This window comes from Trichocoleus desertorum ATA4-8-CV12 (assembly GCA_019358975.1).
Taxonomy (GTDB): domain Bacteria; phylum Cyanobacteriota; class Cyanobacteriia; order FACHB-46; family FACHB-46; genus Trichocoleus; species Trichocoleus desertorum_A.
On record JAHHIL010000003.1, the window covers coordinates 173,015 to 288,357 of the forward strand.

Sequence of the window (115,343 nt, forward strand, 5' to 3'; positions counted from 1 at the left end):
ACCCAACAGCTGAGCACCGCTCAAATTAGCACCTCTCAGATTCGCCTCACTCAAATCGACTGCGGTCAAATCTGCACCTGCTAAGTTGGCACTGCGAAAATCTCGCTCGCCCGCTGCATACCGCTTGAGTAAATCCATAGGCACCCAGGTCATCTCAGTCTGCTCTTGATGTCACTATTCTCAGGGTGCCTCAATGGATACAAGGTGCATCATTCCTTTTAATTCTTAAGAGTTTAATTGTCAGGGTGAGTGGGGCGATCGCTTCACTACTGCTTCACTACTCCTAATAATCGCACCTGGCAATCTCAGAGAAAATCAACTCAGCAATTTGGACGCTACTCTGGCGATAAACACCATCGCCAATAATCCTGCATTCTGACAGAATCAGAGAAAGCAGTTAACCTAATCCTCACATCTTTCACGGAAAGAAGAATGCCTGACAACGTTAGAAGCCAAGTCGTAACTCAAGGTGTCCAGCGATCGCCCAACCGTGCCATGCTTCGGGCAGTCGGCTTTGGCGATGATGACTTTACCAAACCTATTGTAGGGGTCGCTAACGGTTATAGCACGATTACTCCCTGTAATATGGGGCTGAACGATTTGGCGAAGCGGGCAGAAACAGGCATTAAAATGGCTGGAGCCATGCCCCAGATGTTTGGCACCATCACCATCAGTGATGGGATTTCGATGGGAACCGAAGGGATGAAGTATTCCCTGGTTTCCCGTGAAGTGATTGCCGACTCAATTGAGACAGCTTGCATGGGCCAAAGCATGGACGGCGTGTTAGCCGTGGGTGGCTGCGACAAAAACATGCCTGGAGCCATGATTGCGATCGCCCGGATGAATATTCCGGCGGTTTTTGTTTATGGTGGCACGATTAAGCCCGGACATCACAACGGCAAAGATCTAACCGTAGTGAGCGCTTTTGAAGCGGTAGGTGAATATAGTGCTGGCAAAATCAGCCAAGACGAGCTTCTGGAAGTAGAACGCAAAGCTTGCCCTGGGGCTGGTTCTTGCGGCGGCATGTACACAGCCAACACCATGTCGTCCGCGATCGAAGCGATGGGCATGAGCTTGATGTACTCTTCCACAATGGCGGCTGAAGATGCTGAGAAAGCTGAGAGCGCTGAAAAATCAGCGTTTGTCTTGGTCGAGGCCATTCGCCAGCAAATTCTGCCGAAGCAAATTCTGACTCGCAAAGCGTTTGAAAACGCAATTTCGGTCATTATGGCTGTGGGTGGTTCTACGAATGCAGTGCTGCATTTACTCGCGATCGCCCATGCTATTGGGGTTGAACTCACGATTGATGACTTTGAAACCATTCGAGGTCGCGTCCCTGTCTTGTGTGACCTCAAGCCTTCAGGTCGCTACGTCGCAACGGATCTGCACCAGGCAGGTGGGATTCCCCAAGTCATGAAGATGCTATTGGAGCATGGCTTGCTGCATGGTGATGCGCTGACCGTGACAGGACAAACCCTAGCAGAAGTGCTGGCAGATGTCTCGGCTGAACCTCGTGCCGACCAAGATGTGATTCGTCCTTGGAACAAACCCATGTATCCTCAAGGACACTTGGGCATTCTCAAGGGCAACTTAGCGCTTGAAGGTTCTGTCGCAAAGCTAACCGGAGTCAAGAACCGTCGCATCACTGGCCCCGCTCGCGTATTTGAGTCAGAAGAAGAATGCTTAAAGGCCATTCTGGCGAAGCAAATCCAAGCGGGAGATGTGATTGTCATTCGCTATGAAGGCCCCAAGGGTGGTCCTGGCATGCGAGAAATGCTGGCTCCTACTTCGGCCATTATTGGCGCAGGCTTAGGAGATTCCGTTGGCCTGATCACCGATGGTCGTTTCTCTGGCGGTACTTACGGTATGGTCGTGGGTCACGTTGCACCAGAAGCGGCTGTGGGAGGTGCGATCGCCTTAGTTCAAGAAGGCGATACCATTACCATTGATGCCGATGCTCGGCTGTTGCAGTTGAATGTGTCGGATGAGGAGTTGGCAAGCCGTCGAGCTAACTGGCAACCGCGTCCGCCTCGCTATACCAAGGGAGTTTTGGCGAAGTATGCGAAGTTGGTCGCCTCGAGTAGTGTGGGCGCGGTGACTGACCTGAGTTTATAACTCTAAAACCTCCTAGTAGCAATCAAGTTCTTTTCTAATTGCTCTGACAGAATTGAATCGCACCTAAAAAATGGAAAAGGCTAGAAGTACTTGCCTATGTTTCGATTAGGTTGCGTTTAAGCCAATTTTAAGTAGTCAGTTGGGAGAGTATTTCTGAGACTCTCCCAACTTTTTTAGTTGGAGTTGAAACTTACTCTCGGGGCAATATGAACTTGTAGTAAAAACTATGGCATTGTTTGATGGGGAGTTCCTAGTTTATAGGCTTTTGTTGTTTCTACATCAAATGCCCAAGCCTCAATTTTGGTATTTGGGGGTAAAGGCTTATCCATAGAAAATGTATCGCTCCATCCAGAACGTAAGTAAGTTTGAACTCCTAACAGCTTTACTACGTCAGGTCTTGCATCTCCTACTTTGATAACTTTAAACACAGTTGCCCCCTGACCCAGATCATAAGTTAACAAAACCGTATCGGCAGGGCGGTTTAATTGTGGTAAAACTGCCCAACCGCTAGCTACATATTCTTTATTGCCTTGTAAAGAAAAAGCGTCAAAATAGCCGTAAATATTGCTGTTTGTGGAACTATTTATTAGACGGTTAGTAGATAGTAATGGTGGATTGAGAAGGCCTAAACGATTGGCGGAATTAGCGACTGGCTGTAAGTAATTGATTCCACCAAAACTGAAACCATAAAAATAAGCTCCCCAGTAAAGGCTACGTTCAACGCAGCTAGCATCAGGTACAGAATTAATAAATAACAAGCAGGTTTTAGCAAACAATCTTTCTTGTCGCATCTGCTGCATTTGGCTTATTGAATAAATAAAAGTAAAGCCATGTAACAAAATAAACGTTGTTACTAGGATAGTGATTCCGTGGTTGAGTATTGTAGAATAACTCGGTACTCTCAAATTTTTCTGACTAATGAAAAGAGCTATTAAATGTATGACAGATATAAATAAATAAATTGCGAAAGTAGAGTATCTAGAGGCAAGAGCTTGCTCAGTACTGAATCCAACTCTGCCAACAGTTGTGATAGCAGCGCTGACAATTCCGTAAGCACCCAACGATAGCCAAATGATTTCCTGTTGCCGTGTCCCTAGTTTTGAGCATGACCTTAACCAATTCAAGCCAAGGAGGCAATATAAAACCAACAATACTAATCCAACAATAGTTGCCTGATTGGGTGTTTGCACCACTGTTCCCCAGGCTAGGGGATTTCCCAAAAAAGAAAGAAAGTAAACAATCGCTTTTCCTGGACTCCATACAGCAGTTAGTAAACTTGGATGGTAGCCAGGCTTATGATAGTCATAGAAATATACAACTAAATTAAGCGCTGCAATAAGAAACCATCCTAAGACTAACCAAATTTTTTCTAAGAACTTAGAACTGCCTGTAAAGCTGTATAACGCTGGAAAAATAATTATCCAAGCAAGAATACCGTTAGCAAAAGAGAACGTACTAATTGTTGCTAGTACAGCACAGATACCTAGCTTAATTCCTGGATGTAAAGAAGTAGTAGCGATAACTAGACCACTGGTAATACAAGCTAAGGAAAGATAGACAACGTTGGAGAGACCGTTTAACCACGCTTCATATTGAATTGGACTAAATAGCAATAAGTTGGTAATTAATGCCAAAGCACATATCACAATCCTTCGTTGAGATATAGTCACATAGCTTAGCCAGATGAGACTAAGCGATATGACGCAACTGAGAAGAATTGATAGAAACATCTCCGCTCTAACATCATATTTAGTTAGATAGGCTAGAGCAATATCAACTAAACGAGGAAAAAATTTTCTGCTTTCATTATGTTGTGCTAATAGATCACCAAAGGTTATAGTTCCATTCATTGCTTTGATGATCGTTTGTGTTGTCCACCATTGGTCCCCGACGGGTACATCAACACTATAATTTAGAACCAAAGCTGCCAAAGTGAGGGCAGGAAGAAGGACGAAGAAGCATAACAAAGCAAGCCTAAATCTGCCTGGCCAGTGGAAAAAGTAGGGCATGAGAATAATGTATTAACAACTAACAAGATATTGTATCGCTGTAGTTTATCTAATATTATTTTTTAGGTATAGTCTTGCCTTTTGATCTCTTAAAGAGATGATTAACATAAATTACTTTCAAGTGCAAGTTTGCTTGTATCAAATATTATTTATATAGCTTGGTTGACTGTTTTTTATCAAATATTTCAGAGTATATTGTTGCACAGTTGTCAATAATGTTGCTGCTAACTCCAAGTTGTGTACTAACGCAATATGAACTCAAATGTCGGCATATATTCACCTCTAGCAGCTATAGCGGTTCCTAATCTGGTGAGGTACAAGTCACAAGCTGAAATCCTTACCCAGCCTGGATATGTGTACCTCATTTCGAGGAGAAACGCTATATAGCTTGTTACTTAGCTAGTTAAGGCATCGTAATTAAGTCATGGCGATCGCGTTTGATGATCTCAATTCTCTTTCCAGCACTTTGTCCCACAAGGCAGGTCAGGCTCTGACGCAGGTGCAGCAGAGTACAGTGGCTGACGCGATGCAAAATGCTCTTGGTGGGGCAATGCAGCAGTGGATGGCGGAGCATCAGTTTTGGGCTTGGGTTCTTCAGCATCCTTTCTGGTCGGTTGGATTGTTGCTGGTGCTGCTGGTGTTGCTACAAGGGCTTTTGAGTACGATCGCTCAACTCATTCAACAGGCAGGAATTGGTCTGCTGCGATCGCCTTGGAAGCTGAGTCAATGGTTGTTTGGTTTTAGTGCTAGGTCGTTTCAGTCGGCCCTAACGGCGGGTGATGCAAAGCAAGGCACTGACTCGAAACAGCAAAGGCTGAGCGAGATTGTGGATCGATTAGAAGCCCTTAAGCAGGAGCAGGATGCCCTGTTGCAGGAAGTTAAAGCAATTGTGGCATCGGAGGAACCTAAGGCTAATGGTTAAGGGTTCTGGCGATCGCTGCAACTACCCGCATTGACTCTGACGCTCGTACGCTTCACCTTTACGGATGTCGGCGGGAACGTAGACTGAGCCACCCCCAGAACGACTGTTGATGTAATTGCCACGGGCGTCGCTGTTGCAGTTGAAGGCAATTACAGTCGTGCTTGGTAGTTGTTGCCCACACAAGTTTTCTAAATTGATCAGCTGGTTGCCCTCAGTTTGCATGTAGCAGATGGGAGGATCAAGGTTGGGTTTGACTTGGGTTGCTGGCCGAGGAACATTGACTTGAGCGATCGCTGGAACAGTGAGCAGTAAGGCAGTTGTGGTGCTACTCAACCCGGAAAGCAATTTCAGCATGGTTCAAAAATGGAGACAGCGGGAAATGTAGGGGCGATCGCGTAGCCTTAGCGTAGTCTTAGCGTAGCCATGCCGAAGGTTATTGCTGAAGGCTATTGCCGAAGGCTTTACGGTGGCTCGCCCTCCTAAGCTCTATATAGTTACGGGATAGTTACGGGTAAATCAAAATCTTGTAGGTTTCTGGGCCTGGTGAAACAGCTTGATCGACCGCTTTGGATAAGTCCTCCAAGGGATAGCGATCGCTAATCAGGGCTTCCACATCAATGCGACGATTAAACACAATATCAGCCGCTAAGTTTTGCACCCGGAAAGAAGAGCTGTAGCTTCCCATTAGGTCAATTTCTCGCCGATAGAGCACATTGGGATTGAGCGGAATTTCAACTTCATCCGGAAACTCTGCAAAGAACAGAATTTTGCCACCTTTGCGGGTACAGTCTAATGCCTGGAAAAAAGCTTTGTCACTAGGCACAGCTAGCAAACTCACATCCACACCCATGCCCTGGGTTAATTCTTGAACTTTTTGAGCAATTTCAGGATCGCGGGCATCAAAAGCGGCATCGGCTCCCACACTCAGAGCCTTTTCAATCCGCGAAGGAATTAGATCTGTCGCGATCGCTCTAGCCCCAAAGTACTTCACCAACATGATAAACATCAGCCCAATTGGGCCTGCGCCAGTGATCAGCACAGTTTGACCAGGGGCGATTTGAGCTTTTTTAACCGCTTTGAGGCAGCAATTGGTGGGCTCGACAAAGCTGGCTTGCTCAAAACTAATGTCATTGGGGATAGGAATCAGACCACCATTGCGAACAATGTGCCCCGGTACTTTGACGTATTCTGCAAACCCGCCACCACTAGGCGAAAATCCTGCGGTTGTCGTGACGTTTTTGTATACGTCGCACATGGAGAAGTTGTCGTTGAGGCAATAGTTGCAATGCATACAGGGAATGTGATGCATCACGACCACGCGATCGCCTACTTGCCAATTTCTGACTTCATCTCCGATAGCTGCAATTGTTCCGGCAGTTTCGTGACCAAAAATTCTGGGTGGTTCGTAGAGCGGATACAGAATTTTTTTGATGTCAGATTGACACAGGCCCACAACTTTGACTTGTACGAGCACTTCATCTGCACCTAGTTCGGGCACAGGCAGTTCCTCGTAACTCAACTGCTTCACTCCACGAAATACTTGTGCTTTCATACTCCCCTCTAATGCTGATAATCTACAGCCACTAAACTGCCCAAAAACCTGGATTTTTGTAGGCTCAATGATCATAGACTTTATCAAGATCTGTTATTCGACACGTCAACAAAGTCATTCCCATGCCACTCACCTTAGAAGAATTAGCCGCTGATGTTTTAGTTGTGGGTGGAGGGACAGGCGGCACAGTTGCAGCGCTACAAGCAGCCCGTCGAGGAGCCAAAACTATTCTGGTCAGCGAGTTTCCTTGGTTGGGTGGCATGCTGACGAGTGCAGGAGTCTGTGCCCCAGATGGCAATGAGTTGGCTGCATTTCAGACCGGGATTTGGGGCGCTTTTTTGCGGGAATTGCAACGACGGCAACCCGGTGGCTTAGACCATGCCTGGGTCAGCTTCTTTACCTATGACCCTCGCGTGGGTGCCCAGATTTTTGCCGATTGGGTGCGATCGCTGCCTAACTTGCATTGGATTAGCGGTCAAACGCCTGTAGAAGTTCTCCGCCAAGGCGATCGCATTACCGGAGTTCGCTTTCCAGACTTGACAGTCAAGGCTAAAGTCACGCTAGACGCCACTGAGCTAGGAGATCTGCTGGCTCTAGCTGAAGTGCCTTACCGCTGGGGGTGGGAACTGCAATCTGCATGGCAGGAACCGAGCGCTCCACCTACTACGAATGCTTTAACTCAGCGCTGCTCGGTGCAGTCACCTACTTGGGTTGTCATCCTCCAAGACTTTGGCGTAGGCAATCGGGCCCCCGCGATCGCCCCTCCACCGAATTACGATCCAGCCCAATTTGCTGGGGCTTGGGAGGGTTATGACCCAGAGCAGTTTCTCAACTATGGCCGCTTACCTGGCGATCGCTTTATGCTCAACTGGCCCCAGTGCGGTAATGATTACGGCTTAGGGGTCGATCGTCTAGTTCAATTACCTGAAGCGCAGCAAGAGTTTTTGCAAGAAGCGCGCTGGCACACTCAAGGTTTTGCTCATTTTATCCAAACGCAGCTGGGCGATCGCTATGGCTTAGCGTCTGATATCTTTCCCCACTTGCCTGGAAATTTAGGCGGAGGCGCTTTTGCCTTGCATCCCTACTATCGAGAATCTCGTCGCTTGCAAGGACTCACGACCGTCTGTGAGCGGGACATTTTGCCTGTGCCTGGAGGCCACGTAGCCGCTCTACCTGTAGATCACCAAGGCCAAGTTACGGCGATCGCGAGCGGTAACTACGCCAATGACCATCACTACCCCACGCACTTTCAAGATCAAGCGTTACCGAGCTTAAATCTCAAGCCCAAATCGATTCGTTGGGGCGGACGCTGGACAGGCACTCCTTTCACCATTCCTTATGGCTGTCTAGTGCCACTAGCTCTAGATGGTTTGTTAGTTTGCGAAAAGAATATTTCTGTGTCCCATATCGCCAACGGGGCAACCCGCCTACAACCCGTTGTGATGAATATTGGTCAAGCCGCAGGAATGGCTGCTGCTTTGTGTGTAGAACAAAACTGTCAGCCTAAAGAACTCAGAGTGCGATCGCTGCAAATCGCTTTACTAGAAGAGCCTACTGCTCCTGCTGCGATCGTCCCACTCTTCAATTCCTTGCCCCAGCATTCTGACTGGCTCCATTGGCAGTCTTATTATCTAGCTCATCCAGAGACTTACTCTGTCTATGGTCAATGCGCTAGAACAGAACACCAAAGCGAACTGGAAATTGCAGCGAGCGCAGCGAGTGCAACGAGCCCCCATCCTGAATCAACGAACTCTCCCTCAATCGTATTGAGCGGTATTTTTTCCCGCGATCGCGATCAAACCTATACCTTAAACTCGCTCAGTTCAACTACGTCATTGGCTGCGGGTTCGCCTGCCAGTGTTAGCCTCGTGACCTTGTGTCCACAAGTTAATCAACAGCTAGAACAGTATCCCGATCAGCAACCGTTGCAAGTGCTAGGACGCCTCAATCGAGCAGGAAACTGGCTATTAATTGAGCAAATTCTCCATTTCATCCCTAGTACTTCACCACACTAGCTTGCAGGTTGAAAGTTGGAATAAAATGACAGCCAAGTAATTTAAAAGGCAGATCTTTGATTTGGTCATCTTGTATTAAAAATCCAGAGATTCTAATATAGCGATTCCTAATCTGGTGAGGTACAAGTCACAAGCTGAAATCCTTACCCAGCCTGGATATGTGTACCTCATTTCGAGGAGAAACGCTATAGCTTCACCTGGTTACTGGCTCATAGTCAATCCTCCCCTTAGCTTGATACTCTCAAATGGATTCTAAAAAATGGATTCTGAAAATTTTATCCAGCAAGTACCTACGAAATCAAGAATAGGCTCTACAAACTTAGGAGCAGCTCCTACCTGGTTAAGATTTTTGTGTATTTTTTTACTGGTACTAGGCGTTTGCTTTCGGTTTGCAAATTTAGGGCAAAAAGTCTATTGGAAGGATGAGGCTTATACTTCTCTTTGGCTTTCAGGTCACTCTCAAAGCGAAGTAGTCGAAAATATTTTTAACGGCCAAATTCTTAGTGCTAGCGATATTTCTAGATATCAATTTCTTAGCCCTGACAGAACAGTTTTAGATACTGTCAAACAACTTGCAGAGAATGATCCTCAGCATCCACCCCTTTACTATTTCTTAACTTGGTTTTGGGCCAAATCGTTTGGCAATTCTACTGCAATCTTAAGAAGTTTGGCAGCAGTTCTAAGTTTATTGATCTTTCCCAGTCTTTATTGGCTTTGTCGAGAACTCTTTGGCGGGACCACTCCAAGTTGGATCGCGATCGCATTATTTTCAGTATCTCCCTTTCATGTTCTTTACGCCCAAGAAGCACGGGAGTATAGCTTGTGGGCTGCAATAGTTGTGCTATCTAGTGCAGCTTTGCTCAGCGCCTTAAGACAGCAAACTAAATTAAGCTGGGGAGTCTATAGCCTCACCATTCTGTTAGGGTTTTACTCGTGCATCTTACAAGGATTAGTTGTTGTGAGTCATGGACTCTACATCTTGTTTACAGAAGGTTGGCGACTAAACAAAACTTGGAAAGCCTACTTGGCTAGTTCTCTAATAGCCGTTATCGGTTTCTTACCTTGGTTGAAATACCTTACTGAAATTGATGCCGCAGGATGGACTGCTACCCCTATACCCTTGTTAGCTTTTATCAAAATTTGGATCTTGAATATCAGCCGTTTGTTCTTAGATGTGCGGTTTAGCTTGAGTAATCCACTCACCTACTTAATACTGCCAATCTTGCTACTAGTGGCCTACTCACTTTACTTTGTGATTCATAATGCTCCCAAGCCCACTTGGTTGTTTATTGTCACGTTACTGGGTGTCACCTTATTAGTTTTTACAGCACCAGATTTGATTGTTGGAGGACGGCGATCGCTGATCAATCGCTATTTAATTCCTTGCTACATAGCAATTCAACTTGCCGTCACCTACCTATTAACCGTCAAAATTTCCGGACATAAACATCTCTTCCCCTATTTTTGGCGATCGGTACTCGCTATTCTCATAGGCATTGGCATTATTTCCTGCGCTGCTAGCACGTCTGCAACTACTTGGTGGAACAAATACAGCAGCAATGAAAACCCAGCGATCGCGCAAGTTATTAATCAGTCGCCTCGCCCCCTCGTTATTAGCGATTCTAGTTTTGGTGAGATGCTTGCTTTAAGCCACCTCTTAAAACCAGATGTGAAACTGCAGCTAACCTTGAAACCTCAACAACCGATCATTTCTCGATCCGTGAATCAAGCATTCAGTGATGTATTTCTGATAGAGCCTTCACGCAACCTGCGCAAAACATTAACACAGCAAGCATTTAATCCTCAGCCAGTGCCTCAAGTTAAACATCTTTGGCGCTTAAAACCATGAAGCAAGTATTTAGAAGAGATCTAGGCTGTTAGCCGTCGTGAGTTGGCTTCATTAAGATTCTGTGTTCTGCTTACCTGCCAAATCTGGGCAAAGTGGTTAGATTGGATTTAGAGGTAGCGTGATTTCAATTGAGTCAGCCATCAGAGTTAATTAGCCTTATCTGATCTGGAGACCTGTTATGAATCCTGAACCAATGGATGCAGAAACATCTGTCGTTGTAGAAATCCATCCTCCATCCACTTCTAGCGAAAATACGGCGCTGGTCAGCTCCCAAACCGATGCGATCGTGACGGTTGAGCCGACGGAGGAAGATGACGAAATTAAACGAGAAACTCAAGCTTTAATTGCAGCCATTCGCAAACGCGCCCAAGCCGAAGTTCAGTCTGCGGGTGATTTTAGCCGCGATGCCTACCTCAACGCCATCCGACAAGCAAGGGCAACTGTTGAACAAAGCCAATTGGTGATTGATCCTCAGCGGTTAGAGCAGACGATTCAAACCTTACAGAATGAAGCTGATAAAAGCTGGCATGTGATTGTGGGTGAAATTGAGTCGGTTGGTTTTCAACTAGCAGATGCAGCTAGATTGGCTTGGCAGAACTTGATGGCGACTCGCCCTAAGTAAGACGCACCGCGTAGCCTGTGTTCACAACCCAGAAGTAGCTTTTCGTTTGATGCAACTCTGACTCAGTTACAGTAGCGCAAGCAAAATGCTGGATAATGGGAAGGTTTCACTGGATGTTGTTAGGATGCACTGCGATTTTGGCAGCTTCTCCTGAGCCTCAACCCCAATCTGATCAATTCTGAAAAGCAAGAACTCTGAATCATTAGCTATGCGAACCCATTATTGCGGCCAACTCCGAGCAGAAAATATTGGAGAGACTGTCACGCTGTGTGGATGGGTAGACCGTCGCCGCGATCACGGGGGTGTGATCTTTCTAGACCTACGCGATCGCACTGGCATTATCCAAATTGTCAGCGATCCGGAACGCACCCCCAATTCTTACGAGCCAGCAGGTGATCTACGCAATGAGTATGTCATCCAAGTCACGGGTCGGGTGACTCGCCGTCCTGATGACTCGCTCAATCCTCGACTGCCGACGGGAGAAATCGAAATCTATGCCGATCAGGTCGAGCTGTTGAATGCGGTTCGCAAGCAACTTCCCTTTCAAGTTTCTACAGCAGATAATGAGGCTGTCCGAGAAGACTTGCGCCTGAAATATCGCTACTTGGATTTGCGGCGCGATCGCATGCATCAGAATCTGCGGTTGCGTCACGAAATCATCAAGACCTTGCGGCGTTATCTAGAAGATGCCAAAGGCTTTATCGAAATCGAAACACCAATTCTGACTCGCTCCACTCCAGAGGGCGCACGAGATTACTTAGTGCCCAGCCGAGTCAACCCTGGAGATTGGTTTGCACTGCCGCAGTCGCCGCAGTTGTTCAAGCAATTGCTGATGGTGTCAGGGTTCGATCGCTACTACCAAGTAGCTCGTTGCTTCCGAGATGAAGACTTACGGGCCGATCGTCAACCAGAATTTACCCAACTCGACATGGAAATGAGTTTCATGTCTCAAGAGGAAATTCTGACCCTGAACGAAGATCTAGTTTGCCATCTCTTCAAGACCATCAAAGGGATTGACCTACCCAGACCCTTCCCCCGTCTGACCTACAAAGAGGCGATGGACCGCTATGGTTCTGACAAGCCTGACACCCGCTACGGACTAGAACTAGTAGAAGTCTCCGATTTAGTTAAGGACTCTGGCTTCAAAGTCTTCTCTGGTGCAGTCGCAAGCGGAGGTGTTGTCAAAGTGCTGCCCATTCCTAGCGGTAACGATGCCATCTCTAATGTGCGGATTAAACCCGGTGGCGACTTATTCCAAGAAGCTTGCAACGCTGGGGCCAAAGGTCTCGCTTACATCCGTGTGCGCGAAGATGGCGAAATTGACACCATTGGAGCCATCAAGGACAACCTGACTGATGGGCAGAAGCAAGAACTACTAGCTCGCACTGGCGCTAAAGCAGGTGATTTGTTGCTGTTCGGCGCTGGGCCAACCGATTTGGTGAACAAAACCCTTGATCGCCTCCGCCAGGTGATTGCCCAAGAACTCAATCTGATTGATCCAGAAAAAATCAACCTGCTCTGGATCGTCGATTTTCCCATGTTTGAGTGGAACGCTGACGAGAAGCGCCTCGAAGCCCTACACCACCCCTTCACTGCCCCCCACCCCGACGATCGCGACGACCTGAAAACCGCTCGCGCTCAAGCTTACGACTTAGTGTTCAATGGCTTTGAAGTTGGAGGCGGTAGCTTGCGGATTTATCAACCCGATTTACAAGCTCAAGTCTTCGAGACCATTGGCTTAGCTGAGGAGGAAGCTCGGAGTAAGTTTGGTTTCTTAATAGAAGCGTTTGAGTACGGCACTCCTCCCCACGGTGGTATTGCCTATGGTTTGGATCGCTTGGTGATGTTGTTGGCGGGTGAAGAGTCGATCCGAGACGCGATCGCTTTCCCCAAAACTCAACAAGCCCGTTGCCTCCTCACCAGCGCCCCTTCCAGTGTGGATGATAAGCAACTCAAGGAGCTACACGTCGCCTCTACTCACAAACCAAAACCCCAAAACGCCTAAAACTCTTGTAAGGTCGAAGCATTTTCTCAGATATCAGTGTGCTCAGTGAAAATGCTTCACCCTTGCAGAATGTATGGATCTTTATACCATCACTTTTTGGGCGATCGCACCGCCGCTCTTAGCTCTCGCTTACTATTGCTGCCAAGTTCGCCAAGTCCCTGTCCCTCAACTACTCCTCGGTTTTCTGTCGGGAGGGCTAGCTGGGCTAGCGGCTTTAGGGCTGGAGTGGAGTTTTGAGTTCTTAGCTCAAAGCCTACTGCCTTGGCAACAGATCACGCGATCGCTCTTAGGTGCAAGCTTTACGACAACTACTAGAAATTGGCCCCATTGAAGAAGGCTGCAAACTTATAGGGGTGTTGTTGCTCGTAGTTGGCCTTCGTAGGTGGCAGTCGCGATCGCCCTCAAGCAGTACCGTTCTGCTTTACACCATTGCTGTAGCCCTAGGGTTCACCGCCGAAGAAAACCTGTTGTATCTCTTCAATGGTGTGGCTTCGATTTTCGATCGCACCATCGGCGTTGCAGTTCACGCTTGGTTTGCCGCCCCCTGGGGCTATGCGCTAGGACTGGCACTGAATCGAAAATACTCTTTAGCCTCCCTTTTTAAGGCGGGTTGGGGAGATCTCTTAATAGCTTGGCTAAACGCAGTTGGCTGTCACGCCCTCGTCAACAGCCTCTCCCTCGCTTGGCGCTATGAACCACCCATTCAGCTCTTAAGCTACGGCCTCTTTCCGTTTTTTCTCTGGATGGCATGGCGGTTGAATAGCTTGCTCAAGCGATCGCAACACCAATCCCCATCCACACTCATTTCTGGCAATACTCCACAGGAATGTTACTGGCAGCGTGGCTTGGTTCTATTTGCGCTGATGTTAGGAGGTAACGCAATTTTTGGCTGGTTTCTGTTAGGCAGAAGCTTAAGTAGCGTCAGTTGGGCGCAACTCGTTGCCACACCAAATTTAGTCCAGTTTGCTCTCAGTCATTTTGTGCTGAATTTGATTCCAGGAGCGATCGCCTGGGGTATTTACCGCTATTTAAGGCGCAGAGGCGATCGTCATTTGGGGTAGGGCGGGTTGATTGAAACATATCTCGCTCAAACCACCAATCTTTACGAAAAACCCGCCCCTACGTTGGCCCTTTGGAAACCCTTTTCTAGGCTACGCTAGAGCCGCTTCGCGTTGTTGACCTGCTACTTGATTGAAATCAGCTTCAGTGCAGAAGACTTCGCAGGAGTTATTGGGGCTTTCGATTAACTTGATCTTGTACAACTGGGCACCAATCTCACGAATGGGCTGTTGCAACAGGTCACGAATGTGAACGGCAATATTTTCAGCCGTGGGCACAACCTCAGCAAAGTAAGGAATATCCTTGTTGAGAAAGGTGTGGTCAAACGGTTCCACCACATAATCATCCACGGCTTTTTGGAAAGCTACCAAGTCAGCAATCATGCCTGTGCGGGGGTCCATCTCGCCTTTGATTGTGACTTCTAGGTGATAGTTGTGGCCGTGACCATTGACCCGTGCACATTTCCCGTAGATTTCAGAGTTCTGTTCTAAGGTGAGGTGAGGTAGAGCCAGACGGTGAGCGGCGCTGAAGTGAGTGCTGATGGTGAGGTAAGCTTCCATTCCGTTTCCTTTATAGTCGGCCCAGAGTTCAGGATGTTCAAACAGTTGAATATTGGTGATTGGCAGATGAGGTGCGAGACGTTGCCAAATCACCCGCGCGATATTTTCCGTCGTCGGCAGCGTTTGCTGAAACTCTGGCAAAGCGTCATTTAGGTACGAGAAGTTAAGATGATTGGTCACTTCTCGCTTGATCACATGCTTCACATCCGACAGGTTTAGCACCATGCCATATTCATCGAGTTCGCCCGCCATCGCGACATAAAAGACATAGTTATGTCCATGTCCAGGTGCACGAGCGCAGAGACCAAACTGCTCTGTGTTTTCCGCTTCGCTCAGTTCAGGCAGCCAGTAACGATGGCTTGCTGAAAACTCAGCTCGACGATTGATAATGCATTTCATGGGCACAGGGGAGGGAGATGGTGTGTTAAGTTCCGTAAACCAGCCTCCTTTCAGAATAAACCAATTTTCTTAAGGATTTTGGGCATTTACTGCTTCTGGAATAGCTTTACTGCTCTAACATTCCCTTGGAAAGAGAGAAAAACGATCGCGAAATTTCCTGGGCAATTGGGCAGGCTTCTGAGAGATTAAGGGGCGATCGCAGATGCTTCCCCGCCACTAAACTAGTGTGAACTGGTTCAACTAAATCCAGGTTACTTAAGACGCACGATCGCAGTGAGCTATGGTCAACAATCGGTTCCTTGTTGGGTCTGTTGCATTTGGTGTCAGCTTTGGCCTCAGCTTCTTGACCAACCGAGACATGGGAAAAGCTTTTTCCAGTGGGTTGATCACCCTGCCTGCTGCCTTGTTCGCAATGGTCGTGGTGGAAAATCGTCGCAGCTCTCAAGCAAAGAGCACTTTAGCGTTTCTCAACACTCAGGTTCGAGCCTTGCAACGGCAGGGTGAAGATTTACAAGACGTATTGCTGGATTTGACTGACGAACGACAAGAGGTCGCGGCCCACCTCAGCTCATTGCAAGCTCAAGCGCAGCAAGCTAAACTCCAACTTGCGGATTATTGGAACCACAAAGAAGAACTGGTTTGGAAGTTAAATGCTCTGAACGCTCAAGAACAACACCAGCTAGAGCAAATTAACCAGAGGCAATCGCAAGTTAAAGCCCTAGAGCGACAAGAACTAGAGCTGAAGCGATCGCTCTCCAGTATCGACACGCTCAAAGAACAAACTGAAGCAAACTTGGCGACTTGGCGGGCAGAACTTGTCCAGCTAGAAACGCGAGTGATGGAGCAACGCCAGCAAGAAGCATCACTCGACCAGGCTTTGATGATTCTGCGGCAACAAAAACAGCAGTTAGAACCAGAAGTTTACGGCTTACACACTCAAATCCAACAGCTAGAACAGCGCAAGCTGGAGGTTAGCCAATCTCTCTCGGTTTTGCAAGCCGAGAAACAGCAGGAAGATGCCAGTTCTCATCCCCTCCAAGCGGCTATGCAACAGTTGCAGACACAAGTTATTTCGCTGCACAAAGAACTGGAGCAGTTAGAAACTCAAATCTTAGACCGACGCAATCAAAAAGAAAGCTTAGAAGAAGAACTCGCCACACTCAATCTGCTGAAACTGCAAGCGGAAACCTACGAAGTTCAACCAGTTCAACCAGTTCAACCAGTTCAACCTCAGACTTCTAACCGCAAACGCAAAAGTGCTAGCAAAAAGGGAGCCATTCTACCCTTCCGCCCGCCCCGTGAGGAGACTTTACCCTCTGAGTGGACAGAATTTCTCTTGCAACTGCCGATGGCTGAGTTTCAGGTACTCAAGGCGATCGCAGAACAAGAAAACGCCAGCGCCGCCATCAAACAAATTGCTGAAGCCAACATCATGATGCCAGAGCTATTAATTGACTCAATCAACGAACGAGCCTTGGATACCGTCGGCGATGTGGTAGTGGAGCCAAGTTCTAATCCTCCGGCGATCGCCTCTGAATACTTACCAGCAGTCAAGCAACTGATCAAAGCCTACGAAGACCTACTAGCCGAATAGCAGAGCTTGCTTCAAGACTTGCTTAAAGTTTCATGACCATCCTTTAACTGGAACCACAGGAAAGCATTAAGCTACCTTAAGCAGACTTTGCGCTTGTGACTCATTTAGCTGCCATAACATGATTGCCTCTGTCCGTCCTCACCAAAAAGCTAAAGCCCTCAAACCTTCTAGCCGTCGTCCTGCCAAGGAACTCTGTAGTGAGTGCGGCCTGTGCGATACCTACTACATTCATTACGTCAAAGAAGCTTGCGCCTTTATCAATCAACAGATTGCTGAGCTGGAGGCTGAAATCCACGGACGCAGCCGCGACTTGGATAACCAAGACGAGTGGTATTTCGGCGTCAACCAAGACATGATGGCCGCCCGCAAAACTGAGCCGATCGAGGGGGCCCAGTGGACAGGTATTGTCAGCACGATCGCGATCGAAATGCTGAATCGTGGTTTAGTAGAGGGCGTGGTCTGTGTGCAAAACACGGAAGAAGACCGCTTTCAACCCAAACCTGTGATCGCTCGCACCCCAGAGGAAATCTTGGCCGCACGGGTCAACAAACCGACGCTCTCGCCTAATCTGTCGGTGTTGGAGCAGATTGAGCAGTCGGGGATGAAGCGGCTGCTGGTAATCGGTGTGGGTTGTCAAATCCAAGCTCTACGCGCAGTCGAAAAGCAACTCGGCTTAGAAAAGCTCTATGTGCTGGGAACGCCCTGCGTGGATAATGTCACCCGGGCAGGATTGCAAAAGTTTTTAGAAACCACCAGCCGATCGCCGGAAACCGTCGTGCATTACGAGTTCATGCAAGACTTTCGGGTGCATTTCAAGCACGAAGATGGCTCAATTGAAAAAGTCCCCTTCTTTGGCCTGAAAACTAATCAGCTTAAAGATGTCTTTGCGCCTTCCTGCATGAGCTGCTTCGACTACGTCAACTCCCTGGCCGATTTGGTCGTGGGCTATATGGGCGCTCCCTTCGGTTGGCAATGGATTGTGGTACGGAACGATCGCGGTCAGGAAATGCTGGATTTGGTGGGCGATCAGCTGGAAACGCAGCCTGTAATGTCCCAAGGCGATCGCCATAACGCAGTACAGCAAAGCATTCCTGCATACGACAAGGGCGTTACTTTACCCATGTGGGCCGCTCAACTCATGGGTGTAGTCATCGAAAGAATCGGCCCCAAAGGCTTGGAATACGCCCGTTTCTCCATCGATTCGCACTTTACTCGTAACTATCTCTACCTCAAGCGCCAGCATCCGGAAAAGCTGGAAGCTCATGTGCCTGAGTACGCTAAGCGCATCGTTGGACAGTACAAGCTGCCAGAATGAGGGGAATTTTGTAGATAGGAGCCAAAAGCCAGGAGTCAGAAGCCAGGAGTTAGAGCGATCGCTACTCTTGGCTTTGTATTTCATGCTGCATTGCGGTTTTCTGCTTTAACCCAGGGATTTTAAGGATAGGTTAAAAGATTACATTTAATTCATATAAATTGATAAATTCGTTACAGAAATGTTAACTCTGTAACTTCGTATCCAGTCATACTAAGTACACTACGAAATAAATGATTTTAGTTACCAAACATTAGCAATTGTTAAGAAATGAAACTTCAGACTGGTGAGCTTTTAGTGTCTAGAAATGGCAAGCAGTATCGAGTGGTGGAGTGTTATGAAGACAGCGTTTCTTTAATGCCAGTGAATGGCTACACGCTGTTTTCCTGTCGCCGCTTGTTTGTAGAGTCTTCTTTTCGTCTTGCTACTGCTGGTGTAGCCTAGGCTGGGCCTACTGCCTCAATCGCAGCTTCGAGGGCGATCGCTACATGTGTCCAATGAGTCCCGCCCTGACAAAACACGACATAAGGCTCACGCAGCGGCCCATCTGCTGAGAATTCCGAAGTACTGCCATCAATAAACGTGCCACCTGCCATTACCAATTGGCTTTCGTAACCTGGCATGCCTGAGGGGATGGGGTCTAGATAGGAACCAATAGGCGAATGTTTTTGGATGGCGCGACAAAAAGCAATTAGTTTTTCGGGTGAGCCGAGTTGAATGGCTTGAATTACGTCCCGTCGCGGCGCTTCTGGCAAAGGATTTACTGGATAACCGAGTTGCTGGAAGACATGCGCGGTTAAGTGGTTGCCTTTCACCGCTTCCCCAACCATCTGCGGAGCCAGAAATAAGCCTTGAAATAGCAAACGATTTTGATCAAAAGTAGCTCCACCTGAACTGCCTACTCCAGGCGCAGTCAGGCGGCAAGTAGCTGCTTCTACCAAATCAGCTCGGCCTGCCACATATCCTCCAGCTGTGACAATTGTGCCACCGGGATTTTTGATCAAAGACCCAGCCATTAAATCCGCCCCAACGGCAGTGGGTTCTTGGGTTTCAATAAACTCGCCGTAGCAGTTATCCACAAAGCAAACCGTGTTGGGATTTTGCTGCTTGACCAAATGCACGATTTTTTCGATGTCAGCGATCGCCAAGCTAGATCGCCAAGAGTAACCACAGGAGCGCTGAATTAGAACTAAGCGAGTGTGATCGCTCACCGCCTCAGTCAAAGCTTGCCAATCGATCGCGCCCTCTGGGGTTAATTCCAATTGGCGGTAATCCACACCAAACTCGCGCAACGAGCCTTGACCGTGACCGCGTAGGCCAATTACTTCTTCTAAAGTGTCGTAAGGCGCACCTGCCACAGCTAGCATTTCGTCGCCGGGACGCAGCACCCCGTATAAGGCACAGGCGATCGCGTGGGTACCCGAAACAAACTGTACCCGCACCGCTGCGGCTTCTGCTCCCATGACTTCGGCAAACACCTGATCTAACGTCTGCCGCCCCAAATCATCATGCCCATAACCAGAAACACTCGCAAAGTGATGCGTTCCTACGCGATGATGGTAGAACGATGTTAAGACTCGTTTCAGATTTTTCTTGACCTGAGAGTCAATTCCAGAAAAAATCTGGAGTAGTGCTTGCTCTGCTTTCTGTAACAGTTCAACACTGCTGGTCACTCTTTGGTTCTCCTCCGGAGACGCACATTTAGGATCTGGTAGCCCTCCAGGCTGATGATTTTTCGCTGTCAGCTGGTTAACATTTATCAGATGTAAAGTTTATTGTCGCGCAGATTGGGCATCAAAGTTCGTTTTGAGATTACCGCATGACTATTGCACAAGCAACCAAACCTCCTTTAGCCTGGCCGATTATTCTGTTCATGGGAGCAATTCACATTGGCGCACTCTTTGCCTTTGTACCTGGCACCTTTAGCTGGGGTGCCGTGGGTGTTGCTCTGTTTCTCCACTGGGTGACTGGTGGGTTGGGAATTACTTTAGGATGGCATCGTTTAGTCACGCACCGGAGCTTCCAAACTCCTAAATGGTTGGAATACTTCTTCGTATTTTGTGGCAGCTTAGCCTGTGAAGGCGGTGTAATTGAGTGGGTTGGCCTGCACCGTCATCACCATGCACACTCAGACGAAGCGGTGGATCACCACAACTCAAATGAGGGGTTTTGGTGGAGCCACATGGGTTGGATGCTGCATAAAGTTCCTGCCAAGAGTGAAGTGGAGCGTTTCACCAAAGATATTTCTAGCGATCCAGTTTATAAGTTTTTAGACGACTACTTTCTGCTGGTGCAGTTTGCCTTGGGAGTTGTACTTTATCTCCTCGGTGGCTGGCCTTTTGTTGTCTGGGGTATTTTTGTTCGCTTGGTGTTGGTTTACCACTGTACTTGGTTTGTGAACAGTGCCACGCACAAATTTGGCTATCGGAGTCATGAATCTGGCGATCGCTCTACCAACTGCTGGTGGGTAGCTCTCCTAACTTATGGCGAAGGCTGGCACAACAATCACCACGCTTACCAGTACTCCGCTCGTCACGGTTTACAGTGGTGGGAAATTGACATGACTTGGATGACCATTCGGCTTCTACAATTACTAGGGCTGGCTTCTAAGGTGAAGTTACCTCCCAAAGAGGCTCAAGCCGCTTAGGCTTAACGCCGGCGGGCAAAATTGCTACCGTTAAAACTGCGAATTGAATGGGGTGGCTCTAAAGGGCGGCCCCATTTTAGTTTTAAATTCGTGACGCTAAAGCTGCCCATTGCCTTGGACGATGTGCTTGACTGTCGTCAGCGTATCTAGGCCAATTAAGCCACGACGGTGGCCTTTTTGGTTAGACATGCCTAAGAAAACAGCGTCTCCTTGCTTGGGATTCCGCGAGAAGCGAGGGGAAGCATTGATGTAGGTTGAGGCGCTATTCACACCTAAAGCAAACTGTCGGCTCTCCTGGTAAGACTCAGTAACCAAACAATCTGCATGGCCACTACTGTATTGGTTAATCCAGGCGATCGCTGCATCAATGCTACTAACTGGCTTAAACGCCACTACTTTGTCCAGATAAGCCTGACCCCACTCCCGATCCTCTGCCAGCAGTAAGTCTGGATATTCTGCCACTAGCTCGGCACTACCTCTCAAAGTAAAGCCTTTTTCTCGCAGACTATTCCACAGCATGATTAAAGACGAACGATTTTGGTCCTGATGAATCAATACCTTCTCGATCGCATTGACTGCATCTGGCTCACTCTGATGGCTGTCTAAAATCATCCAGCGAGCGGCCTCTAGGCTACCAGAGGGCGACCAGTAAAGATAACAATTACCCATTGCAGAGCGCAACACGGGGGCTGTGGCTTGTCTGACCACCTGTTGCACCAAACTAGGGCGACCATAGGGAATGATTAAGTTGAGATATTGATCTTGAGTGATTAGATCTCGCACCGATGCCCCTTGGTCAGCAGGCAATAGCTCTAAGCACCCTTCCGGTAAGCCAGCATCATAGATGGCTGATTGTAAAGCTTGGGCAATCACAATATTGGTGTGGCTAGCTTCACTGCCCCCCTTCAGGACTAAGCAGTTCCCAGTTTTAATACAAAGCCCAGCGGCGATCGCAGCTAAATCTGGAAAGGCTTCATACACCAGCGCAATCACGCCTAGAGGCACCAACTGGCTATAAGTCTGGCAATGAGGAATTTGGTAAGCCGCACTCATGACTCGCCGGATCGGATCCGAAAGTTCTGCCAGCTTTTGCAAGGTTTGAATCGTCGCTTGCAAGCGCTCTGGCGTCAGTTTGAGCCATTCCAAAATCAACTCTGGGACTGCCATTTCGCGGCTGGCTTCTAGATCCAGAGTGTTGGCCTCTAGAATGTCGTCCTGATAACGCTTCAAGGCTTGAACCATTGCCTGCACCGCTCGGCTGCGATCGGCTCCTTGAGTCGTAGTTAAGTCGAGAGAGGCTTGGTAAGCCCGATGAACTCCGACTAATGGGTCAACGAGGGAACTAGGAGAATCAAGTGACATTGAGCTAACGTCTATAAGCTAGCCATAGAATAAATGCTGGCAACATTGCGGCTAACACCATTACTACTGCCCAGAGAACAATATTACTGGGGTTTGAGGGAGAATGGAGTGCCATCGGTAGGCAAAGCACCAGCAAAACAACCACAATGCCTAGCGCTAGTGGTAAATAGCTTTCGCGTAAGCCAGAGTGGGCAGTATTCCACTGGTGACCACTCCAACGCCAAGCTCGCTTGTAGGGATAGGTGGTTGAAAGTTGCTCAATCACGTACCCGCTTTCCTCAACCACAAAGATCTGCTGGCAGCGGTCACAGCCAAAGGCTTCTGTCAACGTAATGGGTAAGAGACGACCCCGGCGGCGGCAAGGGCAAGGGTAATCAGTATTTAACTCAATTTTTTGGGCTTTTTGGGATTGCACAAGCAGCTATAGAGTTAAAGATAGTTAAGACAAAAGTTACTTAAAGTTTCAAACTACTTAGCCATTACTCAGCAGTTCTAGTTGCGTAATGGTAATAAGAGGTACCTGTGCTAGTCTGAAAGCGACCGAACTGGGCAGTTTATGCCAAGGCCACCTCTTGACTAGGCGACTAAACAAATCCTACCACCCTAATATTCAACGCAAATCTTACTAGAGTTATACCTAGCGGGGTAACTCATTCGATGTATCTACGAGTACAAGTTCTAGAGAAGCAAACCAAGAAGATCTCTTGAAGCAAACCAAGAAGATCTCTTGAGAACCTAAACACCATAATCATAGATCCAGATAGATCTAGTAAGTTTAGAATCTAAGGCTTCTCTTGCTTATATTTTTTGTTTACATTTTTTGTTTTCAAAGCGGGCAACGCGATTCGAACGCGCGACATTCACCTTGGCAAGGTGACGCTCTACCACTGAGCTATGCCCGCAAGCCGCACTGATAATAATATGTCAGACTTGAATGTGTTTGTCAACACCTTTTTGAAAGAAATGTTGAGAAAGTTAGCGGCTGTTGTCACAATCCAATGCGATCGGATGGGATTGGATGCGATCGCATTCCTCCTAGCCTCACCCCTAATTAACCCAAACGCTCTTGGTCTTTAGACCAACTGGGAGTGAGGGTATTGCTTGGAGCCGCAGGTAATGCCTGAGTCGAAGTGGGACTAGAAACCTGGGAATTCTGGGGATCGATTCCGCCTCCAGAGCGAAGTTGGCGCATTAAGCTAGCCATCTCCAGCGCATTCATAGCGTAATCCCAACCCTTATTACTCTTAATTCCTGCCCGCTCCAAGGCTTGCTGCATGGTATCTGTGGTGACGATGCCAAAAATGATTGGAACCCCTGTCTGCAACCCAACGGTAGCGATGCCCTTAGAAACCTCAGCAGCCACGTAGTCAAAATGAGGGGTTTGGCCCCGAATGACTGCTCCTAGACAGATAATTGCATCGTAGCGATTAGCCAGCGCTAACTGCCGAGCAACCAAAGGAACCTCAAAGCTACCTGGTACCCAAACATGGTCCACTTGAGTGCCGTGGGGGTTTGGGTCAACCCCGTGACGCTTCAAGCAATCTTGACAGCCCTCTAGCAACTTGGTTGTGATCATGTCATTAAACCGACCGATCACAATTGCGAAACGTAGGGGTTCTGTCTGAGTAAAGGTTCCCTCAAAAACTGCCATGGCTGCCTGTAGATATCTGTTGAGTTGAGTAAGTTGGGTTTTGTGGCTAGATTGAATTTGCTGATCGCCTAAACCACGAAATAGTTTAGTAGTCCAACAAGCAGCACGAGAGCAAACCAAATTCCAGAACCTAATAGGATCAATCGCTTAGATTGTCCCCAATTTTGTGGAGAAGCATAGGCTACTGGAACGCCCACAACCATCACAAAAGACAACCCAACCAAGGCAACTAAGGCGAACTGGAACAGAATTGAAAACATTTTTTTCTCCCAATACAGCAGTGGACTGGTTTACACCTGTCGCTGAATTTAGACAATTTTTTGATCAGTCCTGAGTAGTACGCTACCAGAAATTCATCCCCTCTCGGCACTTTCTCTGCCAGGATTGAGGAAACATTCTAGCGAATACTGGCCTTGGCCTAAGCTGGTTTGGAGAAAAGGGGAAATGGATTTAGTTCTGTGTCATACAACCGCCGATTTTGATACGCTGGGCGCGGCAGTGGGGTTGACCCGATTGCAACCAGGGACGAGGATTGTGCTGAGTGGCGGTTCGCATCCCGCAGTACATGATTTTCTGGCTTTGCACCGGGACGAATATCCTTTGATCGAGCGGCGATCGGTCAGCCCGGAGCAAATTCGCTCTTTGGCAGTGGTAGATGCCCAACGTCGCGATCGCATTGGCAAAACTGCTGAGTGGCTAGACCTGCCGGGTATAGAGATTACGGTCTATGACCATCACCTGAATACAGAGAGCGACATTCCTGCGACTTCTTTCCAAATTGAGCCAGTGGGTGCCACTTCGACCTTGATCGCCGAACAACTGCAAGCCCAAGAAGTAAAGCTCACGCCTGCCGAGGCAACCGTAATGGCTTTGGGAGTGCATGTGGATACAGGTTCGTTAACCTATGACCATGCTACGGCTAGGGATGCGATGGCTTTGGCGTGGTTGATGGCGCAAGGAGCGAGCCTGAAAGTGATTGCCGAATATATTGATCCTGGTTTGTCACCGCAGTTGCAGGCGTTGTTTGCGATCGCGTTGGATGAGCTGCAAACCGAAAATATTCAAGGGTATCAAGTCGCCTGGGTACTATTGCAGCCCGGAGCCTATATCCCAGGTTTATCTAGTTTGGCAGCCCGGATCGCAGAATTAACTGAGAGCGATGCCTTGTTGCTAGCCGCTCATTATCCCGTTCGAGCTGGAGATGGAGAAGACGCTGACCTAGACGACACGCGCCTGAGCGTGATCGGGCGATCGCAGATTGAAGGCACTGACCTAAATGAGCTATTCAAGCCATTAGGAGGGGGTGGCCATCCGAAGGCCGCAGCACTGACACTACGAGGGGTAGACCCGGAGTCAGTGTTGCAGCAGATTCGGCTAGGGTTGCAACAGCAGATTCCTCAGCCACCAACGGCTCGCGAACTCATGTCTTCGCCAGTGCGGACGATTCGGCCTGAAACCACCATTAATGAAGCGCAGAGAATTTTGTTGCGCTATGGTCATTCTGGTTTGTCGGTGGTCGATGTCGAAGGCCAACTCGTCGGTATTATTTCTCGGCGGGATCTAGATATTGCGCTGCATCACGGCTTTGGTCATGCTCCAGTCAAAGGTTACATGACCACCAACCTAAAAATGATTACGCCAGAGACGCTGCTACCAGATATTGAGTCGCTGATGGTGACTTATGACATTGGCCGTCTGCCCGTGCTAGAAAATCAACAATTAGTGGGTATTGTCACTCGCACAGATGTGTTGCGCCAACTCCACCAAATGCAGCGGCCTGCTAGCACTGGTGTTCCTAGCACTGGTGTTCATGGAGGGCAAATATCTCCCACGCGAGCCCCATTGCAAGAACAGCTCAAAGCTCGTTTGGTGCCGCAGTTGTGGTCCGTTTTGGCTGCGGCAGCTCAGCAGGCTGAAGCGAGAGGTTGGCATCTTTATCTGGTAGGGGGGGCAGTCAGGGATCTATTGTTGGCCGACCCAGAAAACGCTTTATTGCTCAATGATATTGATCTGGTGGTGGATGGCTACCACCAAGCACTGCAAGAAGGGGCTGGAGTAGAACTGGCCCGGGCTCTGCAACAGCAATATCCGCAGTCTCGCCTCGACATTCATGGGCAATTCCAAACTGCGGCTTTGTTGTGGCACAAAGACCCAGAATTGGATTCTCTGTGGGTAGACATTGCTACTGCCCGCACTGAGTTTTATCCCTACCCAGCAGCCAACCCGGAGGTAGAAGCTAGCTCGATTCGGCAAGATCTCTATCGACGCGATTTCACGATTAATGCTCTCGCGATTCGGCTTACGACTCCCCGGTCGGGTGAATTGCTAGATTTCTTCGGAGGTTTGCTGGATTTGCGATCGCGCCAGATTCGGGTCTTGCACGCTAACAGCTTTATCGAAGATCCCACCCGAATTTATCGAGCGGTGCGCTTTGCAGTGCGTTTAGGGTTCGAGATTGATCCTCAAACCGAGGGTTACATTCGCCATGCGATCGACAGTGGCGTTTACGATCGCGTCCAAGATGAAAACAACCGCGCCCCAGCCCTCCAAACCCGATTAAAAAGCGAACTCAAATACATCCTGGCGGCTCCCTATTGGCAATCAGCTCTACAGCTCCTCGCGGATTTAGAAGCCTTACGCTGTATTCACCCTACGCTGACCTTGACTCCAAAGCTTTGGCGGCAGATGCGATTGATGAGTCGATGGTTACGGCGCTTCGATCCCCAAAATACGTTGGTTCACTGGCAAACGCTGCTAGAAGTGTTAATTGCTGATCTCGCACCAGAGTACCGAGGTAAAATTGCCACCAACTTGCAACTGCCCATCAATAGCATTGAGTGTTTACAACAGCTCGCTGCCGCTCAAGCCGACCTATTGAGTCATTTACCCAACTCCCAAAAGCCAAGCCAAATTGTGCAGTTACTCAGCCAATATGATCGGCCCACTCTCATCTTGATGGCAGTCCAAGCTCCTCGCTCAGTTCGGCGGCTGATTTGGCGCTACTTAGTTTGCTGGGCTCAGGTCAAACCGCTGCTCGACGGCAACGACCTCAAAGCCTTGGGCTACAAGCCAAGCCGCCAATTCAAGCAGATTTTGGCTGATTTAACGGCTGCTACCTTGGATGGTGTCATTAGCGATCGCGCCGCAGCCACCGCATTTTTGGCTCAGCATTATCCTCTGAATTAAAATTTTTTTGAGTACGCTAAGCTAACTGAATTCAGTTAACAGTTAAGTCCAAAAAATTAGCCTTTGTGTCTAGAAATCTAACTGGAGTGAGATGCGATCGCACCACTCCGCTCTACAGATTTCTCACAAGGCGCTAGCATAAGTGGAAAAATCGGTAGCACATACCTATGAACTTGGCGGCTGGAACAGTTCTGCAAAACGGCAAATACGTCGTTGAGGCCATCCTAGGTCAAGGTGGCTTTGGCATCACCTATCGGGCACACCATTCCTACTTTGATCAACCTGTCGTCATCAAAGTTCTGCACGAAAATTTGCGGCGGCACGCAGACTTCGCCCAGTTTCAGCAGCAGTTCATCGCTGAGGCCCGCCGTGTAGCCCGCTGCCAACACCCAAACATTGTGCGCGTGTTCGACTTTTTTGAGGAAGGGGGTCTGTCCTTCATTGTGATGGACTATATTCCCGGCGATACCCTAGCGGATATTGTGCAGTCCGAAGGTGCCCTACCCGAAGCCAAAGCGATTCACTACATTCGCCAAATCGGAGCAGCCCTGAATGTGGTGCATCAAGCAGGCTTACTGCATCGGGATGTAAAACCTCACAATATTATTCGTCGCGAGCATACAGACTTTGTCATTCTGATTGACTTTGGCATTGCCCGTGAATTTACCCCTGGGGTGACCCAAACTCATACAGGGATGCTGTCCGCAGGCTATGCTCCAATTGAGCAATATCTCCCCCAAGGCAAACGTACGCCAGCGATCGATATTTATGCCTTAGCCGCCACACTCTACAGCTTAGTCACAGGGCAAGCGCCGATCGCGGCTCCTTTACGCGATCGCATTCCTCTAATCGACATGCGGCAATTCCAGCCCCAAATGAGTGCGACTGTAGAGCAAGCCATTCTGCGCGGTATGGAGATGGAAGCCGAGGCGCGGCCTCAAACCGTAGCCGAGTGGCTCGCCCTCTTACCCAACAGCAATTTTGTCAGTGCCACCCAAGCGGTTAACGGCAGTAGGCTTCCCCTCGCCCCCTCACCCAGTGCCAACCTTGCCTCTCAACCCCAAGTTCCCTCTACGGTGACCAGTGCAACTCTGCCCGTGGTGCCTCGGCATGCCCCCCCGCCTGTTGCTGTTGCGTCCGCAGAAGCTGCTCCCACCTCGGCCACGGTTGCAGCAAGTGGAGCGGTGGCAACTCCAGTGGCTCCTAGAAAAGCCCCACCCCCAAAACCAGCTCCTGCCAGCTCGCCTTTTCCCAAGACATTGCTAGGAGCAGCAGCGATCGCCACCTGTATTGGTGCAGCCTTTGGTCTAGCTTTACGGATGAGTGGAGGGAAAGCAGGCCCAACCTTCTTGCACAATGATCAATCCTTTCCTGAAAAATCTTGGCCTGGGTCAGAGGTTCCCACTTCGATACCGCCCGATGTCCCAGTAGAACGGGCTGCACCTCAGGAAAGAGCTGAGCCAGAATCATCGGAATCAACCACCGATTTGGCACCCCTTGAACCAGTGGCACCTCCCATTGAGCTGAATCCTAGCCCAGACCCCAACACCGAAGATGCTCTCAGTCCTCTAGAACCTGTGGTTCCGCCTAACTCAGTCCCAGATCCCGCTCCCACTCCCGTAGAAGCAAGCCCGATCCCTACACCTGAGCCAGTCGTAGAGCCTGTAGAGCCTGTAGAGCCTGAACCCCAGCCTCAGGCACCCATTAGTAATACAGAGCCCGCACCTGAGCCTGAGCCCCCCAGCGATAACTCCACAGTCCCTTCATCCTCGTTTGCTCCTCCCGCTCCACCCGAGCCCTCAGCTCCATCCCTATAGCTACACCTGAGGTTGAGGCAGGATAGCGAGCAAGCAAGTTATAATCTTGGCGGACACCCGCAGAGATTTTCCCATGAGTAATCCGCTAGTTCACGCCTTTTTTGTTGGCAGAGCCCTGGCTGAAACCTTGGGCGAGCAGCTAGAGCATTCACTCACAAATGCTTTGAGTGAGCTAGGCAAGTTTGATGCTGAGCAGCGAGAACACCTGCGCCAGTTTACAGAACAAGTCCTAGAACGGGCTCAACGCGAAGAAGAAGTGGTGATGCGAGCCCGGACAACCACCGCGATCGTGCCTCAAGGCTCTCAACCGACCGATCTGCAAGCTACCATTGACGAGCTACGGGCTGAAATTGCTCAGCTGCGCTCTGAGTTAAAAACATACCGGAGTAGTTCGGTTTAAGGTTGAAGCATTGCGCTTCCCCTCTCTTTGCTTAGGCTGCCAAATTTAAAAGCTGATTTAGGAATCCAAGTGTCTGCCCTTTTTGATGACCCTGTTACTCTTCCGGAATCTAAGGAGCACATGACGATTACAGGGTGGCTCCGCCGAGGCACCCGTAAGGAAAAAGTCTACCGCTGGAGTCGTGACAAGTACTCCCATCGTCGTCGCTTTGTAGACATTTGGTCTTTTGTTCTCACCCTATTGACCTCGCTCTGGCTCAATGACAAAGCCTGGAGCTATCGGGGAGGCATAACCGAAGCTAAAAAAGTTGCCAGACGGCGAAATCAAGCAATATGGATTCGAGAAACCCTGCTGGATTTAGGGCCAACCTTTATTAAAGTCGGACAGTTGTTCTCAACGCGAGCGGATTTGTTTCCCTCTGAATACGTTGAGGAGTTGTCTAAGCTCCAAGACCGAGTACCTGCCTTCAGCTACGAGCAAGTTGAAGCAATCATTGAGCAGGACTTGGGGAAACAGGTGCATGAGCTTTACCGCAGTTTTGACCCTATTCCCCTTGCAGCGGCTAGCTTGGGCCAAGTGCATAAAGCCCAGTTACACTCTGGCGAAGAAGTCGTCGCTAAAGTGCAACGTCCAGCTTTGCGACAGTTATTTGAAATCGATTTACGAATTCTCAAAGGAATCACCCGTTACTTCCAAAACCATCCAGAGTGGGGCCGAGGCCGAGATTGGCTAGGTATCTACGAAGAGTGTTGTCGGATTCTTTGGGAGGAAATCGATTACCTCAACGAAGGACGTAACGCGGATACGTTTCGGCGTAACTTCCGCAACGAGGATTGGGTGTGTGTGCCTCGGGTTTATTGGCGTTACACTTCTCCCCGTGTCCTGACTTTAGAATATGCTCCTGGCATCAAAATCAGCCATTACGAAGCGATAGAAGCGGCAGGGCTCGATCGCCGGAATCTAGCGCAGTTGGGAGCAAGAGCTTATTTGCAACAACTGCTGAATGATGGCTTTTTCCATGCCGATCCTCATCCAGGTAATATTGCCGTTAGCCCCGATGGCTCGTTAATCTTTTACGACTTCGGCATGATGGGCCGCATTCAACCGATTACTCGCGAGAAGCTACTCGATACATTTTTTGGCATTGCGCAAAAAGATGCCGATCGCGTGGTTACTTCGTTGGTAGCCCTGGGTGCTTTATCTCCGGTGGAGGACATGGGGCCTGTGCGCCGCTCCGTCCAGTACATGCTGGATCACTTCATGGATCAACCGTTTGAGAATCAATCGGTGAGCGAAATTAGTGATGATCTTTACGAGATCGCGTATGACCAACCCTTTCGCTTTCCAGCCACTTTTACCTTTGTGATGCGAGCTTTTTCTACCTTGGAAGGAGTAGGCAAAGGGTTAGATCCAGACTTTAACTTCATGGAGGTCGCAAGACCTTTTGCGATGCAGATTATGTCTAATGGCAACAGTTCTCCAGAAAACAGCATCCTGAGTGAATTAGGTCGTCAAGCAGCTCAAGTAAGTAGTACGGCTTTTGGATTGCCAAGGCGGCTTGAAGATACGCTAGAAAAAATAGAGCGGGGCGATTTACGAGTTAGAGTTCGTTCTACTGAGACCGACCGAGTCATTCGTCGTCTCAGCAGCGTTAATATAGGAACTAACTACACGTTACTGGTCAGTGCCTTTACACTTTCAGCCACTATCTTGTATGTTAGCGGTCATGTTTGGCTGGCGTTGCTAGTTGCCCTTGGTGCTGCTGCGATCGCCTTTGCCCTGATTCGCCTGTTAATGCGCCTCGATCGCTTTGATCGCATGTTGTAATGTTTTTTGAGTTTCGGGTAAAAGCAGCCAATTTATGAAACGCCTCTTCACGGGTCTCACCGATGTGGGACTCCTTCGTTCCGTAAATCAGGATGCTTATTATATCGACCCTGAAGGGCGGTTTTTTATTGTGGCGGATGGCATGGGGGGACATGCTGGCGGTCAGGAAGCTAGCCGCATTGCCACCCAAGTCATTCAAGACTATTTAGAGCAACACTGGCTATCGTCAGACCCCTCATCTGCTCTATTAGAGGCGGCGCTAGTACAAGCCAATCAAGCGATTCTACAAGACCAGCAGAGCCACCCAGAACGCTCAGATATGGGAACAACGGTGGTGGTGGTCATCTTTCGCAATGAGCAGGCTTGGTGTGCCCACATTGGCGACTCCCGTCTCTATCGGCTCAGAGGTCCCAAAATAGAACAAATTACGGAAGACCACACTTGGGTTGCCAAAGCCCTGCGCGGTGGGGATTTGACACCGGAACAAGCTCGAAATCATCCGTGGCGGCATGTGTTATCGCAGTGCTTAGGACGCGAAGATCTGCGCCAAATGGATATTCAAGCTTTGGAAGTACAAGCAGGCGATCGCTTGTTGTTGTGCAGTGATGGCCTCACCGAAGAACTCTCCGACCACTCGATTGCCGCACACCTTAAAGGTATTCGAGCTTCAGAAAAGGCTGCTGCCGCTTTAGTAAATGCCGCGAAAGATAAAGGTGGGCGAGATAACATTACCGTCGTGCTAGTGACTCTCGATGGCTTCAATCACCCCGATCCCCCAACTCAGGGTGCTTAGCCTTTTAGGATTAGTGAGATTTAAAGGAAATTTCTAGTAGGGCAAATAGTGATTTGGCTTAGGTTGGGCGCTCGCCTCTAGCCCATAGCTAGCCAACCTTTAGGTTGAGACTTAGGCCTTTTCTGTCTGTTAAAGCTTTCCGGCAAAATGAGCACTATCACAAGATTGGTTCATTTTGAGCATTTTTACAATTTGTAACTTGGTAAAAATACTTCAACCCGTTATTTGGTGTTGGAGGTGGTATGTGCATTCTGAAAAAGCTATCTCGTCAGGGATAGTTGACAATTGACTCAAGTTACCCCAATGGGGTATGTGCATTTTGTCAAACAATTGTTATCTTTTTTAATACAGGGTCACTGGATTTGCAGGCAAAGCAGTTGAAGAGAATAAGTAGTCCCCAGAGCAAAACAGAGCAAAACTGCTTTTCCAGACTCGCTGTACTCTCCTCTCTCTTACTTTGGAGTTACATATGAACCAGCCCATCGAACTTTCTCTTGAACAACAATTCAATATCCGCTCCTTTGAAACTCAAGTACAACAAATGAGCCGTGAACAAGCTCAAAACTTCCTGATTGACCTCTACAAGCAAATGATGATGCGTGAGACCATGTACAAGCACTTCCTGAAGCATCAATGGGGCTTGGAACCAGGTCCTCAAATGTAGCTGTACTGCCTTGAGCGCGGTAGGGCGACCTCTATCTCTTGCTTGGTTCCAACGGAGAAAGAAGCTGGGGTCTTGGGGCGTCGAAACCGCACCTATATCTAGAAGCACTTATATCTAGAGCCTCTAAATATTATTCAGCTCGTCTCATGTTTTGAGTGCAATCCTTAAGCTGGTTGAACCAAATCACTAAGATTTTCGCAAAATTAATTGGCCGTCTTTGAAGTTAAGTGCTTAATTAAGGAGAGTTGCGCTTCATATCTCCTTCACTCCTAACTTATGTTTAAGCGTCCTTTAATTTGCACCGACTTCTCCGATTATTTACATCGTTTGGCTAACTTCGTCCCCAGCTTAGCGGCTGGAGGGATGCAGCAGATCACCTTTCTACATGTTGCCTCCCTATGGGAAGAAGGCGAGATTCCACGAGAAGATACAGAAAAGGTGAATCAAGCTCGCGATCGCTTAGGAGTCGCCTTACAAGAGGTACCCGATGGCGTCGAAGTCAAAGTGGAAGTGCTATCAGGGCGAGCCAGCGACACCATCCTCAAAGTTGCCAAAGCCCAACAGGCTGACGTCATTATTCTAGGGACCCCCACCCGAAGCTTATTAAGTGAAAAGCTGTTTGGCAGCACCACCGTGGGTTTAGCTCAGCGTACGAATACACCTTTGTTGGTGTTGCGGCCCCAGCTGATTTCGGCCTACACCACCGAAGAACTAGATCTGCGCTGTCGGCATTTGTTCCGCTACCTGCTGCTACCCTATGACGGCAGTGACCCAGCTAAGTATTTGGTCCAGCAAATCGAGCAGCGTTGCCAAGGCCAACAAGCCTTAGAACAGTGTTTGCTCTGTTGGGTTGTGAGTGATAGTGGCCGTCGAGAACTCAGAAAGCTCAGCCCAAATCAAGAAGTTGCTGAACTGCTTGCTGCACCTCAAGCGGCTTTAGCCAAACATAACTTGCAGGTCCATACAGAAATCCGATCTGGCAATCCAGTGATGGAGACTTTAGAGGCGGCGGTGATGTTTGATATTAGTGCGATCGCCGTTTCATCAGGTAGCTTGGGTCGCTTAATTGAATGGTCAGCGCCTAGCTTTACAGGGGAAATGTTGCGTCGCAGTTGGCATCCAGTGCTGTTTTTCCCCCCCGCTCGTTCTTGAGTCGCTAGCTTTAGCTCTCCTCCAACTTCATTAAGATTCTGGGTTTGATCTTCTCCAGTTCTTGTTTGAGCAGGGTTTTGCTGGTGCTGGCTTGAGCAGATGAGACAAAGAGCTGGCTAGCATCGGCCCATTCTCGCAAGCGATCGCGCTGCATGTCGGCAATATTGGAACTCATCACCGTCAGGCACCGCTGAGGTTCTTCCAAAGCAAAAAATAACAATCGGTATAAGCCTTTTTCTGCTAGCAACCGAGTCATATCTTGACCTTGCGGCGTTTTGAGATCTAAGTAGCAGGGTAGCCAGCGTGGGCCGTGCTCTCGGCTATGCAAGGCAGTGAGCCACAGCAACATTGGATGAGGAGCCATCATAAACAAGAACTGGTTGTAACGGGTTGCGAGTAGCCGTCGTTGAATTTCTTGTTTGGGCATCATCACCCAGAGCGTTGCCAAGACTTCGTGACTGGTTCGGAGGGGATGAGGAAAAACAATTTCAGCAATCGGCTTACTTTTGGGCCAAGAAGCGAGTTGGCAAACCTCGTCTGGAGAGATGGAGTCTTGGCGCTTAGTATCAGGGAAAACGGGCAGCTTGGAGAGGACGGCTTCAATCCGATGCCCAATTTGTCTACCAGGGCCGAAACGGTCTTCTAAGGGTTCTAGGGCTTTGAGGACTTCTGTGGCGCTTTGAGGGCGATCGCTAGGTGCTTTAGCCAAACAGCTCATGACCAAATTTTCTAGAGCTTTAGGCAGCTTCAGAACGGAGTCAATGGAGTCAAATGAGCGAGGGAGCTGAAAATGATGCGCCTTGTACCAGCTACCAAAGGTATGAGTCTCAGCATGCAAGGGTAGCTTGCCTGTCAACATCTCATACATCATGATGCCCAAGCTGTAGATATCGGAGCGGTTGTCTAACTCCTTGCCCTCCATTTGCTCTGGTGAGGAGTAAGCTAACGTACCCATGAACGAATTGGTTTGTCCGGTGTCAGCCTGTAACAAGCGAGCAATCCCAAAATCGAGAATCTTGACGAGCTCGCCAATACTGGTGTCGTGGCTCACCAAAATATTGCCTGGTTTGATATCGCGGTGAATCACGCCATCTTGATGAGCGCACTGTAAACCTAAGCAAATTTGACGAGAGATGCTGAGAAATCGGGGCAGAACTAGCGATCGCGCCTTAATTACATCGCTCAGGCTTTCCCCCTGGAGGTACTCCATGACGTAAAAGGGCACTTCATCATCGTCAACGCCATAGTCCATGACTCGGACGATGTGAATGGTTTTCTGGCCCAACAACGCACAAGTTCTAGCTTCACTTTTGAAGCGATCGCGCATTTTCTGGTTCAGCAGGGTCCGAGCCAAGAACTTAACGGCGACTGGTACATCCCCTAACAAAACATCTTGAGCCCGATAGACTCGGCCCATTGCTCCTTTACCGATCAGCTCTGCCAACTGATAACGGTCGTTCAGCAAGCGGCCAATATTAGGGTCCGACATGAGTTGAAACTCCGTTTCTCACGGTGCGAGTAGCGACTCGTCGGTTACTGTAAAACTGACAACTCTGAGCTAGATTCTGAGCTAAATCCACAGAAAAACAACTGACTTCTGCCACGGTTTACCTTAGAAGTACCAAACTAAGTCAAAAATTCTTTTCGCGAAACTTAGAAATGTAGTACCCAGCATCAAACTGGGTAACCAAAATCCCTCAGTCTTGGCGTTGAGGGATGGGCAGACTTAACAAAATACTTAAGTTAGGCACACAGCCTTGGACTACCCAGCATTTTGCCTTTAGCTACCGTCAATAAGTCAGAAATTCCGTAAAGCTTCTGTAAAGCTATTGTAGCGACCTTAGTCCGATCCCTGGTATAGGGATGGATTCAAACCTACTCGGTTTGGGTAGTGCTCTGTTTAGGCAGGGGGCAAGCACAAGACCTACCCCTACGGAAGTGGTGTCGTTCAAGCCATTGAAAGTCGCTGTGGGTCATCTCAAAGTTACTAAATTAAATCAAGGGATCGTAACTTCAAGAGTACCCAAGCTCGTGGGCTGTTGAGACAAATGCTACTGCTCTGGTTGGCGCTCTAGCGTGGCCTCCATGGTGCTGGTCAGATAATGACCTGCCATGATGCTGCTAGAGAGATAGTACCGCTCTGGATCGATGCAATGCATGGTTTCAAAGCCGCTACGACGCTGGCGATCGCCTAGAACCCAATAGCGCTGCACAATCGACTCCGGAGCAATCCAGCCTTCGCCCTCGACTCGCCCCAGCAAGCTGTGTTGCAGCACAAAGGTATATTGCCGCTCTCCGATATCTAAGCGACCTCGATATTGCAGAGAAATATCTTCACGTTCGGAGTCTGGAAACACCAACTTGGTCACCATCGTGTACCAATTATCCCGGCTCCAGCCAACTAATGTTTTGCCTTTAACCAAGATCGGCATCCCATCACGCTCCAGCCAATTTCCTTGCAGCGTCCAGCGTCCTGCCTCCATTAGAAAGGTGTGAGCCACAGCGCTAATCCTTACTTGTATTGCGTTTCGCTATGCTAATGCGGATGGGACTCTATGCTATCACGCTAAGGGATGCTCACAAGATGGATTTCCCCTAGAGCGATCGCTTTCGCCGCCCCCGTGACTTGTGGCAGATTTCCTGGGATACTGCGATGCCGCCAGTAAGCCAACACGGCAAAGGCGATCGCTTCCTTAAAGTCTGCACTCAAGCCAACGTCATCTGTCGTCATCACTGCCGCCGAGGGTAAATGCACTTGCAGTCGCTGTTTAAGATACGAATTGCGGCTACCCCCTCCACAGAGGAGCACTTGACTAGGAAGTTGCGGCAGAAAAGCCCCATAACTATGAGCGATCGAGCGAGCTGTAAGTTCCGCCAGGGTGGCAAGAAAATCAGCCTCACTAAGCTGGTAAGCCTCGGCATCAGCAAAACAACTTTTCAGGTAATCAAGCCCAAACAGCTCCCGTCCGGTTGATTTGGGTGGTGCTTGCTGAAAAAAACCTTGCTGGAGCCACTGCTCTACCAGAATTTGGCAAGGAGTACCTGTAGCTGCCCAAGCCCCGTCTAGGTCGTAGGTTTTGGCTCCATGAGAGAGCTGCTGCACGGCCAAATCTAGCAACATATTGCCAGGGCCTGTATCCCAGCCTCGGACTTGCTGCTCCCAATCGGCAGTACTTCTAGCGGGTAAATAAGTGACATTGCCAATGCCACCGATATTCTGCACACAACGGCTCTGATTAGGCTGGCTCAACAAATAAGCATCCACTCGCGGCACCAGTGGCGCTCCTTGCCCTCCCACTGCAATGTCAGCCACCCGAAAATTGCTAACTGTGGAAATTCCAGTTAAATGAGCGATCGCAGCTCCCCGACCGAGCTGGAGGCTATAACCGAGGGATGAAGGATGAAGGATGAAGGATGAAACAGAAGAGTTGTAGGAGTCTGGGTTTTTCGTAGGGTTGGACGAAGAAGCGAGACCCCATTCATCCTTCATCCCTCCTATTTCATCCTTCCTATCTAGCGGTCGGTGATAGACGGTCTGACCATGTGAACCAATTAAAGCTGCTGGAGTGTGACCTGCTTGAACGGCTAAAGCTGCTTGAGCAAATTGCTTGGCGATCGCGTCATCTAAGGCTGCGAGATCTGCCATTGAAAGAGGTTCGCCCCCACAGACCGCTAAAATCTGCGATCGCAAGTCTTCTGGATAGGAATAAGTCGCTCCAGCCAGTAACTTGACTTGTAAGTCGGTTTCTAAACCGGAAATCTCTACTAAGGCAGCATCAATGCCATCCACTGATGTGCCACTCATTAAACCAATTACATGCATCATGCGTTCGGGCGCGACCCTAGCAATAGTTGCTTCTGATCAACTCTACCGCTTGCTTCAAGCCTGAAGTATGAATCCAGCCTACATACCCCCTAAATTGGGACACATTTTGAGCATTCAAAATACAAACATGATGAACTCCAGCAGGGGTTCTAATCAGTTGGAGGCTACCACTGCGATCGCTAAACTTTAAGTCAATTAGGGTTTCATCCAAAAACTGACCTGCTGGGATAAAGTTGCGGGTCATGCCAGGAACTTGTTGGAGCTGCGCGATCGCTTGCATCAATCTGGATGATCCTTGTGCCCTTGGAGAGTTTGCTAGGAGGTTGTCGGCAATCAAATGAGCGACTTGAGGACAGCTCCAGTAATTAATATGGGCATCTCCTGCCCCCGCTGCCATTGGCGCATGGTCGATCGCGATTTGAACCGCTGGATTAACCAACCCCGCAACCTTACCAACTCGATTGACCAAATCAGAATTCACAAAATTTCGGACGGCTGTTTCTGTGGAGTTGGCCTCTGATTGTAGATAGTGATCTTGCAGAGTTAGGTTCCAGGACGAGTCTGGGCTGAAGCAGGCTTGCATGGGATAGGCAATGACATCAGAGGCATGAATGAGATTGAGCCATCTCAAGCTGCGATCGCTGTATTGACTCACCAACGCTTTCACTGGCTCAGGCTGAATCCCCAGCATGATATTAAAGAAAGCAATAGGAGAACCCATCGTGGTGATGCTTTTTAGTTGCAATTTTGGCTGAGAATTAGAATTGTTGCAGCCCTGAACTAAGGCTCGAATTTCAAAAGCTGGGTCATTGGGATGAAATCTCTCAGAAAACAAAGCATCCCATAAAACAACTGTCCCTAGGGAATGAGAAACGATGTGTAGCTCTGTCTCACCTGGATTCCGAGTGATGAAGTCAGAGAGCTGTTCCGCAATTAATTTTCTAATTTTGACGCCGCGCTCCGAGTTCAAGTAGGTGAAAGCATCACCGACAAACTCAGAAAAAAAGCCTTGTCTAAAATTTTGATAACGAAAAACTGCTTGAGTATCAGTCTGCGGATTCTCTGACTGCAACGTTTGCAAATCTCGGTGAACCGCATTCCACAGCTTGCCAATGTCACTAAGCACATCCCCCCAAAAGCTAGCGTAAAAAAGGGGAAGGGGCGCTTTTACCTGAGAAAATTCTTCTCGAATTAAGCCCTGTAGGGAATCAGCATATTGCACGTTGCGAGTGGCAACTCCGTGCATAAAAAATACAAGCATGATGTCAATTGCAAAAATTGAGCATTGCTTTTTATTCTTCCCTACTGGCTTAACGATGTAATGCAGCCAGAACTTGAAGTTAGATGGGTAATTGATCGATCCCCTTATTGGAACCAATCACCACGATTGCCTCTCCTTTGCGAAGACGACGGCCTGGTTCGGGGTTGATTTCAAATTTGCCGTTGTTGCTGACTGCAAGCAAGTTCAACCCAAAGCGACTCCGTAGCCTCAGTTCTGAAATAGTTTGACTATCAAACACTTCCGGAACAATGACTTCCACAATACTGTTGTCGGGATCAAGCTCGAAGCGATCGAGAATTCCAGGTTTCGTCAGCGATCGCGCCAAGGCACAGCCCATTTCATGCTCCGGAAACACCACATGGTCAGCGCCAACTTTCCGCAGCAGCTTTTCATGAATTTCTGAAGAAGCCTTGGCTACCACATGGGGCACACCAGCTTCCTTAAGATTCATGGTGGTGATCACGCTTTCTTCTACATAGTTACCGATCGCGACAATCACGGTATCAAACTCAAAAACGCCTGCTTCTTTCAGGGCCGCAACCTCTGTCGAATCTAACTGCACGGCGTGAGCGGCTAGCTGATCTGTCAGAATCTGAGCCACCCGTTTTTCATCTGAGTCAATCCCTAGCGCCTCGTATCCCATGCGATGCAGAGATGCACAAACAGCTCGACCAAAGCGCCCCAAACCGATGACAGCAAATTGCTTATTCTCGGTTCGTAGACTACGAAAGAAGCTCAGATAGGATAAATTCACAAATTAACCTCAGGCGGTAAACGCCCAGACTTGATTTAGAGTCCGTAACCCTTTAAATTATCAAGGTTTTGGGTGCAAATCTGTTCCGGAAATCCTAACCTGTTTTGTTCCAGAAACTACCCTACGAGTAAATTTTCCTCTGGATAACGGATAGTACTAGGATTGGGGTCGCCTAAAATTGCGCCGATCAGCAGCAACACCCCAACTCGACCGATGTACATGGTGGCGACTAAAACCAATTTGGCGAAGGTCGAAAGTCCTGCAGTAATTCCAGTCGAGAGGCCAACCGTACCAAAACCTGACATCACTTCAAAGAGAATTTGAATAAAAGTGACATTTGTATCAGTGATGGCAATTAAAGTGGTCATGATCATGACCGCAGTGAGTGAACCGACTGAAACTCCCACTGCTTTTAGAATCAGCGAGACAGGAATTTGTCGTTCATACAAAACAGCTTCTTCTTTGCCTTGTAAGATGGCTCGGGTACAACTAGTTAAAACCCGTAAAGTGGTAGTTTTAATACCCCCCGCTGTACCACCTGGATTACCACCAATAAACATTAAAACGATCATAATAAATAGGCTAGCAGCGGTCATTTTGCCGATGTCAACAGTATTGAAACCGACGGTGCGTGGGGTTACTGCTTGAAACCAAGCTGTTAGTACCTTGGTCTTAAAATCCATTGGCCCCAAAGTCTGTGGATTGTTTAGTTCGGTAAGAAATATAGCAATGGTACTAATGACTAAGAGGATGATTGTGGTACTAATTGCCACTTTGAAGTTTAACGAAAAAATAATTTTTTCAGATTTTCTCAGCCAACGAGCGCGCAACCATAGAAACAACTCAAATATCACTTCGTAGCCAATGCCACCAAAGATAACTAGGGCCGGAATAATTAGGTTCAATAATATAGAAGACTGATAGCCAATTAAGTTGTCTCTAAATGGGCTAAAACCAGCATTATTCCAAGCAGTAACACTATGAAAAATAGAGAGCCACAATCCCTTGCTCCAACCGTGATCTGGCACAAAAACTGCAAGCAATAGAAACGCGCCTGTGAGTTCAAAGATCAGAGTGAGGGAGACGATGGAGCGCAGAACTTGAGTAGCTCCTTGCATTCCAGGGCGATCGAGCGCCTGTTGTAAAGCGATTTTGTCTCGTAGACCGAACCGTCGTCCCAAAAGTAACAACAGGAACGTAGTAGCGGTCATGTATCCCAACCCGCCAACCTGCACCAAAGCCAAGAGGATCACTTGTCCTGTCGTAGAAAAATAGCTGCCTGTATCCACCACGATGTGGCCCGTAACACAAACGGCGGAAGTAGCGGTAAACAGAGCCACAATAAAGTCATTCCAGGTGCCACTACTGGTGGAGAAAGGCATCATCAGCAGGAGGGTACCTACTGCAATGACAGCCAGAAAGCCTAGACAAATGGTTCTAGAGACAGTCATGGAGCGATCGCGTAAATGGTTAAAGTTTGGACTGCAAGTTTAGACGGCAAAACTGAGGCTGTTTAAGAGCTTACTGCTAGCTGAGGTAGCCGTTACATAATTCTGGTTTAGTTCTGTCTTGGCAGGCTATTTAAGCACGAACCCAGGCTGCTTGAAAGAAATCGTGCTCACATTGCATGGCATAGCGATAGGTGGTGTGCGCCAGTGCAGGGTGATTGGTGTAGCGATCGCAAAGCTGCTCTAGCTGTTGAGCCAGTTGGTCAAACTCTGGGCTGCTGTAGGTGCGAATCCAAGTGGTATAGGTATGCTCAAACTTTTGGTTGGCAGCGAGTTGCTGGCCCAAAAAGACATACAAGCGCATACAAGGCACCATTGCCGCCGTAGTTAATCCCGCATCTCCACTCCAAGCCGTTGCTAGTAGAAAATCTGTATAGCGCCGAGTAGATGCTCCAGGTTCTATATGCTGCAAGTCCACACCCCATTTTTGGGCATACCCTTGGTGCAGTTGCAATTCTTCTAGCACTCCACCTGCCAGAGTGTGGAATACACCAAACCCCTCCCAATCGGGCGCTTTGGCAGCAGCAATGCTATAGGCCCGCGCAAACGCTTCTAGAAAAAACGCATCTTGGCCGACATAATAAGCAAATAGCTCTTTGGGTAAGGTGCCATCGGCAATACCTTGAACGAAAGAATTTTTTAGACAAGCTTGGGCCAAATCCTGGTTGGCTTGCCACAAATCGCTAGACACGGCCATACAAACTTTTCCTTCTTTGAATACAAATTCCATCTTCTGAGCCTAGGGAGATTCAGCCCACTCTGCTAGGCTAATTCCGATCTTGATTCAAAGTTACATTTCCTATGACCTCAACCCTTCACCAGCAAATTCAGCAATTCTATGATGCCTCCTCTGGTTTGTGGGAGCAGATTTGGGGCGAACACATGCATCATGGCTACTATGGCCTAGATGGCAAAGAACCCAAAGAACGCCGCCAAGCTCAGATTGATTTGGTCGAGGAATTGCTGAAGTGGGCAGAAGTTGGACAGGCAGAAGCAATCTTAGATGCGGGCTGCGGGATTGGGGGTAGTTCTTTATATTTGGCTCAAAAGTTTCAAGCGGCGGCGACTGGCATTACTCTAAGCCCCGTGCAAGCCGCCAGAGCCACCGAGAGAGCGCGTGAGGCAGGCATGAGCAGCTTGACTACCCAGCCTAGTGCTCAGTTTTTTGTCAGGGACGCGTTAAACACTGATTTTGCCGACAACTCCTTTGATCTCGTCTGGTCGCTGGAAAGCGGGGAGCACATGCCAGACAAGCGCAAATTTTTGCAAGAATGCTATCGGGTGCTGAAGCCAGGTGGCACGTTGATTATGGCGACTTGGTGCCACCGCCTCACCACGCCCAGCGATCCGCTGACCACAGATGAGCGGCAACATTTGGCTGATATCTATCGCGTTTATTGCTTGCCTTATGTAATTTCGCTGCCAGAATATGAGGCGATCGCGAACCAACTCTCGTTTCAAAATATTCATACTGCCGACTGGTCGGATGCTGTGGCCCCGTTCTGGGACAAGGTGATTGAATCCGCTTTGACCCCCAATGCAATTTTCGGTCTGCTGTTTTCTGGTTGGACGACAATTCAAGCAGCTCTGGCGTTGAATTTGATGAGTCGGGGCTATCAGCGTGGGCTAGTCCGTTTTGGGTTACTGTGTGGCACTAAATAAGCAGTTCAAGTGAGCCGTAGCCAGCTAGCTCAACCGTTCTCTATCGGGGGATTGCTGCCAAAATTGTCATTGATTGCTTAAAATCAAGCCTGTGTATCAATTCAGGCACGCATGAGCCAGATTTCCCCCCAAAAGCCTGCTGTTTCGTCGTCCCAGATTAACCTTCTCCAAAAGTATGCCCCCTGGCTCTATGCTTTCTGGAAGTTTTCTCGCCCCCACACCATTATTGGCACGAGCCTTAGTGCGCTAGGGTTGTACGCGATCGCCAGTGCCACAACGTCCATTCCCTTTGCCCTCAGCTCTGTAGGAGTGCTGTTAGCAGCTTGGATAGCTTGTCTCTGCGGCAACGTCTACATTGTGGGGCTGAATCAGCTAGAGGATGTCGAGATTGACCGGATCAACAAACCCGATTTACCTGTGGCTTCCGGTGAGTTTTCGCGATCGCAAGGTTGGGCCATTGTCCTCTTCACCGGAGCCTTGGCGCTGCTGATTTCCCTCAGTTCGGGCTGGTTTCTCTTCGGTACGGTGGGGATTAGCTTGGCGATCGGCACTGCCTACTCTTTACCACCGATCCGGCTGAAGCGATTTCCGGTTTGGGCCTCGCTGTGCATTTTTACAGTGCGGGGTGTGATCGTGAATTTGGGACTATTTCTACACTTTAGCCAGCAACTTCAAGGCCAAGGTACTATCACTCCAACGGTTTGGGCGCTGACGCTATTTGTTCTGATATTTACGTTTGCGATCGCCATCTTTAAAGATATTCCTGATATCGACGGCGATCGCCAATACAACATCAATACATTCACAATTCGGCTCGGCACAAAAGCCGTTTTCAATCTATCTCGTTGGGTTTTAACCGTTTGCTATCTTGGCATGATTTTAGCTGGCTTATTTAACCTATCAGGTGTTAATTCTAAGTTTTTGATCGTGACTCACTTAGCCGCTTTGAGCCTACTTTGGTGGCGAAGTTTGCGAGTTGATTTATCAGACAAGGTAGCGATTGCCAGCTTCTATCAATTTATTTGGAAACTCTTTTTCTTAGAGTATTTGATTTTTCCTACAGCCGCTTTATTTAGTTAAAAAGCTTCTCAACATGATAGAACCCTGGCTGATCGGTTTCGCTTTGGTGGGTTTGGGCAGTATATTTGCAGTTCAAAGTCGCTCACCTGATGCCATAGACAGTTCCCGCCTTGCAAGATTGGAAGGCAAAGTTGATCTAATTCTGGACAAGCTGGAAATTGACTACAACGAAACCATCGAAGATCTAGTCAGGTCAGGCGATCGGATTGGAGCAATCAAAAAGTTACGTGAAGAAACAGGAGTTGGTTTAAAGGAACCATTAGACGCCGTTAAAGCAATGGAAAGGAGCATCAAGCGGTCTTGAGCGGTTAAGGTTGGATTGCAGAAATTTCGGCTTGAAAGTGAAAATCACAAGTCTTTGAAACTTTAAATAATTTCTACCGTCGGAAACGGAGAAACAGATCTTTTAGCGATAAATAAGTAAGAGCCAGAATTATTAGTAGTTGGGCAAATTGCAAAAGTGGATCTTGTCGCCAACCTTGAAAAAACAAAATCCCTCCAGACAACAGGTAGACAACGCCAAGACAGATATCTTGACAAAGCCCAAGCAGATTTTCACCTCTTCTAGGGTTGCGAATCAGCAAAACTAGTGACAATAAAGGAAGAATTACGCCAAGAACGCATAAGAAAATTCCTAGTAGACTAGAAACCGAAATCCCAATATTGACCATACAGAATTACTTGCCTCTTAATCTCATAGGAATAGGAATGCAGTTCAGTTCTAATCCTTACTTTTATAAAATTTCCACAGTGCCTTGCTGACCATCAATCCTCACCCATTGATCGTCGTGTAACTGATGGGTCGCGTCATGCACATCCATCACGGCAGGGATGCCGTACTCTCGTGCCACGATCGCGCCGTGAGATAACCGCCCACCAACTTCCGCAATCAAGCCTCCCGCTCTCGCCAACAGGGGTGCCCAACCAGAATCGGTGTATGGCACTACCAAAATTGTTTCTCGATCGATTTCTGCGATCGCTTGTAAACTCCGCAACACTTTTACTCGACCCTCCACCTGGCCTGGGCTAGCTCCAATTCCTTGTAATTTTTGCGAAGGTTGCCAGTTATGGACGGTGACAGGGGTGAGTGGGGCATTCCCATAGACCAAAGCTGGCACTTGTACCAGTTCATTATCTTGGGCCAATTGCGATCGCCGTTCTGCAATTAACGTAGAAACTTGGTTAGATAAATCGGCATCCGACTGCTGAATCAGCCGCCAAATTTCCTCAAACCTCAAGAAGAAAACATCGCCTGCTGCTGTCAGTAATCCTTGCTCCAGCCACAACTTTTCTAGCGCCACGAAACTCCAGCGCAATTCTGCTAGCAATTGGCTATATACCTCTGTCACCTGACCTTTCAAACTCACTCGCTGCTGGACTCGCTGCACTTTCCAAGCAGGCGATCGCGATGTAATAGGCAAAGGCGCACTCGTAGTAGGAGGATTAAGCAGAAATTGGGTGAATAGATCACAAACAGGTTTGGAATCTTCACGCCAAGTCGGCACCGCAATATCCGTCCCCACTTCACTCAAGTAACCATAGGTGTCGAGAAACTGAGCTAGCTGGTCAGACAAGGTTTGACCGTTGGGGAGGGCTGCTAAGGTGTCAAAAACTTCAGGAGTTGGAGCAGAAGGATTTTCCAAGTTAGCGACTAAATGGCGGTTACGATTGGCGATGTCTTGCAGCGATCGCAACGCGGCAACTTCCGGAGTGTTGCTGTTGTCTATTTCGCTATCCTGAACCTTTAGAATTGCCTGTCGTAACGCTGCACTCAGTGGAGCCAAAATGCTGTAATAAGTCGCCCGCTTCAATACCCGCAAAATAGTATCAACGCGCTCTAGGAGAGCAGGAGCGCTCAAGTTCTCGGCAGGTTCTCGCGTTAGCGTGGTTAAGAGGGGTGCAAACTGACGCTGATAGTCGTAGCGGAAATCTTTGTCGAGCTGCCATTCTCGTTGGAGCAGTCGCAGTAGCCCTGGTGTATTGCCTAAAGTGGAGCCTAGAGGTGGTTTGCTGAACTTGGCTCCTCTAGTCAAGAATTCCAGGCTCTCAGGAGGTAAGCCCATGCGGAGGAAAGTTTGCCCTAACAAAGAGGCGTTGAAGTAAGCACGGGAGTGATGTAGTGTCGCGGTTTCGTTGAAGTCTAGTCCTCGCGATCGCTTGCCACCTAAAACTAAGGTAAAAATTTCTCCCCAAACCCCACAGGTCAAAGGCCGATTAATCGACCAAGTTAAGGGACGAATCAAGCCAGGAATCACTTCCGCCGCAATTTTGCGCGTCCAGATAGGTACCAGGGTGGTAATGGGTCGCGATTGCAGGAGCCACAACGTTTGCCCATCGTAAGTCCACTCAATATCTTGCGGTAGCCCGTGATATCGCGCCTCTAAATGTCTGGCTAGAAATGCCACTTGTTGAATTAAGCGAGGAGGCAAATCCCCGGTTCCTTCTACTGGCAGGTCTAAATCGGTGGGTAGTAACCAACTAGAATCCGCTTGGGCTAAATCGCTTTCACGCACCAAAACCCGATATTGCTCTGGCGTAAACTGCCCGGAGACAATCCGTTGCGTCTCACCGGGGAGCGCTTCAATCACCACTGCCTCGCCCTGCCGAGCGATCGGATCACGGCTAAAAGCCACCCCAGAAAAGGCACCACGAATTTGTTGTTGTACCAATATCGCCATTGACGCTTCTGGCAGTCCACGATCGCGCCGATATTGCACCGCTCCGGGCTGATCATAGGAAGCCAAGCACTGAGCGATCGCCCGCTCCAACGCTCCTTGACTTGTCACGTTCAAGATACTTTCGTACTGCCCTGCCGCCGACGCTAGTTCTGAATCTTCTCCCACCGCTGAAGACCTGACCACCAAAGGTTTCTCGGAGGAAGGTTGCAGAAACTCAATCAGCGGCGTTAGATCGTCTCCGGGTGGCAAGACCCAACCTGCTGGGACAGGGTAGCCCCACCGCATCAGTTGTGAGAGCGTAGCTGCTTTCTGTCCAACTTTTTGCGCTTCTAAAGGCCGATTCAGCGAGACTAGAGCGCGATCGCCGCGAAAAAACTTAAACACTGCTTGGGATTCCGGTTGACCTGCTTCTGGGGTTAAGTCTAAGTCATCAGGAATCTTGTGGTAAATCCACCCCATGAGACTACCCAAGGCGATCGCCGCCACAATCAAAGCAGATTCTTGAGGATGTAATAAAGCAGTGAGCAGGGGAAACAAAACTAAAACTAAGATCTTGCCCTGACGCTTTTCTCGCAGAATCGTGGAGCCAATACCCCCCAAAATAAACACCAGCAACGAAGCCATCCAATCGTGAACAACGTAGCCCCAGACCACATTGGTTGTGCCTGCGCCTCGCCCCATCCAATAACGCCCCATCACCAAGGCGATTAACGAGATCAGCTCCCACTCTGGGGCTTGCGGAAAAAAGTAACGGGCAATTAAAACCGCAGCAATCCCCTTAAATGCCTCTGACAAGACAGCCAGAATCCCAACCAGCCGACCGCCATGATAAAACGCTGCCGAAACACTAACGTTGCCTGTTCCGAGCTGGGCCAGTTGTTTCCGAGTTAGGGCATAGGTGATCCAGTTAATCAGAGGCAGACCACCGAGCAGCGGGCAACCAATGCAAATAATCAGAGCGCCTAAAACTTCGTTCATCGTTGGGGAGTCGCAGGGTTGGCAACCAAGGGGTCTCTTCCATCAAAGCTTATTTCAGACCTTGCCAGCTTAGAAAACTAGAAAGCAAAAAGCGCCCCCCTTGCGGAGAGCGCTCTTGGTTTCGCTAGAGACTAGCAGAGATTAACCGTGAATAGCAGGAGCGCTCAGCGCTACAGGAGCAGCTTCGCCAGCAGCTAGGTCGAGAGGGAAGTTGTGAGCGTTACGCTCGTGCATCACTTCCATCCCCAGGTTCGCACGGTTCAACACGTCAGCCCAGGTGCCAATCACTTGACCTTGAGAGTCGATGATTGATTGGTTGAAGTTGAATCCGTTCAGGTTGAACGCCATCGTGCTGATGCCCAAGGACGTGAACCAGATGCCGATCACAGGCCATGCACCCAAGAAGAAGTGCAGAGCCCGGCTGTTGTTGAAGGACGCATATTGGAAGATCAAGCGGCCAAAGTAGCCATGAGCTGCCACGATGTTGTAGGTCTCTTCTTCTTGACCAAACTTGTAACCGTAGTTCTGAGACTCGTTCTCGCTGGTTTCACGCACCAAGGAAGAAGTCACCAAGGAACCGTGCATCGCGGAGAACAGAGCGCCCCCGAACACACCTGCCACACCGAGTTGGTGGAAGGGGTGCATCAAGATGTTGTGCTCAGCCTGGAACACCAACATGAAGTTGAAGGTACCGGAGATGCCGAGGGGCATGCCATCGGAGAAGGAACCTTGGCCGATGGGGTAGATGAGGAAGACTGCGGTTGCGGCTGCGACAGGCGCAGAGTAAGCGACGCAGATCCAAGGACGCATGCCGAGGCGGTAGGAGAGTTCCCACTCACGACCCATGTAGCAGAAGACGCCAATGAGGAAGTGGAAAATCACGAGTTGGTAAGGGCCACCATTGTAGAGCCACTCATCGAGGGAAGCGGCTTCCCAGATGGGGTAGAAGTGGAGGCCGATCGCATTGGAGGAAGGCACCACGGCACCAGAGATGATGTTGTTGCCGTAGATGAGGGAGCCAGCGACGGGCTCACGGATACCATCGATATCGACGGGAGGAGCGGCGATGAAGGCGATGATGAAGCAGATGGTAGCAGAGAGCAGGGTTGGGATCATCAGGACGCCGAACCAGCCTACATAGAGGCGGTTGTCGGTGCTGGTGACCCAGTTGCAGAACTGCTCCCACAGGTTGGCGCTTTCGCGTCTCTGTAGAGTAGTAGTCATGTTTGGATGAGTGCTTATTACGAAATTAGATGAATCTATGTAAAGTAGGGCAACCCCCACTCCTTATAGATTAGTGGATTTGTTGAGCTTTGTAAAGCATATTCCTCATATTTTTAACTTTGGCTCCCTGCTGAGGCTCATTGTGGTCAACCCGGAGGCCACGCCATTGGACGACCGCCCAAGATGTGTACGTGGAGATGATGTACGGTCTGCCCACCATCTTCACCGTTGTTAATTACGACTCTGTAGCCGTTTGTTAAGCCTTCCTGCTCTGCGACTCGCTTTACCGTTAGCAACAGATGCCCCATCAGTGCATGATTCTGCGATTCAGCGTCGGAAAGCTTAGCGATCGCCTCTTTGGGAATCACTAGGATATGCACTGGAGCTTGCGGATTCACGTCCCGAAAAGCTAGGGCCAGGTTGTCCTCATAAACAATATCCGCTGGAATTTCCCGGCGAATAATCTTGCCAAAAATCGTGTCTGTCTCGCTCATAGCTAGAATTCCTTAAACTTAGCTGCAATTTTAAGGGCGATCGCAACCGCAGAAAGCCTCAAAAGCAAAAGGATGAGATTTGAGCGATTCCGAAATTAAGTTTTGATGTGAACACTCCCTTTCAAATGACTTGCCGTAAACAGTCGGTGTAAATGGATGTTGGTCGATTAGCGATCGCGGGCATTCTAGGGCTAGACGTCTCAGGAATGACCCAGTGCTGGCCAGGATTTGGAGCGCATCTCTAGTCGGGATCGATGCGGTAAAGGTTGGAGTCGAGGTAGATGTCTCTGGGGGGCTACCAGGCATTGTCTTAGTGGGCCTACCTGGGACTGAAGTCCAAGAATCGCGAGAACGGGTCAAAGCAGCTCTAAAGAATGCAGGCTATGCCTTCCCCATGCGCAAGATCGTGATTAACCTCACGCCAGCGGATCTGCGGAAAGAAGGCCCCAGCTTCGATTTACCGATTAGCGTAGGCATCTTAGCCGCCTCTGAGCAGGTAAGTGCAGAACTACTGGGCGATTATTTGTTCTTAGGAGAAGTCTCACTAGACGGCAGCTTGCGACCTGTAGCGGGGGTATTACCAATCGCCGCAGCCGCGCAACAAATGGGAATCACAGGCTTAGTTGTGCCCGTGGGTAACGCCTCCGAAGCAGCCGTGGTCAAGGGTTTGGCGGTTTACGGCTTTAAGAACTTAGCGGAAGTGGGCAACTTCCTGAATCAACCTGAGCAGTATTTGCCTGTGCAAGTAGATGGACAGGCAGCTTTGGCGCGATCGCAGTACACCGGACAAGACCTAAATGAAGTCAAAGGGCAAGCCCATGCCCGTCGCGCCTTAGAAATTGCGGCGGCAGGGGGGCACAATCTAGTTTTTGTCGGGCCTCCGGGCAGCGGCAAAACCATGCTAGCTCGACGACTGCCTGGGATTTTGCCACCCCTCACCTTTAGCGAATCGCTAGAAGTCACCCAAATTCACTCAGTCGCAGGCTTACTCAAAGAAAGAGGCTCCCTGGTCAGCGATCGCCCCTTTCGCAGTCCCCACCACTCTGCCTCTGGCCCCTCGCTCGTGGGCGGTGGTAGCTTTCCCAGACCTGGCGAGATTTCGCTGGCGCATCGCGGAATTTTGTTTCTGGACGAGCTTACTGAGTTTAAGCGAGATGTCTTGGAGTTTTTGCGACAGCCTCTAGAAGACGGACATGTAACCATTTCCCGCACGCGCCAATCGGTCTCTTTTCCTGCCCAGTTCACCTTAGTTGCCAGTACCAATCCCTGCCCCTGCGGCTACTTTGGCGACACGATTCAGCCTTGCACTTGTTCGCCCCGACAGCGGGAGCAATATTGGGCAAAACTCTCTGGCCCGTTGATGGACCGCATTGACCTACAAGTAGCGGTGAATCGGCTAAAGCCAGAAGAAATCACGCAGCAACCCCTAGGAGAAGACTCCGCCAATGTGCGGGAACGAGTGCAAGTAGCTCGCGATCGCGCTCAAACCCGATTTGAATCAGAACCCAGTTTGCGCTGCAATGCCGACATGCAAAGCCGCCACCTGAGAAAGTGGTGCTCACTGAATGATGCCGCCCGCAACATCTTAGAAGGAGCGATTCGTAAACTGGGACTCTCTGCTAGAGCCACCGATCGCATCTTGAAAGTCGCTCGCACGATCGCGGATTTGGCTGGGGAAGAACATCTGCAAACGCATCATGTCGCAGAGGCAATTCAGTACCGGACGATTGACCGGATGCAATAGCCAGATGTACACCGGACGCAATAGCCAAATGCAACAGCCGGATGCAACAGCCGGATGCAATAGAGGGTGCCATCCATTATTTCGCTGATCTCGCTAAAAATTAGGAGCATGGGTCATGTTTAGGCAAATTCGTCGTCCCCAGGGCAATCGCGTCGTCGTAGGGGGGTATCACCGCGATCGCCAAGATGACCGCGATCGTCGTTATGCTCGGCCTCGTAGCGTCAAGCAGAATAGCTTGCCCAAGTTTGTAGATTTGCGGCAGCACATGACCACCGTAGAAAGCCAAGGCGAGTTGGGAAGCTGTACAGCCAACGCGATCGCGGGAGCTTACGAATATTTAGCCAAGCGACTCACGGGGCAAAACTACGATATTAGTCGCTTGTTTATTTACTACATGGCCCGAAAATTCGATGGCTGTGAGCAAGAAGACAGCGGCGCAACCTTACGTCGGGGCATGAAAGTTTTGGCTAAGTATGGGGCTTGCTCTGAAGCTACCTGGCCCTACCAGATTGAAACTTTCTGTGATGAACCGCACGATGATGCTTTTCAAGAAGCGGCTGAGCACTTAATTGATGAGTACGATCGCATTGATGTTAACTTGCACGCAATGAAAGTCTGTCTAGCCGAGGGTTATCCCTTCGTCTTCGGCTCCGACATCTTTCAATCTTTTGAAGATCTGGATCATCGGGGGCACGTCAACCTGCCTTTACCCAGTGAAGAAAATTTGGGTGGTCACGCCATGCTTGCTTGCGGCTACTCAGACAAAGACCAAGTGTTTCTAGTTCGCAACTCCTGGGGTACAGAGTGGGGCGACAAAGGCTACTGCTACATGCCTTATGAGTACCTGACCAATTCAGACTTAACAGGCGATTGCTGGACCCTACGCCGTGCCAACAATCTCGATTTTTCAGACGGCATCAGCAGTAGCTATGAAGAAGGATTCTCGTTCTTTGATCTGCTAATCGAACTCCTCACAGGCACAGATGTCCCCACGGACGAAGCTAGTAATGAGGAAGAGTACGACGAAGAAGAAATAGACGAAGAGTACGAAGACGAGGAAGTAGACGAGGACGACGAAGAATCTGAAGAAGATGAGGAAGAGTACGAAGACGAAGAAGTAGACGAGGACGAAGAGGAAGAAGAGGACGAGGCAGACGAGAACGAGGACGAGTATGAAGATGAAGACGGGGGAGAGTATGAAGAGGAGTTTGAGGATGAAGACGAAGAAGTAGATGAGGACGAGGAAGAAGACGAGGCAGAAGACGAGGACGAGTATGAAGATGAAGGCGAAGAGGACGACGAAGAATCTGAAGAAGATGAGGAAGAGTACGAAGATGAGGAAGAGTACGAAGACGAAGAAGTAGAAGAGGACGAAGAAGTAGAAGAGGACGAAGAAGTAGAAGAGGACGAGTATGAAGACGAAGAGTACGAAGACGACGAGGAGTAGGGGCGATCGCCTGCTCACTCACACCCTTAAGTCACTAACTTTTTCAATTTAGGGACTTGCAAAACTCAAATCGTTCGTACTAGACTAATATTCCGCCGGGATACGCGAGCGGTTGAGGGCAACACCTTCAAGTCACCTAGCCCCCATCGTCTAGAGGCCTAGGACACCTCCCTTTCACGGAGGCGACGGGGATTCGAATTCCCCTGGGGGTATAAAAATAAAAAGGAGTTGCGGCTAAGCAGCTCCTTTTTTGTAATTGCAAGTTGCGGGTTGAGATAGCGCTAAAATATGACGGTTGTATTCTGCGACACGGGCTTTGATTGAGCGTTATACCCTGCCTGAGATGGGCGAACTCTGGACGGAGGCTTACAAACTCAAAACTTGGTTACAGGTAGAGATAGCAGTTTGTGAAGCCCAGGCCGAACTCGGATATATTCCGGCTGAAGCAGTTGAAGAAATTAAAGCAAAGGCGAACTTTGACCCCAAGCGGGTGCTAGAAATTGAAGCCGAAGTTCGTCACGATGTCATTGCCTTCCTCACCAATGTGAATGAATACGTCGGCGATGCAGGCCGTTACATTCACTTGGGCTTGACTAGCTCCGATGTGCTCGATACCGCACTGGCACTACAACTGGTGGCTAGCTTAGATGTGCTATTGGGTCAGCTCGAAGCCCTGATTCAAGCAATTCGTTACCAAGCTCAGCAGCATCGCGACACTGTCATGATTGGGCGATCGCACGGGATTCACGCCGAACCGATTACCTTTGGCTTCAAGCTGGCGGGTTGGTTAGCGGAAGTGTTGCGAAATCGCGATCGCTTGGTACGCTTGCGCGATGACGTAGCCGTGGGCAAGATTTCGGGTGCGGTGGGCACTTATGCCAACATCGACCCCCAAGTAGAAGCCTTGGCGTGTCAGAAGTTGGGGCTCAAACCAGACACTGCCTCGACTCAAGTCGTTTCGCGTGACCTCCATGCCGATTTCGTGCAAACCTTGGCGCTGTTGACAGCTTCAATTGAGCGCTTTGCCGTGGAGATTCGCAACTTACAGCGGACTGATGTGCTAGAGGTCGAGGAATTCTTTGCCAAAGGCCAAAAAGGTTCTTCTGCCATGCCCCACAAGCGTAACCCGATTCGCTCAGAGCGCTTAACTGGCATTGCTCGGATCATTCGGGGTTATGCAGTCGCGGCGATCGAAAACGTGGCGCTGTGGCATGAACGGGACATTTCCCACAGTTCGGTGGAGCGGGTGGTCTTCCCAGATGGCTGCACTTTAACCCACTTCATGTTGGTGGAAATCACCGAGCTAGTGAAGAACTTGCAGGTTTACCCCGAAAACATGCAACGCAACATGAACCTTTACGGTGGGGTTGTGTTCAGCCAGCGAGTACTCCTGACGCTGGTGGAAAAAGGCATGAACCGGGAAGAAGCCTATGCCACGGTGCAATCTTGTGCTCACACGGCATGGAACAAAGCCGATGGCAGTTTCCACGACTTGATCGCCAAAGATCCAAGAGTCACAGAGCGGCTATCACCAGAGGAAATTGAAGAATGCTTCAATCCTCAACACCATCTCCGCCACTTAGATCATATCTATCAGCGCTTGGGTATTTAACTTAGGAGCTTGAGCAGTGAGTGCAGTGCAGGGTTGCTGATGTAGCTCTGCACTTTTTCTAGTTGGACAAATTTGGGCAAATAATTAGACAAATTCAGACGGGACATAATTTCTGAAGCAGATTCATCAACTGCTGCCCATCTTCTGGGTAAGTCACATACTCGCGATCGCCTACCTGCACATCCTTACCTTCTAAATCCGCGCCGTACTGTTCTGCCAAAACGACAATCAGTGTGTTTTTGGGGAGCCCTGAGGTCTTACAAATCCGCTGTCCCATCTCAACAGTCTCCTCAATCGACTGCCTCCCATATTGGTTGAGCAAAATCAGATCGGGACAATGAAATCTACCCATCATCCGCTCGATCGCATCTTCTTCATCTAGAGCAATGATCACGTGATAACCTTGGCGCTTGAGATTGTGCTTCAGCAGGGGGCGGGTTTCGTCATCGGGTTCCACGACTAGAATCATAGGGGAGCTATCCTGTCTCTCGTTCATAGAAAATTTTGCGATCGCCTTTTAGTCCTAAAACTTGAGTCACGCCCGCTCGACGCACGCCCAACATGTCCGCAATAAATTCCAGCGTCAATTTCAACTCGTCTGAGTTCACTCGGTCTTGCACTTCCAGCAGCCAGCGGGCGAGGCGTTCTTCTAAGTTATGGAGACTATTGCAGGCGATTGTCTGCAAGATCTGCGCGATCAAGACTTGGGTATAGCGCAACATCACGCTGCGCAATTCTTTGTTGCGATCGAACTCTTCTTTTAGCCATCCCGCCTCTATTCGGAAAGCCTTGCCAGGGATCTGAACGATATATTCTGTTTGGGTCGTCTCAGATCCGCCCATGAAAGTATTAACACCGAGCACATCACGGTTGCTGACAACCCCTGTCTCTGCGGTGCTACCGTCTTTCATAGGAATGGTGATCGAGAGCATACAATCAACGGGGAAATAGAGGTGTTCAATCGTTTCACCTGGATGTGCGGAATTTTACCCCCTCAATGAATTATCTACTGAAGCTCACCTCAGATCCATTTGCGCCAATTCTAGGCGTTGGCGATCGAGCTTTGCGGCAGTGTGACGCATTTCCTCTAACACGAGCTGTTGCTCAAGGGTAGACTGGCGAACGTCTTCAGCCGTCCGTCGTAGCATCTCGGCTGCCACTCGCGCTTCCTCCGCCGCTTGTCGGGCTACTTCAGCCACTTGTCGGGCTTCCTCAGTTGCTTGTCGTAGGCTTTCTGCTGAGACCCGCAACCGCTCAGACAGTTGCCGCTGCGTCTCTGCCTCTATTCGTTCAGCCTCAGCACTGACCCGAATTTCTTCAGCAAGCAACCTTTGCTGCTCAGCCGCTTCATAATACGCCGCTGCTTGAAGGTGTTGCTGGGTTACTAAAGCTCGCTGAATTTCTGCTTGCTGCCTTTGCTGCTCTGCTGCCTGCCGTTGTTCTTCTGCTACTTGACGCTGCATCTCAGACGTATCATTGGTTCTAGAGCTTTGAGAAATGCTTGTTTGATGACCCATCACAATTGCACTCCTTGAGTCACGGGCAAATCTTCCCTCTTTATAGAGGTAACTTTGGCAGATGTAACTTTGCTAAGTGGGAGGACAGCTAGAGAAGCGCCACTGTTACCCTCCAGCAAAATGAAGTGATACTGGGAGTCTACTCTCAGTATTTGATGCTGCTGAAATTGTCTAAGTAGGCGGGTAATGGTGACTCTAGTGGTGCCACAAGCGATCGCGAGGTCTTCATGAGTCAGGCGCACGCTTAGCCGAGTCCCCCCAGTAATCGGCTGCCCCACTTCCTGCTTTAATAACTGCAACAAACTGTATAAGCGGTCTGAAACTCGGAGTTGACCATAAACAGTTAACAACAGCTCAGTTTGTTTAAGCCGTTGGCTAATTTGCGGCAGAAGGCGTTGCTGTAGCTCCGGAGAGGTCGCGTAATCGCTAAGGGGAATGCACCATAGCTGAGTATCAGCCAGGGCAGTCGCTTCATAGAGCGTTAGGGCAGTGAGGCTAGGGCCGAAGGGCGCTGCAGCCCCTGCTAAGCCAACCAATATTTCTTGTCCTGTTTGCGAAAAAGTGGTTAATTTCACCAGTCCTGACTGCACCTGCCAAATTCCTTGCAGACTTAAAGGAATGGTTTCCCCTTTGTGATAGGTTCGCAAAGGATAGCTCAGGTTAGGGGTATGGTCAGACGGCTGATGATCGCTGAGATAGCGCAAGAGCCAGCGCAGCAGGGGTGGTTGGCTAGAGTCTTGGCAACTTACTTCGACCAGAATGCTGGCATTAAAGGCAACGCCTTGATGTGGCTGCAATTGCACCTGCCATTCATGTTTCCAAGATCTTTGTTGGAGCCGTTGTAGCTCACCTTGAAACTGTGGCCGAGTTTCTTGAGGCACAAAAGCTGTGAGTAAGCGACCTGTGATTAAAGAGGGTGGAAGATTCAATAACTTGGTAGCCGCTTGATTGGCTTGCTGAATGACCCCAGCAGCATCCGTGATCAAACAAGCATCTGGAATGAATTCCAACAATTCTTGATAGCGTTGGCGCTCAGTTGCGACGCTTTGGCTAGCCAATAATAGTTGCTGATTCTGCTGGTTGAGTAAGTTGGCTGCCACCTGAAGTCGCTCAGAGGCAATGCCTAGTTCTTTTAGGGCTGAGGGTAATAGAGTGGGCGATAAGGTAGAAGAGGTGCCGATGCCTTTATATAAATCGCTTAAGCGATCGGACATCGCGGCTACCTGTTGCGTAAAGGTGGTTGCATTCATGTTGTAGGCACCAGTTGATAGGATTCAGTTAGGTCAGCAACCGTGGCAATTAACTCGTCAATATCAACAGGTTTAGCTAAAAGCTTGCGAAAGCCAACGGCTAGGGCATGATCACGGTCATCCTTCCTGTGGTATCCAGTCAGGGCGATCGCGGGGATGTGAGCTTGGTGTCTACTCTCTAGAGCTTTTACCTGCGGCATCAGGGAGTAACCATCCTGGCCGGGTAAGGCAAGTTCGCTGATTAACAGATCTGGTTTAATATCTTGCAGAATTGCTAGCGCTTCGCAGGCCGAGGCTGCAGCAATCGTCCTGATTCCATAAATTGCAAACAGCGCAGTCAGCAAATGTCTAGAATCGGGGTCGTTATCAACCACTAGCACTTGTAACTCTTTCATCAACCTTGGAGGGCAAGTTGTCTCCGTAGGTCTGGTCTTATTAGAGAAGGTACAGCCAAACTCGGCAGATAATGGGCACATACAATTCTGCTCAAAAGACAAAAGTGCTTGATTCGTTGTCTAGTCGTTTAGATGAGTTAAGTTTTTAAGCTTAAAAGCTGCAAGTTCTATTCAGTGACTCGATTGAAGGCCATCAGTCAGGTTCGGCACTTGCAACCCAAATACTGATCTTCTTTGAGAATAAGGCGATCGCTGAAAAGATTCAGTACGATTTCGTACGAACAGATTCCTCGTTCGGTTTTTACGTAAATGCTAGTTGTCTCCGCTCAGGGCGCAGGAAATACGACAGCCCTGCTGGCGCTCCCCGGTGCGATCGCCTACGCCTCAATGCTCTTAGTCAGCTTTGACACCACCAGCACGCAGCAACTCCCTCAGTGACAAGGGTTGCTACCGGAGTCTGCAAAACTCTTGCCAGCTACAGAAATAAAGCGCCAATCATAGCTGGTTGGGTGCAAGGTCAGTTTCAAGACGCCATAGGTATCGGCGTTTTGCACCTGGCTATTCGGTTGAATCTCATCCAATTCATAGTGATTCTTACCCCCGGTTCCCACCACAAACTGACGTATACCGCGATCGGGGTCTAGCTTGCCTTGCGGAGTTTGGGGAGCAAAACGCTCATAGTGATGGTCATGCCCTGCCAAGGCAACATCTACGCCCGCAGCATAAAGCGTTTGCCAAAAAGCCTGAGTGTTGGGGTCGTTGCCATGATGCCCAGAAGAGAAGCGGGGGTGATGCCAATAAGCTAAGGTGCATTTCCTCGGGTGCGCTGCCAAGTCTGCTTTGAGCCATCGCTCTTGAGGTGAACCTCGATGGCACCCCCCTACCTGGGAGCAATTAGAATTCAGCGCAATGATGTGCCACTGTCCAAGGTCGTAACTATAATACCCCTGCTGCGGATCGCCTGCGGCTGCCCCAAAGTAGCGGTAATAGGCAGCAGCGCCCGGAGTGGCGTACTCATGATTGCCTACGACTGGCCGAGTAATCGACTTAAGCTTGCCCCAACTAGGGTCATAAGATTTTTGAAAGCCCTCAGCGCTGCCAACTTCGTATTGCAAATCACCGAGGGGCAAAACAGCGGCTAGATCTTCGTTGAGTAAAAGCTGGGCTGTCGCCTGCATCCGGCAAGCTGTGGCGGTTCCTCGTCCCTGGTTAAAGTTGGGGCTGTTGGGATCGCAAGCGATGTCTCCCGCTGCCGCGATCGCTGGAGCAGTTCCTGCCACTCTAGTTTCTGTCACTCTATTAGATTGCGTCTGCTTCACCTGATTGGCAACCCAATAACTTCCCGATGCCAATCCCACAGCTAGAAGCAACACTACAACTGGACGCATAGATTCCCTATTTCACTTGAGCGGAGAAGGCATAATCGTAGCCTTTGAAGTTTGAGTCTAGCTCCAAGGTGTACTCTCCGGTAGCGGGAAGTTCACCAGTCCAGTTTTGCCGATTTTCATCATAATTCTCGGAAATCAAAGGCTGGCCTGTGGGAGCCAAGATGTTAGGGAAGACATCTTTTTGATTCGTAACGGTTAAGGTTTGGCCTTGATTAGCCCTGAATACATACTTGTGGCTACCAGTGCCGACAAAGCGATCGGCGATCGCCACCGTTCCACCTGCTTGAGGAAGCGCAATCCGGGCTGTCTTTTGGTTGCAATTGCTCTCAGTCCGATTTTTGGCGACCCAACCCGCAACTTCATTGCCATCCAATGACCTGATCTGAAACCAGCCATCTCTCTCGGCCACTACTGACAGCCAAGAGCCGTTTTTGAGAGTGCCGACTACATTATCAGGTTGAACTTCTGGCTCAGAACGAATATTTAGAGGGGGATTGGGATCAGCCGCGATCGCCTGAGTTACGACACAGTTTTCCACCTGTACAGCTGGCTCACCGTCCTGAGCATTATTAACGGGAAAAGACTTGAGGGGTTGCGCCGTCGAGGGAGGAACGGCTGCGGGACTAGAGCCTGGAGTCGCTGGGGTTGTGGGGGCTGTCGGGCTGGGGCTCGCTGTTAAGTCCGGTTCGGGGGCTGAAGCGCAGGCAACACAGACCAAGGACACCAGTGTGAGCAGACCAGTTCCAAGCATTCTGTGAAATTGAGGAGGCATATGAATGAAATCCGTAGAGGGGTTGGATGGAGGAATTGAGGTCAAGGTTCTACAGAGTCTCAGAGCCAGAATTCAACCAACCGATGAAGCTCAGTCAAGTTGGACTGAAAAGGCATAATCATAGGGTTGCGATCGAGAATCGAGCTTGAGCTTGTAGGTGCCACTGAGCGGTAGTTTGCCTGTCCAGCGTGTGGGCCAATTGCTTGTCTCAACCAGCAAGGTACCGTTTGGGGCCATGATGATGGGTAAAGGGCCTAAGCCGCCAGTATCAATTGTGAGAGTTTGCCCTTGAACTGCGCTCAGCAGGTATTGGTGGACTCCCGAACTAGCAAAACGGCCAGCCACCGTAGTAGGACGGTTATTGTCAGCGAGGGTAATCGACTTGGTTTTATTGTCGTAGTTTCCACTCGTGTGGCCCTGCTGCTCAATGGTGGCCTTTACCACTGGTGTTAACTTCTCTTTCCAGAAGCGAATCTCCGGAAACCCATTCACTTGGCTCAAGACATCTTGCCATCGCTGCTCTTCGAAAGCTTGTTGCGCGGCTTGAAAGCGAGTTTTTGCCTGTTGCCAATCTTGTTGCCACTGGGCGATCGCTAGCTGAGCTTCGGCATAGGCAAGGCTATCTTGGGGCACCGCTTTGGCTAAAGCCATTGCCACCTCCAAATTACCTGCTTGGTATTGCTCGGTGGCGGTCGCTAACAAAGTAGGGCCAGCATCTGCAGGCTGGCTAGAGCTAGCAGGAGCCGAGGTAGATCCGCGAGCAGGAACGCCATTAGCTGTGGGGCAACTCGTGAGAGTCCGAGTTTTGTAAACCCAACCTGCAATCGGAGTGTTGACTTGAAACCATTCGTCTTGTTCTAGCACTACAGACAGGCGGGTGCCATTGGCGAGCTGTCCCACCACATTGCCTGAGGCGACCACTGGGCTAGAGCGCACATTTAAGGGTGGCATCGGATCGCTGACTAAGGTGAGGCAACTTTGCGACTGAATCACTTTTGCAGAGGCCCTTTCGGATATCCCGATTGATGGCTCAGTGGAGTTAGTGCTGGGGTTTGCGGCAGGAACCGAGCTCTGATGCACCCTGTAACTGAGTCCTGCTACGGTTGCGATCGCCACTATCCCGGAGCCCACCAAAAGGGGAAGCTTCAGTTTCATAACTTCAATGCTGTTGTGATACACCCAAATCCAATTTTCTCAAAGAAGTGCGATCGCCCTCGTAGAATAAACTAATGGCACCTCCGACTCGAAAACAATTTGGTCAGCATTGGTTGCGGAGCGAAAAAGCTCTCAATCAAATCATTAAGGCTGCGGCTCTATCACCAAGCGATCGCGTGCTGGAAATTGGCCCTGGCACAGGCATTTTAACGCGGCAATTACTACAACAAGCCCAATCAGTTGTGGCGGTAGAAATTGACCGAGATTTATGTGCGCTATTAGCCAAGAAATTAGGCTCAACAGCCAACTTTTTATTGCTCCAAGGTGATTTTTTAACTTTAGACTTAGAGGCTCATTTAGCAGCTTTTCCACAGTTTCAAGCTCCTAAAAAAGTTGTTGCCAACATTCCCTATTACATTACTGGACCCATTCTAGAAAAGCTGTTAGGCAATATCGCTGAGCCTGCTGCCTCGCCGCTAGAATCGATTGTGTTATTGGTGCAAAAAGAAATTGCCGATCGCCTGTGTGCCAAACCCGGTTCTAGAACTTATGGCGCTTTATCGGTCCGGGTACAGTATTTAGCGGCGTGTGAGTTCATTTGTGATGTCCCTGCCAAAGCATTTGAGCCGCCACCCAAGGTAGATTCGGCTGTGGTGCGCTTACGCCCCCGACCCACAGAACCACCTGCCCAAGATCCCAAACAACTAGCTAGTTTGGTCACAATGGGCTTTGCTACCAAGCGCAAGATGTTGCGAAATAATTTGAAAAGTGTGATCGATCGCGATCGCCTGACTCAATTGCTGGAACAATTAAACGTGAACCCGCAAGTTCGCGCCGAAGATTTGAGCGTGGCTGAATGGGTGGCTTTAAGTAATTTGTTGACACCTGCATGCGCTCCTACTCCTTAACTGCCGCAGCCAAAATTAATCTGCACCTAGAAATCATTGGCGATCGCCCAGATGGGTTCCATGAGTTGGCAATGGTGCTCCAAAGCGTTGACCTCTGCGATCGCATTGATTTGCGCCCACTTTCTACCGACCACATCCGAGTGCATTGCAACCATCCAGAAGTTCCGATCGATCAGCGAAATTTAGCTTATAAAGCCGCAGCGCTGATGGCCGCAGAATTTCCTGACACCTTTGCTCAGTATGGTGGCGTAGAAATCAATATTCATAAACAAATTCCGGTCGGGGCTGGCTTGGCAGGGGGTTCAACCAACGCAGCAGCAGTGCTGGTCGGATTAGACCTGATGTGGCAACTGGGCCTGACCCAGTCAGAACTGCAAGAACTAGGGGCTCGCTTAGGCTCAGATGTGCCCTTTTGCATTGTCGGCGGCACCATGCTAGCGACAGGCCGTGGCGAAGAACTCGCGCCTCTACCAGACCTAAACCAGCTCCATGTCGTTCTGGCTAAGTACCGCAGCCTTTCGGTCTCTACCGCTTGGGCCTACCAAACCTTTCGGCAGCAGTTTGGTCATACTTACGTGTCCAATACTCAGGAGCTAGAAACCCGGAGACAGCGGGTGCACTCAGGCCCGATGGTAGCGGCGATCGCTCATCGCAACAGCACTGACATTGGTCAACGCCTCTACAACGACCTAGAGCGAATTGTGTTGCCAGAATATCCCCAAGTGTTGCGTTTACGAGAGCAGTTTCAGCAGCAAGGCGTATTAGGTACGATGATGTCTGGTTCTGGCCCTACGGTTTTCGCGCTTACCGAATCGTCCGCCCAAGCCGAACAAGTACGAGATCGGGTAAAAGCGGCGATCGCAGACACAGATCTAGAACTTTGGACGGCTCCACTCACCAATACCAGTATTCGGATTGCCTCTTCCCGCTCGGTTTAATCTGCCTGTCCCCTTTCTACAGGAAAAATTATGGCTAACCTCACGCCTCCTCCTAAGTCCAACTCAGATTCAGAAGCTCAAGCCCTTCCTGGCCCCTTCCGTTGTTTGAGCGGTGCTTTGATTGCAGGTAGCCTTGCCTTTGCTGGCTACAAACTCACGATGTCGATCGCCGCCACCTTTGCAGCTAAACCCATTCACTCCGATAGCACTGTCGTACTCAATATTGCTTCTGCCGTCCGAACTCTAGTGGTTGGAATCGTAGCGCTAGGCGCAGGCGTATTTGGCTTCGCGGCTTTGGGTTTACTGGCATTGGGTGTGCAAGTCACGCTCCAACGATTAAGCCAGCCTCATCCTCCCGCCGATCCTTCCTAGGTGATGCCAAAAAACTTGCTTAACACTCGCAAGCGCTCTCTACCGCTGGGATCACCTGTCTGAGGCCATTCCCAAGTTTTCTGCCCTGCTTAACTAGCCGCCCTGCTGATTTTTTTGTAATTCTTATCATTCCCTAAACTTTTTCCCACCTTTTCCACAAGCTTTCCACAGAAACAGCCTAGGTTTTCCACAGGTTAGTCAAAGTTTTCCACAGGCAAAGTGGGTGAGACCTTAGCTTTGTGCCAATTTGGGGATTTTTCAGTTAACCCCCTTCAGAAATGAGAGTAGCTAGATTTTTGTAAACAAAAGTAACAAGAAAAGCCCTTAAACATTGATTCTCTCGTAAATCTTTTTTTTATCTAAAAGCGATCGCAACATTTCGAAGCATTGACAACCCTCCCCCCTGATAGCGCAAAATGATGCGACCCACTTAAATGCAACGCGGAGTTCCGATGATCGTAGTTGGAGCCCGTAGCAGTTGCTGAGCGCGCTAGCTTAACCTGACAGCTGATGTCCCATCAGATTGTGGGTGAAAGGTGTTACCGCAAGCTAGATCGGCGCTACTTTCTGCTGTAACCCTTTTGCTGTAAGACAAGCGCTAAGCCACATCCCATCCAGTTCACCTTGGTCCAAGAGTAGAGGTTCTAATGAACGCAACCGTCAGCATCCTGGCAGAAATTCCTGAAGCCCTTCACGAATCTCTTTCCCACTATCTCGAATCCCATCCTGATTGGGATCAAGACCGTGTCTTTGCGGCAGCATTGTCGCTGTTTTTACTTCAAAACGGAGATGGCGATCGCCGAGCCGCCCGCGTTTATCTCGATACTTTATTTAAACACCCTGTTTAAGTCTCTCTGGAAAGTTCCCACTTCAGCCCCGCTCGGCTGAATTTGGGTTAAGCTTGATGCACCTACTTCAAAAATTTCATTGTTAAGTTCAAAACCGCTCAAGACCGCTCATTGATATCCAGCCTGGGTGTAGCTTCCCTGCTCAGCCGAATATAGGCTCTCGCTGCATTAAGGTAGGGCCTAGGATTGAAAGCATCAACCACTCACCACATTCAAGGCAATGCTGCTCAGGCTGGAGCGGCTTTATTCCATCAGAACTTTTGACTACTTTCAGGCTTTGCTCTACCCGTTTCCTAGCCCTCACTTCAGTTAGATGGGCTTAATGTAATCGTTTCCCAACTTCGGGAAGATTCGGTGTTCAATTGCATCCCGATGACCAAGTTTAAACTTGGCTATAGTAGACGAACTGACCTTAATTTACTAGGCGCATATGGCGGTTAATCCTGCTCCGGTTGCTGTTTCTAGGCCAGCAGCGCAGAACATGCCAGCTCTCAGACGGGTCTTGGCAACAATTCGTGCTGATAGCTGTCCTCGCTCTTTCAATTTCCACATGCACACGGTTCATTCCGATGGTCAACTGCAACCGGAAGATTTGATTGAACAGGCGATCGTGATCGGTCTGAAAGGTTTAGCGATCACGGATCACCACAGTGTCAGCGGCTACCGAGTGGCCCAGCAATACTTAGATGACTGGAAGTGGCGCTCCAGCTCTGTCAGAGGCGCTAGCACTAATGCTTGTCAATCAGTGCCTTACCTATGGACAGGCGTGGAAATCAACGCGAATCTTTTAGGGATCGAAGTTCACATTCTGGGCTATGCTTTTGACCCCACCCATCCCTGCTTGCAGCTTTATCTGCAACACCGATCGGTTCAGGGGAATGCTTACCAGGCAGCGAGTGTCATCGGTGCAATTCAGAGGGCTGGGGGTTTAGCAGTGTTGGCCCACCCCGCCCGCTATCGGCGATCGCCCGTAGATTTGATTCAAGCGGCGGCTCACTTAGGGATCGATGGCGTGGAAGCTTACTATGCCTACAACAACCCCAACCCCTGGAAACCAAGTCCCGACCAAACACAGCAAGTTCAGCAATTAGCAGCTCACCACCAGCTCTTGAACACCTGTGGGACCGACACCCACGGCCTGAACTTACTACAGCGCCTGTAACCCTAATAATCACTTTTGCTGAAGCACTGGAGATAGCGACCGAATAGACTACCTCTCAGTAGCTCCTGCAATTTTATATTTGAAAAGTTTGGTTCTAAAAATCAAGAAGCGTAAAGTTTTCTTATCTCAAGGCTCCACTTTGCAGAGCCACTAAGCCCACAATACCAATACTGCTAACTACCAAAAGTAAGCCCATCGAGAGTGATTGACCCAAATGTTGAGAAGATTTCATAGCGGTCTCCACGTCTAAGGAATTCTACTGAGAATATCAGTCCTTCTCAGATTGAGACCTAAGATGACGAAAACTTAATCTAAATCCATCTAAGTTAAAAATATTCTAGGTTCCAGCTCATTACTTCTTGAATATTTGTAACTACTCTGAAGAAGCAATCATTTCGTCAAGCCATGCTCAAGGGCGTACCGTACTAGTTCAGTTCGGCTATTGGTTCCAGTTTTGCTGAATAGGCGGCTGACATACTTTTCTACGTTCCGCACACTGGTATCGAGGCGACGAGCAATTTCCTTATTCATCAAGCCCTCGGAGACAAGGTCAAGAACGCTCTGCTCACGCGGAGTAAAATCAATCGGAATCGACGTTGGAGTGGTTGAGATCCCGTTGCGCTGCGTCAAGAGGGCTTTAATCTCAGCAATCTGACGAGCCATATCAGCAATATCTGGAGTGTCTCCATCCTCAGTGCCCGTTCTAGAAGTTCGTCGCTCTAACAGATTCTCCACGATCGCAACTAGTTCATCTGGGTCAAAGGGTTTGGGCAGATAAGCATCACAGCCTGCTTGGTATCCCTGAATGCGATCGCTAGTCATGCCTCTAGCTGTCAAGAAGACCACGGGCAGCGTTTTAAAGCGTGGATCTTCCCGCATTTGTTTGAGAAACTGGTAGCCGTCTACTTGCGGCATCATTACATCAGAAATCACTAGGTCAGGTAACCTTTGTTGTAAAAGTTGCCAGCCTTCTTGAGCATTACCCGCAACATCTACAGCAAAACCGCTGTCTTCCAAATAAGCCTGCACTGCCTCGCGCAAACCTGGTTCATCATCTACCAACAGCACCTGTCCCGCCATCAATTTTTACCTACTATCTAGCCCTTATTATTGTCTAAGTAGTTGCCATTAAAAGTCTCTATCGGGGGCAAGAAATCTGCCATTTTAGCGACTTTAGGTAACAGCTTGCGTCCTGAATCGATGAGTTTAACTTCATTCAATTCGGCTCAGAATTGCGATAACCAATCATCAAATCAACTCTAAAAAACAATCAATCTAAGGGAATCGACCTGTACTTGAATTATAGGCTACTCAGTAGTAGGAACTCAGCCTCAACCAAGCTTTAGCCCTATCTGCGCTGAAATTAGCCTTTGAATTCAACTGAAATCTCTTTATAAAAAAAACTAGTATTTCATTCAGCGACTAGACCTTCTGCTTCCATAATTTCTTTACAGCTGCTCTAAGGTGCAACACGAATGCTCAAAGTTCTTCAAGCCCCCACAGCTCCGGTGCTAGTTAAGCAGAAATTCTCCATAGTAGGGACTACCTCTGCCGAAAATGCTGGCAAAATAATTGCTTTAACCATTGATGACCAAATCAAAACTTCCGGACCAGCCGTGGGACAAGATGGGGCTTGGCGGGTGGAGTTTGTGTTTTTACAACCCGGTAACCGTCAGCTAGAAGTGGCGATCGCAAATGAAAGCGTCGATGTGCCGATCGAAGTGGTGGCTGAGGCTCCAAAACCCATCATCTCGTCTCGCCTGCGCTTTGCTCTCCTGCCTAAAAACGTGCGTGCAGAAGCAGCGTTTATTCTGAGCGGTTTTGCAGATGCTTACCAAGATGGGGATCAGTTAATTCTTAGAGCTGACAAAAGGATCGAACTGGCTCGTCCACGAGTCCAAGCAGGGCGATGGCAAGCGAGTCTGCTATTGCATGGGTCTGGCAAGCGCCTGATTGAGATTATTGGCTCCGACCAAGACCGAGCCCAAACCACCTTAGAGGTTCTGCCTGCGGAATTACAAGTTCAGCCGCGCAGCATTTGGACCAACAAACCAACTCCTTCTGACGTAGCCAACCTGCAACCCCAGCGGATTACAATTCATCACACTTTCATTAGCCCGACTTTGTCGCCTAGTGCTAGCCAGAACACAGAAATTCAGCGGATGCGGCAGCTCTGGCAAGGCCATGTAGGCGGTAATGGCTGGAGCGATATTGGCTATCACTACGTGATCATGCCTAGTGGCAGAATTTATGAAGCTCGCTTTGAGCGCAAACGGGGTGCTCACGATGTAATTAATGATGGGCTGGGAGTCGCCTTTGATGGAGTTTACAGCAGCGCTACCATCACTCCTACGCAATTTCAATCGGCTGTGGCTCTTTGCACCACGTTGTGCAAGCGCTATGGCATTAATGACCCGGTGAAACTTGTCCCAACCCCTACCAATGCCTTTGGGATTCGCCAACTTCCCCGGATTTGTGCCCATCGCGATCGCGTTCAAACGGAGTGCCCCGGTTCTGGAGCGGGTCGCACAGTTCGGCTAGAAGAACTTCGTCAAGCTGTAAAACAACGGCTTTAGTTTTCAGGCAAGCGCGCCTGGATCTTGAAGCTTCAACAGCACTTTACCTAATTAATCGCAGTAAAATCATGCCAAAAGTGGTCATTGGAGTCATGGGGCCTGGCCCTACAGCAACTGCAACAGACCTACAAAACGCCTATACAGTAGGTCAACTTATTGCTGCCGAAGGCTGGGTTTTGCTGACGGGGGGACGCAACAGTGGCGTGATGCATGCCGCTAGCCAAGGTGCCAAACAAGCAGGCGGACTCACGATAGGAATTCTGCCCACGGCTGACAAGAGCGCCCTATCAGATGCGATCGATATTGCAGTTTTGACAGATATGGGCAGTGCCCGCAACAACATTAATGTTCTCTCTAGCGAGGTTGTGATTGCCTGCGGCATGGGTGCGGGTACGGCCTCAGAAATTGCCCTCGCGATCAAGGCTCAGAAAAAAGTCATTTTGTTAAACGAGAACGACCCTAGCCAAACTTTTTTTCGAGATCTAGCGCCTGAGGCTGTATTCGTCGTGGATCAACCAGCGGCGGCGATAGAAATAGTCAAAGCAATTGGCCGTGATCGCCCAGTCTTCAACTAACATCAACTTCTCTGATCCGTGGCGCATATTTCTCTCTTCAAATCTTCAAAGTCTAGTTCTATAACCCTGGGGCGAATGTTAAAGGACGCTCACAAGCCTATCGTGAAAAGAGCGCTCAATGCGGGCAAGCTAGATTTTAGGCACGAAACACCGAACTATACGGCTGGGGTAATTGTTGTGGCGGACAATACAGGCACCAATGACATTAATAAAAATAAGTTTTTCTATCCTGTGGGGCGGTATTACGGTGAGTTCACACCCGAATACTTAGCCTTTAACGCCAACTTGCAAGAGTTTACCCAGCGAGTCTCTATCATTTGTGGCTTAGAGGCAGGCGGCAAAATCTCTCCTCAAGACGCTTATGAGGAAATTCGGGCTTTATGGCACCAGCTCAAAACCTCCAAGCAAAATTTGCTAGATCAGCAGCGTCCGCCTCAGGTTGAGCCACCCATAGAAAATTGAACAGTTACTGTTTTTGCTCCACCCAAACAATCAACCAAAATATTGAGTCACAATCTGCAAGATTCGCTCAGCCGCTCGTCCATCGCCAAAGGGGTTAACCGCCGTTGCCATCGCTTCATAAGCTGTGGGGTTGCTTAGGAGGTTAGATGCTGCGCTCACAACGTCAGAGGGGCGTGTCCCAACTAACTTGGCAGTACCAGCCGCGATCGCTTCGGGTCGTTCTGTGGTTTCCCGCAACACCAACACAGGTTTGCCCAAGCTCGGAGCTTCTTCTTGCAGCCCCCCAGAGTCCGTAAGCAGCAAATGACAGCGTTGGATCGCTCCAACCAAATCAGCATAATCTAGAGGTTCAGTCAGAAAGGCTCTAGGATGCTTGCCTAAAAGCGCTTGCAAGGGTTCTCGTACCGTTGGATTGCGGTGTAGCGGTAGTAGTAAAGCGGTATCAGGGAATTTATCCAGAATTTGGAGAAAGCTTTGACCAATATCTTGCAAAGGCTCACCCCAGTTTTCCCGACGATGTACGGTAGCTAGAAGTACTCGATGTTGCTGCCAATCTAAACCAGGAATATTACAGATAGGGCGCTGCGCTGCCACAGATAGCAAGGCATCAATCACCGTATTACCTGTTTGGTGAATTTCGCCGACCACGCCAGAGCGCTGCAAATGCTCCACAGCCAAACTGGTCGGAGCGAAATGAAGCTGAGTCAGTTGCGAAATCAACCGACGATTTGCTTCCTCTGGGTAAGGGTTGTAGAGGTCGTCTGTCCGCAAACCCGCTTCGACATGACCCACCGGAATTTTTTGGTAAAACGCTGCGATCGCAGCAGCAAATGCTGTAGTGGTATCGCCTTGCACCAAAACGATTTGCGGCTCAATCTCCTTAAATAGACGCTCTAACCCTTGCAAACTGCGACAAGTGATATCAGTCAGGGTTTGCTGAGGCTGCATAATCGCCAAGTCTTGATCGGCTTGCAGATCAAATAGTTGCATGACCTGGGCAACCATTTCTCGATGTTGACCTGTCAAAACTACATGCGTGTCAAAAAGGTCGGAACGCCGAAACTGTTGAATCACAGGGGCCATTTTGATGGCTTCTGGGCGGGTGCCTAACGTCACGCAAACTCGAATGGGAAATTGCTGCATTGAACTGAATCGCTCTTAAATCACAACTCACGCAAAGGCTTTTCCTAGGCTAATGGCCTCTGCCAACCCTGCCTCACTTCATAACACTTATACCCGATACCTGTCTCTCCTAGTACCTGTCACTCAATGCTTCGCTGAGGCATAAGACATAGCAATTTCATTCGCTTTGATCCTTTGACAAAGTTACGGGGAACCCTGATCGAGATGGAAGTCAATCAAATGCTTTGACCAAAATCTTTGGCTTGGGTATATACGTTAGAAAAGTTTTGCAGTTACTCTATGGAATGATAGGTAGTTGCGTATCCTGACAAAAAAGTCAAGCCTTTCATCTAGGAAGTTAAGGCAGTCGGGAATTTGAAGCTTTTCCCAGTCAAATCTGCATCGGCTTGACAGACTTCTACGGGTTGTTTGCATCTCAGCGTTCTTGTAGAGAAGTAGTATATGACAGAATCACAGCGCCCACCCACCTCGCCGCCCCCTGCTCCTGGTCCCCGCGTCCCTCCACCGCCTCCACCCCCCATGCGGTCTGCTGCCACTACTGTACCTACAGGAGCTACTCAGCAAATGCCTCCGCAGACGATGCCTATGCCAGCTGCTACCGCAGTTCAAAATCCTGCGCCTCCTCCAATGGCACCTCCTCCAGCGCCTCCTGGGGTCCCTGCTGGGGTTCCTGCTGGACACCGTCCTGGCGCACCTCCGAGTGCTCCGAACGCAGCTCGCAAAACCAATACTGGCGCACCTACTCTAGAGCAGTTGGTCCGGGAAGCGTTTGACAAAGGCTTTTCTGATGTTCACTTAGGTGTAGGTGAAATACCTCGATTCCGGAACCGAGGAGAAATTGACACCACCAATTATCCCGTATCTGATGAAGCAACCTTTATGGGGTGGTTGCGAGAGATTTTGTCGGATGAAGAAATTCGGCGCTTTCAGGACACTCTAGATTTTGACGGTGCTTCTCAGTACGAATTTGCCCGTATCCGGATCAATATTTTTGATTCCCTACATGGGCCTGCAATGGTACTGCGATTAATCCCAGTGAAGATCTTGACGATGGAGGAACTCAGTCTACCTCAAGTCTTCCGTGACTTTTGTCACTATCACAAGGGTTTGATTTTGGTGACAGGGCCAACGGGTTCGGGTAAGTCCACCACGATGGCGGCGATGATCGACTACATCAATAAGGAGATGCCCAAAAACATCATCTCCATTGAGGACCCGATTGAATTCGTCCACAAAAGTCGGCGATCGCTGATCAAGCAGCGGGAAGTAGGGATTAACACCCTCAAGTTTGATAACGCCCTGAAAGCCTCTTTGCGGGAAGACCCAGACATCATCCTAATTGGGGAGATGCGCGATCGCGAGACAGTGAACACGGCACTTAAGGCAGCACAAACAGGTCACTTAGTGTTTGGTACTCTGCACACCAACAGCGCTGTGAAAACGATTGAGCGGATTTTGAACCTCTATAACCCAGAGGAGCAAGGCCCCATGCGGATTCAGGTGGCAGAATCTCTCATCGGTGTCATTGCTCAGGGTCTCGTGCGGACGACCGACGGCAAACGGGCTGCGATTCACGAAATCATGATCAACACTGACGCCATCCGTGACTACATTAAGCGGGGCGAAGTGGATGAAGTTGAGGCGATCATTCCGAAATGTACCTTTGACGGTATGTGTACGATGAACCAGTCTCTGTACAAACTGTATGAAGCAGGTCGGATTACCGAGGAAACCGCACTAGAAGCATCGCCTAAGGCGAATGAAATGGCGATGACCCTGAGAGGCCGTATCTAGCAAGAGGCAGCTAACTCAGCAATAAGGGTTAGACCTTTTTCACTGGCTTCACCTGTAAAGCTTTAAGCAGAAAACAGACTGTTTAAGCGAGTTATTCACTTCAAGCAACTGCTTTCATCTAGAAAGTGGTTGCTTTTTTATGTGCCCGTTAACCGCAGCACCAGATTAAATCTCTACAATCTTCATATGATCTTCTCAACTGTAAATATCTCTTGAATCAAGTTCGCTCTGCCCCACCACAACTATTCAAAGGCATTGCCCTATTTACGCCTAAAGGGGATTTGATCTATTGCATAGACCCAAGTAAGCAAAAGCGTTGGCATTTACATTTGTGCGTGGCTTTGCAAGAAATTTTGGGTTTGTCGGAGCCTCCTCATTTTCTGGTGCCTTGTTATACAGCCACAATCGATCGCTGGCTAGACCCACAAACCCAGCAGGTACGAGTTGTTGCCGAGGCTTACCCTCCGGTTTTGCGTCATCAAGCTTTACTCAATGCTTTATTTGAGACAAAACATTTAGTTTGGCAGCCAGTTCCCATCACAAATAACTTGTGTGAGCCAGTCGTTCTGGCAATGCATCGCCGTCAGTTTCCCCAGCTATGGGAATCTCATGAATTGATTGTGCGCTTCGATCAAAACTTTTCTCGTTGGGACAATGCTGTTCCTGGGCGATCGCCTGATCCAGACGAGACAACCCCTCCCCCTGAGCGAACGGCACAAGGCTATGTACTGCGGCTATTTGTATCTGGGCATAGTGCCGCCACTGAACGCACCTTGCAAACTCTGCATGAACTCTTAGAAACTTCGCTGCATCATCCTTACACACTCAAAGTTATTGACATTTTGAAGCATCCAGAGCAAGCCGAGACAGACCAAGTTTCTGCTACGCCAACACTAGTGAGAGTTTGGCCCCGTCCAGTTCGACGCATCGTTGGTGAACTAAATAATGTCAACCGAATTCTCCAAGTGCTGGGTGCGTCAGAGCCTTAATAGTCTGAGGAGACACTTTCCATGTCGGCACTTGGAGAGTCAATCTGACACCTGTGTCACCTGGGATTCAGTCGTAAATTCTGGAAAACAGAGCGTTGGGGCACACAGTCCTGGGAAAGCCAGCGTCGTTACACTCAAAGTATCAAGGGCTACGCAGCGAATAGCATGGTTGTTGGTATCCGCCACATAGAGGCAGTTATCCCAAACGCTAAGACCAGAGGGTTCTGCAAAGGTACTGGTGATGCCTTGCCCATCTTGATGACCAGATTTCCCATTGCCTAAACGGGTTTGGCAGAGCTGAGTGCTGAGGTTGATTTGCTTGATTTTTTGGTTGTAGGTATCCGCAACCCATAAATTTCCTTGAGCGTAGGTAATTCCTAAACAGTGCTGTAGCCGCACCTCTTCCCCAATGCCATCTACGTCCCCAAAATCAAATAACTGACCGCTGCCACAGATAGTCCTGACTTGATAGTTTGCCCCTAAACCAACTGCCCGGATGGAACTGATCTCGCTGTCTGCAACATAAAGCTCTTGTCCATCGGTAGTGATGCCACTGGGCTGAGCAAAAGCTGCTTGGGTTGGTTCTCCATCTACACCCGCTTCTGCACCAGTGCCCGCATAGGTTTGGATGAATCCAGTAGGCAGGTGCATAGCCCAGATTTGGTGTGACCCTGCCATCGTAATGAAGAGGCGATCGCCCACCAACACCAAATCCCAAGGAGAATTTAACGGCGTTTCTAAAGCTGGGCCTTGCTGAGGTCGAATTAAACGGTTTTGGATGCCTGTACCAGCGATCGTCTCTACTCGTTGCTGTTTCAGGTCAACACGGCGCAAGACATGGTTTTCGGTATCGGCTACATAGAGAATTGACTGGTCTGAATCCAGACTCATCCCTTGGGGTGCAAAAAAGTTGGCTTCTACAAAAGTGCCATCCACTAACCCAGGCTCTCCCGAACCGATTACATGCCGTACTTCACCCGCTAGCGTGGTCATGACCAGCCGATGATGTCCAGAGTCAGCCACAAATGACCAAACTTCTGAATCCACCTGACCGACTAAAACTTTGCCGGGAAAAGCAAAAGGACTGCTCAGGGATTGCTGTTGCTTTTCGAGCGTGAAACTCAGCTCTTTTAACTGCAAAGTTTCTTGAGTTTGAGAATTTTGTAACAGTTCATCCAAGAAAGCTTCTAGGCGATCGCGACTCACCTCCCCAGTCAAAGAATGCCGCACATAGCCAGCAGGGTCAATGATGACTAAAGTGGGCCAAGCTCGAACCGCGTACTGCTGCCAAACTTCAAAATCGCTATCTACCAGCACTGGGTGAGCAATGTCATAGCGCAAAATTGCTTGACGAATGCTGTCTAGCTCTTGCTCGTTGGTAAATTTAGCAGAGTGAATCCCAATTATGGTCAGGCTGTCTTTGTACTTCTGCTCCAGGTATTTCAGAGTTGGCAGAATATGCAGGCAATTGATGCAGCCGTAGGTCCAAAAGTCCAATAAAACAAATCGACCCCGGAGCGATCGCAGCGTCAAAGGATGAGCTGTGTTCAACCAGGGTCGGTTTTGAGGAAATTCTGGGGCTCTAACGCGGGACATGGCAATCTCCTAGCAACTAGCCCCAGGGATTTTAAGGCGCTTCTACAGGTTCTACCTCTAAATTATCAATTGCAGTGCCAGTGTTAGCTTCTACGTCATCAGCAGTATCTGTAGCTGCGGGTGAGCTAGGAGCCGCAAACTTTTCGCGCAATTGCTGTAAGCGCTCAGATGGCTCCGGAGCCCGAATAATAGGCACTTCTTTAGGCGCAGCAGGTGGAACTACAGGCGCTGGCTGCGGACGTTTGCGAATTGTGGTTGTCTGCTTAGGTTGAGCTGGTTTTGGCTTCGGCACCACTACTTCCGGCAAGGTGGGAGTCACAATGGGCGCAGGCATTACAGGGGCAGGAGTCGCCTGATGCAGCCGTTCGAAGATGTCTCCGTACTTAGACTCCAGCGTTGGCTCAGGAACTGCGGGTTCTGCTACGGATGGCTCTGGGCTAGGAGCGATCGCGGGTTCTGAAGATTCGGCGCTAGGTGCTACTTCTGGAGACTCGATCGCTGGGGGTGCAGCGGTTGGCGCAGAAGAACTAGGGGCTGGCTTCTGAAAGCGATTAAAGAAACCACCAGGCTTGGCCGTTGCTTTAGGTTCTACGGGAGCAGGTGCAGCTTCAGGAATAGGGGCAGGCTCCGTGACAGAACTTTCGGGTGCCACCTGATCCACTGAAGGTGCCACTGGTTCTGGTACGGGTGCCTCGATAACCTCAGGCAGGCTCGGGGCTACCGTTGGAGTGGGCGCGGCAGGAGCTAAACCACGAAAACGATTAAAGAACCCGCCTGGTTTAGATTCAGTTGGTTGAGCTTTGGTTTTCTCTTCTAGAGAAGGCGTTGCAGATGGCGTTTCGGCGTCAACTGGCGTTGGCTCAGTCGTTTCTGTGGGTGCTGGCTCGGCTGCTGGAGATTCTATGACTGGCGCAAGGCTAGGAGCAGGCGATCGCAGATTGAAGAAGCCTGTTGGTTTTGCACTTTCAGGGCTTTCAGTCTGGGTCGGCTTCTCAGCAGCTTCCGGCGATGCAGTAGGAATTGCAGCAGAAGTTGGCTCTGTGTCACTAGAACTCTCTGAGGCTGGAGCTTCTAGCAAGTCTGGCAAAGTAGGCACAGCACTAGGCACTGGAATGACAGGGCTAGGTGCTGAACGGCGGAAGCGGTTGAAAAAACCACCTGGTTTTGGCTTTGCAGTCTCTAAAGGCTCTGTTGGGACTACTGGTGATTCTGTCTCCTCTTTGGTTATGGAGGAAGGAGCCGTTTCCTCTAGAGAGGGCGCGATCGCGGGTTCGGGCTGAATTTCTGGAAGAGTCTCAGGCTCTGGAGCCTCAATCACTTCTGGCTTGCTTCTAGGGATGAAGTTGGGCTTGGGGGTGGTGTAAATCGGTTCAGTCGGGGTCCGGAAGCGATTGAAGTAGCCACCTGGTTTGAGTGCTTCTGGTTGCTGAATCTGAGGTGGAACTGAAACAGGGGGTTGGCTGGCCTTCGGCTCAGGCAGAGTTTCGGTAAAAGGCGTAGGAGTAAATTGCTCTTCTGGTTGCTCCTCTGCTGGCCGCTCCTCTGCTGGCTGCTCCTCTAGCTCCTCTAAGGGTTGCTCCTCTACAAATTCGGGGAACGTGGGAGCTTTGACCGCAGGGCTGGGAACTGGCGCGATCGCTTTAGGTCCAGGAGCGGGGGTTTCCGACTTATAGTTCGGGTCAACAATGCCACGCGCTTGTTCTGCGGTGATCTCTCCTCGGACTAGCTTAGACAGCGTATCTTGGCCGTTGAGGTCGTAAGTGATCAACCGCACCGTATTGTTAAAGGCGTTCTCGATCGGCTTGCCCTTCTCATCGAGCAACTCTAGCTGTACCCAGTTTTTACCAGGCTGAAAACCCTTGAGATAGAGTGGCTGCCAGCGATCGAAGATGAAACTCTCGCCATTAATAGTGCAGCGAATCCGCCAGTCAGAGATATCATCATCGTCTTCTTCCTGGGCTACCAAATGTAAAGGCGCATTGGTGAGGTAGAAATCGAGCATGATCGGCTCGGCCCCATAGTCTCCTTTAGGGCGGCTATAAGTTAGCAGCGGCTGTTCCAGAGCAGGCGTATTTTCTTGGGTCTTAGTAAAAACATGAAAAGTAGTCTGGGCGTAGGCTCCTTCATTCTTGAAGCTTTCATGCCAAGGGCGAGAAGCAAAGACTCGTAGAGTATGGGTTCCGGGTGCTACATCTTTCAAGACCAAAGGTTGCTCAGCGTTATAAACAGCCTCATAAGGCTCATTGTCTAAAATCACATGTAAATGTGGCCCTAGGCCCAGTTGAGCATCTTTGAACAGAGGTAAATCTGTAACTTGGAACCGCACCGGTACAGTGTTGTCTTGCAGCACCTCACTGGGGCGAGGGCTAAGAATCGAGACTTGAGGCTGATACTTTTCTAAGCTTTGCCGCAGTGTTTGAATGACTTCCGGCGGAGAAACTTCTGAGATTTTGCCTGCTTTCCCGACAAGTTGAGGAGATCCAGCGGGACCAGGGAGTCGCGCTTCGGAGCGATCGCCACAGCTTACTAGGCCCACCACCAAACTAACTGCTACTAGGAATGAAACGAAACCTTTAGCAGCACACCGCCAATTCATCACAAACACGCAGCAATACTCCTAAGCGATCGACATCAAAAATCTTTACGCAAATCATTCCTAAGGAACTAAGCGAAAAAGGCTTTAACTCCCCGATTGCACCTCAGTTGAGTATGAGTCATTCCGGAGTTACAGCACGATATTACTCTAAGGCTTAAGACTATATTCCCAGGTCTTGGCCTTGGAAAGAAGCCATTTTTCTTGCTTTTCAGCCATTTTCGTAGACTTTGAGCGCAACTTCAGTCTAGGGGCTGACCTGCCAAAGGAGTCTCCAGAAGCAATCACTTTCTTACACTTCATGGCGCTGTGTGAACTTATGCAAATCTCCTTGACATTTGACCCAGCATCACAAAACGCCAAGCTCAGACCCACTCCTGCTTTAGACAACTTGAATTATTGTTAACTGCTTCGTAAACACACCGTAAGGCAAGCCTATAATTCACCTTGAAGCTCCCCTCAGGCACTCCGCATCATATTTCAACCTCTCGCGGGATGATAATGACAGCGATTGCATTCTTTTCTGAATCCCAAATTCAGATGGGGTTACAAAGCTTAGTTCAGGTCTCATAAATCTGGATTCAGCATCTGTAACGGTTCAGAAAAGGGCTCTAGGTGAATTCACAACACCTCTGAGGGTGGGAGATTCCTCGTTCCTTGTCTAAAGAGAGGAGAGTCTCAATGGCAGTTAGTCCACAGGAGCGAGAGGCTAAAGCAAGGGTGGTCGTTGACAAAGACCCAGTTCCTACTTCTTTTCAGAAGTGGGCGCAACCAGGGCACTTTGACCGGACCCTCGCTCGAGGACCCAAAACCACTACTTGGATTTGGAATCTTCATGCCCTCGCTCACGATTTTGATAGTCATACTAGTGACTTAGAAGACGTATCCCGTAAAATCTTCAGTGCTCACTTTGGCCACCTGGCTGTAGTGTTCATCTGGCTCAGCGGGATGTATTTTCATGGCGCTCGCTTTTCAAACTATGAAGCTTGGCTGGCTAACCCTCTAGGCGTTAAACCTAGCGCTCAAGTGGTTTGGCCGATTTTTGGCCAAGAAATTTTGAATGCAGACGTAGGCGGCGGTTTCCAAGGTATTCAAATCACCTCTGGTTTCTTCTATCTCTGGCGCGCTGCTGGCTTTACTAATACCTACCAGCTATATGTCACCGCTATTGGTGGTCTGGTAGCAGCTGCTCTGATGCTGTTTGCTGGCTGGTTCCACTACCACAAACGGGCTCCAAAGCTGGAGTGGTTCCAAAACGTTGAGTCTATGCTCAACCACCACTTGGCTGGTCTATTCGGTTTGGGCTCGCTGTCTTGGGCTGGTCACCAAATCCACGTAGCGCTGCCTATCAACGCCTTGCTAGATGCAGGTGTTCCAGCTGATCAGATTCCTCTGCCCCACGAGTTCATCCTGAACTCCAACTTAATGGCAGAGATTTTCCCTAGCTTTGCTAAGGGTCTAACTCCTTTCTTCACCTTGAACTGGGGTGAGTATGCAGACTTCCTGACCTTCAAAGGCGGTCTGAATCCAGTGACAGGTGGTTTATGGCTGACTGATACTGCCCATCACCATTTGGCGATCGCAGTTCTGTTCTTGATTGCTGGTCACCAGTACCGCACCAACTGGGGTATCGGCCACAGCATCAAGACCATTCTCGAAAACCATAAGGGTCCCTTTACTGGCGAAGGCCACAAGGGTCTTTACGAAAACCTGACCACTTCTTGGCACGCTCAACTGTCAATCAACCTAGCAATGGTTGGTTCCTTGAGCATCATCGTGGCTCAGCACATGTATGCGATGCCTCCGTACCCCTACATGGCGACGGATTACGCGACGCAGCTTTCAATCTTTACTCACCACATGTGGATCGGTGGCTTCTTCATCGTCGGTGGAGCTGCTCACGCTGCAATCTTCATGGTGCGTGACTACGACCCAGTCGTAAATCAAAACAACCTCCTAGATCGTGTCCTGCGTCATCGGGATGCCATCATTTCTCACCTCAACTGGGTGTGCATTTTCTTGGGCCTCCACAGCTTCGGTCTGTACGTTCATAACGACACGATGCGGGCTTTGGGTCGTCCTCAAGATATGTTCTCGGATTCTGCAATTCAGTTGCAGCCTATCTTTGCTCAGTGGATCCAAAATGTTCACACCTTAGCTCCAGGTGGTACTGCTCCCAACGCGCTGGCTCCAGCTAGTTATGCGTTTGGTGGTGGGGCTGTTGCTGTCGGCGGCAAGGTCGCAATGATGCCAATCGCATTGGGTACGGCGGACTTCATGGTTCACCACATCCATGCGTTCACAATCCACGTGACTGTCTTGATCCTGCTCAAGGGCGTACTATTCGCTCGCGGATCTCGCCTAGTTCCTGACAAAGCCAACCTAGGCTTCCGTTTCCCTTGCGACGGTCCTGGTCGTGGCGGCACCTGCCAGGTTTCTGGTTGGGACCATGTCTTCCTAGGTTTGTTCTGGATGTACAACTCTCTCTCCATTGCTATCTTCCACTTCAGCTGGAAAATGCAATCGGATGTGTGGGGTACTGTGAATCCTGATGGCACCGTGTCTCATGTCACGGGTGGCAACTTTGCTCAAAGTGCAATCACGATCAACGGCTGGTTGCGTGACTTCCTCTGGGCACAAGCTTCTCAGGTCATTCAGTCCTACGGTACAGCACTGTCTGCTTATGGCTTGCTGTTCCTCGGCGCTCACTTTGTTTGGGCATTCAGCCTGATGTTCCTGTTCAGCGGTCGCGGCTACTGGCAAGAACTGATTGAGTCTATTGTTTGGGCTCACAACAAACTGAAAGTGGCTCCTTCTATCCAGCCTCGTGCTTTGAGCATCATTCAAGGTCGTGCGGTAGGGGTAGCTCACTTCCTCCTGGGAGGAATTGCCACAACCTGGGCATTCTTCCTAGCTCGATCAATTTCGATAGGATAAGGGCGAGGAGGACACCCTAAAACTATGGCAACTAAATTCCCTAAATTTAGCCAGGACCTCGCTCAAGATCCGACCACACGTCGGATTTGGTACGGGATCGCGACGGCTCACGACTTTGAAAGCCATGACGGCATGACAGAGGAAAATCTTTACCAAAAGATTTTCGCTTCCCACTTCGGTCACTTGGCAATCATCTTCCTGTGGACTTCTAGCCTCCTGTTCCACGTCGCCTGGCAAGGTAACTTCGAAACCTGGATCAAAGATCCACTCAATGTCCGTCCCATTGCTCACGCGATTTGGGACCCTCACTTTGGCCAACCTGCCATTGATGCGTTCACTCAAGGTGGCGCTTCTGGCCCGGTTAACGTTGCTTACTCTGGGGTTTACCACTGGTGGTACACCATCGGGATGCGTACTAACGGCGACCTTTACCAAGGTTCCGTGTTCCTACTCATTCTCTCTGCGATCTTCTTGTTCGCAGGTTGGTTGCACCTCCAGCCCAAGTTCCGTCCTAGCCTCTCTTGGTTCAAGAATGCTGAATCTCGCCTGAACCACCACCTGGCTGGTTTGTTCGGTGTTAGCTCTCTGGCTTGGACTGGTCACTTGGTTCACGTTGCAATCCCCGAATCTCGTGGACAGCACGTGGGTTGGGATAACTTCTTGACCACTCTGCCTCACCCAGAAGGTCTGCGTCCCTTCTTCACAGGTAACTGGGGTGTTTATGCAGAAAATCCAGACAGTGCTCAGCACTTGTTTGGTACCTCCGAAGGTGCGGGTAACGCAATTCTGACTTTCTTGGGTGGCTTCCATCCTCAGACTCAGTCCTTGTGGCTGACTGATATGGCTCACCACCACCTAGCGATCGCAGTGATTTTCATCATTGCGGGTCACCAGTACCGCACCAACTTCGGTATTGGTCACAACATCAAAGACATGCTGAATGCCAAGAACTTCTTTGGCGCTAGAACTGAAGGTCAAGGTAACTTGCCTCACCAAGGCTTGTACGACACCTACAACAACTCTCTGCACTTCCAATTAGGCATTCACCTGGCAGCGCTAGGAACCGTGCTTTCTCTGGTGGCGCAGCACATGTATGCGATGCCTCCTTACGCCTTCATGGCTAAGGACTTCACCACTCAGGCGGCTCTGTACACCCATCACCAGTACATTGCAGGCTTCTTCATGATTGGTGCGTTCGCTCACGGCGCTATCTTCTGGGTTCGTGACTACGATCCAGATCAGAACAAAGGCAACGTGCTCGATCGCGTCCTCCGTCACAAAGAAGCAATCATCTCTCACCTGAGCTGGGTTTCTCTCTTCCTGGGCTTCCACACCCTGGGTCTATACGTCCACAACGACGTAGTAGTTGCTTTCGGTACTCCTGAAAAGCAAATCCTGATTGAGCCTGTATTCGCTCAGTTCATTCAGGCTTCTCACGGTAAGGCTCTCTATGGCTTCAACACTCTGCTATCCAATGCAGATAGTGTTGCTTCCAATGCTGGCGCTACTTACCTACCTGGTTGGCTCGATGCCATCAACAGCGGCACCAACTCCCTCTTCTTGACCATCGGTCCTGGCGACTTCCTAGTTCACCATGCGATCGCTCTGGGTCTGCACGTTACGACCCTGATTTGCGTCAAGGGTGCGTTGGATGCTCGCGGTACTAAGCTGATGCCCGATAAAAAGGACTTTGGCTTTACCTTCCCTTGCGACGGTCCCGGACGGGGCGGCACTTGCCAAACCTCTGCTTGGGAACAGTCGTTCTACCTTGCTGTTTTCTGGATGCTGAACACCCTGGGTTGGGTTACCTTCTACTGGCACTGGAAGCATCTGGCTGTATGGCAGGGTAACGTAGCTCAGTTTAATGAGTCTTCTACTTACCTCATGGGCTGGCTGCGCGATTACCTCTGGCTGAACTCTGCTCAGTTGATCAATGGGTACAACCCCTATGGCATGAACAACCTAGCAGTCTGGTCGTGGATGTTCCTCTTTGGACACCTGGTTTGGGCAACTGGTTTCATGTTCTTGATCTCCTGGAGAGGTTACTGGCAAGAATTGATCGAAACCTTGGTTTGGGCGCACGAGCGTACTCCTCTAGCTAACCTGGTTCGCTGGAAAGATAAGCCTGTTGCTCTATCCATCGTTCAAGGCTGGTTGACTGGTCTAATCCACTTCACGGTTGGCTACGTCCTCACCTACGCTGCTTTCCTCATCGCCTCCACTGCTAGCAAGTTCGGTTAATCTTTACCGATTGACTCTCGCGTTAGCTGTATAGGTCAAACGAACTCCTCTGCCGCAAGGTGGGGGAGTTTTGTTATGGCTAGTTTTTTCAGCTACTCTCAAAGGAATGTGTCACGCTTATCAATCTGCAAGCCCCCTAAATCCCCCCTTCTGGGATGCCCGATAGGGCTTTATTCTGGGGGACTTTGACTCTTGTTCCCCCCAAATTTGGGGGGCTAGGGAGGCCTGGTTCGGAACGCTTTCGTTGTATGAAACAGCCCTGCGATTTTGGGGGACTAGGGGGCGAAAATGGCGGCAAGTTAACGATGGCTCTCAACTTCAACTTGCTGACACATCTCCAGGACTGGACAAGTAGAACAACGAGGGCGATCGCCTGTACAAATATGTTTGCCAAAGGGCACCAGTAATCGATTGATTTCAATCCAGTAGTCAGAGGGTAATTGCTTCTCTAGCGCCGCCAAAGTTTTCTCTGGAGTGCGGGTGTGGACGTAGCCCCAGCGATTGGTAACGCGATGGACGTGAATATCCACACTGATGTAAGGCTGATTGCCAGCAATGCCCAAAACCAGATGAGCGCATTTAGGGCCAACGCCATTAAAAGAAAGCAAGGTGTTGAGGTCGCAGGGGAGAACGCCATTATGTTCTTCTACCGCTTGTTGGGCGATCGCGTGAATTTGGGGCGCTTTGCCTTCGTGAAAAGTGGAGTCGCTGATGAGTTGGTCAATTTCGGCAATCGTGAGTTGGCTGACTTCAGCAGGAGTCCGAGCTTGCTGAAACAGGCGGCGAGACACAGGTAAGGTTGTTTCGTCACGGGTGCGAATCGAGATCATGCAAGCGATTAGCAACTCAAAGACGGAGTTGTAGCCCTCTTCAGCAAGTTCAAACAAAGCTGCTTTTGGGAAGGGTTCTACAGCTTGCCAAATCTGTGCGAGCGCGATGTCAATCTCAAATGGTTGCTTCTGGCTCATAGCATTCTCCCTCACACCCTCTATGCTTTTCAGGGTAGATCAGCGATCGCCTTTATGGAGCTTGCCAAGGCTAAACTAAAAGTGAAACCACCCTCGCGAATTGTATGGTTCTGGAGCTTCGCTTATTAACGGTGCAAGACTATCACCGGATGACAGAAACCGGGATTCTGGATGCTGAGGAACGGGTTGAATTAATTGCAGGGCAAATTGTTCGGATGGCAGCGAAAGGAACCGCCCACAGTGCGGCAGTGACTCGCGTTGAATTATTGTTGCGAAGCTGCTTAGGGCATCAAGTGTTATTGCGGCTGCAAGACCCAATCCAGCTAGATAACTATTCTGAGCCAGAGCCAGATATTGCGGTTGTCAAGCTTAACTCGCACTATTACGAAGATCATCACCCCAGACCATCGGATGTGTATTTAGTGATTGAGGTAGCGGATACAACGCTTCAGCGTGACCTGAAGACTAAAGCACTCCTCTATGCTCAATCGGGCATTCCTGACTACTGGGTGCTGGATATTAACGATCGCCAATTGCATGTGTTTCGTTCGCCCAGTTCTAGCGGTTATCAGCAAGAGTTAATTTTGGCAGAGGCGATGAATGTGGCTCCGCTAGCCTTCCCCAATTGTGCGATCGCGGTGCGAGAGATGCTGTCGTCGGTTCAGTGATGGTTCTTGCTCCAGTCAAATGCTAGAGCTAGGCTTCGGCTTGCTGAGTTTGAATCTCTTTCAGCAACTGGTCATCGGAGTAGGAGTTTTCCCAGTCGCCTTGTAGCTCTAGCCGTACTGATTGCGCTCCACCGCTCGGAGTACAGACGACTCGATAGGTGTCTTTGTCTTCGTTAATTTGCGCGGCTTCCTGTTTCTCGGCATTTTGGGAAAGCCCTGCATAAGCTTGAATACAGCTCCAGGTAATCCCCTCGGCATCGGTGACTTCTCTTGGCATGGCGTCTCATACTCAGCTTTACGGTTTGTAGAGAGAATTATGGCTGAGCGATCGCGTTAGGGGCTTCTATCACAGGCATGAAGCGGGTCTGTACCCTTAGTCGCTTTGTTAAGAAGCTTTTGCGACTTTGTACTTCTCAATTTCCGCGATCGGTAGAAGTAACGTATCTTCAATTTCTTGCCGCACTTCTCGACTGACGTAGCAATCGCTGTTGAGGCAATCAACCAATAACTCGTTCGCATCGCGATAATCATGTATTAGCTGTTGTTGCTCATCGCTAAAGTGCCAGTCATGCCCGATATTACAGTGTTCTGCTATTAAACTTTTTAATTCATTGAACCAATGGTTGCCATTAGTCCACCACCAGTTGAGAAACTCAATACTGACTTTACCGTTTCTAGAAAAGTTACAAAGTTCTTTATCTAATTTAGGTAATAATCTCCCAATGTCAGGATCGAGTTCGCAAGCAGTCTCAAGGGCTATATATAAACCTTTTTCAGGAGGAACAATATAAGATTCTGAATTCCTCTTCTTGATGTTTGAATATCTGCTTTCCAAAGTACTAGCTAGCCTTAAAGCATGACTAAGAGAATGCTCAAAAATTAGCCTAGAAGAAATATCATGAATAGATCGAAGGTTTTTGTCAATTCGCTTGGGGTATCTTAGAAATGAATTAAGGTCGTCAGGTAAGTTATATGCAACTCCACTACCGAAACCTATTTTGAAATAAAAAAATCGGACAGCAGCTGGTTTTAGAGTGTTATTGAAGGAAAAAGATTTTCTATTAATCCAGAAAAGAAAAGCTTGAAGTTGGTCTTCTTGAGCAATTAAAGCATCGATTCTTTTTTTCATGCATTTAAGCCAGTCATCAGCTTTTCTCATCATGCCTGTAGAAAGTAAAAAAACTTCCCGCCACCGTCTTTCAGTGATGTGAGTGATTAATTGGTCATATGAATTGCCAGAGACAATCTCTCTTGCTGCGAAGTACTCTTGAAAGGTTAAGTGAGAAAAAGAATAAATTCCTTTCGCTCGCTCTGCCAAGAGCCCATGCTGGCTCTCAATTGATTTTAATACCGCTTCACTGTTGAGTAGCAACGCTTCTGGATCTGTTTGAGCATCAGGTAAATTGCTAATGTAGTCAGCAATATAGATTTCGACAGTTTTTTTCTTGAAGAAATAATCCTTCTGCTGAAAAGTAGTGAGTGCAACTTGGCTAAGCAAATCTTCCTTGCGCTTCAGTGATAGCTGTTTGTAAACTTGGTCACGCTCAATGCGGCGACTAGTATCCCATTTACTTAATAAAACTCCTAATCCTCGCTCATATAACTCAGCTCGATTATTCGGGAATTCTAGTAATTCTTCAAATTCTAAACATAAAAGCGTTAGTAGTAGTGGATTGGTAGCTAACTCTTTAATTGGCTTATACTCTTCCAGCTTCTCAATTAGCTTTCTTGTTAAATCCTCAGCATTTTTAGGCTCTCGGCACCTGAACCAATTTTCAACAAAAGTATAAATCTGTTTATCATTAAAATCTGCGACTTCCACTTCCGTAAACTGCTGAAATGTGTATTCTTTGGCAGCGATTCGACACGTGACTACAAATTGATTTGCGTAAAACTGCTCAACAAATTCTCGAATTTGTCTTAGAATTCGCGTTGTGTCTTCCTCCCGTACCTCATCCAAACCATCTAACAGAATTAAAAATTTTCCTTGACAAATGAATGCTTGAAAGAATGCCGAATTGTATTGTTGAGATGAGGAATTATTCGTGTTGGTATGAACATCTGCTATCAATCGCTCTAGGTAGGCCAATAAATCTAGTTGATCCTCATCTTCTGCAAAATCCTTGAGAGTAATAAAGACGGGAATGCGATCAGCTTGAAAGTTGCTCTCAATACATTGCATCGCAAGGTATTTCAAAAAAGTACTCTTTCCTGCTCCTGGTTTGCCCAACACCATCAATTTTGAATAGCGTTCAACCGCTTCTAATCCTGGCACTCGTTTTTCAGCCACTCGACTCAAGCCAAAGCGATCGAACTCTTCGAGATCACACCCTTGCAACAACTCCTCAATCCCTAACCGCCTACGTCCCGTAATCTTCTCCAAAATATTGACGTTGGTATAAATCCCCTGCTCTCCTGTTAGCGCCACTGGGTGAGTCATATCCAGCACCCGCATCGTCCCGCAGCGCTCTTTGATCAGTGGCTTAATCTGCTCCCGCACCGCTTGCACCAGAGCATCAACATCATTACCTGCCTCATTTGGTTGAGTGTTGCCAGCAGGCTTCCATTTTTGAAATTGCTCAATCAAATAATCTTGTAGCTTTTGTAGTTTGACGGGGCCGCGTCCCCCAATCGCGAATTTTCCATAAATCTTGCCGAGTCTGGTGCTCAGCGCACTGTCAGAGATATGCAAGCTATCTGCAACTTCTTGCCGACTCTTGTTGCTTCCAAACAGCTCCGTCAATACCTCAGTTTCACCTAAAGACAGTTCTTTCTCACGGGCGATCTGGGCCAGAAATTCACGAGGAAACGGCATTCGCGGGTTTTGCAATCACATTAAGGCCAGTGTAGCCAAAGCCTCTTAGCAAGTTTGGACTTAAGTCACGCCAAGTCAGCCCAAGTCAGCTTATGTGCAATGAATAGCTACTAAAAGAAATTGAGACAGTGACTTCAACAAGTTAATCGAGGTCACGGCAATGGTTGAAAGTTTTGTTTACCTAACCCTGCGGAAATCTGCTGAAGTTGTTTTGGGCCTGCTGCTCAAGAAGCTTTGGGAATGGGCATTTAGCGATCGCAACCTCAAACACTCCAGCAACTACCTGAAAATGCAACTGCTGATTCTCTATTTCGATTGGGTTTTACTAAAAACTCCGCTGCCCCCTCCCCGAAAAATCTTCTAACTCCTCATTCCCTCGCAGGGAAAGGGGTTGGGGGGTTAGGTCTTAATGCGATCGCTCTTCCAAATACCTAAGGGGCGATCGCTCATCAAGCCTCTGTACTACTAACAAGAGGCAAAAATCTTTAGGTCCAGTCTTCAATCGATAAACCAGAGATTTGTCCAAAGTCAGCACTGTTCCGAGTTAGTAAAACTGCTCGATTCACCAGTGCGATCGCCTCTACCCGTCGGCTGGCTGTAGAGAACTTGGACGGAGGGAGTCACGGTACTCGCGTCCCAATTGCATCGCTTCATCATAGGTTGCGTTGTCAGCAAATGCTCCAACAATTTGCTCCCACCAAGGTTTAGAGGATATACCATTCTCCACTTTGCTTTTAAGTCGTGAAACTTCAGCTTCTAAATAAGCTACCCGTTCTTCTAACTGTTCTGGCATTCGGAACAGACCTCATAAAACTCGACTTCTAATTTGATCGTAGGTCACTAACATAAGACTTTGCACCTTTTGTCCCTAAGCGATCAACTTTCAAGAACTGCCAAAACATAGAACTGAAGCAGTACAGATTGGGGGCGATCGCTCTCCTAAATACCTAAGGGGCGATCGCTACAACTTCACGGAACCGTCGGGTAGGGTGGCTCCTTTGAGATTTGCGCCTTCGAGATTGGCACAGCCACCTAAATTGAAGCGAAGGGTAGCTCCGTCTGGATTGGCGTTGAGATTAAAGTTCAGCAGCGTGCGGTTGGGGTCAGCAGCAGTATCACTCGATTCCATATTCAAGCTGACATCAGCACTGTCTTCATCGGCTCGGAGATTAAACTTGAGTGCCGTGCATCCTAAATTAGCTCGTTCCAGATTGGCCTTTTCCAGATTCGCCCGTTCCAGATTGGCATTGCCCAAACTCGCACCTTGGAGATTTGCGCTTGCTAAGTTAGCGCCTGCCAAATTTACGCCAGTTAAATCTAAGCCCTGAAGGTTCGTGCCGCTCAGATTGCAGCCTTGGCATTGCTTTGTCGCCAGCAACTCTTTCACTTGCCCTTGCCGAATCGCTCTAGGCACATAAATCACTGCGGTGGCTCCCAGGGCAATTAGCACAGAGGCACTCGCCAGGGTCTTCAGTTTCATAAGAGGGATGAGAAGTCTACACTTCTAGACTCAGGTTAATGAGCACTACAAAAATAATGACCTCTTTTCCGAGAATTTGCTCCCCTTCCCTACGAGGGAAGGGGCTGGGGGCTAGGTCTCGCAGTTGCGATCGCGCCTACACAGTTACTTGAGCGCGGCTTACAGTAGCAAGCGATTCTACCAAGCTGCGAACCACCGCAATCATGGCAACTTCGCTGTTGAGCTGGTTAACGGCAGAACCCACGCCCACACCCGCTGCTCCAGCCGCGATCGCCAGAGGTGCAGTGATGCTAGATAAACCAGACGCACACAGAACCGGAACGCTCACGGCACGAGAAATTTCTGCGGCGGCTGCTAGGGTGGGAGCTGCTTTCTCAATCAAGCCCAAGGTGCCAGGGTGAGCGGGAGCGCTGCTGGTGCCGCCTTCCGTTTGGATGATGTCTGCGCCAGCTTTCACCAATTCTTCAGCGAGTTGCACTTGCTGGTCGAGGGGCAGAATGTGAGGCACCGTCACAGACAAGGTGATGTGGGGGAGGAGCGCGCGAGTTGCTTTGGTTAGGGCCAGCACTTCCTCTGCTTCAAAACGACGACCTTGAGCGTAGAAGCTATCAAAGTTGCCAATTTCAATCAAGTCAGCACCCGCTTCGACTGCGGCCACAAATTGCTCAGGTTCAACCGCAGAAACGCAAATCGGGAGGCTGATAGCTTGACGCACTTGGCGCACGAGTTCAGGATCAGCAGCGATATCAACGAACGTCGCGCCACCCAGTTCAGCCGCTTTAGCCACTGCTAAAACATTCTCTGCATCAAAATTATGCAAACCGCTGATAATTTTGAGCGCACGGCCTTGCTCGAAAGCGCTTTGTAGCGTAGGAAGAATGGTCATGATCCGTCTCAAGGTAAAAAACGTATGGATCATTTTGGCATTCCTGGCATCTGGATACTAGTACCTTGTGAAAGTTAAAGTACAAGCAGGTTGAACATCTTTCACCCTATAGCCCTTTCCCTCTATTACGAGTGAGATGCCCATGAATCGCTTCAATCGTTTGGTGCGGCAATATCACCGCAAGATTGCTTTAGTTTTGGCTCTGCCCTTATTGCTGACGGTACTGACTGGCATGGCTTACACCATCTTGGTGGAATGGTTTCAGCAAGGTGCGATCGCCCCAACTATCCTCAGCATTCACAACGGAGAGATCTTGGGTTTAAGCGGAATCTACCCAATTCTCAACGGTTTGGGATTGTTGGGCCTGTTAGCCACTGGTTTACCCATGACCAGTTTGTTTCCAAAACGGCGCACACAAAAAGAAGCCAGCGATCGCTAGCTTCCCTTGCATTGTATTAACGAACCCTGAGAGCAATGAGATTCAGTAGGTGCTTAGAATCCTTCTTCTTCGTACTCAGGCGCTTTGGTTTTTTCTGGAATGTTTAGCTTTTGAGGCTTGTAGGGCTTATCATCTGCCCAGGCATCTTCTACTAGCTCTTCTTCGTAGGTGCCTGCGAAATCATCTTCGTAGGCATCATCGTAGCTGGAGGTATAGCGATCGCGATCAGTGGCTTCGCTCCAGTTGTCTTCCTCATCATAATAAGCAGGCTCGACTTGGCGTTGCTGGCGCAGTTGCTTGGGAGCGGGTTGACCTCCCCAGTCGTCTTCACTCCAAGCTTCTTCTACCACGGGCTGAGGCGTCCGCAGGGGTTGCTGCATGGTAGGAATCCGTACGCCGCTGCCCAGTTGATTTTCAGCCGGAGTGGTAGGCAGAATGTAGTCTTCCTCTTCCTCGCGCTCCCAAGGGGCACGGCCAATCCCAATTCGCTCTAACAGACCCACGGTGAGTTGTGTGACTCGCTCTTCTGCCCCTTCAAAGACAATCAGGCGATCGGGACCACTACTGACAATTTCTTCAATCGGTAACTCGTAGGTGCTGACGACTTGATCAGGAATCAGCGGCACCCCTAAGGAGGCAATAATTAGAGAATAAACTTTGCCATCCTCAACGTTGAACCGGAAACCGCGGACCCGACCCAGCATTTCACCCGTTTCTGTAATCACTTCGCTGTTGATCAGGGTGCTATAGCCATCAATATTGATGTCGTCAAGTGCGGTGTCGTTATCAACAAGGGCCACATCCCCAATCTGACGAATGCTGTTCAAGCTCATAAACTGAGGCATATTGCCTAGGACACCGGAAAGCAGGTTTTCTCGAAGACCGAGCGCGACGACTTCTCGCCGATCTACGTCCACCCACAACTGACTGACGACTCCCAAACGCTTACCTGTATCGCGGGTAATCACTTGAGTGCCAAGGAGATCGGAGCGTTGCCAGATTTTGTCAGATGTCATTATGTCCGAGTCCTGATCGTGAATCCTAGCTACTAAGTATCAATATTACTAAATCATACCGAGGCACTTTGAGGCTCTAGTTTAATGCCTATCACTTGAGTATGCGCCCCACGAGCTTGGGTAACACCAATCGTACGCTCAGCAGACTCAATCATAGGACGGCGAAGACTCACCACAATAAACTGCGCTTGTTGGGCCTGTTGCCTAATCATTCTAGCTAATCGCTCCACGTTTGCTCCATCCAAGAACATGTCCACCTCGTCGAAAGCGTAGAACGGCGAGGGACGGTAGCGTTGTAGAGCAAAGATGAAACTAAGTGCAGTTAAGGATTTTTCACCCCCCGACATCGAGGCGAGGCGTTGCACAGGTTTACCTTTCGGGTGCGCGACTAGATTTAGTCCACTATTAAATGGATCTTGGTGATCGTCCAATTGCAAATGCCCGTCTCCATCGGAGAGTTCGGCAAAGATGACTTGGAAGTTGGCATTCACTGCATCAAAGGCTTCCTTAAAGGCTCGCTGCCGCAGAGTCGTGAAATTTTCAATGCGGAGAAGTAGTTCGGTGCGCTCTTCTTCCAGGATGGTTAGCTTTTGCGTTAGTTCTTCTAGTCGGGTTTGGGTGCGATCGTACTCTTCTAGCGCCAGCATGTTGACAGGCTCCATTGCCTGAATCCGCTTTTGCAGCGATCGCAACTCTTGCTGCAATTGCTCTAAACCCAGATTTTCGGGCAGTTCAGGTAATGGATCGGGCAGTTCTGCTTGTTGTTCGGTCAGTTGTTGTTGCAGTTCTACCAACTGTTGCCGTTGAGCCAGGAGAGTTTCTTGCAGTTTTTGCCGTTGCCACTCTAGCTGTTGTTGCGCAGTTTGCCGTTCGCGCAGTTGTCGCTCCAGGCGATCGCGGGCTTGCTTGGAAACTCCCAAGGTTTTCTCTAAGGTCGCCAGTTCAGCTTGAGTTTGGGCAATCTGCTGTTCCAGCGTGGCTCGTTGTTCGCTCAAGGTAGCTTGCTGATTTACTTGAGCCTCTTGCTGTGTGCGGAACTCTTGCAGGCGGGTTTGGCCTTGTTGCACCTTTTCTTGCAATCGTTGTTGTTGATTTTCTAGGTCTTTCAGTCGTTGCTCCGCAGCCCGCAACGCTAACTCTCGCTCATGCAGTTGTGCTTCTTGAGCCCGAATCGCCACCTGAATTTGCTGCCACTCACTATGAGTTTGGGATTGCTCTAGCTCAGCCAGAGTTTGCCGCCACGCTTGCAGTTGTGCTTCCTGGGCGGGAATCGCGGTTTCTAGAGTTTGTAACCTGGTTTGAGCCGTGGTTAGCTCTTGCGAGTTTTGCTGGAGTTGGGTTTCCAGTTGCGATCGCTGCTGAGTCAGGCTCTTTAGCTCTTTTTGTACCTGCTCCACTTGCAGTTGGTTTTCCCGGTAAGCTTGGCGAGCTTCAATTAGTTCTTGCGATCGCTGCTTTGCCAAGACAGAGGCTTTGGCGATCTCATTGGTGCAACGGTTGAGGATGCGATCGATCTCTTGTAAGCGTTTTTTTAGCTCGACAATCTCGGCTGATTCGGTGGGGTCAGCCTTCCCAAAATGGATGGCGTAACGGCTATCGCTACTACCCCCGCTCATCGCGCCGCTGGTTTCTAACAATTCGCCATCTAGCGTCACCATGCGGTGCTTGCCGATATAGCGGCGGGCATCGTTTAGAGTTTCGAAGACCACGGTGTAGCCAAACACATAGGCAAACACATCGAGATAACGCGGATCGCACTCGATCAAGTTCACAGCGTAGTCCACAAAGCCAGAGCCAACCCGTTCCCAAGGTGCGCTAGAAATCCGGGGAGCTTGAATTTTGTTCAGCGGTAGAAAGGTGGCTCGTCCAGCGCGTTTTTGCTTCAGCAGCTCAATCCCAGCCGCCGCCACCGCATCATCTTCTACGACTAACTGACCTAAGCGACCACCCGCCGCCGTTTCTAGCGCCAACTGATACTGTGGCTCCACCCGACCCAGTTGCGCCACTAAACCGCAGACTCCGGGCATTCCCGTTTGCAGAATCAGCCTTGTGGCATGAGTCCCCTGAGATTCCTGGGCTGCTTGAGCTTGGGCTTCTAGTTTGTCTAGGCGGCGATGCTTCTCCCGCTGCTCTTGCAAGAGACGAGTTTCGGTGTCTTTTTGAATTTGCAGATTTTGCTCAACATTCGCGACGGCTTGAGCAAGCTCCTGCACTTGCTGGGCTAAACGATCGCGGGTTTCGCTTTGTTGAGTGGCGATCGCTTCCTTCTCCGCGATCTCTTGAGTCACCGCCTCTAATAACTGCGTTTGTTCTTGAATTTGCCGCTCTAGTTGGGTGGTTCGTTCCCGCAACCGCGCTTGCTCAGTGCGCTGGGGTTCCAAGCTTTGCAGCAGCGTGTCGATTTGTTGGTGCAGGCTGGTTTGTTGCTGTACCCAAGCTTCCGAAGCCGAGGCGATCGTGCTGGCCGCTTCACGATTCTGATTTAAGGCACGCTCAGCCTCATCTCGCGCCTTTTGTAGAGGGGCTAGACTCTGCATTCCTGCGGTTTGTTGCTGAGCCAAGTTCTCCAGAGTCTTTAGATTCTCCTGGATTTCCTGCTGTGTTCTGGTCAGACTAGCCGCTGTTTCTTGACTCGCTTTGGTTAAATCCTGTTGTTGTCGTTGCAGTTGCCGTAGCTCAGCTTCACGAGTGGCAAGGGTGGCTTGCAGGGCGAGTTGTTCTTCCTCCCCCAAAGCTTTAACTCGACTGTTGAGTTCTTCTAGTTCTGTCGTGGCTTGTAGCACTTCAGCCGCAACCGTAGTCAGTTGGGCAGCTAGCTCTGTAGTCTGGCGATCGCCTGCTTCAATTTGCTGGTGCAGTTGCTGTGCTTGCCGCTGTTGTGTCCGCCAAGCCAACACGCCTTCCCACTGTTCTTTGGCTTGCAGGTCTTTGCGTAATTTCTGATATTTCTCAGCTTTAACGCGGTCTTGCGCCAAGCGATCGCGCTGCACTACTAATTCATTTTCGACAATGCGAAAGCGATCCTCCCGTTCTTTAACCGCGTCAAGCTTGTCTTTGGCTTGAATAATCTTGCGATCAAAAGAGGCTACCCCAGCCAGCTCATCAATGATGGCGCGACGTTCACGAGGGTTCATAGAAATGATGCTGGTCACATCCCCCTGGAGCACCACATTGTAGCCTTCCGGGTAAATCCGCAACCGATTCAGATGCTCGTGCAGTTCGGTAAGGGTGCAAGGTTCCCCGTTGATGTAGTAGTTGGAAGTGTAGGTGCCTTGCTGCGTCACCCGGAGCTTCCGCGTCACTGTCCAATCACTCGACTCCGAACTTTGTAACTTAAACTTGTTCTCCGAGTTAGGGTTCTCAGCCGCTAGGTTCGAGAGTTCGCCTTCTAGATCAAAAGTGACAGTGACACTCGCTTCAACCGTAGAACGTCCCCGTGCCGTCTGTTGGTTGTTGACCAAATCAGGTAAACGCTCAGCCCGCATTCCTTTGGAACTAGACAGACCCAAGGCAAACAGTAGTGCATCCAGAATATTAGACTTCCCCGATCCGTTTGGCCCTGAAACCACTGTAAAACCAGGGAGCAACGGAACAGGTGTCGTGCCACCAAAAGATTTGAAATTAGAGAGTTCTACCCGCTTGACGTATACCACTAGCGAAGCTTCTAGTAAGTACAAATTTACTAACTACTGTACCAGATGAGAATCACCAGATGACAATAATGTCCAACAGAGTAGCACGAGCCTCTTCAGAAGGGAAAAGAGAAAGTTTAATTACTCATAGAGGACTAACGCTGTCTTAGTCCACTGCGATCTGATTTCCTAGCACAGGTTGTTATACCTCGTGATTTGAATGTTGCAGAAGCTAAGCGCTTAGGAGCCTTTCTATTAACAATTGCTGTTGACTATCAACCTGGGTGAGGCAACATGACCCAAAGGTCAAGCTGATCAATAGTTTGCCAAGCAGTTAATTGAGATCAAAAATATGCAGAACGAACCACCTGACCAAACATTCTCCGAACCTATAGAGGAACAAGATGGGAAATTCATTGTGCAGATAGAGCTCACTCCTGAGTTCCAGCAAAATCTGCGCAAATTAGCAAAGCGTTATCGAAATATTAGGTTTGATATCCAACCTGTTATTCAAGAAATACAGGTTGGAAACTTGATTGGCGATCGCCTCACTAACATCGGTAAAGACTATAGGGTCTTTAAGGTCAGGATTCAGAACCGGGATATCCAGAAGGGTAAAAGTGCTGGCTATCGCTTGATTTACCAAGTTGAATCGTCAGCGAGCGTACTACTGCTAACGATTTACTCAAAGTCGGATCGGGATGATATTAGTGCTGATGAAGTTCGCGGTATCTTAAATGAATTTTACACAAGTGATTAGTAACTCAAGTATCTGCTCAGAATAGCGTGTAATGCTCTTGAGTGTCAGTTATTCTAAATCTTATAGAAGGTTAAGGGTAGGCTGATGAAAGCGATCGAGGTGACAGGTGTTGTAGACGAACAGGGGAACTTGTCCCTTAATCAGCCAATCCCAAGAGCTGCTCATGGACAAGTGCGTATTATCATTCTCTATCCTGAATCGGCTGAAGAACAAGTTGGCGACCCAGACAATACTTCTACTGAGGAAGTCAAGGCAAGTTTACGACGATCGCTGCAACAAGCTGCATCAGGACAACGACTACCGCTTTCCCAAATGTGGGAGGGTATCGATGAGCAGTAAATGAGTACTGCTAGCCAACTACTGAATCACCATTACAGTTTGGACTCGCCACGAAGCAAAAAGCGATCGCCCCTCTGATCGCCCCAAATTCCCCAACCCCACAACTTCTAGCTCTCAGCCAAAAGAATAATCGTATCTTGCGGAGAGAATGTAACGGGTTGGTCTTTTTTAGGATTGATTACCACACCGTAAGCTCTAGCCACGTTGTTAGCATCGGCTTTGCAACGGTAACCGATCGCCGATTCTCCTCGTTGTCTAGCTGCCTCAACCACGGTGTAGAAATTCACAGGTTGAGCGATCGCGACATAGTCATCCACTGGCTTCAGATAAATCTCGGAACCTTCTGGGTTAAAAAGGTCAGCAAAGACAGCATTCAAGCCTTTCTGTTCTGCGACCTGAGCCAGCATCCGGCTGATAATCTGCTCACTAATGACAAAATCATCGGGCCGTGCCACCTGGGCTAAGGCTTGGTTCCGTACATCCAGAATTTCTGTGACGATTTGGAAGTCGTGGTTGTGGCGATTCGCGATATCCCGCAGGTGTAGCAGTCTGACAAGTGTTTCGGCATCCGATTCCTCAGGATCGAGATCCGGATTGCACAAGACCACAACATGGTCATATTGAGTCAAGTTCAAGCTCTCCAAGACTCGCCGCTCGGTGGGGTCTCCGGAGCGATAGTGCATCGTTTGTCGCTGCAACTTGAGGGTTTCCGCAGAGAGGTCAACCTCGGCTTCCGGAAAACCTGGAGTGACACTCACTGTAGAACCAGGGGCAACGTATTGATCGAGCTGCTGAATAATTTCAACCACGCGATCGTTCCAACCCAAAATCAAGGTGTGCTCTGCTGCGGCAGGCTGACGCTCCTTTAACCGAATCACTTGTGGATTAATGGGCGGCTCCGAGTAGCTAGAGAGTCGCATGGTATCGTCATCTTCGCTAATCAAGATCAGGTGTTCGCCTGGTTGGAGCGGTGTTTCTACAGAGGGGTTGAGCTGAATGGTGCCATCAGTATGTTTAATCCCAATCACCGTGGAATCGTTGTAAGCCAGAAGCGCTTTACCATAGGGCTGTCCTTGCAGCGTTGGCTCGGTTCTGAAGTAGATTTCGTTGCCGCTGAAATCGAGCAGATCCATGTAAACAAGGGACAAGCCCGATTGCCGACAAGTTTGCACCACGATGCGCGAAATTAAATCGTTGGTCAGTAGTACTTCTACTTCGTTCTGTCCTACTAAGTTAATGACATCCAGGCTCTTGGGATTCTGAACCTGGGCCACAATGTGATAAGGCTGAGGCAGCGATCGCGGAATATTAGTAATGGCAAGCAGAGTCTTAACGAGTTGTGTATCCGCTCGTTGATTGTGGGGACTGAGAATAATGATGGAGCGGGCGGTTTGAATATTCACCATACCTAGGTCTGCCATGCTGCTAGGGCTACCCGTACGACAGACTAGGCGAATCCGAGGCAGTTTACCCAATGTATCTGCCAAGGCAATATCCATCTGCATTTTGTCTTCTTCACTCAGGACGACAATGCAGGTGTCGGGCCGATTGGCATTAGCCAAAGCTAGTTCCGAGACCAGCGTGAAGACTTGAAGTGACCAACCCAAAATCACGATATGGTCGGTTTCAATTACCCGCGATCGCCCTTTGCGGAGGTCTTCGAGCTTGGTGTCGATGCCGCTACTGAGCAGACCAATCAGAGTACTGACTACAAAAATGCCGCCAAAGGTGACAAACAGCATCGTGAGGCGAAAAACCCAGCCTGTGTCACCGCCGACTGTACCTGAATCTAAGGTTCGCATCAACACTCCCCAGACGGCTTCGGGGAGACTGAGGCGATCGCCACCTTCTGGCGCAATCCCTGTCAAGCTCACCAAAAAGGCCATCACTAGGATAAATGCCAGAGAGACCAACGCCAGTCCACTAATGAGGGATACGGTACCTCTGGACATGAAGTTGTCGAATCTGTAGCGCAAGCGGTCTGTGATGGCAGTCTTGCCCATTGTGATAATGATTCCTTAACAGCTGCGAGGGGTTTTACACATTTGACCTTAAGACACTAGATGCTGGCTAGTGTTATAGGTGCCCTAAAAGACCAAACGGTGTAGAAAGTATTCCCTGTACCATCCTCATTTCCACGCAGCTAGGGCAATTCTTGAGAGTTTGTAATGCTCCTTTGCACTTGGAGGTGAGGGCGATCGCAACTTCACCTGTGATGTCTGTAGCAGTTCTAGCAACTGGGTAAGCAGCACCATTCTCTTCAGACCAGTAGTCTAGCGCCCAGAATGAGCGATCTCGAATGGTTCTAAAGCTCTTATCAGCTCAAGCCCCTAACCTGACTAACTTGCTCGAAAGATACTCGGCATCATAGCTAAGCTCTGAGCAACGCTCAGTTGCAATTGTAATCAAATCTTTTATAGCTACTTCTTTGACCTTGATTCCATCAAAGTCTAAAAGCTCGCGGGTATTGCCTTTGGTTATGATCCAGACCTGACGAGATTTACCTTGGATCTGAAGTGTTTTCGATCCACGCCCTCCGTCAGCTCTTCTTGTCTCAATTGTTAGTTGTGCTTTATTGCTCAGCTTATTGATGTAATTCTCGATTTGATCCTTCTTATACTCTTCGAAGGAGTCTCTCAGAGTGCAATCATACATGACAGCTAAGTTCTCTAGAATAAAGAACCCATCAGCCTTTCCAGCCTGTGATTCTCTACTGTATTGATAGACGGAATGAATTCCAAGAAGCCTTAGAAGTGAAAAGACCGCATCTTCAAATTCACCACTGTTATTGATTCTTCCTATTGAGTTGAAGGAATCGCTTAATTTCTCCAAGAAGGTTCTGTATGAAAAAGGATGGACATTTACTGGAGACTCTGGATTAGCCTTGGGCTTGGTAGAAGTTGGGATAGAAATAACTCTTTTTTCAGGAGGTGGTACAAATTTGCGTACATCACGAGCAATCCATTCTATATCTCCAGTTTTGGTCTGCCTTTGTTCTAAGACAAACCCCAGTTCCATACCTTTCTGTAGTAACTCAAAATTTAATTCTTCCAAGTCGCCTTCAAAAAATACAACATCCTTGCCATAGTCAGGAATCGGAGATTCGGGAGCAATGTAGCCCATCCCCATTCTCCCTTCACTCTTGCGGAGATACTTAATAGTGCCTTTCTGTTGCATAACCTTGCGAGTGCTAAGCCTACTGAAGTCCCTAGAGTTCTAATTCTGTGTTGATGCTCTAGCGCCTAGCTCACAGTGTTCCCCAAGGCTCAAATGCTCTAAACAGGTTTGCCGCTTTATTAAATCCCAGAATAATGAATTGCCAGTGATTTAGTGAGACTGGCTCAATAGTTAGAGAGCGATCGCCCTTCTCCTTACAAAAAGAGCGATCGCCTTGTTTGTTTTAAGTATTAGGTGATTTGCGATCGCGTCTCAAAGATAAGGCTGTCATTGCAATGCCAAAGGCAAATAAACCAACCGCAGTAGTGGGTTCAGGGACACTGATTGGGGCGTAGGTGATGCCGATCGGGCGCTTGAGGTTGGAGTTTGTGGCAACGAAGACTGCATTGGTGTTGCCAGGGCTGGGTAAAGGTTGGCCTGTAGTGCCGTCGTAGCGGAGGATGGCTCCGAAGTTGTTGTTCCGGGAGTCAAAACCCACGGTGTAGAGTTTGTTGTCGGGGGCGAAGGTGAGGTTGCCGATGAAGTTGCTGCTGCGGGGCTGGCCGTTGTCGTTGAAGGTGGCGTAGCTGGTTGCAATCGTTGACTTGAGTGCGCCTGTGGCTAAGTCATAGCTGCGGATACCATTGGCGAAGTCGGTAGTAGCCAGATCTCCGTTAGGGGCGATCGCCAGCCCTAAGAAACTCACAAAGCCAAAACTGAGAGGCAGCGGTTGTGGTTGATCCGCAAAAACAGTCGGGGTGGAGCTGAGTACACCGTTGTTATTAGTGAAGCGCAGTACTTGACTGGGCAAACCGGGAAAGTTAGCCGCAATCTCACCAGGTTCTACATCCCCGTCGCCATCTCCATCACCGGGAGCTGCAATACTGCCTTGCGTGGTGACATAGAGATTGCCAGCCGCATCAAATACCAGATCGTTAGGCCCATTCAATCCGTTGGGTTGGCCATTCCCTGCCGCAAACACATCAATAAAAGCTCCCGTTTGGCCGTCGTATCGAAGAATTTGATCGGTTAAGAAGCTGCTGATATAAAGCTTGCCATCTGGGCCAAAGGCTGAACCGTAGGGACGAATTAGCGCACCTCCTTGGTCAAAGCGACCGAGAAACTGTCCGGTCTTGCCGTCGTAACGCAGAATTGCCCCTAAAAAGTTGTCGCCGCTGCTGACGTAGAGATCGCCATCTGGGCCAAAAGTGAGATCATCTGGGCTAATCAGACCTCCACTTCCGGCGGCAATAAACTCACCCCCTAGTTTCCCTGTACGCTCATCAAAGATCAGAACGTTGTTGCCTGCGGTATTCCCAACCAACAAAGCGGCTTGGGCGGAAGCATGTTGTAGTCCCCAGATTGCCAAAACGCTGCCAACAGTCGCTACCTGATAAGCGATCGCTCTCCATTGCATAAACCCACTCCTCCATTCACAAAATCAATCCATTATTAGGGAATGGGTGGAAGCAGCAGGAGAACTTCTACAAATTCTTTACTCTCTTTTGGTTGACCTCTCTAGATGCAGCGATCGCCCTTCTTTCAGAAAAAAGAGCGATCGCCACCGTTGAAAGCTAACTCGCAAGGGAATTAACCCAGGATCGAATTAGATCGTTGACCTGATCCGGTACTTCGTCATGGGGACAATGCCCAGCATTCAGGAAATGCTCAGTCAGTTGCGGGTAGTGTTGACGGAACTTGACGCTGCGGGCTCTAGAGTTCATCCAGGGGTCATGCTCGCCCCAGAGCATCAGCAAAGGGCACTGAAGTTGTCCCAGCAAGACATCTACCTTGTCACCTTGGGGCGTCTTAAAGACCGATGCAAACACATCTACGGCACCGGGGTCACTGGCTGCTCGCAAAATATCATCGACCAAATCATCCGTGATGGCAGCCTGATCGAGATAAACCTTCTGCAACGTCTGGCGCACCACAGAACGCTGGCGGGTGTATTGAAACACAACATAGCTGGCCCAAGGTTGCTGAAACAATGACTGCACAAAGCTGCCAAACACTTCTCGGATCGGGTCTTTCTTGGGGGCAGGCTGAGCATCGCTAAAGGGGCCAGCACTGTTAAACAAAACCAAACCTGCGGCATCTTCAGGGTGCTGGGCTGCCACAGACAAGGCCGCATAGCCTCCCAAAGAGTTACCTCCCAAAATCGTTGGCTGGCCAATCATCTCGGTGATGAAGTCGTGAATTTGGTTTCGCCACAGCTCGCCGCTATATTGCCAGTTGGGTTTTGCCGATCGCCCAAAGCCCAGCAAATCGATCGCCCAAACTTCAAAATCGTTACTCAACCCAGCCACGTTTTTGCGCCAATGGAAGGTTGAGGCTCCAAAGCCGTGGATCAACAGCAATGGAGGACGGTGAGGCGATCGCTCGCCTGCTCGGACATAGTAGATTGGTTGGCCCCGCCACTGCCAATACTGACCAGATAGGGGAGCAATGCTGCTGGCTTGGGTAACTTGCATGGTGAGGAAGCTGTAAAGTATCTTTAAATATCTTAACTTTTTAGCCTGAAAGCTTGGTGCTGTAACGGTTGCACCACCTCTAAAGGCAGAGAAATTAGACCTACTTCCGCGACTCTATAAGATTCTGTAGGGCTGAGTCAATGGTAATCCCTACGGATTAAGAAGGATGAGGGATGAGGGATGAAAAGTGAGGGATGAGGGATGAGGGATGAAAAGTGAGGGATGAGGGATGAGGGATGAAAGGGTCACAAGTTGAGGTTGACAGGAGAACAAGCGTGCTCTTTTGGGTAGCTTAAGTTACTAGAGCTTTAGGTTTTAAGAGCCTGAGCCGAGTCAATAAAGTTCTTGGAATAAAATTGCTAAAAATCAATAAAAATCTAATATTCTTATACGAAGAAAATAGTTCAGATCGTTATCTGCATCAGGGTCATCTTGTGAACATGGCAATCCAGGAACTTGTTGATCGGATTTTGGCATCCCGTCGCATTAGTCGTACCGAGCAAAACCGCTTCATGTCAGCACTGCTCGCAAAAAATTTTTTGAGTGCAGAAGATCAACAGCAAATTACTCGCGTTTTTGATGGTTTGCAGACGGGTTTAATCCGCGTGGTGGATTAACGCATTGCTGGCAATTAGCGATCGCCCAAAATTGCATCTAACAATAAATCAGCGCGGAACCTAACTGGATCGGTACAAGGGAGGCCCGTTTCTTGTTGGGTTTGCTCAATCGCTTGCTTTGCGGCGCCTGTGTCTAGGTGAGCCGTGTTGAGGGCGATCGCCACAACTTTAGCAGGTGCAAAAGCTCCTCCTGCGGTTGCCACAGTTTCATACAGCTCAACCACCTGCGGTAATGGTGGAATCAGCACATGTGGGAGATTGCGAATATGAGTTTGTCCTGCCCGATGCACTAGCACGAGATGGGTGGGCTGAGAGCCACGCAACAACGGTAAAGTCGCGGTAGAAGCAGGGTTCAGCAACGAACCCTGGCCTTCCACAAACACAATGTCTTGGTCTGTACCTGAGCGCAGCATCAACTGTTCCACAGCGCCAGCCGCAAAATCAACCCGGATTGCATCTAGAGGAATCCCATCTCCTGCCAGCATCATGCCCGCCTGACCCGTAGCGAGGAACTTAGCCCGCAAGCCCCGCTGTAGCGCAGTTTGGTGGAGTTCTAAGGCAGTAGACATCTTACCCACGCTCATGTCGGTGCCCACTAGCAGCACCCGCAAGCAATCCAGCAATCGCGCCTGTCCGCTACCCACCGTTAAGCCTGCTGGCTCTTGGCGCATATCCCAAATCCACTGATCCGTGCGGAGGAGCGCCTGGAGTTCTGGGTCTTGGGCCAAGGGCGTATGCAGGCCATTTGCTACAGAAACACCCGCCGCGATCGCCTGTTGAATTTCTTGTCGCCAAGCCTCTGGCAAAATGCCACCCGAAGGCGCAATCCCGATCGCCAAAACATCAGGCTTATAAGCTAGAGCCTCAGCAACAAACGCCACGATGGGCGCAGAACGATGAATGCCAGTTAGGTCGAGCAGGGATTCTCCGACGCACTGTTGATCAATCACTGCCACAATGTTGGCATCGCTGTAGCGCAAGAGGGATAGCCCTGTTTTCCCCTGAGAGCCGCGAATTCCCTCGTGGAGCAGAATGGCGACGCGATGTTTAGGGCTGAGACGCATGTTGAACTCCTAAACCAGGCAAATCGTTGGGCAGTAAACGTCCATCCTGCATTGTGGCACCCTTAAATGGATCGTCTAGCAGATTCAAGTGACTATCGAGATCTAAATAATCCGCGTAGGCGGAGAGCTGAGCGGCAGCAGTATTGAGCAAGCTACTGTCAGAATAACAACCAAACATGATCTGGAGGCCACAAGCGCGAGCTGTATGCACCATCCGCATTGCCTCGGTCAACCCACCCGACTTCATCAGCTTGATATTAATGCCATGAACGCGATCGCTGAGGGGCGGAATATCTCGACTCGTAAAACAGCTTTCATCCACAAAAATCGGCAAAGGCGATCGCTCGTACAGTTCTGGCAAGTCTTGCTCCTGACCTCGACGGAGGGGTTGCTCTATATAGGTCACGCCTTGTTGCTCTAGCCACTGACTCATTTTGATCGCATTAGTGAGACTCCAGCCACCATTGGCATCAATGCTGATCTTGATTTGCGGTGGTGCAACCTCACGAATAGCAACTAACATGGCTTGATCGGCATCAGTACCATCGGGGCTACCCAGTTTGACCTTTAAAGCTTTTGCCGAAGTAAGTTGCAGCCAATCTTTAACCCGTTGCTGCGCTACCTCTGGCGGATTAATGCCAATGGTGACGGATGTCGGGACAATGCGATCGCGATTCAACCCCCACAACTGCCACAGCGGTAACTGCACTTTGTGACCCAGCCAATCTAGTAACGCGATATCTAAAGCCGCATGAGCCGCTGAAGGGAGTTGAGCTTCCCGTAAAACCAGTTCAATCTGCTGACGATCGAGGGGATGGAACGGTTCCAAGGCGGGGGCTATCTGCTGCAACTGTTGAGCGAGAGCGATCGCCTCTGTCGTTTGCGGCGTTTCCCCCACTGAAAAGGGAGAACCTTCCCCCCAACCTGCAATGCCATCTTGTTCCACCCGCACCCAGACATTCGTCGTTTGAGCCGTGGTACCTCGACTGATGGTGAGGGGGAATCGCTTGTGAACCGTAAAGGTTTCGACGTGAATTCGCATTACGCTACATCGTCCGAGATCTCAAACAAGGTGATATCCGGATCGCAAATATAAAACCCATAATTGGAGTTTAGACTAATCGAGAAAAGAGCGATCGCTCTCCAGAAAACTTGAGTTCTGAATCGGCTGACCTTAAAAATAGAGCTATTCAAGCCAGCATCCGGTGAAAGATATGAACCCAAATTATGCTCCTCCCGTTGATCAACTCCTCAGTTTTGGTGATTGTCGAAAGTCGATGGCTGAATGGCCCAATTATCTCCAAGATTTAGGGCTAGGGCCAGAGCATATTCCAGACTTGATTCGGATGGCTACGGATGAAGAGTTATGGACAATAGAGTCCGAAGGTTTAGAGATTTGGGCACCGATTCACGCTTGGCGATCGCTTGGTCAATTGCGGGCTGAGGCAGCGATCGAACCTTTGCTAGGTTTGCTCCACTGGATAGACGAAGAAGGCAATGACTGGATCGGTGAAGAAGTGCCTGAAGTGTTGGGCATGATTGGAGCCGCTGCTATTCCAGCCGTTAACCATTACTTGGTAGATAAAACGCATGGGGTATGGGCACGAACCGCAGCATCTGAGGCTTTGGTCAAAATTGCTCAGCAGTATCCAGAAGTACGAGAGCAATCTATTAACGCGATCGCCCATCAGCTAGAGCAGTTTACTAAAAACAATCCAGTGCTTAACGGCATGCTGGTTGCAGCATTGCTAGACCTGAAGGCGGTGGAAGCTGCCCCGGTTATGGAAAGAGCCTTTGCTGCTAATCGAGTGGATGACACGATCGCGGGCGATTGGGAGGCGGTACAGCTAGATCTAGGCATGGTCTCCGAGCTAGAGTTGCGCCAACGCCGATTTGAAGCCGCTCAACGCCCCGTGATTGATTTTTCTGCGATAGCCAAACCCAAACAAGAAGTTTCAGGTTTCGGCTCATCCTCTTCCGACAAATCCAAGAAAAAAGGTAAAAAGAAAAAATAGAGCGATCGGGTGGGCAAGCGATGATATAAATCATCCCACCCAATTAATCGTTTAAATTAGATGAGTGGAAGCCTTGACACGCACAGTAGACTGCCAAGTATCACCTGATTTCCATACTCTAAAAACATCATAGTTTCTGCTATCAACATAGTGACAAGCCATCCAGTGATGATCATCTCGTGCTTTTAGAAATGTTGTGGCTTTAACTCGGATATCATCGTGCCAAGTGTCATCATTGCTATTCCATACTTCAAAGCAATGGTGATTAACTTTATCTGATTTTGCAAACCTCATCCAATGCTTTTCATCTCTGCCCTTCAGCATTACTGCCTTTTGAACTACAACTGAACCTTTCTTGAGACCCGCCTGCAAATCTTTAAGATTCTGCCTGGTTTCTTTTAAATCTGTCTGAGTCTTTTTAAATTCTGTTTGAGCTTCTTTGAGTTCTGTTTTAACCGTATCCAGTTCAGTTCTGAGGGTTTGAGCTTCTGCTGTAGCTGCTTCTAGCTCACGTCTAGCGAGATCTAACTTCTGAAGCGCTTCTTCAATGCATTGTAAAGGTGTACTTCCCATCTTAATTGCTCTCCAAATTTACCTGAATAATGAATAGCTAAATATATTGATGCCAAAATTCACAGAGCTGACCATATTTGAACCAGTCTTTAATAAAAATATTTTGAAAAGCAGGTGCACCTCTTGCTAGATACTTCATTAAAACGGCGCTGTGTTGGAGTTGGGCATAAGTCTCAATAATCTTCTCGACAGGTTTATTCTCATTGAGTTTGCTCAGTTCGTAGCATTCCATGAGCCGATAGATCTCTAAGTTTGAAAGATCTAAACCGCTCTTCCAATGAATGTTTAATTGCTGCTTGCATTGATCCCACGGTGCAGGTAGAAAATGTCTAAATTTTTTAATTTCGAATTCCAATCTAGTTATTTCACCTGCTAGAAATTCTGCAATGCGATCAATGAGAGCATTGGCATCTTGAAAGAATTTTGTTTCTAGGTGTTCTATTTCTTTTAAGGTGGACTCAATTAAATCCTTTAAAGCATCTGTTCCAACTTGAGCTTTCTTGAAAAGGTTTTCAAGCAAATCAGTGACTTGCTCAATAGTGTCTTTAATAATCTGATGTGCTACGGATTCTCCATTCTTAATGAGTTCTGTAGCAACATATTCAACATGATTAGCAAAAGGATACAAATGATTATCGAAAAGCTCATCTATTAGATGGTTAAATTCTTCTTTAGTTGCTTCGCCAAAACTCTTACCTAGCTTTCTGCCGAAGGCTTTAGCGTCTAATAAATAGTTAAGAATAGAAGTGTAGTTGCGATGTAAGGAGATGACCATTGTCGATCAGCTTTGATGGCTGAATTGAGAGTGCCCATTCCTTTGCTTTAAGCAACAAAAAGGTGAGCGATCGCCCACCTCTAAAACCTTTTGTGTGTTGAACTTAAACGTTGAAGCGGAAAAGCATCACGTCGCCTTCTTGGACGATGTATTCTTTGCCTTCACTGCGGACTAAGCCTTTTTCCTTGGCAGCAGCCATTGAACCTGTAGTGGTCAAATCCTTGTACGCAACCGTTTCGGCTCGGATGAAGCCACGTTCAAAATCGGAGTGGATCACGCCAGCGGCTTGAGGAGCAGACATCCCAGCTTTGATTGTCCAGGCGCGAGTTTCTTTAGGGCCAGCGGTGAAATAGGTGCGGAGACCCAAAAGTTCATAAGTAGCGCGAATCAGAGATTTAAGGCCACCTTCTTCCACACCTAAGGAAGCCAAGAAATCTTGACGCTCATCTTCGGGAAGTTCGACCAGTTCTGACTCAACCTGAGCCGAGACTACCACCACTTGCGCTTCCGAGCCTGCATACTGTCGCACTTGCTCCACCTGAGCATTCCCTGCTGCCAAATCATCTTCCGCAACGTTGGCCGCATAGATGATGGGTTTGCGGGTTAGCAGACCTAGAGGCTTAACGATGAGTTCTTCTTCCTCGTTCAGGTCAACTTGACGAGCTTGTTGGCCTTCATTAAGGGCGGCACTCAGTTTTTCCAATGCCCCCAGCTCAATTTGGGCTTCTTTGCTAGTGCGGGCATTTTTGCGGGTGCGCTCAATCCTGCGATCGATCTGAAACAAATCAGACAATCCTAGTTCTAAATTGATCACTTCGATGTCGCGGACTGGATCAACCGAACCAGAGACGTGGATGATGTCGTCATTCTCAAAGCAGCGCACCACATGCACGATCGCATCGACTTCACGAATGTTGGCGAGAAACTGGTTACCCAGCCCTTCTCCCTTGCTGGCTCCTTTCACCAATCCGGCGATGTCTACAAACTCAACCCGCGTGGGCACGATTTCTGCTGAGCTAGAAATCTTGGCGAGTGTTTGCAGCCGCTCATCCGGAACCGCAACCACGCCAACATTTGGCTCGATGGTGCAGAAAGGAAAGTTGGCAGCTTGGGCTTTGGCATTCGCGACCAAAGCATTGAATAAAGTTGATTTTCCAACGTTGGGCAGTCCAACAATCCCGGCTCTTAGCATGTCAGTTCGGTTGCGTTAGTAAACAAATCAGCAGATGGGCTGATATTGATTTTATTGCGGTTCCGGAATCGTTTGTGGAATTGGTGCGGGGACTGTCTGCGGAATCGGCGCGGGAACAGGCTCTGGAACTGGGCCAGGAACCGTTTGCGGCACAACTTGAGGAATCGGTTCGGGCACAGGGCCAGGAACAGGCTCTGGAATCATGGGGCCAGGGTTTGGTTCTAGAGGGCCAGGGCCAGGAGTCGGAATTTGTGGCTCTGGGATGCTAATCATATACATGGTTCGCGGCTCCTTCTACATCTCGTTTCTATGGTAAAAGGCGATCGCGTGGCTGGCATCCGCCGCAAGTAACGACCTAAAGAACAACTATCCATGCTGAAACACAACAGAAAAATTGTTGGCGGGCATCGGTACAGTTTCCAGGAAAATCAAGTTTTGGGCTTTGGCTGCGGCGACGACATCTTCTAGGTTTCGTACTCCCCAATCGGGATTTTGCGATCGCAGCGATTCATCAAACAACTCATTGCTAGGAGCGGTGTGCTGTCCGTTTTGCTTATAGGGGCCATAGAGATACAGGATGCCATCTGGGGGGAGAATGCGGCCCGCACCTGCTAGCAGCCCTAGACCAGCCGACCAAGGCGCGATATGAATCATGTTGCAACAGACGATCGCGGTAATGGTTGGATCTGGGCGCTCGCTGCCATCGCTGGCTGTCTCAATCGGCCAAGTAGAGTCTCGCGTGTCTAGTTGCAGGGGCGATCGCAAATTATCCGCAGGCCATTCCTGCTGCCATGCGGCAATGCTAGCCACCATATCGGGGTTAGGATCGCTCGGTTGCCAAATCCGAGGCTGGAGACGTGGCGCAAAGAAGATGGCATGTTCCCCAGTTCCACTCGCCACTTCCAAGACTGTACCTGTAGGAGGCAAGACCTTTTGCAATATCCGTAGGATCGGTTCTCGATTGCGAGCCGTAGCTGGGGCATGACGGCAGACATCATTAGTCGTTGGATGGTCAGGCATAGGGTTCTTAGAACATCTCACCTGCCCATCTTACCTATTGAGCAGGCTGACCTTGATCGGGCTGTGCCTGAACGGGTTGAGCCTGAACGGGTTGAGGAGTGGCTTGAGGAGTAGATTGAACCTGAGGAAGTTGAGTTTCCTGAGCAGGCGCAGAATCAGGTCTGGTTTGACGCGCTAAATACTGACTCAACGCATAAGCCAAATCCCCTCTAGTAATCGGCTGGAGCGGATTAATCTGATCTGCTTCTACATTGACAAAACCTTCATTCAAGGCCGTTGCCATTGCTTTGCGGGCCCAGGCAGGAATGTTTTGCGAGTCAGGATAGCGAGCCAAAATTGCCTTTACAGTGGCATCTGGGAACTGGTACACCCCATAGGCTTGAGCAAAAATTGCCAAAGCTTCGGCTCTGGTCATTTTCTGATTGGGGTAAAACAGCCGACCCCGATACCCAGTCATAGTGCCCGTCTTCAGCACCGTTTGAATGTCTTTGTAACCCCAGTAATTAGGTGAGACATCATCGACAGGGACTGGTTCACCTTGTTTAGCCGCAGCTCGCTGATTTAACTGAAAGGTTTTTACCAAGATGGAGGCAAGTTCGGCGCGACTGAGTAAGTCATTCTCACGAAAATCTCCATTGCGATCCCGCGTCATCAACCCCGCAGCGACCACCTGGGCGATCGGGTCAGCGACAGGTGTGGTCATTTCGATCAGTTCATCTAAGGGCGGCACACCTGGAAGGGGTTGCGCTTGGACTACTAATTGCAATCCTTGTAGTAATGCCACCAAAGAAACAGTGCTGAGCAAACGGTGCATCTTTATAAATCCCTCCTGACTGTGCCAACTCTACGAATTACTTATCCTTTAAACCCGCTAGAGTCTTTGAATTCAACCCTTTCACCGAAGTTTACGGATCAGGTTCAACGAACGTGCTAGAGATTGCGTCGTTCAGTGAGGTCGATCTAATTGATGACCCCGACCGTCCAGTTGACGAGTCAATCAGATTTATGTTTCAGCAAATTTACACATCGGCGATCGCGGCCAACACTACTTTGGGGGCCAATTTATCCTTAAACCAAACAATTCGCGCCGGAGTATCCTGCACCTTCACGCCTGCTTTTTCGAGGTTTAAGCGCTCGGAGATCGCCAAAATCAAATTGTCGCAACCAGATTGGCGCACCTGCGAGAACTTTTTGCGGAGATATTCGGGTCGCCAATAACCCACAATTTCGAGCAGAAACGTCCGACCATCAGGATGTACCAGGCGGAAGTCGGGAATCATCACACTGCCAGGGATCGGGATTAAATCCACTTCTCGTTCTAGCCGCCATTCTGATTTCAAGGAGTCCCAGCGATCGGCGAAGGACGCTTCTAGCATGCTGTCGTAGGGCTTACCGGGAGGATAATGCGTTACCAAACCACAGTCATCTTTGAGGCTGAAGTGACGTAATTTGGGTTCATTGGTGTAGAAGTCACGGGTTTGCAGCGTCGCTTTCAGGTTCCACTTCGTGACATGCAGCATTGCTGGAATGAGTTTAGCGATATCCAAGCCGTAGCGGGTGCTGACCTTAAACAAACTAGCAGGCCCATCAATCGTGATCGTAAAGCCATGATCCGCATCACCTTCAATGTAGGTCATCAGTTGAAATAGCTTCAGGTAGCGGAACAGCAGCTTGTACTCACCCGGATCGTTGCGATGCACATTTAGAATAATGTGGCTGGCTTTGTAGAATACGCCCTGCACTTGCGACAAGTTGTAGCGATGCAGCAACGCTTCGGGCGTGGGTTCCTCAAACTGCGTCAGGATACGGTTCTCTGCCAAGTCTGCATATAAACCCGCGCGAATTTGGTCGGGAAAGACTTCTCGCTCTAACTCCTTACTCAACAAATCTGCTAAGCGATCCAATATTTGGGGAGTAGCTTGGAGGCTGGGCAGCGTATTCGCCGCAAAGGCAAAAACTCGTTCTCGTAACTGCTGCGGCTCTAGGGGACTAATGATCTCAAAGGTACACATGGCACTCTTAAGCAAATGTGCCAAACCCCGCTTCATCCGATAGTCGGGGGTATCTCCTTCTAGCTCTTGGAGTTGCCGATTCAGTTCTCCCTGCGTCTGTCCCACCACATCTCGAAACAGAGAAATTAGCTCAGAGGCGATCGCGATATTTGTCGCCTCAATCTTCAGGCGTTTCGGGATGATCTCCTCCCCACTGTAACGGTGAATCAGCAGCTCGGTGGGTAGCATGGGCGCTTATCTCGTAAGGGCTAGATACAGGATTTGAGGGAACAATTTCTAATTGTCGGTGTGGCTGCGCGGGTTTGGGCTTGAATTTGGCAGTCGTCGGGGCAGTCGTAGAACGACGGCGATCGGAAGTGTTTTCTTCGCTGGTCTGCTCTGCCACCACTTCATACAGCATGGCTAATTTCTCGCCTTCTTTACTTCTACGCAGCACGCGACCTAAGCGTTGAATAAATTCTCGCTGCGAGCCTGTGCCAGAGAGAATCACTGCAACACTGGCTTCTGGCACATCTACGCCTTCATTCAAAACATGAGATGTCACCAAAGTTTTGTAAGTGCCGTTGCGAAAGCGGTCTAGAATTTCGTGGCGTTCTTTGACTGGGGTTTGGTGAGTCAGGGCTGGAATCAAGAAGTTTTGCGAGATCCGATAAACGGTGGCGTTGTCGTTGGTGAAGATCAGGATACGTTCTGGGTGGTGCTGCGACAACAGATCTGCTAAGACTCGGAGCTTTCCTTCTGTGCCTAGGGCGATCTCCTTCGACTCTCGGTGGGCTAACATGGCTCTCCGTCCTGCTTGCGATCGCGCACTCGCCTGCACAAACCGCTGCCATCCCTGGATGCTGCCCAACCGGATATTCACATCTTGCAAAAACTGATTGCGAGTTTTAATCAACTCATCATAGCGATCGCGCTCCTGAGCCGACAGTTTCACCTTAATCTGCACCACTTCATGATTTGCCAGTGCAGTTCCAGAGAGTTCTTCAGGGGTGCGGCGATAGACTTCTAGCCCAATTAGAGTTTCTAAATCGGTATGTCTGCCATCAGCCCGTTCTGGCGTAGCGGTGAGACCCAATCGGTAAGGGGCGATCGCGAACTCGGCAATGACGCGATTAAAGTCACTGGGTAAGTGGTGGCATTCATCAAAAATTAGCAACGCATATTGATTGCCCAAGGATTCAGCGTTGATGGCGGCACTGTCGTAGGTAGAAACGAGAATGGGGGTGCGATCGCGGGAGCCTCCACCCAACAAACCAATCTCGACATCGGGGAAAGCGGCCATTAGATGCGCATACCACTGATGCATCAAATCCAACGTGGGCACCACAATCAACGTGTGGCGAGGCGTCGCTTGCATCGCCATTTGGGCTAGATAGGTCTTCCCTGCCGCTGTGGGCAATACCACCACTCCCTGCCGCCCCGCCTCGATCCAGGCCGCTAGCGCCTCGCTTTGATGAGGATAAGGTTGCATCTCCACACTCGCCACCAACGGCAACGGTGCAAAAATTCTGGCTTGATCTTCAAAGGCGGTGCCATCAGATTGCAACGCTTCTACCAATTCGCGGTAATGAATCGCCGGAATTCGGAAGCGTTCTACCCGGTCGTCCCAAGTGGCAAACTCAATCCACGCTTTACCTTTCGGTGGTGGATGCAAAATCAATGTACCCCGATCAAAGGAGAGCGTAGGAGTGCGAGCCATCAGTCTCTAACAGTTGTTCTCTTCCGCTCATTCTAGAGGTTTCGTGGGATCAAGGCGATCGCAAAGCCAAACCCAATCAACGCAATCGAGGTTCGTAGCCAAGCCAGAAATGTTCGTTCGTTGGCTTGGTGTTCGCGTTGGCGATCGACCTGTGGCTTTTGAATCATGCCTGAGGAAGCGCTGGTGGCAGCGTCAGAGCCTGACTAATGTGGGTTGGGCTTCAGTTACCACAGGGGTCGTAGTCGGGTCGTAACCGAGCTGTTCAGTAATTCGTTGTTTCGCTAAAACTCGATATTCCCAAAAGTGCTCTCCCACAGCGCATAGGCTCAAATACATGGCCAGAGTCTGGGGTTTAGTTCGAGCGATCGCCCATAACTGTCGCCAAAACTGTGCCCGAATTTCGGGTCGTCGAATCCCTTGATGCCAGATTAACTGGCTCACCAGCCGCAACCCTCTACCCGGCGTAAACTGCATCGTCTGCTTGCGATCCGATTGGGGCGTAATGTTGAGACATTGCTGAAAGCAGCGTCTTAGGTAATTGGTAGGTTCATATAAAGTCCAAAAACCCTCGACATACTCTTTAGCAATTTCCGCGATCGGACGAGTCGGAACAAAATTCATGAGAGTATTTTGATCACCCACATCTGTCACGCCTGTACCTTCAACTAGGCGTTGCTCTTGTTGCAGCCGATTCCACAGAGCCGTGTTGGGTAGAGCTTGCAAAATCCCTAGCATGGGTTGAGGGATACTCGTTTGTTCCACAAAAGCTTGAATTCGCTCTCCCGCACCTGAGCGTTCTCCATCAAAGCCCAGAATAAAGCCAGCGTAGATCAGCAATCCTGCGTCATTGATTTTGCGGCAAGCCTCGATCAGCGGGTTACGCGTATTCTGCATCTTGCGCGTCACCTGGAGGCTGTCTTGATCCGGCGTTTCAATCCCGAGGAAGACTGCGTAGAAACCCGCTGCTCGCATCATCTGTAGTAGTTCATCATCTTCTGCCAAGTTCACAGAAGCTTCGGTCATAAAAGTGAAAGGATAGTCGTGCTCCTGCATCCAGGGAATCAATTCTCGTAAGAAGCGTTTGACGTTGCGCTGATTGCCAATAAAGTTGTCATCCACAATAAAGAGCGAGCCTCGCCAGCCCAAGTCATACAGCGCTTGTAATTCGGCTAAAGCTTGCTGTGGTTCTTTGGTGCGGGGTTTGCGACCGTAGAGCGTGATGATGTCACAAAACTCACAATTAAAAGGACAACCCCGCGAAAACTGAATTGCCATCATGAAGTAGGCATCGCGTTGCAGCAAGTCGAAACGGGGCAGAGGACTTAAGCTGACATCTGGTTTTTCGAGAGAACGAAAGACTCCTTGAGATTCCCCTTGCGCGATCGCCGCCAAAAACTGCGGCACTGTCATCTCTCCTTCATCTAGGATCAGATAATGTGCTCCAGAATCTAGAGCGTCTTGCGGTACCGAGGTGGGATACGGCCCGCCCACGGCCACCTTCTTGCCCAATTGCACTGCTTTTTGAATCAGGGCGTGGAAGTCTGGTTTCTGCACCAGCATGGCCGAGAGGATGACTATGTCACACCATTCCCAGTCTGCCTCGGTTTCAACTTTGACGTTGCGATCGTAGAACCGAATCTCCCAGTCTTGAGGGAGGAGTGCAGCAACTGTGATAATGCCCAAGGGAGGAATGACGGCTTTGAGTCCAGCCATCTCCATGCAGCGATCGTACGACCAAAAAGACTGGGGAAACCGAGGATAGAGCAGCAGTGCTTTCATAAGATCCTAGGTATAGCTTTAGCTTTACCTTGGCAGGAGAAAATACTCGTTACATCCTACGGAAGATTGATCTTCACTGGATACGCTGAAGCTAAATCAGTAGTCTCTAGCCTATAGGTTTCTAGCCTACAGATAATCTCGTTACGGTGAATTGGCCTATGTAGCCAAGCGATCGCGACTCTCCAGCAAGGCCGTAACTGCATTCACAACCACTTGGGCAGACCCTGCAAAGAATTTCTGGTCAATGGTGTCTGGAGTGTCGCTGGGTTGGTGATAGTGAGGTGTGCGGAAATTTGCGGTATCGCTGATCACAACTGCCCCAATACCCTTTTGCCAAAACGGGGCGTGGTCGCTGCGGAGCAAGTCTGGAGTTAATAAACCCCGCAGTGGTATGGGCAAAGTAATCACCGCTGGTAGATTCGGTTTGGCTGACTGATGGAAAGCTTCTAGCAAGGGTAAATGTTCTTGATCACCGATCGCGGCTAAAAAATCGCCTTGGGTCGTCGTCGGCTGGAAAGGCAACCCCACCGGATATTTTTGGCATCCCGGTTGGTAGCAAGCATAGCCCAGCATTTCTGGGATGATCACCCCTTGCAAGTTATCTAACAAGCTGTCATTCGAGGCGTAGGCGAAGCTTCCCAGTAACCCCCGCTCCTCCTGGTCAAAAAAAGTCACTCTTAAAGTCCGGGGAGTCGAGCGCGCACCCAATAATTGAGCCACTTCCAGCGTGGTTGCCACTCCAGTCGCATTGTCATCGGCTCCAGGAGATCCCAGGACTGTATCAAAGTGCGCGGCCACGAGAATGCTGCCTGCTTGCGGGTCGGTGCCTGGTCGCTCCGCCACCACATTCACCCCACTGCTAAACACTTGCAGATGAGGCTGCCAACCTGCTCGTTCCAGTACTTGCAAAATGTATTCTCGCGCCTGAAGGCGATCGCTCTCGCTATGCCGCTCAAACGCCAACGCTTGCACATGATCAAACAAACGCTTGGCATCTACCGCAGGAGCATTGACCCGCTGAGCAATGGGTGGAGCAGTGCTGGAGTCGGGCGCTGACGGTGCAAATTGGGAAAGCTGCTCAGATAGGGCTGTATCCTTGCGGAAATGATTCACCACCATATATTTCGGCGATCGCATGGGCCAATGTTGGCCTGCCACTAAACCCACCAGCACTGTCAATAAAAAGAGTGCTACCCAAATCCAATGCCGCTTCCGCATAATTTCCTTGCCGCGATCGCAACTTGGTGATCCTAGCTCGTTTACTATCTTGGTTGCAGGCAGTGATAGCAGGCAAGATAGAACTAGAAGCCACAGTCCCTCGGCTTCTCAGATTACGACTCCTGCACCAGGAGAACAATCATGACTCCCAAATTAGTTATCTCATGTACTGCTGTATTAGCTGTTCTAGCTAGTCTTACCGCTAGTCTGCCGCCTGCGATCGCCAGAACCCCAGTGGCGATTAATAGCATCGTCATCAGCGGTGTGGATGTAAGTGGCATTGTCTTTGCTAGCTTCTCCGTCCCCAATCGCGATCACGACCGGGCCTCTTTCAACAGCGAACTCAGCCTTTACGAGCTGCACATCGCCAAGATGTATGAAGTCACCGATGCCCTATGCCAGCGGCGACTCACCTTCCCCTTTAATCAACCCATACAAATCTTTCAATGGTCTTACTCAGCTAACAACCTCCCGATTGGTCAATTGCAGGTTAGTTGCCGTGAAGCTCAAGACATCTTCAACACCTATGGACGAGCCTTTTTAGCCGAGTCAACCACAATTCGTCGCCCCTGGAGTGCGGGTTCGACTCCTAGCTCCGAAACACTCCAAGCACCTACCCTCAATCTGGCAGGATATCGAGCACCGCTGTGGAAGAACTTCACGCGCCAATTACGCCTCAGCGGTAACTATTAGCATTAGGGAGTAGGGGCAAGTTAAGGCGCAGCTTCAGCCTGTTGTTGCTTAGCGTAGTCGAAGTTGCGCTGGTACTCCTGCAACTTCGTTTGAGCCGTTTCGTAATTTGCACTATCCGGTGGCACTTCTTCTAGAAGCAGAATTGATTGGTTCCACAGATTTGCCACAGCATACCAATCGCCCTCAGTTTCTGCTGACTGCCCCAAGCTTGAGGCTTTTGTCGCTCGGTTGATTGCTTGCCGAAATGGATCATTAGCATCAACTGGTTTAGTAGATTGCGCTGGAGTCGTTTTCGGGGATGCAGTCGGCATTACCGTTGGTGACTCAGGAGACATGGCTGGATCGGAGAGCGAAGGTGCGGTGACAGGTTCGGGCTGCGGGAGTTGCCGCTGTTGATAGGCATCAATACCAAACCAGGTACCCGCCACGATCGCAAGCCCAGAAAGCACCGCCATTGTGATTTTGAAGATGCTGTAGGGGCGATCGCCTAACACTTCTCCCGTTTGGGCATTCACCATTACCTGATACTGCTTATTGTTAAAGCGGTAAGCCGAAAGCCATACAGGTAAAAGAATGTGCTTAAAGGTAATCGCACTATAGGCCGTGGACACAGAATGTACTCGCTGCTCATCCCCACCAAT

General features: G+C 49.4%; 104 protein-coding genes, 2 tRNA genes and 1 pseudogene (2 of these 107 running past the window's edge). 46 read left to right on the forward strand and 61 right to left on the reverse strand.

Translation table 11 applies throughout. From position 1 onward, the window contains the following. A protein-coding gene (locus tag KME12_05035) for a pentapeptide repeat-containing protein (protein ID MBW4487136.1) crosses the window boundary here: on the reverse strand, nt 1–138 show its 5' end (the start). The gene continues 690 nt to the left of window position 1, outside the view; 138 of the gene's 828 nt are visible here — the first part of the coding sequence; its start codon is at nt 136–138; its stop codon lies beyond the left edge, outside the window. Between the two features lie 294 nt (nt 139–432). Here KME12_05035 and ilvD point away from each other — a divergent pair, with 294 nt between their 5' ends. Continuing rightward, nucleotides 433–2,115: a dihydroxy-acid dehydratase gene (ilvD, locus tag KME12_05040; GenBank protein ID MBW4487137.1), complete on the forward strand. Its 1,683-nt coding sequence runs from the start codon at nt 433–435 to the stop codon at nt 2,113–2,115. Nucleotides 2,116–2,339: 224 nt separating this feature from the next. Here the strand turns inward: ilvD and KME12_05045 are convergent, their stop codons facing one another. Then, complete coding sequence (locus tag KME12_05045) at nt 2,340–4,046, reverse strand: hypothetical protein (protein MBW4487138.1); 1,707 nt, start codon at nt 4,044–4,046, stop codon at nt 2,340–2,342. A gap of 502 nt (nt 4,047–4,548) precedes the next feature. Between KME12_05045 and KME12_05050 the strand changes: the two genes are divergently transcribed. Next, on the forward strand, nt 4,549–5,046 hold the full coding sequence (locus KME12_05050; protein MBW4487139.1) for a hypothetical protein: 498 nt from the start codon (nt 4,549–4,551) through the stop codon (nt 5,044–5,046). A 21-nt stretch (nt 5,047–5,067) separates the two neighbouring features. Here the strand turns inward: KME12_05050 and KME12_05055 are convergent, their stop codons facing one another. Together KME12_05055 and KME12_05060 are read right to left on the reverse strand one after the other, a co-directional pair. Beyond that, nucleotides 5,068–5,400, reverse strand: coding sequence for a hypothetical protein (locus KME12_05055; GenBank protein MBW4487140.1), 333 nt, complete (start codon nt 5,398–5,400; stop codon nt 5,068–5,070). Nucleotides 5,401–5,551: 151 nt separating this feature from the next. Then, complete coding sequence (locus KME12_05060) at nt 5,552–6,598, reverse strand: zinc-dependent dehydrogenase (GenBank protein ID MBW4487141.1); 1,047 nt, start codon at nt 6,596–6,598, stop codon at nt 5,552–5,554. A gap of 122 nt (nt 6,599–6,720) precedes the next feature. On the opposite strand from KME12_05060, the gene KME12_05065 reads away from it, so the two are divergent. The 6 genes from KME12_05065 to KME12_05090 all read left to right on the forward strand — a co-directional run bounded on the left by KME12_05065 (nt 6,721) and on the right by KME12_05090 (nt 14,150). Further along, nucleotides 6,721–8,613, forward strand: a complete 1,893-nt coding sequence (locus KME12_05065) for an FAD-dependent oxidoreductase (protein MBW4487142.1) — start codon at nt 6,721–6,723, stop codon at nt 8,611–8,613. A gap of 349 nt (nt 8,614–8,962) precedes the next feature. Next, entirely contained in the window at nt 8,963–10,462 is a 1,500-nt protein-coding gene (locus tag KME12_05070; protein ID MBW4487143.1) for a glycosyltransferase family 39 protein, read from the forward strand. A gap of 223 nt (nt 10,463–10,685) precedes the next feature. Continuing rightward, on the forward strand, nt 10,686–11,084 hold the full coding sequence (locus KME12_05075) for a hypothetical protein (protein MBW4487144.1): 399 nt from the start codon (nt 10,686–10,688) through the stop codon (nt 11,082–11,084). Nucleotides 11,085–11,292: 208 nt separating this feature from the next. Beyond that, on the forward strand, nt 11,293–13,089 hold the full coding sequence (gene aspS, locus KME12_05080; protein MBW4487145.1) for an aspartate--tRNA ligase: 1,797 nt from the start codon (nt 11,293–11,295) through the stop codon (nt 13,087–13,089). A gap of 73 nt (nt 13,090–13,162) precedes the next feature. Beyond that, on the forward strand, nt 13,163–13,420 hold the full coding sequence (locus KME12_05085; protein ID MBW4487146.1) for a hypothetical protein: 258 nt from the start codon (nt 13,163–13,165) through the stop codon (nt 13,418–13,420). Continuing rightward, nucleotides 13,380–14,150: a PrsW family intramembrane metalloprotease gene (locus tag KME12_05090; GenBank protein ID MBW4487147.1), complete on the forward strand. Its 771-nt coding sequence runs from the start codon at nt 13,380–13,382 to the stop codon at nt 14,148–14,150. The genes KME12_05085 and KME12_05090 overlap by 41 nt, the downstream gene beginning before the upstream one ends. 90 nt (nt 14,151–14,240) lie before the next feature. Here the strand turns inward: KME12_05090 and KME12_05095 are convergent, their stop codons facing one another. Continuing rightward, nucleotides 14,241–15,107: a 6-carboxytetrahydropterin synthase gene (locus KME12_05095; protein MBW4487148.1), complete on the reverse strand. Its 867-nt coding sequence runs from the start codon at nt 15,105–15,107 to the stop codon at nt 14,241–14,243. 280 nt (nt 15,108–15,387) lie between these two features. Between KME12_05095 and KME12_05100 the strand changes: the two genes are divergently transcribed. The 3 genes from KME12_05100 (at nt 15,388) to KME12_05110 (ending at nt 18,457) form a co-directional block, all read left to right on the forward strand. Then, on the forward strand, nt 15,388–16,701 hold the full coding sequence (locus tag KME12_05100) for a hypothetical protein (protein MBW4487149.1): 1,314 nt from the start codon (nt 15,388–15,390) through the stop codon (nt 16,699–16,701). 118 nt (nt 16,702–16,819) lie between these two features. Beyond that, a complete protein-coding gene (locus KME12_05105) occupies nt 16,820–18,016 on the forward strand; it encodes a Coenzyme F420 hydrogenase/dehydrogenase, beta subunit C-terminal domain (protein MBW4487150.1) in 1,197 nt (398 codons plus the stop codon). A gap of 267 nt (nt 18,017–18,283) precedes the next feature. Further along, the gene (locus KME12_05110) at nt 18,284–18,457 is read left to right on the forward strand and encodes a hypothetical protein (GenBank protein ID MBW4487151.1); all 174 of its coding nucleotides are present in this window, start codon (nt 18,284–18,286) and stop codon (nt 18,455–18,457) included. On the opposite strand, the gene KME12_05115 is transcribed toward KME12_05110, so the two are convergent. Continuing rightward, the gene (locus KME12_05115) at nt 18,454–19,686 is read right to left on the reverse strand and encodes a methionine gamma-lyase family protein (protein MBW4487152.1); all 1,233 of its coding nucleotides are present in this window, start codon (nt 19,684–19,686) and stop codon (nt 18,454–18,456) included. The genes KME12_05110 and KME12_05115 overlap by 4 nt on opposite strands. A gap of 146 nt (nt 19,687–19,832) precedes the next feature. Between KME12_05115 and KME12_05120 the strand changes: the two genes are divergently transcribed. Then, nucleotides 19,833–20,660 carry an acyl-CoA desaturase gene (locus KME12_05120; GenBank protein MBW4487153.1) on the forward strand — a complete coding sequence of 276 codons (828 nt, stop codon included), beginning with the start codon at nt 19,833–19,835 and terminating at the stop codon, nt 20,658–20,660. A gap of 96 nt (nt 20,661–20,756) precedes the next feature. On the opposite strand, the gene KME12_05125 is transcribed toward KME12_05120, so the two are convergent. The 5 genes from KME12_05125 to psbZ form a co-directional block, all read right to left on the reverse strand. After that, nucleotides 20,757–22,022: a glutamate-5-semialdehyde dehydrogenase gene (locus tag KME12_05125; protein MBW4487154.1), complete on the reverse strand. Its 1,266-nt coding sequence runs from the start codon at nt 22,020–22,022 to the stop codon at nt 20,757–20,759. Between the two features lie 4 nt (nt 22,023–22,026). After that, nucleotides 22,027–22,437: a hypothetical protein gene (locus tag KME12_05130; GenBank protein MBW4487155.1), complete on the reverse strand. Its 411-nt coding sequence runs from the start codon at nt 22,435–22,437 to the stop codon at nt 22,027–22,029. A gap of 415 nt (nt 22,438–22,852) precedes the next feature. Beyond that, nucleotides 22,853–22,924: transfer RNA gene (locus KME12_05135), tRNA-Gly, on the reverse strand. Between the two features lie 149 nt (nt 22,925–23,073). Then, entirely contained in the window at nt 23,074–23,673 is a 600-nt protein-coding gene (gene ribH, locus KME12_05140) for a 6,7-dimethyl-8-ribityllumazine synthase (GenBank protein MBW4487156.1), read from the reverse strand. Nucleotides 23,674–23,741: 68 nt separating this feature from the next. After that, entirely contained in the window at nt 23,742–23,933 is a 192-nt protein-coding gene (gene psbZ / locus KME12_05145; GenBank protein ID MBW4487157.1) for a photosystem II reaction center protein PsbZ, read from the reverse strand. 184 nt (nt 23,934–24,117) lie between these two features. Between psbZ and KME12_05150 the strand changes: the two genes are divergently transcribed. The 7 genes from KME12_05150 to KME12_05180 all read left to right on the forward strand — a co-directional run bounded on the left by KME12_05150 (nt 24,118) and on the right by KME12_05180 (nt 33,512). Then, nucleotides 24,118–26,859 (forward strand): CBS domain-containing protein, encoded by a 2,742-nt coding sequence (locus KME12_05150; GenBank protein ID MBW4487158.1) that lies wholly within the window; start codon nt 24,118–24,120, stop codon nt 26,857–26,859. 167 nt (nt 26,860–27,026) lie between these two features. Further along, nucleotides 27,027–28,676, forward strand: coding sequence for a protein kinase (locus KME12_05155; protein MBW4487159.1), 1,650 nt, complete (start codon nt 27,027–27,029; stop codon nt 28,674–28,676). Nucleotides 28,677–28,749: 73 nt separating this feature from the next. Beyond that, complete coding sequence (locus tag KME12_05160) at nt 28,750–29,076, forward strand: hypothetical protein (GenBank protein MBW4487160.1); 327 nt, start codon at nt 28,750–28,752, stop codon at nt 29,074–29,076. Between the two features lie 120 nt (nt 29,077–29,196). Beyond that, nucleotides 29,197–30,903, forward strand: coding sequence for an AarF/ABC1/UbiB kinase family protein (locus KME12_05165; protein MBW4487161.1), 1,707 nt, complete (start codon nt 29,197–29,199; stop codon nt 30,901–30,903). 34 nt (nt 30,904–30,937) lie between these two features. Next, nucleotides 30,938–31,696: a Stp1/IreP family PP2C-type Ser/Thr phosphatase gene (locus tag KME12_05170; GenBank protein ID MBW4487162.1), complete on the forward strand. Its 759-nt coding sequence runs from the start codon at nt 30,938–30,940 to the stop codon at nt 31,694–31,696. 469 nt (nt 31,697–32,165) lie between these two features. After that, nucleotides 32,166–32,360 (forward strand): NblA/ycf18 family protein, encoded by a 195-nt coding sequence (locus KME12_05175; protein ID MBW4487163.1) that lies wholly within the window; start codon nt 32,166–32,168, stop codon nt 32,358–32,360. 276 nt (nt 32,361–32,636) lie between these two features. Further along, on the forward strand, nt 32,637–33,512 hold the full coding sequence (locus tag KME12_05180; GenBank protein MBW4487164.1) for a universal stress protein: 876 nt from the start codon (nt 32,637–32,639) through the stop codon (nt 33,510–33,512). A 10-nt stretch (nt 33,513–33,522) separates the two neighbouring features. Here KME12_05180 and KME12_05185 read toward each other — a convergent pair whose 3' ends face one another. The 7 genes from KME12_05185 to KME12_05215 all read right to left on the reverse strand — a co-directional run bounded on the left by KME12_05185 (nt 33,523) and on the right by KME12_05215 (nt 41,579). Next, nucleotides 33,523–35,001 carry a serine/threonine protein kinase gene (locus KME12_05185; GenBank protein MBW4487165.1) on the reverse strand — a complete coding sequence of 493 codons (1,479 nt, stop codon included), beginning with the start codon at nt 34,999–35,001 and terminating at the stop codon, nt 33,523–33,525. Between the two features lie 562 nt (nt 35,002–35,563). Continuing rightward, entirely contained in the window at nt 35,564–36,013 is a 450-nt protein-coding gene (locus KME12_05190) for a hypothetical protein (protein ID MBW4487166.1), read from the reverse strand. A gap of 65 nt (nt 36,014–36,078) precedes the next feature. Further along, a complete protein-coding gene (locus KME12_05195; protein ID MBW4487167.1) occupies nt 36,079–37,335 on the reverse strand; it encodes an anhydro-N-acetylmuramic acid kinase in 1,257 nt (418 codons plus the stop codon). A gap of 19 nt (nt 37,336–37,354) precedes the next feature. Beyond that, the gene (locus KME12_05200) at nt 37,355–38,599 is read right to left on the reverse strand and encodes a DDHD family phospholipase (protein MBW4487168.1); all 1,245 of its coding nucleotides are present in this window, start codon (nt 38,597–38,599) and stop codon (nt 37,355–37,357) included. A 79-nt stretch (nt 38,600–38,678) separates the two neighbouring features. After that, on the reverse strand, nt 38,679–39,374 hold the full coding sequence (locus KME12_05205) for a TrkA family potassium uptake protein (protein MBW4487169.1): 696 nt from the start codon (nt 39,372–39,374) through the stop codon (nt 38,679–38,681). Nucleotides 39,375–39,490: 116 nt separating this feature from the next. After that, nucleotides 39,491–40,825 (reverse strand): TrkH family potassium uptake protein, encoded by a 1,335-nt coding sequence (locus tag KME12_05210; protein ID MBW4487170.1) that lies wholly within the window; start codon nt 40,823–40,825, stop codon nt 39,491–39,493. 130 nt (nt 40,826–40,955) lie between these two features. Continuing rightward, a complete protein-coding gene (locus tag KME12_05215) occupies nt 40,956–41,579 on the reverse strand; it encodes a TenA family protein (GenBank protein MBW4487171.1) in 624 nt (207 codons plus the stop codon). A gap of 104 nt (nt 41,580–41,683) precedes the next feature. Here KME12_05215 and KME12_05220 point away from each other — a divergent pair, with 104 nt between their 5' ends. The 3 genes from KME12_05220 to KME12_05230 all read left to right on the forward strand — a co-directional run bounded on the left by KME12_05220 (nt 41,684) and on the right by KME12_05230 (nt 43,928). Next, nucleotides 41,684–42,544, forward strand: coding sequence for a methyltransferase domain-containing protein (locus KME12_05220; GenBank protein MBW4487172.1), 861 nt, complete (start codon nt 41,684–41,686; stop codon nt 42,542–42,544). Nucleotides 42,545–42,655: 111 nt separating this feature from the next. Next, nucleotides 42,656–43,624 (forward strand): homogentisate phytyltransferase, encoded by a 969-nt coding sequence (locus tag KME12_05225; protein MBW4487173.1) that lies wholly within the window; start codon nt 42,656–42,658, stop codon nt 43,622–43,624. A 13-nt stretch (nt 43,625–43,637) separates the two neighbouring features. Next, the gene (locus KME12_05230) at nt 43,638–43,928 is read left to right on the forward strand and encodes a hypothetical protein (protein MBW4487174.1); all 291 of its coding nucleotides are present in this window, start codon (nt 43,638–43,640) and stop codon (nt 43,926–43,928) included. Nucleotides 43,929–44,001: 73 nt separating this feature from the next. On the opposite strand, the gene KME12_05235 is transcribed toward KME12_05230, so the two are convergent. From KME12_05235 to KME12_05250, 4 genes are all read right to left on the reverse strand, one after another. Further along, complete coding sequence (locus KME12_05235; protein ID MBW4487175.1) at nt 44,002–44,295, reverse strand: Ycf66 family protein; 294 nt, start codon at nt 44,293–44,295, stop codon at nt 44,002–44,004. A gap of 63 nt (nt 44,296–44,358) precedes the next feature. Next, complete coding sequence (locus KME12_05240; protein ID MBW4487176.1) at nt 44,359–47,280, reverse strand: glycerol-3-phosphate acyltransferase; 2,922 nt, start codon at nt 47,278–47,280, stop codon at nt 44,359–44,361. A gap of 141 nt (nt 47,281–47,421) precedes the next feature. Next, nucleotides 47,422–48,504 (reverse strand): photosystem II q(b) protein, encoded by a 1,083-nt coding sequence (gene psbA, locus KME12_05245; protein ID MBW4487177.1) that lies wholly within the window; start codon nt 48,502–48,504, stop codon nt 47,422–47,424. Between the two features lie 146 nt (nt 48,505–48,650). Further along, nucleotides 48,651–48,998, reverse strand: coding sequence for a histidine triad nucleotide-binding protein (locus tag KME12_05250; GenBank protein ID MBW4487178.1), 348 nt, complete (start codon nt 48,996–48,998; stop codon nt 48,651–48,653). Between the two features lie 214 nt (nt 48,999–49,212). On the opposite strand from KME12_05250, the gene KME12_05255 reads away from it, so the two are divergent. The 4 genes from KME12_05255 to KME12_05270 all read left to right on the forward strand — a co-directional run bounded on the left by KME12_05255 (nt 49,213) and on the right by KME12_05270 (nt 53,801). Continuing rightward, entirely contained in the window at nt 49,213–50,742 is a 1,530-nt protein-coding gene (locus KME12_05255; GenBank protein ID MBW4487179.1) for a YifB family Mg chelatase-like AAA ATPase, read from the forward strand. Between the two features lie 115 nt (nt 50,743–50,857). Then, nucleotides 50,858–52,189, forward strand: coding sequence for a C1 family peptidase (locus tag KME12_05260; GenBank protein MBW4487180.1), 1,332 nt, complete (start codon nt 50,858–50,860; stop codon nt 52,187–52,189). Between the two features lie 139 nt (nt 52,190–52,328). Further along, nucleotides 52,329–52,401 (forward strand) — tRNA-Glu (locus KME12_05265). A 104-nt stretch (nt 52,402–52,505) separates the two neighbouring features. After that, the gene (locus tag KME12_05270; protein MBW4487181.1) at nt 52,506–53,801 is read left to right on the forward strand and encodes an adenylosuccinate lyase; all 1,296 of its coding nucleotides are present in this window, start codon (nt 52,506–52,508) and stop codon (nt 53,799–53,801) included. A gap of 94 nt (nt 53,802–53,895) precedes the next feature. Here KME12_05270 and KME12_05275 read toward each other — a convergent pair whose 3' ends face one another. From KME12_05275 to KME12_05310, 8 genes are all read right to left on the reverse strand, one after another. After that, nucleotides 53,896–54,270, reverse strand: coding sequence for a hypothetical protein (locus KME12_05275; protein MBW4487182.1), 375 nt, complete (start codon nt 54,268–54,270; stop codon nt 53,896–53,898). Between the two features lie 7 nt (nt 54,271–54,277). Next, complete coding sequence (locus KME12_05280; protein ID MBW4487183.1) at nt 54,278–54,712, reverse strand: Crp/Fnr family transcriptional regulator; 435 nt, start codon at nt 54,710–54,712, stop codon at nt 54,278–54,280. A gap of 105 nt (nt 54,713–54,817) precedes the next feature. Then, entirely contained in the window at nt 54,818–55,318 is a 501-nt protein-coding gene (locus tag KME12_05285; GenBank protein MBW4487184.1) for a hypothetical protein, read from the reverse strand. After that, nucleotides 55,318–56,568: a helix-turn-helix domain-containing protein gene (locus KME12_05290; GenBank protein MBW4487185.1), complete on the reverse strand. Its 1,251-nt coding sequence runs from the start codon at nt 56,566–56,568 to the stop codon at nt 55,318–55,320. The genes KME12_05285 and KME12_05290 overlap by 1 nt, the downstream gene beginning before the upstream one ends. Continuing rightward, nucleotides 56,565–56,963 (reverse strand): response regulator, encoded by a 399-nt coding sequence (locus KME12_05295; GenBank protein MBW4487186.1) that lies wholly within the window; start codon nt 56,961–56,963, stop codon nt 56,565–56,567. The genes KME12_05290 and KME12_05295 overlap by 4 nt, the downstream gene beginning before the upstream one ends. 431 nt (nt 56,964–57,394) lie before the next feature. After that, on the reverse strand, nt 57,395–58,351 hold the full coding sequence (locus tag KME12_05300) for a metallophosphoesterase (GenBank protein MBW4487187.1): 957 nt from the start codon (nt 58,349–58,351) through the stop codon (nt 57,395–57,397). Between the two features lie 7 nt (nt 58,352–58,358). Then, nucleotides 58,359–59,123 carry an SH3 domain-containing protein gene (locus KME12_05305; protein MBW4487188.1) on the reverse strand — a complete coding sequence of 255 codons (765 nt, stop codon included), beginning with the start codon at nt 59,121–59,123 and terminating at the stop codon, nt 58,359–58,361. 90 nt (nt 59,124–59,213) lie between these two features. Next, a complete protein-coding gene (locus KME12_05310) occupies nt 59,214–60,278 on the reverse strand; it encodes an SH3 domain-containing protein (protein MBW4487189.1) in 1,065 nt (354 codons plus the stop codon). Nucleotides 60,279–60,352: 74 nt separating this feature from the next. On the opposite strand from KME12_05310, the gene rsmA reads away from it, so the two are divergent. The 5 genes from rsmA (at nt 60,353) to KME12_05335 (ending at nt 64,506) form a co-directional block, all read left to right on the forward strand. Next, the gene (gene rsmA, locus KME12_05315; GenBank protein ID MBW4487190.1) at nt 60,353–61,186 is read left to right on the forward strand and encodes a 16S rRNA (adenine(1518)-N(6)/adenine(1519)-N(6))-dimethyltransferase RsmA; all 834 of its coding nucleotides are present in this window, start codon (nt 60,353–60,355) and stop codon (nt 61,184–61,186) included. After that, nucleotides 61,168–62,124 (forward strand): 4-(cytidine 5'-diphospho)-2-C-methyl-D-erythritol kinase, encoded by a 957-nt coding sequence (locus KME12_05320; protein ID MBW4487191.1) that lies wholly within the window; start codon nt 61,168–61,170, stop codon nt 62,122–62,124. Before rsmA ends, KME12_05320 begins: the two co-directional genes overlap by 19 nt. Nucleotides 62,125–62,154: 30 nt before the next feature. Beyond that, on the forward strand, nt 62,155–62,496 hold the full coding sequence (locus KME12_05325) for a DUF3082 domain-containing protein (GenBank protein MBW4487192.1): 342 nt from the start codon (nt 62,155–62,157) through the stop codon (nt 62,494–62,496). A 647-nt stretch (nt 62,497–63,143) separates the two neighbouring features. Beyond that, complete coding sequence (locus KME12_05330) at nt 63,144–63,344, forward strand: DUF2811 domain-containing protein (protein ID MBW4487193.1); 201 nt, start codon at nt 63,144–63,146, stop codon at nt 63,342–63,344. A 430-nt stretch (nt 63,345–63,774) separates the two neighbouring features. Next, nucleotides 63,775–64,506 carry a PHP domain-containing protein gene (locus KME12_05335; GenBank protein ID MBW4487194.1) on the forward strand — a complete coding sequence of 244 codons (732 nt, stop codon included), beginning with the start codon at nt 63,775–63,777 and terminating at the stop codon, nt 64,504–64,506. Between the two features lie 390 nt (nt 64,507–64,896). Here the strand turns inward: KME12_05335 and KME12_05340 are convergent, their stop codons facing one another. Further along, the gene (locus tag KME12_05340; protein MBW4487195.1) at nt 64,897–65,586 is read right to left on the reverse strand and encodes a response regulator transcription factor; all 690 of its coding nucleotides are present in this window, start codon (nt 65,584–65,586) and stop codon (nt 64,897–64,899) included. Nucleotides 65,587–65,981: 395 nt separating this feature from the next. Here KME12_05340 and KME12_05345 point away from each other — a divergent pair, with 395 nt between their 5' ends. The 3 genes from KME12_05345 to KME12_05355 all read left to right on the forward strand — a co-directional run bounded on the left by KME12_05345 (nt 65,982) and on the right by KME12_05355 (nt 68,119). Further along, a complete protein-coding gene (locus KME12_05345) occupies nt 65,982–67,082 on the forward strand; it encodes a peptidoglycan recognition protein family protein (GenBank protein MBW4487196.1) in 1,101 nt (366 codons plus the stop codon). Nucleotides 67,083–67,150: 68 nt separating this feature from the next. Further along, entirely contained in the window at nt 67,151–67,657 is a 507-nt protein-coding gene (locus KME12_05350; protein ID MBW4487197.1) for a TIGR00725 family protein, read from the forward strand. Nucleotides 67,658–67,861: 204 nt separating this feature from the next. After that, on the forward strand, nt 67,862–68,119 hold the full coding sequence (locus KME12_05355) for a hypothetical protein (GenBank protein ID MBW4487198.1): 258 nt from the start codon (nt 67,862–67,864) through the stop codon (nt 68,117–68,119). Nucleotides 68,120–68,149: 30 nt separating this feature from the next. Here KME12_05355 and wecB read toward each other — a convergent pair whose 3' ends face one another. Beyond that, the gene (gene wecB, locus KME12_05360) at nt 68,150–69,262 is read right to left on the reverse strand and encodes a UDP-N-acetylglucosamine 2-epimerase (non-hydrolyzing) (protein ID MBW4487199.1); all 1,113 of its coding nucleotides are present in this window, start codon (nt 69,260–69,262) and stop codon (nt 68,150–68,152) included. Between the two features lie 441 nt (nt 69,263–69,703). Between wecB and KME12_05365 the strand changes: the two genes are divergently transcribed. After that, nucleotides 69,704–71,056: a type IV pilus twitching motility protein PilT gene (locus tag KME12_05365; GenBank protein MBW4487200.1), complete on the forward strand. Its 1,353-nt coding sequence runs from the start codon at nt 69,704–69,706 to the stop codon at nt 71,054–71,056. Nucleotides 71,057–71,268: 212 nt separating this feature from the next. Beyond that, nucleotides 71,269–72,045, forward strand: coding sequence for a circadian clock KaiB family protein (locus tag KME12_05370; protein MBW4487201.1), 777 nt, complete (start codon nt 71,269–71,271; stop codon nt 72,043–72,045). Nucleotides 72,046–72,084: 39 nt separating this feature from the next. Here KME12_05370 and KME12_05375 read toward each other — a convergent pair whose 3' ends face one another. Both KME12_05375 and KME12_05380 read right to left on the reverse strand, forming a co-directional pair. Next, nucleotides 72,085–73,641 carry a redoxin domain-containing protein gene (locus KME12_05375; protein ID MBW4487202.1) on the reverse strand — a complete coding sequence of 519 codons (1,557 nt, stop codon included), beginning with the start codon at nt 73,639–73,641 and terminating at the stop codon, nt 72,085–72,087. A 31-nt stretch (nt 73,642–73,672) separates the two neighbouring features. Continuing rightward, nucleotides 73,673–76,240, reverse strand: coding sequence for a hypothetical protein (locus tag KME12_05380; protein MBW4487203.1), 2,568 nt, complete (start codon nt 76,238–76,240; stop codon nt 73,673–73,675). Between the two features lie 675 nt (nt 76,241–76,915). Between KME12_05380 and psaA the strand changes: the two genes are divergently transcribed. Beyond that, nucleotides 76,916–79,171, forward strand: a complete 2,256-nt coding sequence (gene psaA, locus KME12_05385) for a photosystem I core protein PsaA (protein ID MBW4487204.1) — start codon at nt 76,916–76,918, stop codon at nt 79,169–79,171. Between the two features lie 24 nt (nt 79,172–79,195). Next, a complete protein-coding gene (psaB, locus tag KME12_05390) occupies nt 79,196–81,412 on the forward strand; it encodes a photosystem I core protein PsaB (GenBank protein ID MBW4487205.1) in 2,217 nt (738 codons plus the stop codon). Between the two features lie 299 nt (nt 81,413–81,711). Here psaB and KME12_05395 read toward each other — a convergent pair whose 3' ends face one another. Continuing rightward, complete coding sequence (locus tag KME12_05395) at nt 81,712–82,380, reverse strand: endonuclease III (protein ID MBW4487206.1); 669 nt, start codon at nt 82,378–82,380, stop codon at nt 81,712–81,714. A 104-nt stretch (nt 82,381–82,484) separates the two neighbouring features. Here KME12_05395 and KME12_05400 point away from each other — a divergent pair, with 104 nt between their 5' ends. Next, nucleotides 82,485–83,048: a Uma2 family endonuclease gene (locus KME12_05400; GenBank protein ID MBW4487207.1), complete on the forward strand. Its 564-nt coding sequence runs from the start codon at nt 82,485–82,487 to the stop codon at nt 83,046–83,048. A 28-nt stretch (nt 83,049–83,076) separates the two neighbouring features. Here KME12_05400 and KME12_05405 read toward each other — a convergent pair whose 3' ends face one another. After that, the gene (locus tag KME12_05405) at nt 83,077–83,325 is read right to left on the reverse strand and encodes a hypothetical protein (protein ID MBW4487208.1); all 249 of its coding nucleotides are present in this window, start codon (nt 83,323–83,325) and stop codon (nt 83,077–83,079) included. A 108-nt stretch (nt 83,326–83,433) separates the two neighbouring features. Beyond that, on the reverse strand, nt 83,434–85,863 hold the full coding sequence (locus KME12_05410) for an NACHT domain-containing NTPase (GenBank protein MBW4487209.1): 2,430 nt from the start codon (nt 85,861–85,863) through the stop codon (nt 83,434–83,436). Between the two features lie 160 nt (nt 85,864–86,023). Between KME12_05410 and KME12_05415 the strand changes: the two genes are divergently transcribed. Further along, complete coding sequence (locus KME12_05415) at nt 86,024–86,227, forward strand: hypothetical protein (GenBank protein ID MBW4487210.1); 204 nt, start codon at nt 86,024–86,026, stop codon at nt 86,225–86,227. 216 nt (nt 86,228–86,443) lie between these two features. Here the strand turns inward: KME12_05415 and KME12_05420 are convergent, their stop codons facing one another. The 3 genes from KME12_05420 to KME12_05430 form a co-directional block, all read right to left on the reverse strand. Beyond that, nucleotides 86,444–86,656 carry a hypothetical protein gene (locus KME12_05420; GenBank protein ID MBW4487211.1) on the reverse strand — a complete coding sequence of 71 codons (213 nt, stop codon included), beginning with the start codon at nt 86,654–86,656 and terminating at the stop codon, nt 86,444–86,446. A 168-nt stretch (nt 86,657–86,824) separates the two neighbouring features. Further along, nucleotides 86,825–87,343 (reverse strand): pentapeptide repeat-containing protein, encoded by a 519-nt coding sequence (locus KME12_05425; GenBank protein MBW4487212.1) that lies wholly within the window; start codon nt 87,341–87,343, stop codon nt 86,825–86,827. A 136-nt stretch (nt 87,344–87,479) separates the two neighbouring features. Further along, nucleotides 87,480–88,229 carry a DUF561 domain-containing protein gene (locus tag KME12_05430; protein MBW4487213.1) on the reverse strand — a complete coding sequence of 250 codons (750 nt, stop codon included), beginning with the start codon at nt 88,227–88,229 and terminating at the stop codon, nt 87,480–87,482. A 142-nt stretch (nt 88,230–88,371) separates the two neighbouring features. On the opposite strand from KME12_05430, the gene KME12_05435 reads away from it, so the two are divergent. After that, nucleotides 88,372–88,668 carry a peptidase gene (locus KME12_05435; GenBank protein ID MBW4487214.1) on the forward strand — a complete coding sequence of 99 codons (297 nt, stop codon included), beginning with the start codon at nt 88,372–88,374 and terminating at the stop codon, nt 88,666–88,668. Between the two features lie 53 nt (nt 88,669–88,721). Here the strand turns inward: KME12_05435 and KME12_05440 are convergent, their stop codons facing one another. Further along, nucleotides 88,722–89,684, reverse strand: coding sequence for a PRC-barrel domain-containing protein (locus tag KME12_05440; GenBank protein MBW4487215.1), 963 nt, complete (start codon nt 89,682–89,684; stop codon nt 88,722–88,724). 53 nt (nt 89,685–89,737) lie between these two features. Beyond that, complete coding sequence (gene smc / locus KME12_05445; GenBank protein MBW4487216.1) at nt 89,738–93,337, reverse strand: chromosome segregation protein SMC; 3,600 nt, start codon at nt 93,335–93,337, stop codon at nt 89,738–89,740. A 331-nt stretch (nt 93,338–93,668) separates the two neighbouring features. On the opposite strand from smc, the gene KME12_05450 reads away from it, so the two are divergent. Continuing rightward, on the forward strand, nt 93,669–94,076 hold the full coding sequence (locus KME12_05450) for a type II toxin-antitoxin system RelE/ParE family toxin (GenBank protein MBW4487217.1): 408 nt from the start codon (nt 93,669–93,671) through the stop codon (nt 94,074–94,076). An 84-nt stretch (nt 94,077–94,160) separates the two neighbouring features. Beyond that, the gene (locus KME12_05455) at nt 94,161–94,415 is read left to right on the forward strand and encodes a hypothetical protein (GenBank protein MBW4487218.1); all 255 of its coding nucleotides are present in this window, start codon (nt 94,161–94,163) and stop codon (nt 94,413–94,415) included. 107 nt (nt 94,416–94,522) lie between these two features. Here the strand turns inward: KME12_05455 and KME12_05460 are convergent, their stop codons facing one another. From KME12_05460 to KME12_05475, 4 genes are all read right to left on the reverse strand, one after another. After that, nucleotides 94,523–96,418 carry a hypothetical protein gene (locus KME12_05460; GenBank protein ID MBW4487219.1) on the reverse strand — a complete coding sequence of 632 codons (1,896 nt, stop codon included), beginning with the start codon at nt 96,416–96,418 and terminating at the stop codon, nt 94,523–94,525. Between the two features lie 319 nt (nt 96,419–96,737). Further along, on the reverse strand, nt 96,738–97,538 hold the full coding sequence (locus KME12_05465) for a hypothetical protein (protein MBW4487220.1): 801 nt from the start codon (nt 97,536–97,538) through the stop codon (nt 96,738–96,740). A 277-nt stretch (nt 97,539–97,815) separates the two neighbouring features. Continuing rightward, complete coding sequence (locus KME12_05470) at nt 97,816–98,988, reverse strand: PEP-CTERM sorting domain-containing protein (GenBank protein MBW4487221.1); 1,173 nt, start codon at nt 98,986–98,988, stop codon at nt 97,816–97,818. 157 nt (nt 98,989–99,145) lie between these two features. Then, nucleotides 99,146–100,045 carry an alpha/beta fold hydrolase gene (locus tag KME12_05475; protein ID MBW4487222.1) on the reverse strand — a complete coding sequence of 300 codons (900 nt, stop codon included), beginning with the start codon at nt 100,043–100,045 and terminating at the stop codon, nt 99,146–99,148. A gap of 434 nt (nt 100,046–100,479) precedes the next feature. On the opposite strand from KME12_05475, the gene KME12_05480 reads away from it, so the two are divergent. After that, entirely contained in the window at nt 100,480–100,662 is a 183-nt protein-coding gene (locus KME12_05480) for a hypothetical protein (GenBank protein MBW4487223.1), read from the forward strand. A gap of 14 nt (nt 100,663–100,676) precedes the next feature. On the opposite strand, the gene KME12_05485 is transcribed toward KME12_05480, so the two are convergent. Genes KME12_05485 through KME12_05495 form a run of 3 tightly spaced genes read right to left on the reverse strand, consistent with a single transcriptional unit; the run spans nt 100,677 to nt 102,950 of the window. Continuing rightward, nucleotides 100,677–101,726, reverse strand: a complete 1,050-nt coding sequence (locus KME12_05485) for a DUF1611 domain-containing protein (GenBank protein ID MBW4487224.1) — start codon at nt 101,724–101,726, stop codon at nt 100,677–100,679. Further along, entirely contained in the window at nt 101,710–102,768 is a 1,059-nt protein-coding gene (locus KME12_05490) for a dipeptide epimerase (GenBank protein MBW4487225.1), read from the reverse strand. Before KME12_05490 ends, KME12_05485 begins: the two co-directional genes overlap by 17 nt. Beyond that, a complete protein-coding gene (locus tag KME12_05495) occupies nt 102,768–102,950 on the reverse strand; it encodes a hypothetical protein (GenBank protein ID MBW4487226.1) in 183 nt (60 codons plus the stop codon). Before KME12_05495 ends, KME12_05490 begins: the two co-directional genes overlap by 1 nt. On the opposite strand from KME12_05495, the gene KME12_05500 reads away from it, so the two are divergent. After that, on the forward strand, nt 102,941–103,741 hold the full coding sequence (locus KME12_05500) for a DUF1186 family protein (protein ID MBW4487227.1): 801 nt from the start codon (nt 102,941–102,943) through the stop codon (nt 103,739–103,741). The genes KME12_05495 and KME12_05500 overlap by 10 nt on opposite strands. Nucleotides 103,742–103,792: 51 nt before the next feature. Here KME12_05500 and KME12_05505 read toward each other — a convergent pair whose 3' ends face one another. The 11 genes and pseudogenes from KME12_05505 to KME12_05555 all read right to left on the reverse strand — a co-directional run bounded on the left by KME12_05505 (nt 103,793) and on the right by KME12_05555 (nt 114,009). Continuing rightward, nucleotides 103,793–104,314: a hypothetical protein gene (locus tag KME12_05505; protein MBW4487228.1), complete on the reverse strand. Its 522-nt coding sequence runs from the start codon at nt 104,312–104,314 to the stop codon at nt 103,793–103,795. A 37-nt stretch (nt 104,315–104,351) separates the two neighbouring features. After that, complete coding sequence (locus tag KME12_05510) at nt 104,352–105,089, reverse strand: hypothetical protein (protein ID MBW4487229.1); 738 nt, start codon at nt 105,087–105,089, stop codon at nt 104,352–104,354. Between the two features lie 103 nt (nt 105,090–105,192). After that, nucleotides 105,193–106,281 (reverse strand): redox-regulated ATPase YchF, encoded by a 1,089-nt coding sequence (ychF, locus tag KME12_05515; protein MBW4487230.1) that lies wholly within the window; start codon nt 106,279–106,281, stop codon nt 105,193–105,195. A gap of 51 nt (nt 106,282–106,332) precedes the next feature. After that, entirely contained in the window at nt 106,333–106,530 is a 198-nt protein-coding gene (locus tag KME12_05520; protein MBW4487231.1) for a hypothetical protein, read from the reverse strand. 117 nt (nt 106,531–106,647) lie between these two features. After that, nucleotides 106,648–107,301, reverse strand: coding sequence for a DUF938 domain-containing protein (locus KME12_05525; protein ID MBW4487232.1), 654 nt, complete (start codon nt 107,299–107,301; stop codon nt 106,648–106,650). Nucleotides 107,302–107,335: 34 nt separating this feature from the next. Continuing rightward, entirely contained in the window at nt 107,336–108,115 is a 780-nt protein-coding gene (locus KME12_05530) for an S-layer homology domain-containing protein (GenBank protein ID MBW4487233.1), read from the reverse strand. Between the two features lie 205 nt (nt 108,116–108,320). Continuing rightward, a complete protein-coding gene (locus tag KME12_05535; GenBank protein MBW4487234.1) occupies nt 108,321–109,541 on the reverse strand; it encodes a DUF790 family protein in 1,221 nt (406 codons plus the stop codon). Next, nucleotides 109,471–111,012, reverse strand: a complete 1,542-nt coding sequence (locus tag KME12_05540; protein MBW4487235.1) for a DEAD/DEAH box helicase family protein — start codon at nt 111,010–111,012, stop codon at nt 109,471–109,473. The genes KME12_05535 and KME12_05540 overlap by 71 nt, the downstream gene beginning before the upstream one ends. 53 nt (nt 111,013–111,065) lie before the next feature. Beyond that, nucleotides 111,066–111,179, reverse strand: a pseudogene (locus tag KME12_05545) (DUF202 domain-containing protein). Between the two features lie 25 nt (nt 111,180–111,204). Then, nucleotides 111,205–112,791, reverse strand: coding sequence for a DUF4070 domain-containing protein (locus tag KME12_05550; GenBank protein ID MBW4487236.1), 1,587 nt, complete (start codon nt 112,789–112,791; stop codon nt 111,205–111,207). Nucleotides 112,792–112,947: 156 nt separating this feature from the next. Next, complete coding sequence (locus KME12_05555; GenBank protein ID MBW4487237.1) at nt 112,948–114,009, reverse strand: M28 family peptidase; 1,062 nt, start codon at nt 114,007–114,009, stop codon at nt 112,948–112,950. Between the two features lie 141 nt (nt 114,010–114,150). Between KME12_05555 and KME12_05560 the strand changes: the two genes are divergently transcribed. Then, a complete protein-coding gene (locus tag KME12_05560; GenBank protein MBW4487238.1) occupies nt 114,151–114,702 on the forward strand; it encodes a hypothetical protein in 552 nt (183 codons plus the stop codon). 20 nt (nt 114,703–114,722) lie between these two features. Here KME12_05560 and KME12_05565 read toward each other — a convergent pair whose 3' ends face one another. After that, a protein-coding gene (locus tag KME12_05565; GenBank protein MBW4487239.1) for a hypothetical protein crosses the window boundary here: on the reverse strand, nt 114,723–115,343 show its final stretch. Its footprint extends 858 nt past the window's final position; only the last 621 of its 1,479 coding nucleotides appear in the window; its start codon lies beyond the right edge, outside the window — the gene reads right to left on this strand; its stop codon occupies nt 114,723–114,725.

Excerpts from the sequence above, each read along its gene's own strand:
- ilvD (MBW4487137.1), top strand. The coding sequence starts at position 433 with ATGCCTGACAACGTTAGAAGCCAAGTCGTAACTCAAGGTGTCCAGCGA.
- KME12_05050 (MBW4487139.1), top strand. The coding sequence starts at position 4,549 with ATGGCGATCGCGTTTGATGATCTCAATTCTCTTTCCAGCACTTTGTCC.
- KME12_05055 (MBW4487140.1), bottom strand. The coding sequence starts at position 5,400 with ATGCTGAAATTGCTTTCCGGGTTGAGTAGCACCACAACTGCCTTACTG.
- KME12_05060 (MBW4487141.1), bottom strand. The coding sequence starts at position 6,598 with ATGAAAGCACAAGTATTTCGTGGAGTGAAGCAGTTGAGTTACGAGGAA.
- KME12_05065 (MBW4487142.1), top strand. The coding sequence starts at position 6,721 with ATGCCACTCACCTTAGAAGAATTAGCCGCTGATGTTTTAGTTGTGGGT.
- aspS (MBW4487145.1), top strand. The coding sequence starts at position 11,293 with ATGCGAACCCATTATTGCGGCCAACTCCGAGCAGAAAATATTGGAGAG.
- KME12_05085 (MBW4487146.1), top strand. The coding sequence starts at position 13,163 with ATGGATCTTTATACCATCACTTTTTGGGCGATCGCACCGCCGCTCTTA.
- KME12_05095 (MBW4487148.1), bottom strand. The coding sequence starts at position 15,107 with ATGAAATGCATTATCAATCGTCGAGCTGAGTTTTCAGCAAGCCATCGT.
- KME12_05100 (MBW4487149.1), top strand. The coding sequence starts at position 15,388 with ATGGTCAACAATCGGTTCCTTGTTGGGTCTGTTGCATTTGGTGTCAGC.
- KME12_05105 (MBW4487150.1), top strand. The coding sequence starts at position 16,820 with ATGATTGCCTCTGTCCGTCCTCACCAAAAAGCTAAAGCCCTCAAACCT.
- KME12_05110 (MBW4487151.1), top strand. The coding sequence starts at position 18,284 with ATGAAACTTCAGACTGGTGAGCTTTTAGTGTCTAGAAATGGCAAGCAG.
- KME12_05120 (MBW4487153.1), top strand. The coding sequence starts at position 19,833 with ATGACTATTGCACAAGCAACCAAACCTCCTTTAGCCTGGCCGATTATT.
- KME12_05125 (MBW4487154.1), bottom strand. The coding sequence starts at position 22,022 with ATGTCACTTGATTCTCCTAGTTCCCTCGTTGACCCATTAGTCGGAGTT.
- ribH (MBW4487156.1), bottom strand. The coding sequence starts at position 23,673 with ATGGCAGTTTTTGAGGGAACCTTTACTCAGACAGAACCCCTACGTTTC.
- psbZ (MBW4487157.1), bottom strand. The coding sequence starts at position 23,933 with ATGTTTTCAATTCTGTTCCAGTTCGCCTTAGTTGCCTTGGTTGGGTTG.
- KME12_05150 (MBW4487158.1), top strand. The coding sequence starts at position 24,118 with ATGGATTTAGTTCTGTGTCATACAACCGCCGATTTTGATACGCTGGGC.
- KME12_05155 (MBW4487159.1), top strand. The coding sequence starts at position 27,027 with ATGAACTTGGCGGCTGGAACAGTTCTGCAAAACGGCAAATACGTCGTT.
- KME12_05160 (MBW4487160.1), top strand. The coding sequence starts at position 28,750 with ATGAGTAATCCGCTAGTTCACGCCTTTTTTGTTGGCAGAGCCCTGGCT.
- KME12_05165 (MBW4487161.1), top strand. The coding sequence starts at position 29,197 with ATGACGATTACAGGGTGGCTCCGCCGAGGCACCCGTAAGGAAAAAGTC.
- KME12_05170 (MBW4487162.1), top strand. The coding sequence starts at position 30,938 with ATGAAACGCCTCTTCACGGGTCTCACCGATGTGGGACTCCTTCGTTCC.
- KME12_05175 (MBW4487163.1), top strand. The coding sequence starts at position 32,166 with ATGAACCAGCCCATCGAACTTTCTCTTGAACAACAATTCAATATCCGC.
- KME12_05180 (MBW4487164.1), top strand. The coding sequence starts at position 32,637 with ATGTTTAAGCGTCCTTTAATTTGCACCGACTTCTCCGATTATTTACAT.
- KME12_05185 (MBW4487165.1), bottom strand. The coding sequence starts at position 35,001 with ATGTCGGACCCTAATATTGGCCGCTTGCTGAACGACCGTTATCAGTTG.
- KME12_05195 (MBW4487167.1), bottom strand. The coding sequence starts at position 37,335 with ATGCATGTAATTGGTTTAATGAGTGGCACATCAGTGGATGGCATTGAT.
- KME12_05200 (MBW4487168.1), bottom strand. The coding sequence starts at position 38,599 with ATGCTTGTATTTTTTATGCACGGAGTTGCCACTCGCAACGTGCAATAT.
- KME12_05210 (MBW4487170.1), bottom strand. The coding sequence starts at position 40,825 with ATGACTGTCTCTAGAACCATTTGTCTAGGCTTTCTGGCTGTCATTGCA.
- KME12_05215 (MBW4487171.1), bottom strand. The coding sequence starts at position 41,579 with ATGGCCGTGTCTAGCGATTTGTGGCAAGCCAACCAGGATTTGGCCCAA.
- KME12_05220 (MBW4487172.1), top strand. The coding sequence starts at position 41,684 with ATGACCTCAACCCTTCACCAGCAAATTCAGCAATTCTATGATGCCTCC.
- KME12_05225 (MBW4487173.1), top strand. The coding sequence starts at position 42,656 with ATGAGCCAGATTTCCCCCCAAAAGCCTGCTGTTTCGTCGTCCCAGATT.
- KME12_05230 (MBW4487174.1), top strand. The coding sequence starts at position 43,638 with ATGATAGAACCCTGGCTGATCGGTTTCGCTTTGGTGGGTTTGGGCAGT.
- KME12_05235 (MBW4487175.1), bottom strand. The coding sequence starts at position 44,295 with ATGGTCAATATTGGGATTTCGGTTTCTAGTCTACTAGGAATTTTCTTA.
- KME12_05240 (MBW4487176.1), bottom strand. The coding sequence starts at position 47,280 with ATGAACGAAGTTTTAGGCGCTCTGATTATTTGCATTGGTTGCCCGCTG.
- psbA (MBW4487177.1), bottom strand. The coding sequence starts at position 48,504 with ATGACTACTACTCTACAGAGACGCGAAAGCGCCAACCTGTGGGAGCAG.
- KME12_05250 (MBW4487178.1), bottom strand. The coding sequence starts at position 48,998 with ATGAGCGAGACAGACACGATTTTTGGCAAGATTATTCGCCGGGAAATT.
- KME12_05260 (MBW4487180.1), top strand. The coding sequence starts at position 50,858 with ATGTTTAGGCAAATTCGTCGTCCCCAGGGCAATCGCGTCGTCGTAGGG.
- KME12_05275 (MBW4487182.1), bottom strand. The coding sequence starts at position 54,270 with ATGATTCTAGTCGTGGAACCCGATGACGAAACCCGCCCCCTGCTGAAG.
- KME12_05280 (MBW4487183.1), bottom strand. The coding sequence starts at position 54,712 with ATGAAAGACGGTAGCACCGCAGAGACAGGGGTTGTCAGCAACCGTGAT.
- KME12_05285 (MBW4487184.1), bottom strand. The coding sequence starts at position 55,318 with ATGGGTCATCAAACAAGCATTTCTCAAAGCTCTAGAACCAATGATACG.
- KME12_05290 (MBW4487185.1), bottom strand. The coding sequence starts at position 56,568 with ATGAATGCAACCACCTTTACGCAACAGGTAGCCGCGATGTCCGATCGC.
- KME12_05295 (MBW4487186.1), bottom strand. The coding sequence starts at position 56,963 with ATGAAAGAGTTACAAGTGCTAGTGGTTGATAACGACCCCGATTCTAGA.
- KME12_05300 (MBW4487187.1), bottom strand. The coding sequence starts at position 58,351 with ATGCGTCCAGTTGTAGTGTTGCTTCTAGCTGTGGGATTGGCATCGGGA.
- KME12_05305 (MBW4487188.1), bottom strand. The coding sequence starts at position 59,123 with ATGCCTCCTCAATTTCACAGAATGCTTGGAACTGGTCTGCTCACACTG.
- KME12_05310 (MBW4487189.1), bottom strand. The coding sequence starts at position 60,278 with ATGAAACTGAAGCTTCCCCTTTTGGTGGGCTCCGGGATAGTGGCGATC.
- rsmA (MBW4487190.1), top strand. The coding sequence starts at position 60,353 with ATGGCACCTCCGACTCGAAAACAATTTGGTCAGCATTGGTTGCGGAGC.
- KME12_05320 (MBW4487191.1), top strand. The coding sequence starts at position 61,168 with ATGCGCTCCTACTCCTTAACTGCCGCAGCCAAAATTAATCTGCACCTA.
- KME12_05325 (MBW4487192.1), top strand. The coding sequence starts at position 62,155 with ATGGCTAACCTCACGCCTCCTCCTAAGTCCAACTCAGATTCAGAAGCT.
- KME12_05330 (MBW4487193.1), top strand. The coding sequence starts at position 63,144 with ATGAACGCAACCGTCAGCATCCTGGCAGAAATTCCTGAAGCCCTTCAC.
- KME12_05335 (MBW4487194.1), top strand. The coding sequence starts at position 63,775 with ATGGCGGTTAATCCTGCTCCGGTTGCTGTTTCTAGGCCAGCAGCGCAG.
- KME12_05340 (MBW4487195.1), bottom strand. The coding sequence starts at position 65,586 with ATGGCGGGACAGGTGCTGTTGGTAGATGATGAACCAGGTTTGCGCGAG.
- KME12_05345 (MBW4487196.1), top strand. The coding sequence starts at position 65,982 with ATGCTCAAAGTTCTTCAAGCCCCCACAGCTCCGGTGCTAGTTAAGCAG.
- KME12_05350 (MBW4487197.1), top strand. The coding sequence starts at position 67,151 with ATGCCAAAAGTGGTCATTGGAGTCATGGGGCCTGGCCCTACAGCAACT.
- wecB (MBW4487199.1), bottom strand. The coding sequence starts at position 69,262 with ATGCAGCAATTTCCCATTCGAGTTTGCGTGACGTTAGGCACCCGCCCA.
- KME12_05365 (MBW4487200.1), top strand. The coding sequence starts at position 69,704 with ATGACAGAATCACAGCGCCCACCCACCTCGCCGCCCCCTGCTCCTGGT.
- KME12_05375 (MBW4487202.1), bottom strand. The coding sequence starts at position 73,641 with ATGTCCCGCGTTAGAGCCCCAGAATTTCCTCAAAACCGACCCTGGTTG.
- psaA (MBW4487204.1), top strand. The coding sequence starts at position 76,916 with ATGGCAGTTAGTCCACAGGAGCGAGAGGCTAAAGCAAGGGTGGTCGTT.
- psaB (MBW4487205.1), top strand. The coding sequence starts at position 79,196 with ATGGCAACTAAATTCCCTAAATTTAGCCAGGACCTCGCTCAAGATCCG.
- KME12_05395 (MBW4487206.1), bottom strand. The coding sequence starts at position 82,380 with ATGAGCCAGAAGCAACCATTTGAGATTGACATCGCGCTCGCACAGATT.
- KME12_05400 (MBW4487207.1), top strand. The coding sequence starts at position 82,485 with ATGGTTCTGGAGCTTCGCTTATTAACGGTGCAAGACTATCACCGGATG.
- KME12_05405 (MBW4487208.1), bottom strand. The coding sequence starts at position 83,325 with ATGCCAAGAGAAGTCACCGATGCCGAGGGGATTACCTGGAGCTGTATT.
- KME12_05410 (MBW4487209.1), bottom strand. The coding sequence starts at position 85,863 with ATGCCGTTTCCTCGTGAATTTCTGGCCCAGATCGCCCGTGAGAAAGAA.
- KME12_05415 (MBW4487210.1), top strand. The coding sequence starts at position 86,024 with ATGGTTGAAAGTTTTGTTTACCTAACCCTGCGGAAATCTGCTGAAGTT.
- KME12_05420 (MBW4487211.1), bottom strand. The coding sequence starts at position 86,656 with ATGCCAGAACAGTTAGAAGAACGGGTAGCTTATTTAGAAGCTGAAGTT.
- KME12_05425 (MBW4487212.1), bottom strand. The coding sequence starts at position 87,343 with ATGAAACTGAAGACCCTGGCGAGTGCCTCTGTGCTAATTGCCCTGGGA.
- KME12_05430 (MBW4487213.1), bottom strand. The coding sequence starts at position 88,229 with ATGACCATTCTTCCTACGCTACAAAGCGCTTTCGAGCAAGGCCGTGCG.
- KME12_05435 (MBW4487214.1), top strand. The coding sequence starts at position 88,372 with ATGAATCGCTTCAATCGTTTGGTGCGGCAATATCACCGCAAGATTGCT.
- KME12_05440 (MBW4487215.1), bottom strand. The coding sequence starts at position 89,684 with ATGACATCTGACAAAATCTGGCAACGCTCCGATCTCCTTGGCACTCAA.
- KME12_05450 (MBW4487217.1), top strand. The coding sequence starts at position 93,669 with ATGCAGAACGAACCACCTGACCAAACATTCTCCGAACCTATAGAGGAA.
- KME12_05455 (MBW4487218.1), top strand. The coding sequence starts at position 94,161 with ATGAAAGCGATCGAGGTGACAGGTGTTGTAGACGAACAGGGGAACTTG.
- KME12_05460 (MBW4487219.1), bottom strand. The coding sequence starts at position 96,418 with ATGGGCAAGACTGCCATCACAGACCGCTTGCGCTACAGATTCGACAAC.
- KME12_05465 (MBW4487220.1), bottom strand. The coding sequence starts at position 97,538 with ATGGGCTACATTGCTCCCGAATCTCCGATTCCTGACTATGGCAAGGAT.
- KME12_05470 (MBW4487221.1), bottom strand. The coding sequence starts at position 98,988 with ATGCAATGGAGAGCGATCGCTTATCAGGTAGCGACTGTTGGCAGCGTT.
- KME12_05475 (MBW4487222.1), bottom strand. The coding sequence starts at position 100,045 with ATGCAAGTTACCCAAGCCAGCAGCATTGCTCCCCTATCTGGTCAGTAT.
- KME12_05485 (MBW4487224.1), bottom strand. The coding sequence starts at position 101,726 with ATGCGTCTCAGCCCTAAACATCGCGTCGCCATTCTGCTCCACGAGGGA.
- KME12_05490 (MBW4487225.1), bottom strand. The coding sequence starts at position 102,768 with ATGCGAATTCACGTCGAAACCTTTACGGTTCACAAGCGATTCCCCCTC.
- KME12_05500 (MBW4487227.1), top strand. The coding sequence starts at position 102,941 with ATGAACCCAAATTATGCTCCTCCCGTTGATCAACTCCTCAGTTTTGGT.
- KME12_05505 (MBW4487228.1), bottom strand. The coding sequence starts at position 104,314 with ATGGGAAGTACACCTTTACAATGCATTGAAGAAGCGCTTCAGAAGTTA.
- KME12_05510 (MBW4487229.1), bottom strand. The coding sequence starts at position 105,089 with ATGGTCATCTCCTTACATCGCAACTACACTTCTATTCTTAACTATTTA.
- ychF (MBW4487230.1), bottom strand. The coding sequence starts at position 106,281 with ATGCTAAGAGCCGGGATTGTTGGACTGCCCAACGTTGGAAAATCAACT.
- KME12_05525 (MBW4487232.1), bottom strand. The coding sequence starts at position 107,301 with ATGCCTGACCATCCAACGACTAATGATGTCTGCCGTCATGCCCCAGCT.
- KME12_05530 (MBW4487233.1), bottom strand. The coding sequence starts at position 108,115 with ATGCACCGTTTGCTCAGCACTGTTTCTTTGGTGGCATTACTACAAGGA.
- KME12_05535 (MBW4487234.1), bottom strand. The coding sequence starts at position 109,541 with ATGCTACCCACCGAGCTGCTGATTCACCGTTACAGTGGGGAGGAGATC.
- KME12_05540 (MBW4487235.1), bottom strand. The coding sequence starts at position 111,012 with ATGGCTCGCACTCCTACGCTCTCCTTTGATCGGGGTACATTGATTTTG.
- KME12_05550 (MBW4487236.1), bottom strand. The coding sequence starts at position 112,791 with ATGAAAGCACTGCTGCTCTATCCTCGGTTTCCCCAGTCTTTTTGGTCG.
- KME12_05555 (MBW4487237.1), bottom strand. The coding sequence starts at position 114,009 with ATGCGGAAGCGGCATTGGATTTGGGTAGCACTCTTTTTATTGACAGTG.
- KME12_05560 (MBW4487238.1), top strand. The coding sequence starts at position 114,151 with ATGACTCCCAAATTAGTTATCTCATGTACTGCTGTATTAGCTGTTCTA.